This window comes from Shouchella oshimensis (genome assembly GCF_002019765.1).
GTDB classification, from domain to species: Bacteria; Bacillota; Bacilli; order Bacillales; family Bacillaceae_D; genus Shouchella; species Shouchella oshimensis.
In genome coordinates this window covers 1,259,858-1,375,200 of record NZ_KV917380.1, presented here as the reverse complement: position 1 = coordinate 1,375,200, position 115,343 = coordinate 1,259,858, and the positions used below count along the sequence as shown (strand labels likewise).

Annotated in this window: 112 protein-coding genes, 1 pseudogene, 1 riboswitch and 3 other annotated features (1 of these 117 cut by a window edge); of the genes and pseudogenes, 26 read left to right on the top strand and 87 right to left on the bottom strand. The window is 40.0% G+C overall.

Translation table 11 applies throughout. From position 1 onward, the window contains the following. From BK583_RS06815 to BK583_RS06795, 5 genes are all read right to left on the bottom strand, one after another. Window positions 1-1,018, bottom strand: partial view of an ABC transporter permease gene (locus BK583_RS06815; RefSeq protein WP_038481810.1) — the 5' portion only. It extends 176 nt beyond the left edge of the window; only the first 1,018 of its 1,194 coding nucleotides appear in the window; its start codon is at window positions 1,016-1,018; its stop codon lies beyond the left edge, outside the window. Between the two features lie 24 nt (window positions 1,019-1,042). Continuing rightward, on the bottom strand, window positions 1,043-1,714 hold the full coding sequence (locus tag BK583_RS06810; RefSeq protein WP_038481813.1) for an ABC transporter ATP-binding protein: 672 nt from the start codon (window positions 1,712-1,714) through the stop codon (window positions 1,043-1,045). After that, the gene (locus BK583_RS06805) at window positions 1,711-3,054 is read right to left on the bottom strand and encodes an efflux RND transporter periplasmic adaptor subunit (protein ID WP_055736242.1); all 1,344 of its coding nucleotides are present in this window, start codon (window positions 3,052-3,054) and stop codon (window positions 1,711-1,713) included. Before BK583_RS06805 ends, BK583_RS06810 begins: the two co-directional genes overlap by 4 nt. 1 nt (window position 3,055) lies before the next feature. Continuing rightward, a complete protein-coding gene (locus tag BK583_RS06800) occupies window positions 3,056-3,778 on the bottom strand; it encodes a YIP1 family protein (protein WP_038481818.1) in 723 nt (240 codons plus the stop codon). A gap of 192 nt (window positions 3,779-3,970) precedes the next feature. After that, window positions 3,971-4,354 (bottom strand): OsmC family protein, encoded by a 384-nt coding sequence (locus BK583_RS06795; RefSeq protein ID WP_307188677.1) that lies wholly within the window; start codon window positions 4,352-4,354, stop codon window positions 3,971-3,973. A gap of 119 nt (window positions 4,355-4,473) precedes the next feature. On the opposite strand from BK583_RS06795, the gene BK583_RS06790 reads away from it, so the two are divergent. Both BK583_RS06790 and BK583_RS06785 read left to right on the top strand, forming a co-directional pair. Beyond that, a complete protein-coding gene (locus BK583_RS06790) occupies window positions 4,474-5,010 on the top strand; it encodes a GrpB family protein (protein ID WP_055736241.1) in 537 nt (178 codons plus the stop codon). After that, window positions 5,007-5,324 carry a cupin domain-containing protein gene (locus BK583_RS06785; RefSeq protein WP_055736240.1) on the top strand — a complete coding sequence of 106 codons (318 nt, stop codon included), beginning with the start codon at window positions 5,007-5,009 and terminating at the stop codon, window positions 5,322-5,324. Before BK583_RS06790 ends, BK583_RS06785 begins: the two co-directional genes overlap by 4 nt. An 83-nt stretch (window positions 5,325-5,407) precedes the next feature. On the opposite strand, the gene thrS is transcribed toward BK583_RS06785, so the two are convergent. The 16 genes from thrS to BK583_RS06705 form a co-directional block, all read right to left on the bottom strand. Further along, the gene (thrS, locus tag BK583_RS06780; RefSeq protein ID WP_055736239.1) at window positions 5,408-7,336 is read right to left on the bottom strand and encodes a threonine--tRNA ligase; all 1,929 of its coding nucleotides are present in this window, start codon (window positions 7,334-7,336) and stop codon (window positions 5,408-5,410) included. A gap of 49 nt (window positions 7,337-7,385) precedes the next feature. Further along, window positions 7,386-7,590 (bottom strand) — a binding site (T-box leader). A 59-nt stretch (window positions 7,591-7,649) separates the two neighbouring features. After that, on the bottom strand, window positions 7,650-8,510 hold the full coding sequence (gene ytxC / locus BK583_RS06775) for a sporulation protein YtxC (RefSeq protein ID WP_055736238.1): 861 nt from the start codon (window positions 8,508-8,510) through the stop codon (window positions 7,650-7,652). A 154-nt stretch (window positions 8,511-8,664) separates the two neighbouring features. Next, a complete protein-coding gene (gene mqnC / locus BK583_RS06770; RefSeq protein WP_038481833.1) occupies window positions 8,665-9,777 on the bottom strand; it encodes a cyclic dehypoxanthinyl futalosine synthase in 1,113 nt (370 codons plus the stop codon). A gap of 381 nt (window positions 9,778-10,158) precedes the next feature. Next, window positions 10,159-11,085 carry a primosomal protein DnaI gene (gene dnaI, locus BK583_RS06765; RefSeq protein ID WP_055736237.1) on the bottom strand — a complete coding sequence of 309 codons (927 nt, stop codon included), beginning with the start codon at window positions 11,083-11,085 and terminating at the stop codon, window positions 10,159-10,161. Further along, window positions 11,086-12,501 (bottom strand): replication initiation and membrane attachment family protein, encoded by a 1,416-nt coding sequence (locus BK583_RS06760; RefSeq protein WP_055736236.1) that lies wholly within the window; start codon window positions 12,499-12,501, stop codon window positions 11,086-11,088. Between the two features lie 54 nt (window positions 12,502-12,555). Next, complete coding sequence (nrdR, locus tag BK583_RS06755; protein ID WP_038481841.1) at window positions 12,556-13,011, bottom strand: transcriptional regulator NrdR; 456 nt, start codon at window positions 13,009-13,011, stop codon at window positions 12,556-12,558. 75 nt (window positions 13,012-13,086) lie between these two features. Next, window positions 13,087-13,488, bottom strand: a complete 402-nt coding sequence (locus BK583_RS06750) for a hypothetical protein (RefSeq protein ID WP_051667754.1) — start codon at window positions 13,486-13,488, stop codon at window positions 13,087-13,089. Window positions 13,489-13,633: 145 nt separating this feature from the next. Next, on the bottom strand, window positions 13,634-14,026 hold the full coding sequence (gene speD, locus BK583_RS06745; protein WP_035393973.1) for an adenosylmethionine decarboxylase: 393 nt from the start codon (window positions 14,024-14,026) through the stop codon (window positions 13,634-13,636). 206 nt (window positions 14,027-14,232) lie between these two features. Beyond that, window positions 14,233-15,264: a glyceraldehyde-3-phosphate dehydrogenase gene (locus BK583_RS06740; protein ID WP_038481846.1), complete on the bottom strand. Its 1,032-nt coding sequence runs from the start codon at window positions 15,262-15,264 to the stop codon at window positions 14,233-14,235. Window positions 15,265-15,483: 219 nt separating this feature from the next. Continuing rightward, window positions 15,484-16,077, bottom strand: a complete 594-nt coding sequence (coaE, locus tag BK583_RS06735; protein WP_055736235.1) for a dephospho-CoA kinase — start codon at window positions 16,075-16,077, stop codon at window positions 15,484-15,486. A gap of 15 nt (window positions 16,078-16,092) precedes the next feature. Beyond that, the gene (gene ytaF / locus BK583_RS06730) at window positions 16,093-16,716 is read right to left on the bottom strand and encodes a sporulation membrane protein YtaF (protein ID WP_078440077.1); all 624 of its coding nucleotides are present in this window, start codon (window positions 16,714-16,716) and stop codon (window positions 16,093-16,095) included. Window positions 16,717-16,774: 58 nt separating this feature from the next. Further along, complete coding sequence (mutM, locus tag BK583_RS06725) at window positions 16,775-17,599, bottom strand: DNA-formamidopyrimidine glycosylase (protein ID WP_055736234.1); 825 nt, start codon at window positions 17,597-17,599, stop codon at window positions 16,775-16,777. A 15-nt stretch (window positions 17,600-17,614) separates the two neighbouring features. Next, window positions 17,615-20,242, bottom strand: a complete 2,628-nt coding sequence (gene polA / locus BK583_RS06720) for a DNA polymerase I (RefSeq protein ID WP_055736233.1) — start codon at window positions 20,240-20,242, stop codon at window positions 17,615-17,617. Between the two features lie 218 nt (window positions 20,243-20,460). Then, on the bottom strand, window positions 20,461-22,224 hold the full coding sequence (gene pnpS, locus BK583_RS06715) for a two-component system histidine kinase PnpS (protein ID WP_055736232.1): 1,764 nt from the start codon (window positions 22,222-22,224) through the stop codon (window positions 20,461-20,463). After that, a complete protein-coding gene (locus tag BK583_RS06710; RefSeq protein ID WP_038481863.1) occupies window positions 22,217-22,936 on the bottom strand; it encodes a response regulator transcription factor in 720 nt (239 codons plus the stop codon). Before BK583_RS06710 ends, pnpS begins: the two co-directional genes overlap by 8 nt. A 93-nt stretch (window positions 22,937-23,029) precedes the next feature. Beyond that, window positions 23,030-23,473 (bottom strand): Lrp/AsnC family transcriptional regulator, encoded by a 444-nt coding sequence (locus BK583_RS06705; RefSeq protein WP_038481866.1) that lies wholly within the window; start codon window positions 23,471-23,473, stop codon window positions 23,030-23,032. Between the two features lie 149 nt (window positions 23,474-23,622). Between BK583_RS06705 and BK583_RS06700 the strand changes: the two genes are divergently transcribed. Beyond that, entirely contained in the window at window positions 23,623-24,237 is a 615-nt protein-coding gene (locus tag BK583_RS06700; RefSeq protein ID WP_038481869.1) for a YitT family protein, read from the top strand. A 38-nt stretch (window positions 24,238-24,275) separates the two neighbouring features. Here BK583_RS06700 and mdh read toward each other — a convergent pair whose 3' ends face one another. The 11 genes from mdh to BK583_RS06645 form a co-directional block, all read right to left on the bottom strand. Beyond that, window positions 24,276-25,220 (bottom strand): malate dehydrogenase, encoded by a 945-nt coding sequence (gene mdh, locus BK583_RS06695; protein ID WP_038481872.1) that lies wholly within the window; start codon window positions 25,218-25,220, stop codon window positions 24,276-24,278. 42 nt (window positions 25,221-25,262) lie between these two features. Further along, window positions 25,263-26,528, bottom strand: a complete 1,266-nt coding sequence (gene icd, locus BK583_RS06690) for an NADP-dependent isocitrate dehydrogenase (RefSeq protein ID WP_038481875.1) — start codon at window positions 26,526-26,528, stop codon at window positions 25,263-25,265. Window positions 26,529-26,594: 66 nt separating this feature from the next. Further along, on the bottom strand, window positions 26,595-27,710 hold the full coding sequence (gene citZ / locus BK583_RS06685; protein WP_055736231.1) for a citrate synthase: 1,116 nt from the start codon (window positions 27,708-27,710) through the stop codon (window positions 26,595-26,597). Between the two features lie 324 nt (window positions 27,711-28,034). Next, window positions 28,035-28,433, bottom strand: a complete 399-nt coding sequence (locus BK583_RS06680) for an FxsA family protein (RefSeq protein WP_055736230.1) — start codon at window positions 28,431-28,433, stop codon at window positions 28,035-28,037. A gap of 54 nt (window positions 28,434-28,487) precedes the next feature. After that, window positions 28,488-30,242: a pyruvate kinase gene (gene pyk / locus BK583_RS06675; protein WP_055736229.1), complete on the bottom strand. Its 1,755-nt coding sequence runs from the start codon at window positions 30,240-30,242 to the stop codon at window positions 28,488-28,490. A 21-nt stretch (window positions 30,243-30,263) separates the two neighbouring features. Further along, entirely contained in the window at window positions 30,264-31,223 is a 960-nt protein-coding gene (pfkA, locus tag BK583_RS06670) for a 6-phosphofructokinase (RefSeq protein WP_038481885.1), read from the bottom strand. Window positions 31,224-31,365: 142 nt separating this feature from the next. Beyond that, complete coding sequence (locus BK583_RS06665) at window positions 31,366-32,343, bottom strand: acetyl-CoA carboxylase carboxyltransferase subunit alpha (protein WP_055736228.1); 978 nt, start codon at window positions 32,341-32,343, stop codon at window positions 31,366-31,368. Between the two features lie 15 nt (window positions 32,344-32,358). Beyond that, the gene (accD, locus tag BK583_RS06660) at window positions 32,359-33,204 is read right to left on the bottom strand and encodes an acetyl-CoA carboxylase, carboxyltransferase subunit beta (RefSeq protein ID WP_055736227.1); all 846 of its coding nucleotides are present in this window, start codon (window positions 33,202-33,204) and stop codon (window positions 32,359-32,361) included. 23 nt (window positions 33,205-33,227) lie between these two features. Continuing rightward, window positions 33,228-33,887, bottom strand: a complete 660-nt coding sequence (locus BK583_RS06655; protein ID WP_038481894.1) for a FadR/GntR family transcriptional regulator — start codon at window positions 33,885-33,887, stop codon at window positions 33,228-33,230. Between the two features lie 9 nt (window positions 33,888-33,896). Next, window positions 33,897-35,099, bottom strand: coding sequence for an NADP-dependent malic enzyme (gene ystJ, locus BK583_RS06650; protein WP_095151166.1), 1,203 nt, complete (start codon window positions 35,097-35,099; stop codon window positions 33,897-33,899). 136 nt (window positions 35,100-35,235) lie between these two features. Further along, a complete protein-coding gene (locus BK583_RS06645; RefSeq protein WP_160319285.1) occupies window positions 35,236-38,514 on the bottom strand; it encodes a DNA polymerase III subunit alpha in 3,279 nt (1,092 codons plus the stop codon). A gap of 114 nt (window positions 38,515-38,628) precedes the next feature. On the opposite strand from BK583_RS06645, the gene BK583_RS06640 reads away from it, so the two are divergent. Both BK583_RS06640 and ytrI read left to right on the top strand, forming a co-directional pair. Next, window positions 38,629-38,964 (top strand): YtrH family sporulation protein, encoded by a 336-nt coding sequence (locus BK583_RS06640; RefSeq protein WP_038481900.1) that lies wholly within the window; start codon window positions 38,629-38,631, stop codon window positions 38,962-38,964. Continuing rightward, complete coding sequence (ytrI, locus tag BK583_RS06635) at window positions 38,964-39,482, top strand: sporulation membrane protein YtrI (RefSeq protein WP_038481903.1); 519 nt, start codon at window positions 38,964-38,966, stop codon at window positions 39,480-39,482. The genes BK583_RS06640 and ytrI overlap by 1 nt, the downstream gene beginning before the upstream one ends. A gap of 4 nt (window positions 39,483-39,486) precedes the next feature. On the opposite strand, the gene BK583_RS06630 is transcribed toward ytrI, so the two are convergent. Beyond that, a complete protein-coding gene (locus BK583_RS06630) occupies window positions 39,487-40,416 on the bottom strand; it encodes a DHH family phosphoesterase (RefSeq protein WP_038481906.1) in 930 nt (309 codons plus the stop codon). A gap of 87 nt (window positions 40,417-40,503) precedes the next feature. Here BK583_RS06630 and BK583_RS06625 point away from each other — a divergent pair, with 87 nt between their 5' ends. Further along, window positions 40,504-40,788, top strand: a complete 285-nt coding sequence (locus BK583_RS06625) for a YtpI family protein (protein ID WP_038481909.1) — start codon at window positions 40,504-40,506, stop codon at window positions 40,786-40,788. 27 nt (window positions 40,789-40,815) lie between these two features. Here BK583_RS06625 and BK583_RS06620 read toward each other — a convergent pair whose 3' ends face one another. The 3 genes from BK583_RS06620 to BK583_RS06610 all read right to left on the bottom strand — a co-directional run bounded on the left by BK583_RS06620 (window position 40,816) and on the right by BK583_RS06610 (window position 43,221). Continuing rightward, complete coding sequence (locus BK583_RS06620; RefSeq protein WP_038481912.1) at window positions 40,816-42,126, bottom strand: DRTGG domain-containing protein; 1,311 nt, start codon at window positions 42,124-42,126, stop codon at window positions 40,816-40,818. A gap of 69 nt (window positions 42,127-42,195) precedes the next feature. Then, entirely contained in the window at window positions 42,196-42,435 is a 240-nt protein-coding gene (locus tag BK583_RS06615; protein WP_038481915.1) for a hypothetical protein, read from the bottom strand. A gap of 99 nt (window positions 42,436-42,534) precedes the next feature. Further along, window positions 42,535-43,221, bottom strand: a complete 687-nt coding sequence (locus BK583_RS06610) for a metal-dependent hydrolase (protein WP_038481918.1) — start codon at window positions 43,219-43,221, stop codon at window positions 42,535-42,537. Between the two features lie 113 nt (window positions 43,222-43,334). Here BK583_RS06610 and BK583_RS06605 point away from each other — a divergent pair, with 113 nt between their 5' ends. Then, window positions 43,335-44,447, top strand: a complete 1,113-nt coding sequence (locus BK583_RS06605; protein WP_055736225.1) for an aminopeptidase P family protein — start codon at window positions 43,335-43,337, stop codon at window positions 44,445-44,447. Between the two features lie 35 nt (window positions 44,448-44,482). On the opposite strand, the gene BK583_RS06600 is transcribed toward BK583_RS06605, so the two are convergent. The 19 genes from BK583_RS06600 to ezrA form a co-directional block, all read right to left on the bottom strand. Then, window positions 44,483-44,860, bottom strand: a complete 378-nt coding sequence (locus BK583_RS06600; RefSeq protein ID WP_055736224.1) for a hypothetical protein — start codon at window positions 44,858-44,860, stop codon at window positions 44,483-44,485. A gap of 47 nt (window positions 44,861-44,907) precedes the next feature. Continuing rightward, window positions 44,908-45,675: an SDR family oxidoreductase gene (locus BK583_RS06595; RefSeq protein ID WP_055736223.1), complete on the bottom strand. Its 768-nt coding sequence runs from the start codon at window positions 45,673-45,675 to the stop codon at window positions 44,908-44,910. 156 nt (window positions 45,676-45,831) lie between these two features. After that, window positions 45,832-45,978, bottom strand: a complete 147-nt coding sequence (locus BK583_RS20660) for a hypothetical protein (protein WP_158318537.1) — start codon at window positions 45,976-45,978, stop codon at window positions 45,832-45,834. A gap of 92 nt (window positions 45,979-46,070) precedes the next feature. After that, entirely contained in the window at window positions 46,071-47,450 is a 1,380-nt protein-coding gene (argH, locus tag BK583_RS06590) for an argininosuccinate lyase (protein WP_055736222.1), read from the bottom strand. Next, entirely contained in the window at window positions 47,447-48,658 is a 1,212-nt protein-coding gene (locus BK583_RS06585; protein WP_038481934.1) for an argininosuccinate synthase, read from the bottom strand. Before BK583_RS06585 ends, argH begins: the two co-directional genes overlap by 4 nt. Before the next feature lie 235 nt (window positions 48,659-48,893). After that, window positions 48,894-49,655, bottom strand: a complete 762-nt coding sequence (locus BK583_RS06580; RefSeq protein WP_055736221.1) for an EcsC family protein — start codon at window positions 49,653-49,655, stop codon at window positions 48,894-48,896. Window positions 49,656-49,660: 5 nt separating this feature from the next. After that, a complete protein-coding gene (locus BK583_RS06575; protein ID WP_038481940.1) occupies window positions 49,661-50,569 on the bottom strand; it encodes a hypothetical protein in 909 nt (302 codons plus the stop codon). Between the two features lie 179 nt (window positions 50,570-50,748). Continuing rightward, window positions 50,749-51,933, bottom strand: coding sequence for an acetate kinase (locus BK583_RS06570; RefSeq protein WP_038481943.1), 1,185 nt, complete (start codon window positions 51,931-51,933; stop codon window positions 50,749-50,751). 179 nt (window positions 51,934-52,112) lie between these two features. Further along, window positions 52,113-53,099 (bottom strand): class I SAM-dependent methyltransferase, encoded by a 987-nt coding sequence (locus BK583_RS06565; RefSeq protein WP_055736220.1) that lies wholly within the window; start codon window positions 53,097-53,099, stop codon window positions 52,113-52,115. A 291-nt stretch (window positions 53,100-53,390) separates the two neighbouring features. Continuing rightward, window positions 53,391-53,891 carry a thiol peroxidase gene (gene tpx / locus BK583_RS06560; RefSeq protein ID WP_055736219.1) on the bottom strand — a complete coding sequence of 167 codons (501 nt, stop codon included), beginning with the start codon at window positions 53,889-53,891 and terminating at the stop codon, window positions 53,391-53,393. Between the two features lie 118 nt (window positions 53,892-54,009). After that, complete coding sequence (gene ytfJ / locus BK583_RS06555; protein WP_078440075.1) at window positions 54,010-54,456, bottom strand: GerW family sporulation protein; 447 nt, start codon at window positions 54,454-54,456, stop codon at window positions 54,010-54,012. 15 nt (window positions 54,457-54,471) lie between these two features. Continuing rightward, window positions 54,472-55,146, bottom strand: coding sequence for a DUF2953 domain-containing protein (locus BK583_RS06550; protein ID WP_038481955.1), 675 nt, complete (start codon window positions 55,144-55,146; stop codon window positions 54,472-54,474). Window positions 55,147-55,204: 58 nt separating this feature from the next. Continuing rightward, window positions 55,205-55,747: an RDD family protein gene (locus BK583_RS06545; RefSeq protein ID WP_055736217.1), complete on the bottom strand. Its 543-nt coding sequence runs from the start codon at window positions 55,745-55,747 to the stop codon at window positions 55,205-55,207. An 11-nt stretch (window positions 55,748-55,758) separates the two neighbouring features. Beyond that, entirely contained in the window at window positions 55,759-56,721 is a 963-nt protein-coding gene (gene sppA / locus BK583_RS06540; protein WP_051667579.1) for a signal peptide peptidase SppA, read from the bottom strand. After that, entirely contained in the window at window positions 56,718-58,304 is a 1,587-nt protein-coding gene (locus BK583_RS06535) for an amidohydrolase (protein ID WP_055736216.1), read from the bottom strand. The genes sppA and BK583_RS06535 overlap by 4 nt, the downstream gene beginning before the upstream one ends. A 96-nt stretch (window positions 58,305-58,400) precedes the next feature. Beyond that, on the bottom strand, window positions 58,401-58,601 hold the full coding sequence (locus BK583_RS06530; RefSeq protein WP_038481964.1) for an alpha/beta-type small acid-soluble spore protein: 201 nt from the start codon (window positions 58,599-58,601) through the stop codon (window positions 58,401-58,403). Between the two features lie 76 nt (window positions 58,602-58,677). Continuing rightward, window positions 58,678-59,883 (bottom strand): tRNA uracil 4-sulfurtransferase ThiI, encoded by a 1,206-nt coding sequence (thiI, locus tag BK583_RS06525; protein ID WP_055736215.1) that lies wholly within the window; start codon window positions 59,881-59,883, stop codon window positions 58,678-58,680. Further along, entirely contained in the window at window positions 59,883-61,013 is a 1,131-nt protein-coding gene (locus BK583_RS06520; RefSeq protein WP_055736214.1) for a cysteine desulfurase family protein, read from the bottom strand. Before BK583_RS06520 ends, thiI begins: the two co-directional genes overlap by 1 nt. Before the next feature lie 329 nt (window positions 61,014-61,342). Then, the gene (gene ezrA / locus BK583_RS06515) at window positions 61,343-63,040 is read right to left on the bottom strand and encodes a septation ring formation regulator EzrA (RefSeq protein ID WP_055736213.1); all 1,698 of its coding nucleotides are present in this window, start codon (window positions 63,038-63,040) and stop codon (window positions 61,343-61,345) included. 190 nt (window positions 63,041-63,230) lie between these two features. Here ezrA and hisJ point away from each other — a divergent pair, with 190 nt between their 5' ends. Further along, entirely contained in the window at window positions 63,231-64,025 is a 795-nt protein-coding gene (hisJ, locus tag BK583_RS06510) for a histidinol-phosphatase HisJ (RefSeq protein WP_055736212.1), read from the top strand. On the opposite strand, the gene refZ is transcribed toward hisJ, so the two are convergent. Next, entirely contained in the window at window positions 64,015-64,647 is a 633-nt protein-coding gene (gene refZ / locus BK583_RS06505; protein ID WP_038481976.1) for a forespore capture DNA-binding protein RefZ, read from the bottom strand. The genes hisJ and refZ overlap by 11 nt on opposite strands. Window positions 64,648-64,813: 166 nt before the next feature. Between refZ and BK583_RS06500 the strand changes: the two genes are divergently transcribed. After that, entirely contained in the window at window positions 64,814-65,311 is a 498-nt protein-coding gene (locus BK583_RS06500) for a GAF domain-containing protein (RefSeq protein WP_038481979.1), read from the top strand. A gap of 211 nt (window positions 65,312-65,522) precedes the next feature. Then, complete coding sequence (gene rpsD / locus BK583_RS06495; protein ID WP_035393914.1) at window positions 65,523-66,125, top strand: 30S ribosomal protein S4; 603 nt, start codon at window positions 65,523-65,525, stop codon at window positions 66,123-66,125. Between the two features lie 67 nt (window positions 66,126-66,192). Here rpsD and tyrS read toward each other — a convergent pair whose 3' ends face one another. Next, window positions 66,193-67,437, bottom strand: coding sequence for a tyrosine--tRNA ligase (gene tyrS / locus BK583_RS06490; protein WP_055736211.1), 1,245 nt, complete (start codon window positions 67,435-67,437; stop codon window positions 66,193-66,195). A gap of 44 nt (window positions 67,438-67,481) precedes the next feature. Continuing rightward, window positions 67,482-67,691: a binding site (T-box leader), on the bottom strand. 104 nt (window positions 67,692-67,795) lie between these two features. Between tyrS and BK583_RS06485 the strand changes: the two genes are divergently transcribed. Further along, complete coding sequence (locus BK583_RS06485) at window positions 67,796-70,297, top strand: transglycosylase domain-containing protein (RefSeq protein WP_180316894.1); 2,502 nt, start codon at window positions 67,796-67,798, stop codon at window positions 70,295-70,297. A gap of 43 nt (window positions 70,298-70,340) precedes the next feature. Here BK583_RS06485 and acsA read toward each other — a convergent pair whose 3' ends face one another. Beyond that, window positions 70,341-72,050 (bottom strand): acetate--CoA ligase, encoded by a 1,710-nt coding sequence (acsA, locus tag BK583_RS06480; protein WP_038481987.1) that lies wholly within the window; start codon window positions 72,048-72,050, stop codon window positions 70,341-70,343. A gap of 186 nt (window positions 72,051-72,236) precedes the next feature. On the opposite strand from acsA, the gene BK583_RS06475 reads away from it, so the two are divergent. The 3 genes from BK583_RS06475 to BK583_RS06465 are packed head-to-tail and all read left to right on the top strand — an operon-like array spanning window position 72,237 to window position 74,733. Continuing rightward, complete coding sequence (locus BK583_RS06475) at window positions 72,237-72,869, top strand: GNAT family N-acetyltransferase (protein ID WP_055736210.1); 633 nt, start codon at window positions 72,237-72,239, stop codon at window positions 72,867-72,869. 47 nt (window positions 72,870-72,916) lie between these two features. Beyond that, window positions 72,917-73,570: an acetoin utilization AcuB family protein gene (locus tag BK583_RS06470; RefSeq protein WP_055736209.1), complete on the top strand. Its 654-nt coding sequence runs from the start codon at window positions 72,917-72,919 to the stop codon at window positions 73,568-73,570. Beyond that, the gene (locus tag BK583_RS06465; protein WP_055736208.1) at window positions 73,567-74,733 is read left to right on the top strand and encodes an acetoin utilization protein AcuC; all 1,167 of its coding nucleotides are present in this window, start codon (window positions 73,567-73,569) and stop codon (window positions 74,731-74,733) included. The genes BK583_RS06470 and BK583_RS06465 overlap by 4 nt, the downstream gene beginning before the upstream one ends. A gap of 26 nt (window positions 74,734-74,759) precedes the next feature. Here the strand turns inward: BK583_RS06465 and ccpA are convergent, their stop codons facing one another. The 10 genes from ccpA to BK583_RS06415 form a co-directional block, all read right to left on the bottom strand. Further along, complete coding sequence (gene ccpA / locus BK583_RS06460) at window positions 74,760-75,758, bottom strand: catabolite control protein A (RefSeq protein WP_038481999.1); 999 nt, start codon at window positions 75,756-75,758, stop codon at window positions 74,760-74,762. A gap of 327 nt (window positions 75,759-76,085) precedes the next feature. Continuing rightward, complete coding sequence (locus BK583_RS06455; protein ID WP_055736207.1) at window positions 76,086-77,183, bottom strand: bifunctional 3-deoxy-7-phosphoheptulonate synthase/chorismate mutase; 1,098 nt, start codon at window positions 77,181-77,183, stop codon at window positions 76,086-76,088. 154 nt (window positions 77,184-77,337) lie between these two features. After that, window positions 77,338-77,781 carry a YtxH domain-containing protein gene (locus BK583_RS06450; RefSeq protein ID WP_038482005.1) on the bottom strand — a complete coding sequence of 148 codons (444 nt, stop codon included), beginning with the start codon at window positions 77,779-77,781 and terminating at the stop codon, window positions 77,338-77,340. Between the two features lies 1 nt (window position 77,782). Beyond that, entirely contained in the window at window positions 77,783-78,229 is a 447-nt protein-coding gene (locus BK583_RS06445; protein ID WP_035393898.1) for a DUF948 domain-containing protein, read from the bottom strand. Between the two features lie 203 nt (window positions 78,230-78,432). After that, entirely contained in the window at window positions 78,433-79,740 is a 1,308-nt protein-coding gene (gene murC / locus BK583_RS06440) for a UDP-N-acetylmuramate--L-alanine ligase (RefSeq protein ID WP_055736206.1), read from the bottom strand. Window positions 79,741-79,909: 169 nt separating this feature from the next. After that, the gene (locus BK583_RS21265; protein ID WP_078440072.1) at window positions 79,910-82,507 is read right to left on the bottom strand and encodes a DNA translocase FtsK; all 2,598 of its coding nucleotides are present in this window, start codon (window positions 82,505-82,507) and stop codon (window positions 79,910-79,912) included. Between the two features lie 61 nt (window positions 82,508-82,568). Then, on the bottom strand, window positions 82,569-83,171 hold the full coding sequence (gene ytpR / locus BK583_RS06430) for a YtpR family tRNA-binding protein (RefSeq protein WP_038482015.1): 603 nt from the start codon (window positions 83,169-83,171) through the stop codon (window positions 82,569-82,571). 64 nt (window positions 83,172-83,235) lie between these two features. Further along, window positions 83,236-84,036, bottom strand: a complete 801-nt coding sequence (locus tag BK583_RS06425; RefSeq protein WP_038482018.1) for a DUF1444 domain-containing protein — start codon at window positions 84,034-84,036, stop codon at window positions 83,236-83,238. Between the two features lie 75 nt (window positions 84,037-84,111). Beyond that, entirely contained in the window at window positions 84,112-84,438 is a 327-nt protein-coding gene (locus BK583_RS06420; RefSeq protein WP_038482021.1) for a thioredoxin family protein, read from the bottom strand. Window positions 84,439-84,447: 9 nt separating this feature from the next. After that, complete coding sequence (locus BK583_RS06415) at window positions 84,448-85,464, bottom strand: PTS sugar transporter subunit IIC (RefSeq protein WP_055736204.1); 1,017 nt, start codon at window positions 85,462-85,464, stop codon at window positions 84,448-84,450. Window positions 85,465-85,603: 139 nt separating this feature from the next. Here BK583_RS06415 and BK583_RS06410 point away from each other — a divergent pair, with 139 nt between their 5' ends. After that, entirely contained in the window at window positions 85,604-86,050 is a 447-nt protein-coding gene (locus BK583_RS06410) for a YtoQ family protein (RefSeq protein WP_038482026.1), read from the top strand. 41 nt (window positions 86,051-86,091) lie between these two features. On the opposite strand, the gene BK583_RS06405 is transcribed toward BK583_RS06410, so the two are convergent. Then, window positions 86,092-86,586, bottom strand: coding sequence for a DUF84 family protein (locus tag BK583_RS06405; protein WP_236702393.1), 495 nt, complete (start codon window positions 86,584-86,586; stop codon window positions 86,092-86,094). Beyond that, window positions 86,583-87,656 carry a M42 family metallopeptidase gene (locus tag BK583_RS06400; RefSeq protein WP_038482030.1) on the bottom strand — a complete coding sequence of 358 codons (1,074 nt, stop codon included), beginning with the start codon at window positions 87,654-87,656 and terminating at the stop codon, window positions 86,583-86,585. Before BK583_RS06400 ends, BK583_RS06405 begins: the two co-directional genes overlap by 4 nt. A gap of 247 nt (window positions 87,657-87,903) precedes the next feature. On the opposite strand from BK583_RS06400, the gene BK583_RS06395 reads away from it, so the two are divergent. Beyond that, window positions 87,904-88,206 (top strand): hypothetical protein, encoded by a 303-nt coding sequence (locus BK583_RS06395; RefSeq protein WP_055736203.1) that lies wholly within the window; start codon window positions 87,904-87,906, stop codon window positions 88,204-88,206. Window positions 88,207-88,241: 35 nt separating this feature from the next. Here BK583_RS06395 and trmB read toward each other — a convergent pair whose 3' ends face one another. Next, window positions 88,242-88,877 carry a tRNA (guanosine(46)-N7)-methyltransferase TrmB gene (gene trmB / locus BK583_RS06390; RefSeq protein WP_055736202.1) on the bottom strand — a complete coding sequence of 212 codons (636 nt, stop codon included), beginning with the start codon at window positions 88,875-88,877 and terminating at the stop codon, window positions 88,242-88,244. A 74-nt stretch (window positions 88,878-88,951) separates the two neighbouring features. Between trmB and BK583_RS06385 the strand changes: the two genes are divergently transcribed. Continuing rightward, on the top strand, window positions 88,952-89,188 hold the full coding sequence (locus BK583_RS06385; protein WP_055736201.1) for a YtzH-like family protein: 237 nt from the start codon (window positions 88,952-88,954) through the stop codon (window positions 89,186-89,188). A gap of 47 nt (window positions 89,189-89,235) precedes the next feature. Here BK583_RS06385 and BK583_RS06380 read toward each other — a convergent pair whose 3' ends face one another. Beyond that, complete coding sequence (locus tag BK583_RS06380) at window positions 89,236-90,030, bottom strand: phosphotransferase family protein (protein WP_055736200.1); 795 nt, start codon at window positions 90,028-90,030, stop codon at window positions 89,236-89,238. A 365-nt stretch (window positions 90,031-90,395) separates the two neighbouring features. Between BK583_RS06380 and purU the strand changes: the two genes are divergently transcribed. Next, window positions 90,396-91,259 carry a formyltetrahydrofolate deformylase gene (gene purU, locus BK583_RS06375; RefSeq protein WP_095150532.1) on the top strand — a complete coding sequence of 288 codons (864 nt, stop codon included), beginning with the start codon at window positions 90,396-90,398 and terminating at the stop codon, window positions 91,257-91,259. A 45-nt stretch (window positions 91,260-91,304) separates the two neighbouring features. Here the strand turns inward: purU and BK583_RS06370 are convergent, their stop codons facing one another. Beyond that, on the bottom strand, window positions 91,305-92,027 hold the full coding sequence (locus BK583_RS06370; RefSeq protein WP_055736199.1) for an SDR family NAD(P)-dependent oxidoreductase: 723 nt from the start codon (window positions 92,025-92,027) through the stop codon (window positions 91,305-91,307). A gap of 91 nt (window positions 92,028-92,118) precedes the next feature. Next, window positions 92,119-92,421 carry a hypothetical protein gene (locus tag BK583_RS06365; RefSeq protein WP_055736198.1) on the bottom strand — a complete coding sequence of 101 codons (303 nt, stop codon included), beginning with the start codon at window positions 92,419-92,421 and terminating at the stop codon, window positions 92,119-92,121. A gap of 296 nt (window positions 92,422-92,717) precedes the next feature. On the opposite strand from BK583_RS06365, the gene cysK reads away from it, so the two are divergent. Continuing rightward, on the top strand, window positions 92,718-93,653 hold the full coding sequence (gene cysK / locus BK583_RS06360) for a cysteine synthase A (RefSeq protein ID WP_055736197.1): 936 nt from the start codon (window positions 92,718-92,720) through the stop codon (window positions 93,651-93,653). A 334-nt stretch (window positions 93,654-93,987) separates the two neighbouring features. Beyond that, on the top strand, window positions 93,988-94,206 hold the full coding sequence (locus tag BK583_RS06355; RefSeq protein ID WP_038482055.1) for a DeoR family transcriptional regulator: 219 nt from the start codon (window positions 93,988-93,990) through the stop codon (window positions 94,204-94,206). Window positions 94,207-94,221: 15 nt separating this feature from the next. On the opposite strand, the gene BK583_RS06350 is transcribed toward BK583_RS06355, so the two are convergent. The 7 genes from BK583_RS06350 to BK583_RS06320 form a co-directional block, all read right to left on the bottom strand. Beyond that, window positions 94,222-94,947 carry a pseudouridine synthase gene (locus tag BK583_RS06350; protein WP_055736196.1) on the bottom strand — a complete coding sequence of 242 codons (726 nt, stop codon included), beginning with the start codon at window positions 94,945-94,947 and terminating at the stop codon, window positions 94,222-94,224. Between the two features lie 50 nt (window positions 94,948-94,997). Further along, window positions 94,998-96,158, bottom strand: a complete 1,161-nt coding sequence (gene rodA, locus BK583_RS06345) for a rod shape-determining protein RodA (RefSeq protein ID WP_055736195.1) — start codon at window positions 96,156-96,158, stop codon at window positions 94,998-95,000. A 20-nt stretch (window positions 96,159-96,178) separates the two neighbouring features. Next, window positions 96,179-97,321 (bottom strand): putative lipid II flippase FtsW, encoded by a 1,143-nt coding sequence (gene ftsW / locus BK583_RS06340; protein ID WP_055736194.1) that lies wholly within the window; start codon window positions 97,319-97,321, stop codon window positions 96,179-96,181. A gap of 178 nt (window positions 97,322-97,499) precedes the next feature. Further along, on the bottom strand, window positions 97,500-99,113 hold the full coding sequence (locus tag BK583_RS06335; protein ID WP_055736193.1) for a putative polysaccharide biosynthesis protein: 1,614 nt from the start codon (window positions 99,111-99,113) through the stop codon (window positions 97,500-97,502). Between the two features lie 153 nt (window positions 99,114-99,266). Continuing rightward, window positions 99,267-100,136 (bottom strand): SMP-30/gluconolactonase/LRE family protein, encoded by an 870-nt coding sequence (locus tag BK583_RS06330; RefSeq protein WP_055736192.1) that lies wholly within the window; start codon window positions 100,134-100,136, stop codon window positions 99,267-99,269. Further along, window positions 100,133-100,534 (bottom strand): secondary thiamine-phosphate synthase enzyme YjbQ, encoded by a 402-nt coding sequence (locus BK583_RS06325; protein WP_078440071.1) that lies wholly within the window; start codon window positions 100,532-100,534, stop codon window positions 100,133-100,135. The genes BK583_RS06330 and BK583_RS06325 overlap by 4 nt, the downstream gene beginning before the upstream one ends. Before the next feature lie 175 nt (window positions 100,535-100,709). Continuing rightward, window positions 100,710-101,891: a M20 metallopeptidase family protein gene (locus tag BK583_RS06320; RefSeq protein WP_038482072.1), complete on the bottom strand. Its 1,182-nt coding sequence runs from the start codon at window positions 101,889-101,891 to the stop codon at window positions 100,710-100,712. 136 nt (window positions 101,892-102,027) lie between these two features. On the opposite strand from BK583_RS06320, the gene BK583_RS06315 reads away from it, so the two are divergent. Beyond that, window positions 102,028-103,290 carry a BaiN/RdsA family NAD(P)/FAD-dependent oxidoreductase gene (locus BK583_RS06315; RefSeq protein WP_055736191.1) on the top strand — a complete coding sequence of 421 codons (1,263 nt, stop codon included), beginning with the start codon at window positions 102,028-102,030 and terminating at the stop codon, window positions 103,288-103,290. 35 nt (window positions 103,291-103,325) lie between these two features. Here BK583_RS06315 and leuS read toward each other — a convergent pair whose 3' ends face one another. Beyond that, complete coding sequence (gene leuS, locus BK583_RS06310) at window positions 103,326-105,740, bottom strand: leucine--tRNA ligase (RefSeq protein ID WP_055736190.1); 2,415 nt, start codon at window positions 105,738-105,740, stop codon at window positions 103,326-103,328. Between the two features lie 53 nt (window positions 105,741-105,793). After that, window positions 105,794-106,010, bottom strand: a binding site (T-box leader). Window positions 106,011-106,083: 73 nt separating this feature from the next. Next, window positions 106,084-107,283 carry an MDR family MFS transporter gene (locus BK583_RS06305; RefSeq protein WP_038482081.1) on the bottom strand — a complete coding sequence of 400 codons (1,200 nt, stop codon included), beginning with the start codon at window positions 107,281-107,283 and terminating at the stop codon, window positions 106,084-106,086. 153 nt (window positions 107,284-107,436) lie between these two features. Here BK583_RS06305 and mnmL point away from each other — a divergent pair, with 153 nt between their 5' ends. From mnmL to BK583_RS06290, 3 genes are read left to right on the top strand one after another with little or no spacing between them, the layout of a single operon-like run. Continuing rightward, window positions 107,437-108,387, top strand: coding sequence for a tRNA modification radical SAM protein MnmL/YtqA (gene mnmL, locus BK583_RS06300; RefSeq protein ID WP_055736189.1), 951 nt, complete (start codon window positions 107,437-107,439; stop codon window positions 108,385-108,387). After that, on the top strand, window positions 108,384-108,956 hold the full coding sequence (gene mnmM, locus BK583_RS06295; RefSeq protein WP_055736188.1) for a tRNA 5-(aminomethyl)-2-thiouridylate-methyltransferase MnmM: 573 nt from the start codon (window positions 108,384-108,386) through the stop codon (window positions 108,954-108,956). Before mnmL ends, mnmM begins: the two co-directional genes overlap by 4 nt. Before the next feature lie 16 nt (window positions 108,957-108,972). Next, entirely contained in the window at window positions 108,973-109,539 is a 567-nt protein-coding gene (locus BK583_RS06290; protein WP_055736187.1) for a beta-class carbonic anhydrase, read from the top strand. On the opposite strand, the gene brfA is transcribed toward BK583_RS06290, so the two are convergent. Both brfA and BK583_RS06280 read right to left on the bottom strand, forming a co-directional pair. Continuing rightward, window positions 109,504-109,725: a ribosome rescue factor BrfA gene (gene brfA / locus BK583_RS06285; protein WP_038482093.1), complete on the bottom strand. Its 222-nt coding sequence runs from the start codon at window positions 109,723-109,725 to the stop codon at window positions 109,504-109,506. The genes BK583_RS06290 and brfA overlap by 36 nt on opposite strands. Before the next feature lie 52 nt (window positions 109,726-109,777). After that, on the bottom strand, window positions 109,778-110,560 hold the full coding sequence (locus tag BK583_RS06280; RefSeq protein ID WP_055736186.1) for an alpha/beta hydrolase: 783 nt from the start codon (window positions 110,558-110,560) through the stop codon (window positions 109,778-109,780). A gap of 89 nt (window positions 110,561-110,649) precedes the next feature. Here BK583_RS06280 and BK583_RS06275 point away from each other — a divergent pair, with 89 nt between their 5' ends. Next, entirely contained in the window at window positions 110,650-111,162 is a 513-nt protein-coding gene (locus BK583_RS06275) for a gamma carbonic anhydrase (protein WP_055736185.1), read from the top strand. A gap of 69 nt (window positions 111,163-111,231) precedes the next feature. On the opposite strand, the gene metK is transcribed toward BK583_RS06275, so the two are convergent. Beyond that, window positions 111,232-112,431 (bottom strand): methionine adenosyltransferase, encoded by a 1,200-nt coding sequence (gene metK / locus BK583_RS06270; protein ID WP_055736184.1) that lies wholly within the window; start codon window positions 112,429-112,431, stop codon window positions 111,232-111,234. Between the two features lie 229 nt (window positions 112,432-112,660). After that, a riboswitch (SAM riboswitch) is annotated at window positions 112,661-112,766 on the bottom strand. Window positions 112,767-113,118: 352 nt separating this feature from the next. Here metK and pckA point away from each other — a divergent pair. After that, entirely contained in the window at window positions 113,119-114,699 is a 1,581-nt protein-coding gene (pckA, locus tag BK583_RS06265; RefSeq protein ID WP_038482105.1) for a phosphoenolpyruvate carboxykinase (ATP), read from the top strand. Between the two features lie 406 nt (window positions 114,700-115,105). Here pckA and BK583_RS21055 read toward each other — a convergent pair. Continuing rightward, window positions 115,106-115,343 (bottom strand): annotated as a pseudogene (locus BK583_RS21055) (IS110 family RNA-guided transposase); the annotation flags it as partial.

The window sequence follows — 115,343 nt, the reverse complement described above, 5'->3', positions numbered from 1 at the left end:
TTAAGATCCCAATTAGTCCACCTAAAAATGTGAGGACGACCGATTCAACGAGAAATTGTAGCATAATTTGTCCAGTTGTCGCACCCATTGATTTACGAATGCCAATTTCTCTAGTTCGTTCTGTAACGGAGACAAGCATAATATTCATTACGCCAATCCCTCCAACGAGTAAAGAAATACCCGCAATACCCCCAATGATGACCGTCAAAATTTGCGTTATCCCTGCATCCGCTTCTAAAAATTGGCTGGCATCATGGCTTTGATACGCATCAATTGTATCGTGGTTCGTATTTAACGTATACATCACATCGGCAACGGCCCATTCCGCTTGTTCAACAGACTCTGCAGAAATACTCAAACCTGAGTATCCTTCTCTGAAGAAAATTTGTTTCCACGTTTCATATGGCATAATCACTTGTTCATATTCATAACTAAGGATACTCTCTGAAGGAGCTAGTACCCCGATAATCTCCATTGGATAAGCGCCAATTTTCATCGTTTGACCTACAGGAGATTCATATGGGAACAACATCTCTGCTAATGATGTGCTTATGACTACTTTTCTCGTACCTGCTAAAAAATCAATAGGCGTTAACAACTCACCATCCATCGCATTATATTGGTAAAGATCAAAGTAATGCATATTCGTGCCAATAATATCGGCTTCGCTTTCCATTTCTCCAACACTTAACGTCCGGTAGTCAGAGGCTGTAGCAACTACTGACTGCACATCTGGTAATGCTTGAATATCTTCTAGGTCTTGTTCGGTATATTGCTGTCCAAACCATATATTTGGGTTCTGTGCTTGATCTTCCTCTGATGGTTCAAAATAGACGGTGCGAATGTTTTCCACACCAATCATTTGCTCTTTCAGCTTTTGTTCAGCTCCTTGTCCGATAGCAACAACGATAATAACAGCAGCAACACCGATAATGATTCCTAATGTCGTTAAAATAGCGCGCATCTTTTGGGCAACAATTGAACTAAAGGCCATTTTTATATTCTCAATAATGTTCACGTTTTCAGTCCTCTCCCTAACACGTTACGATGCGGCATCGTTAATTTTACCGTCACGTACATATACAACTCGATCCGTCTGAGCTGCTACTTCGTTTTCGTGGGTAATAATAACAACCGTCGTACCTGCTTGATTGAGCTCTCGTAGTAAGCGAATAATGGCTTCACTAGTTTTTGTATCAAGTGCTCCTGTAGGCTCGTCAGCAAGAATTAAGGATGGTGAATTGACTATTGCCCGGGCAATAGCGACACGCTGTTTTTGTCCACCTGAAAGAGAGGTTGGCTTGTAATGGACACGATCTGCTAAGCCAACTTTGGCAAGGGCCGCAAATGCTCTTTCCTTACGTTCTTTTTTCTTCATTCCACTATAGATTAATGGTAGCTCAACATTTCTCCAAGCAGATTGTCGTGGAAGTAAGTGGAACTGTTGAAACACAAAGCCAATTTTTTTATTTCGAATTTGCGCAAGCTGTCGCGGTGTCTGCCGATCAATTTTTTCGCCATCGAGTACATACTGACCTGTTGTTGGCTTATCAAGACAGCCCAAGATGTTCATAAGCGTTGATTTACCGGAACCCGAAGGGCCCATAATCGACATAAAACTCCCTTTCTCAATCTGTAAGTCTATTGGAGAGAGCACTTGCGACCAAGAAGGTCCTAAGCGAAATGATTTCGTCACTTGATTTAACGTAATCACAACTCATCATCTCCTTCTTGCTCCTCTAATTCTTCAGTCTCATCTTCTTGTTCCACGTCATCGAATTCATTTTCGTCAAATTCACCTTCATCGAATTCGCCTTCTTCAAATTCACCTTCAATAAATCCTTCTTCATAAAACCCTTCTTCATTAAATTCGCTTACCGTAATCGACATTCCCTCTGTAACCATTTGCATATAGTCTGCAATTACAAGATCTTCCTCTGTTAGACCATCTAGAATTTTTACTGAGTAATCATTCGCGTAATCAATTTCTATTTCACGACGAACGGCAACCCCATCTTCATAAACAAAAACAAAGCTACCCATCTCATCATATTGAACCAACTCCATGTCCAGCGTCAGACCCATCTCTTCACTTGTCACAATTTCCGCCATCACTTGATAACCAGGACGTAAATTTTCCGTTTCTCCCTCGGTTATTTTAATGGTAACAGGGTATTGCGAACCAGAAGAATCTCCATACCAATCGTCACCCTCTGTTGGAAAATAAGATACATCAATCACTTCACCAGACCAAAATCCTTCTTCAATTGTATCGGAATAAATAGACGCCACATGGCCAAGCTCCACATCTAGCGATTGTCGTTCCGAAACATTCCCTGTAATTGTAAATTGAGTCGTATCGGCGATTTCCATTAAAGGCAACGAGTTCCCTAAATCGTCAGTATTTCCACCTTGATCGTTGACGCTCAGCACTCTTCCATTAATTGTACTCGTTAGCGTCAGCTCTCCTTTTTGCTTTTTCGCGGTTTCCAATTGATTTTGCAGACGTGAGATGGCATAGCTTTCTGCTTTCTTTTGATCTGCTAATTCTGCCAGTTCAGCATCTAATTCCGCAATGGTCACAAGAGGTTCTATTTCCGTCCGATCTCCTGTTTCTTCATCTTCAAGATAAGTGGGTTTAACGTCAGGTCCATTTTTTCTTTTTGTCAATTCTGCCTCTGAAGCAGTTAAATTACGGACCGTCGTTTGTGCTTGTTCAATTTGTAATTCAAGATCTTGGATTTCAAAATCAATTTCTGTTGTGCTATATTGTAAGATTGGCGTGCCTTCTTCTACTTCATCTCCCACCTCAACAAGCACTTGATAGGAACCTTGTTCAGCAGAAGGTTGTACGATTTGTCGATTCACTAGCTCAAGTGACCCAGGCACCATGACAACTGTACTTAAATCTTCATACATAGGAGAAATTAATTCAAATGTTTCCTCATAACCACTTACCGCTAAGTCTTTTCCTTTTGTCATCCCATAAACCGTAAATGTTGCAACAGATGCCAGAACTAAACTAGCAATGATTCCTTTTTTCCAAGCTTTCACGTTACATCATTCCTCCTACTACTTGAAAAATAAACACTACAGCGAACATCCCTACACCAATTGCAATGGCAACAAAACGTTCAAATGCTGCAGTTCGAATTAAACCGATCACAATTAATAGGATAAAGAGCAACGTCGACACTTCTAAACTTGCTAAAAAGGGATAGAGTAAGTGCTCTTGATTAACAAACACTGCTGGTGCTGTGTACATGTAGCCATATGTACCTGCAATCGTGTTCATAATCATGACGTACAAAAAGCCTACACCTACGACAAGTGTAGCGAACACCGTCATCGAATAGAGAGTCCCGTAGGTCGTATCACGATTGTGCATCTTCGCAAACGCAAAGAAAAGAAGCGAAAGAAGAGGTGGCACAGCAGCAAAAACCCCTAAGACAGAAAGCCATACTATCGCGTTCGTCACAAATGAATCTATATTCATACTTGAAAGTGGGTCGGGCTCATAGTAATAGTCATCCATATACATGTCCTCACCATAAAACTCGCCAGTTTGAGATGGAACAAGACCACCTTGTCCTGCTAAAACAGGAATGAGTAAGCCAATAAGCACGATAGCTAAAATTAAAAACATTGGTCCTAGCGCTTTAGGTTCATAGCGAATTCGATCGAATTGCTTTATAGGGCTTATGATAAATGAAAAAATATTTGGTTTTTTATAATAATTAGCTTCCTCCGTATGGTGTAGCTCACTTCGTTGCTCCATTATACGATCCCCTTTTTTCTTTTTATTTCCTTAATTATACAAGCATTTCATAAAAAAAGGGGCGACTTTAGAAAAACTTTAGAATTTTTTTGTTTAAATGAGCCCTTTTTAGGGAATAGTGATTGATTAAACCTAATGAAGAATAGAATTGTTAAAAACGCCGTCTCCTAAAGGAGACGGCGTTTGATTTATCTATATCATTTTTATCGTTTCTGTAATGTTTATACTTTTGTTCACCGACTGGACAATTGGGCAATTTTTCGTAGCTAATTGCAACGCTTTTTCCAATTTCTCAACATTCGCTTGAGCACCCTCAATGACGAAGGTTAGATATACTGCCGTCACTTCATTTACGTTGGCTTCATTTCGAACAACGTCAGCTTCTATATTAATCGATTTGTATGAAATACGTTTCTTATCCAAAATGTTTCTAAACACGCCTCCACTACACACGGCAATAGACGAGACAAGTAGTTGGAATGGTCTAAATCCAGCGGATTCATCTCCACTTATATCGAGTTTTCCATATGGTAAATCGATTGTGTACCCGATATCTTTCATTTTATAGTTAAGCAATCTAAATCACTCCTATTCTCTCCTTCTAGTATACGTTACTTTTAAAAGAAAAAACAGTCTATTCATTGCTGAGAAATAGACGTATCATCGTACCTATACTGTTTATATGGAGTGATGATATGTTTGGTCTGGAACAAAACCGCGTTTCCCTTTCCCTACACAATGATCTTTGGACAGAAGGTTTTCAAAAGGAGAAGCATCGATTAAGGACGATTCTTCAAGCGTTTACTCCGTCGATTGAACACATTGGTTCTACAGCCATTCCTGGTTTAAAAGCAAAGCCTATCCTTGATATTTGTATTGGTATCGACAACCTATCCCTCTTTCATCAATTTCCATTTGAAACACTTCAACACGACCAGTATCACCGTTTAAAAAATGTTCAGCTTGACGACCGCTTTGTTTTAGCTAAGTTCACCGATCAAACGTATACGAACAAATCGGTTGTTCTACACATTGTTGAAAGAGATTCAACTACACGCAGCACACTTCTCTTATTTCGCGATTATTTGACAAACCATCAGGAAAGCGCACGTCTGTACGAACAACTTAAACGCTCGTTAGCAAAACAATTCCCCACAGATCCAAAAGCATATACAGATGGAAAAAAAGCATTTGTTCAGGAGATCTTACAAAAAGCTGGTGATCACAAATGAACATTTTTAAACTTACTGGAAAACACATTACCCATTACCATTCAAATGTGCATTCCTTCCCCCTTGCACTTACAAGAGACGCTGCACATATTCAACTAATGACCCTGCAAAAAGGCAATAAAATCGGCTTGCATCGAGCGACAACACCCCAACGACTATACTGTGTAAGTGGCTTGTTAGAAGTACGGAATGAATCAAGTATTGAATTAGTCAAGCCTTATCACTGTGTTCAATGGGAACAAGGTGAACTTCATGAAACGATTGCACTAGAAGACGCACAACTTATTGTTATAGAAACCAATTCTTTTCATTAGTTGTAAAGGTGAGACCATTCGTTTTCATTTGCTAAATCATAAAAAAGGCTAGCATCGAGAGATCTCCATGCCAGCCTTTCGTTTTACTTACGTGCTTCTGCTTTAATCGTATCGACAAACTGTTGCAACAACTGTGATTCTGATTGATTTTCACCATACTTACGAATGTTAACAGTACCTGCTTCTACTTCTTTATCACCTAAAACAAGCATATAAGGAATTTTTTGCATTTGTGACTCACGAATCTTATAGCCGAGCTTTTCGTCTCGGTCATCAATTTCTACGCGAACACCAACGGCTTGCAACGCATCTTGTACTTGTTTTGTGTAGTTTAAATGTACTTCATTTGAAACTGGAATGAGTTGAACTTGAACAGGTGCTAACCATGTTGGCAAAGCCCCTTTGTATTCCTCTAATAAAAAGGCAACAAACCGTTCCATTGTGGAAACAACCCCACGGTGAACGACAACAGGTCGATGTTGCTTTCCATCTTCTCCTACATACGTTAAATCAAAACGCTCAGGGAGCAAGAAATCAAGTTGTACGGTTGATAACGTTTCTTCTTTACCAAGTGCCGTTTTCACTTGAACATCTAACTTCGGACCATAAAAGGCTGCTTCACCAATTGCTTCATAATAAGTAGCACCAAGAGCATCCATTGCTTCTTTTAACATGGATTGGGCTTTAGTCCACATCTCATCATCATCAAAATACTTCTCTTTATCTTCAGGATCACGATAAGATAAACGGAAGGAATAATTTTCTAAACCAAAATCTTTATACACTTCTTGAACAAGACGAACAACACGAATAAATTCATCTTTAATTTGATCAGGACGACAGAAAATATGTGCATCATTTAGCGTCATCCCTCTTACACGCTGTAATCCTGAAACTGCTCCTGACATTTCATAGCGATGCATCATTCCGAGCTCCGCGATGCGTAATGGAAGCTGTCGGTAACTTCTCATATCTTGTTTATAAACCATCATATGATGTGGACAGTTCATTGGACGGAGCACGAGGGTTTCGTTATCCATTTCCATTGGTGGAAACATATCATCGCTGTAATGCTCCCAATGTCCAGATGTTTTGTATAATTCAGATGAACCCAATATTGGTGTATATACATGTTGGTAACCAAGACGCTCTTCTTTATCGACAATATAGCGTTCAATAATACGGCGAATTGTCGCGCCTTTAGGAAGCCATAGTGGCAATCCTTGTCCTACTTTTTGAGATAACGCGAAAATACCGAGTTCTTTTCCTAATTTACGATGATCACGCTCTTTTGCTTCTTCAAGCATTTGTAAGTGAGCTTTTAAGTCTTCTTTCGTAAAGAAGGCCGTTCCATAAATTCGCTGTAGCATCTTATTTTTAGAGTCCCCACGCCAATAAGCACCTGCTGTTGACAACAGTTTAAATTCTTTTATTTTGTTTGTTGAAGGCACATGAATGCCTCGGCATAAATCAAAAAACTCACCTTGCTTATAAATCGTAACCTTCTCACCTTCTGGAATGGCTTCAATTAATTCAAGCTTATACGGATCATTTATTTCTTTAAAGCGAGCAATCGCCTCTTCTCGACTAACTACTTCGCGAATGATTTCTAAATTCTCACCAACAATCTTTTTCATTTCTTTTTCAATTTTTGGTAAGTCTTCGGCAGTTATAGACTCATCTGCATCGATGTCATAGTAGAAGCCGCCTTCAATAACTGGTCCAACACCGAGTTGCACGTTCGGGAACAAACGCTTTACTGCTTGGGCTAGTAAGTGGGCTGTACTATGGCGCATAATTTCCAGTGCTTCATCTGAAGGGGCCGTAACGATTTCAATGTTACCATCGTGTGGTAATGGCGTTTTCAAGTCAACGAACTCGCCATTCAATTTTCCTGCTAACGCTTTTTTCTTAAGTCCTGGGCTAATAGAAGCTGCAATTGCTTCTGTTGATGTACCACTTGGAAATTCCTTTTTAGCTCCATCTGGAAATACAAACTCCATTGTATTCATCCTTTCTTCTTCGCTTTTTTTAAAATAAAAAAAACACTCGTTCCTCTAAAAAAGGGACGAGTGTGGTTTCGTGGTTCCACCCTATTACAATACTCTACATACAGATAACGGTTGCGGGCCGGCTTCGATTACTTGTTTTCACCGAAACAGTTCAAAGGTGGTAATGATTCAATCAAACTTAGGAGCTTTCAGCCTAGACTCCATTCTCTAATAAGTCATAATTTGAAACATCTTGTCCTTCTCATCACTTTTTGCTTTCCATCTTCATATTATACATAGACACATGTGCAGAATGCAAGTCTATTTTCCTCTTTTACTTACCTGATGTTGTCGCATAGCGTTCAAAAGGATACACTTTTAAGCGCTCTTGGTAAATCGATTGAATCAGTAAAATAGTATGATGGTCCGGCTGTTTTGTAAATAAGTAGATGTATTCTGGGGACATTTCAATGAGGGTAAGAATGAGGTACTCCATTTTCCCTACAACCGTATGATCGGCTGTTTTTTCAGACATATAGAAGTGACATTCATCCTTTGTTAGTTCTCGAAACGCATCATCATAAAACCGGAACGTTTCATCGTGCACGAGATAAATTAGACGTCGTTTTGTTTTTTGCTGTTCAACAGTCTGACGAATGACATCAAGGGTTGTTTGATGTTCTTGTTCTAACCAATATTCGTCTACTGCTAATTCCAAACAATCCAACACAATTTCCGTGTACGCTTTCATTCTAAACGTTAAAAAAGGTTCATAGAATAGGTTTTTTTGTGCCTTCATTTGGTGAAAAAAAGCTTGATAGAGCGCTGTGCATCGACTGCTTGCCAATCTTTTACTCACACCATCTTCTCGATCTTCGTTGAATATTGCCTGCGCAATGGAAACCACTTGCCTTTGTTCCTCTTCTACTAAATGAAAATCTGTATACGCATACTGTTTTAACAGTAGATGTTCCTTCGTTTTTATAAGGTCTTCCGTTAATAGCGCGGCTAAAAAACTATAGTAAGGGTCATCTGATTGATCTGTTTCATCGGTAAGAAGGAATCGTAGTTCATTCCCTTCCCTTTGTTCCATTGTGGCGTTTATGCCGAGTTTATGAAATTGTTTAATGGCTATCGCTATTTTTTTAGCTAGTCTAGTGCAATTGTCTTGATCCTCAAAATAAATCGCAAGCAAACTCAAGTCCCCCTAACATTCCGCATACTCTTCCTTTTGCACACTTTACTTTTAACGTATGTATAAAAGAGAAGAAACATGCCTTCCGAATGAAGAGGCTGTTATAAAAAATAAATGCCCTTAAGCGCCAAGCACTCTAGGGCATTTACTTTATTTAATTTTGCATCACGAAATCTTTATCAACCGTTTCATCGCCTTCAAAACGGTGAAGGATGTCATACTTTGTATTTCGCTGAGCCGGAATCTTACCAGCTTCGCGAATAAGTTTTAAGGTTAAGTTAGAATTGACCTTATGTGTTGTGTTCGCAGCTGATACAACATTTTCCTCCATCATCGTACTGCCAAAGTCATTACAGCCGAAATGCAATGATTTCTTCCCAACTTCAGGGCCCATTGTTACCCAGGAAGACTGGAAATTGGCAATGTTATCAAGGAAAATACGAGAGATCGCCACATTTTTTAAATAGTCTTCAGGGGTTAATTTTTCTAAACGTCTCAAGCCTGTATTTTCAGGCTGCAACAGCCATGAAATAAACGCAGTAAAGCAACCTGTTTCATCTTGAGCATCTCGAACGCGTTGTAAGTGAAGCGCTCGCTCCTCGAACGATTCGCCGAACCCAATAACCATTGTTGCTGATCCGAACATCCCAACTTTTTTAGATGCCTTCATGGCTTCTAACCATTGATCAGCTGTTACTTTTAAGCGGCTAACACGCATTCTTGTTTCTTCTGTTAGAATCTCTGCGCCACCACCTGGCATTGAATCCAGTCCAGCCTCATGAAGTTCACGCAATACGTCTTCAACAGTCATATCCATTACTTCCGCTATCTTCCAAATTTCAGCTGGTGAAAACGAGTGCATCCAAATGTTAGGAAACCTCTTTTTAATTCCTTTTAAGAGATCTGTATAATAATCAAGTTTTAAATTCGGGTTTGTTCCACCTTGCATTAAAATTTCTGTCCCACCAACATCTTCTGTCTCTTTTATTTTTTGAAAAATCACTTCATCATCAAGAACATAGCCGTCTTTATGATTTGGCGGACGATAAAATGCGCAAAACGAACAATATGTATCACAGAAGTTTGTATAATTGACATTACGACCAATTACAAAAGTTGTCACTGGCTCAGGGTGCCATTGCTTCATTATTGCGTCTGCCGCTCGTCCTAATTTATCTAAGTCATCACATTTATAAAGTTCCACAGCATCTTCCATGGAAATACGTTCGCCGTTAACGGCTCTTTCTAGAATCGCATCTACGCTCATCTCTTGTACCCCCAAGCACAAATAAATAGTCTAGTAGTCTTCTTAATCGTATCATAGTTATTCTTAAACTTCCAATTCAATCGGCTCTAACACTTTATATAAAAAGAAGAGGCTGGGACATAACGAAAAGTAGTATTTGAAAAGACGAATAGTCTAAAATATGCTGAGTAGCACCGCTACAGGAGAATCCTTCGCTTTCCGGGGACACGGCCTCAGCCTCCTCCGTGGAAAACCGCCACTCCAGAGTCTTCAGGCACGTGCTGATCCCCCAGGAGTCTTGGATACTCCTTCCGCTCATTTTCATATAAAACAAACGACGAACGTTCCTATTTTCAGGAATGTTCGTCATTTTGGTCTGTCTATCTACTTTTGTCCCAGCCTCTAACTTCGTCGATTTTTCCCTTTCACTTCAACAAGAGTTGTAAAGTGCTTAATTCGTTCCATGATCCGCTTTGCTTTTAATTCCTCAGTTCCACCTTTATCCGAATAAGCGAGCTGAACCTCCAATTCATCATAATCATAGTTTGATGTAAAAACAGTAGGCAATCGCTCTGACATACGGTACTGCATAATAGGACCAAGAATTTCGTCTCTCGTCCACGCTGTTGTTGTTTCTGCTCCAATGTCATCTAACATTAAAACCGGCACTCGACGAACTACCTCTAATTTCTCTTGAAAGGTACCGTCTCCAATGGCTGCCTTCATCTCACGAAAGAAATCGGGTGTATAAATTAAGGCACTTTGAATACGACTTTCTTTTAAATCGTTGGCAATTGCACCTAATAAGTAGGATTTTCCAACACCAAACTTCCCATATAAATACAAACCGTGGCCATTCTCTCCTGGCTGTGCAGTTGAAGCAAATTTAATCGCTTCCGTTATCGCTTTTGTTCGATCGGAATCTTGCTCAATAAGGTCAAAAGTAGCTTCTAACACATCTTTTGGAATATAAAAAGATTGAATCATGCCTTGCTGAAGCTTCTTTTCTTCATCGTCTACTTTAAGTGGGCATTTAGAATACGTTAGCTCCAAACTGCCTCTTTCCACATAAACACTTGGACGATACCCTTGCATCATATTCGGACAATTTTCTAGTCCAGGACAAGTCTCACAATGCTCTCGTTCCTTTTTGAACTCATAAAGCTTGCTTAGGCCACGATCAATCATATCTTCGGTTACTTCATTTGCTTCCCGTAAAAATGATTGAACTGGTTTCGACAGGACGACTCGTTTTTTTTGTTCTGCAATTTGTTTTTGAAGTCGTCCACCTTTATCCATGGCAGCAAACGATTTTTGAATGGAATCCATTTAATGATCTCCCTTCTGCGCACGACGACGGTTTCGTTCCGCCATCAATTGAGCGAGTTCTTGAGTATCCGTATTTCCTTTCGATTCGCTTGTTTTCACAGCTGGTTGTTGAGATGATTGCTGTTGATTCTTCTCTTCATCTTTCTCTTGAACTAGCCATTTCGGCAGCGCATCCTGTCGCTTATTCCGTTTACCAGAAGAACGGTTTGCCTGTCCTTCTTTTTTCTTTTGCTTATCCGTTTTTACGAGCTGAATAGCTTCTGGAACCGTTCCAATCTTTTTTCGCTTCCAATGACCAGCCATTTTCTGCATAAATAGTTTTGATAGCTTCATATCATTCTGAAATAAATTGTAATCTATCAGTACATTAATGACTCCAGGGTTTAATAAATAATCCACCATTAACTCTTCAATAATTTTTATGTCAGGAGGCGATACAACTGCCCCTTCTTGCCTTAATTCCAGTAACGTTAACGGAGCTGTTTCTTCATAAAATTGAATAACCCGCTCTTCCTCTGACTTCGGCTCCTTGTGAACCGTCCGTTTTGATTGTGGTTGTGTTTTTAATCCAAGGGCCGGTGCCACTGCACTACTTTCAAGCTTATACCACGTTTGCACTGTTTTCCGCAGTTTTTTATCCTCTAATTCACCGTTTACGATGGCACGCTCAATTAAATTTGCCATTGTTAGTGGTTCAACTTGATAAACAAAGGCTAATTTTTTCACTAATTCTAGTAACTCATCTGTTAGCACATCTTTAGGCACCACATAACTTGATAATGATTGAATCATGAGTTCACTATCAAAGGTCTGAAACGATAGTCCTTGTTTTTCTTTTCCGAGAACGTTCGAGCGATCATCTATTGTAGAACCTTGGCGATCCATTAAAGCAGACTGCATTTCTGAGTGTTGCAACGATGCAAAGACATCCGAAAACGATACCGTAACTTCTTCATAAGCTTCTTGATCAATTTCTTTTAAACTAAATCGTTCCTTAATAGCGAGGTAGCCTTTTTTTCCTAATTTATTAAACAAAAAAACGCTAAGCACATCATCAGTAAAAAATTGAACTGGTTTCATTGGCGGCTGAATCTCATAGATAAACGATCGCTTATCCTGTGATTTATGTTGATATGTCCGCATTAAATCAATCGCTTCTAGCTTTTTTCGAGCTTCTAGCAAATCTGGCATTGTTAAGCCAACCATTAAACGTAAGTGCTGGTGAGTATGAACATCCCCCTCAAAAACGTCTTTTGGTAGCTGAGCAAGAAGGCTTTTGTAAAGCCCAACAGCGTCCGCTCCAATTAACGGTTGATAAAGCAATGTGAGGACGTGTGTATCAATTTCGGTAATAAAGTCCGCTAGCCTAATTCTATATGAGTCAACTGGCAACACTTCTTTCCAGTGTGTAGACATCATTCTCCTCCTAGCGTAAAAAAGAGCTCAAGCGCAGCTTCGCTTTAGCTCCTTTTATCCTTTGTTCATTAAATCCGTTAGTTCTTTTATAAAAACATTAATATCTTTAAACTGCCTATAAACAGAAGCAAATCGAACATAGGCAACGTCATCGACTTCTGCTAAATACCCCATAACGAGTTCACCTACGTCTTCACTTTGAACTTCTTTCTTCCCATCATCACGCAATTGGCGTTCGATGTTCAGAACAATGTCTTCAAGGGTTTCAATAGGGACAGGACGTTTTTCGCACGCACGAACGAGCCCTCTAAGCATCTTCTCTTTGCTGAACTCTTCCCGCATTCCGTCTTTCTTTATGACCAGTAACGGTGTTTCTTCGACCGTTTCAAAGGTTGTGAAACGCTGCATGCACTGTTCACATTCGCGTCTTCGTTTAATTGAACGACTTTCATCGCTTGGTCTAGAATCTAATACCCGTGTACCATTATGGTGACATTTGGGACAGCGCATCTCATCATCTCCATTTGTGACCTATACACTTCATTTTAGTCTATCATAGTAAAAAAAACACGTTCTGGCAAGCAATTATAATAATTCACTCCCAAGTGCTGAGCCTATGTATGGAAGGGCATCGTCTAGTTCCTTATATAAAGAAACAGTCAATTTACGGCTGCTTCCAAAATCACTTGGCAAAGACGTTTCCGTTGCACAGGAAAAATCGACTGCTGTGCGGAACGGTTTTACCGTTATGACCGATACAACGATGAGTACTTTTTTTCCTTTTGTGGACTGTCCAACAATCTCTCCACGCTCTTCTTCACTGCGCTTAATTGCAAATCCTCGTTTTTTTAATACATCTTCCACTGCTTTCATAGCCTTGTCTTTTGACGTTTTATAGTAACGTGTTTGCAGTTCTTTACTAGGATGCACTTCCCCTGTTTCAGTTCTTGTACTAAACACTCGATTAAATGTATCGCGAACGCCCAAAGCATCCAACTCCCTTTATCACCTTTTTTCTTATCATACCATAAGATTGTAAGCGGTACAGAAGGGTTTTATGCATGTACTTTCTTTAAACTTCAGCCACACAAAAAAAGTACCGCATCATGTTGTATGCGATACTTTTTATTCATTAACGAGCTGTTTCGCTCATTTCCATTTTCTTATCCATTTTTATCGGTCCCATGCCTCGAGGAATTTCAACTACTTCACTCGTTTTCGCGCCTAACTCTTCTGCAATAAAGGATGCAGCTACGTTAGGATCAATAATTGGACCACACGTATAAACGTCAATGCTTGCGTATCCATGCTCTGGAAAGCTATGAATCGTTAAATGTGATTCAGAAATAATCACAACTCCACTTACACCTTGTGGTGCAAATTTATGAAAAGCAACCTCTCTTACTTCGGCTCCTGCTTTTAACGCTGCATTAACAAATACTTTTTCAATAAACTCCATGTTATTCAGTTTCTCTGTGTCACAACCCCAAAGCTCGGAAATGACATGACGACCCATTGTATCCATATCGATATCCCCCTTAATCGTTATTCGCCATGCACCTATCTGCATGTAGGATCGCATCCGTACAGGGGGGAAAGTTAGTCCAAAGAGGTCCTAACCCATGCTGTAAGAAAAAACGAATCCCGTAGTTAAACGAACTCACGGGATTCAGTATACTTGTTTTAAATCGTTATTGCAACTGAAAATTAAAGAATGGGTTTAATTCACTCTTACGATGCTGAATACGCTTCTTTCTTGTTTTTCATTCGTTCAGCAACAAAGTTCATCAGGTCAACAACTCGACAGGAATAACCCCATTCATTGTCGTACCAAGCTAATAGTTTGACTTGACGACGGTTTAATACAGTTGTTGATTGCCCATCAATCACTGCAGATTGCTCTTCGCCATTAAAATCGATTGAGACAAGAGGCTCGCTTGTATAGCCTATGATCCCTTTCATGGCGTGATTCGCAGCGTGAACAAAAGTTTGATTCACTTCATCAACCGTCACATCCGTTTTCAGTTGCACAACAAGATCGACAAGGGATACATTTGGTGTTGGCACACGTAAAGCCATACCAGTTAATTTCCCTTCTAACTCAGGTAGTACTTTCGAGATGGCTTTCGCTGCGCCTGTTGAAGTTGGAATAATTGATTGACCACACGCACGGGCACGACGCAAATCTTTATGTGGATTATCAATGTTCTTTTGGTCATTCGTATAAGAATGAACCGTTGTCATCATTCCACTCTCGATTCCATATGTTTCTTCCAGAACTTTGACTACAGGAGCTAGACAATTTGTTGTGCATGAAGCATTTGATAGAATGTGATGATCGTCTTTGTAATCGCTTTCGTTTACGCCCATTACAATTGTTACATCTTCCCCTTTAGCAGGTGCTGTAATAATCACTTTCTGTGCCCCAGCTTCAAGATGGTAACCAGCTGTTTCTCTTGTTTTAAATTTACCAGTAGCTTCAATAACGATATCTACATTAAGTTCTTTCCAAGGAAGTTGTTTAGGGTCTCTTTCGGACAATAAAATTACTTCCTGTCCATTTACAAATAGTTTACCATCTTTCGCAAATACTTCACCGATAAACGGACCATGAACCGTATCATATTTTATAAGATGCGCCAACGTCTCTGCTGGATAGGAGGCGTTAATCGCTTTAATGGTTACATCACCTTCTATAAATGCTTTACGGAATACCATTCTTCCAATTCTTCCAAAACCATTAATCGCTATGTTTGTTTTCATCGGGATTTCATCCTCTCGGTCTGAAATGTGTTATATTTTTTAGTATCATTCTATGAAATAGTATAACATAAATGAACAAAATAGCGCCATTATTTTTCTTCAACAGGAAATTTTTCGTTTTGAGGATCATTTTTACTTTAAAAAGGATAAAACCAATGTACATGAACGCGAAAAAGCTTTCATCATTTTATTCATGATGTAAGCTTTTTTCTTCCACAATTACGTGGTCGTCACGGTTGTCAAAATAGCATCGATTTGATCGTACGTTTCTTGCTTTGTCCCGGTATTTTTAATGACTTGATCTGCATACTGTACTTTTTGCTCTAAAGGAATTTGTGCACGTATTCGCTGTAATGCCTCATCTTTCGTTGATTGGTCTCGCTGCATCAAACGCGTTAATTGCGTTTCTTCATCCACGTAAACAACCCAAACTTGATCAACTAAATGAAATAAATGACTTTCTACTAAAAGTGGAATATCAAAAATGATAAGCGTGTGCCCGTTTCTTTCAAAAGTGTCAGCTTCCTTAAGCATTTGTTTTCTTACTGCCGGGTGGACAATTTTGTTAAGTTGCTGACGTTTTTCTTCACTTGCGAAAACAATCGATCCCAGCGCTTTTCGATTTAACTGACCATCTTCGTGCACTACAGCTTTACCGAATGTGTTCCGAATTGCTTCAAGCGCTGGTGTACCAGGTTCAACAACCTGTCTCGCAATTTTATCTGCGTCAATAATTGGGTAGCCTTCTTCATAAAGATAGGTTGAAGCTAAAGATTTTCCACTTGCAATTCCACCTGTTAAACCAATTTTCAAGACGGTTTCCCTCCACTACAGCTTCAAAAGCCCAATAAGTATAAGTAATAAGCCTGGGAGAAAAGACAATCGTTTAACCCATTTCACATGAGCGAGGCGATATCCCCCTACCATCCCTAATGATACAAATAGAGCGCTTAGAAAAGCAACCATTAGGGCCAAACCAATTGGGGAAAAGCCCATTAAGGCAGCGGCAATTCCTGCTCCAAACGCATCAAGTGAAAGCGCTAAGCCAAGTAAGAGAGCTTCACGCCCTGTTACGGTTCCAGATGAATCCATATCTGCTTTGGCTGGGTCACGCAAGATATGAATGACGTACCCAAACATTTTTATGGTAAAGTCAATATCTTGTTTTTGAAGCCGTTGAACAGGCTCCTTCCTTGGGCGATACGTTTCAATTAGAGCCCATGCACCAATAATAATTAAAATTAGAGCACCGATGGTTTCAGCTACAGAGACGGAAATGACTTGCGCAATCGTCGCTCCAACGCTCATGGCAATCAAAATGGAGAGCCCAGAACATAATCCAATAAAGGCAAGTGAAAGCCACGGAATTTTAATTTTTCGCATTCCGTATGTTAGTCCGACACCAAAGCTATCAAGACTCAAAGCCATAGCTAAAATGATTAAGGAAAACAAAAGACCCCTCCTTACTAATTCATCATTGAACTAGTATATGGAGAGGACAGATTGTGTGTTAATGCTGACATTGAGGACAATAATGTGTGCCTCGTCCTCCTACAACCGTCTTTGTAATAAGCGTTCCACATTCATGACAAGGTTCGCCTTTTCTACCATAGACCTGCAAGCTTTGTTGAAACATACCCATTTCACCTTGACCGTTTACATAGGATTTAATTGAACTTCCTCCAGCATCTACTGCTTCTTGCAATGTTTCGACGATAGCTGTATGCAAAACCGTCATTTCTTCTTCTCCAATAGATGAGGCTAAACGCTCAGGTTGAATACGCGCCCGGTATAACGCTTCATCCACATAGATATTTCCAAGACCTACAACGGTCTTTTGATCTAGCAGAGCCGTTTTAATCGTGCGCTTTGATTGTTTGTAGACATCTTTTAATTGTTCAACCGTAAATTGCTCAGAGAATGGCTCCACCCCTAGTTGTACAAGTGGCAAGACCAATTCTTCTGTACCTTTCGTAAATAAGTGCATCGTTCCAAACTTTCGTACGTCTGCATAGCGCAGTTCTGTTCCATCTGTTAAATGAAAAATGACGTGCGTATGCTTATCTGGAGACTCTTCAGGCGCATATACCCCATAACGCCCTTCCATCCTTAAATGGGAGACAAGTACAAAATCAGTTAGTTCAAATAAAAGAAACTTTCCTCTACGTCTGATATCAAAAATGGTTTGACCGGCAATCTTTTGCATGAACGCATGCGCATCGTCTGGTTCTTTAATCATTTTTGGCCAATGAATCGTCACACGATGAACCGTTTTGCCTTTTACGAGTTCAAGTAATGTTCTTCTGACCGTTTCCACTTCAGGTAACTCTGGCATTTCATCTTCTCCCCTTTATTTTGCGTCATACCAAGAAGAACCACTTGACACGTCTACTTGTAGGGGCACATCTAATGATAATGCGTTTTCCATTACATTTGTCACAAGTTCCTTCAAAGCTTGTTCGTCTTCTGGCGCTACTTCAAAAATTAATTCATCGTGCACTTGTAAGAGCATCGTGGCTTTCAATGATGAATTCGCCAGCTCGTCGCTCATAATGACCATCGCTTGCTTAATAATGTCTGCAGCCGTCCCTTGGATAGGCGTATTCATTGCCGTTCGCTCAGCAAAGCTACGTTGATTAAAATTGCTACTAGCTAACTCAGGCAAATAACGACGTCTTGCTAATAGAGTCTGCACATAACCTGTTTTTTTCGCTTCTTTTACGACATTTTCCATATATGCCTTTACATCGGGATAGCTTGCTAAGTAACGGTCAATAAATTCTTTTGCTTCTTTTCGAGTGATGTTTAAATTTTGCGAGAGACCGTAATCGCTAATTCCGTACACAATACCGAAGTTTACTGCTTTTGCGCTACGTCTCATTTGATCCGTCACTTCATCTTCTTCAACATGAAACACGTCCATAGCCGTTTTTGTATGAATATCCATATTCTTCAAAAATGCTTCTTTCATTCTTTCGTCGCCTGATATGTGTGCAAGTACTCGTAATTCAATTTGTGAATAGTCAGCAGACACCATCAGCCAATCATCGTGAGATGGGACAAATGCTTTACGAATCTTCCTTCCTTCTTCCAATCGAATAGGAATATTTTGCAAGTTCGGATCTGTTGAAGAAAGCCGTCCAGTTTGTGTAAGCGCCTGATTAAATCGGGTATGCACTTTTCCTGTTTCCTCATTCGCTACTTTTAAAAGCCCTTCAATGTAAGTCGAATATAGCTTCCCTAGCTGACGATAGAGTAAGATATGTTCAATAATCGGGTGTGATCCCGCTAATTTCTCTAGAACGTCTGCACTTGTAGAATAGCCTGTTTTTGTTTTCTTTACGGGTGGAAGCTCTAACGTTTCAAATAATACTTGGCCTAATTGCTTCGGAGAATTAATATTAAACGTCTCTCCAGCTTCTTTATGAATTTCTTTCTCTAAATCTGCTAACCGCGTCGATAAATCGCCACCCATAGTCTGAAGCTGCCCTCGATCGACCTTAATGCCTTCTTTTTCCATTCGCCCTAATATAACAGACAAAGGCATCTCTAATTCTGCAAAAAGCGCGTATTGTTCATTTTCCTTTAGCTCATTTGCCAAAATTTCTTTTAAGACATACATCGCATATGCTTTTCTAGATAAATGCTCAGCAAGCTGTTGCTCAGCAGGAATCCCTTGCTTTGCCCCTTTTCCATAAACAGTCTCATCTTCTAATACACGAACGGATCCTTTTCGCGACGCAATATCGCTCATTTCATGGGAAGAAAGTGATGGATCAAGTAAGTACGATGCCATTTGTAAATCAAACGCAACGCCATTTAATTCAATATCTTGCCATGCGAGAGCAACAACTGCTCGTTTGGCATCAAATAAATATTTTTCTTTCTTTTCATCAGCCATAAACGTTTGAAAAAGAGTTGATTCTACAGCAACCTTTGTCGGTATAAAATAATTACCATTCTTATTTGCCAACCCAACTCCAATTATATCGGCATGATGATAATTGTCGCCAAGCATTTCAATTACTAAGGCAGAAGGGCTTATAAGATGATCTTCTTTTATCTCTGAAACGATTTCAAATGCCACTTCCTCTAATGCCTCTTCTTGTTGATCTTCATCTTCACCAATTCGATTTAACAAAGAATTGAAGGCATATGCTTTAAACAATTCCTTGACAGCTTGATAATCAAATCCGTTATAGGCTAAGTCGTTAAGTGCTGTTTCTAACGGTACTTCCGTCATAATGGTTGCAAGTTGTTTACTTAAAATAGCAAGTTCTTTATTTTCTTCTAAACGCTCTTTAAGTTTCTTCCCTGACACCTCATTAATGGAGGCGAGCACGGTTTCCACATCTGAGAATTGGGTTAACAATTTAATCGCCGTTTTCTCACCAACACCAGGAACACCAGGGATGTTGTCAGATGTATCCCCCATAAGCCCTTTTAAATCAATAATTTGTTTTGGTGTTAATCCATATCGCTCTTCTATTTTTGCTTCATTATAACGATCAACTTCGGTTATACCTTTTCGAGTAAGTACGACTTCAATGCGGTCATCAACAAGCTGAAGTAAATCTTTATCTCCTGTAATGACAACCACTTCATAACCTTTTTTCGCTGCCTCTACAGCCTGTGTTCCAATGATGTCATCTGCTTCGTACTCTTTCGCTTCATATCGTTTAATCGAGAAAGCATCTAAAAGCTTGTGAATCATAGGAATTTGACCGGATAATTCTGAAGGTGTTTTTTGACGTGTTCCTTTATATGCAGCATACGTTTTATGTCGAAATGTCGATTTGCCTGCATCAAATGCAACGAGCAAATGAGTGGGCTTTTCTTCCTCAAGCACTTTCAAAAGCATGGTTGTAAAGCCATAAACAGCGTTCGTATAGTCACCTTTTTCATTGCTTAATAGCGGTAAAGCGAAAAAGGCTCGATAGGCAATACTATTTCCGTCAATTAATACTAATTTTTTCAATCGGGATCTTCCCTTCTAGCATAACTTGTATCGGTATTGTACCATACTCGCAATTGAAAAAGAAAACAGATGGGAACGAGCGTACGCAAAAAAAGACAAGAGACATAGCTCTTGCCATCAAAATCGACCGACAGAGGAATATCGATCAGGATAAGACCGTTCTTCCTAAGTGTAGGCGACAATTGTGTTGAGGATATAAACAAACTGTAAAGATCTTGTTAAGCTTGTTTTTTCGGGAACAAAATTTTGAAGATTGATCCCTTTCCTTCTTCACTTTCTACTTCTAGTTTTCCATGATGTGCTTCAGCCAAATGTTTTACAATCGCGAGACCTAAGCCTGTTCCTCCAGAATTTCGACTTCTCGCCCGATCTACACGATAAAAACGTTCAAAAATCCGAAGCCTTTCTGGCACACTAATACCAATTCCTGTGTCTTTCACTTGAAGCTCCACATCATGTTCTTTTTCGATTAACTTTATGTGTACGGTACCATCCGCAGGTGTGTAGGCAATCGCATTCGTAACAAGGTTTAAAATAATTTGTTTTAAGCGCTGAGCGTCACCCTCAATTGTAGTTTGACCTGTTTCTGTTACATGAATGGTCATTTTCTTTTCTTCTGCTTTGCTTGAGAGCAGTGTGACAACTTCATCAGAGATTCCTTTTAAGGATACTTCTTCTAAATGAAGTAAAAACTGAGCATTCTCGATTTTAGACAGTTCAAGTAAATCCATAATTAGCGTTTGTAACCGATCACTTTCTTTCCAAATAATTTCCGTAAATTGATTTGCCAATTCAGGCTCTTGGAGAGCCCCATCGATTAATGTTTCTGCAAATCCTTTAATAGAGGTTACAGGTGTCTTTAATTCATGAGAGACATTTGCGACGAAATCTTTTCGGATTTGTTCAAGTTTCTTTTGCTCTGTTATATCATGGAGTACAATCGTTACCCCTCGCAAACGACCCGAATCTGTCACAACTGGAGCTCCATAGACGTCATAGACTTTCGTGACAAAATGCTCTGTCCATTCAATCTGCCCACGCTGTTTTGTTTCAGTCATATAAACCGACTGGACGAACTTACTAAGGTTGTCACTTGGGATGACTTCATAATAAGGCTTACCTGTTATTTTCTGGGCTTCAACAAAAAACAGTTGTTCCGTTGTACGATTCACCAGCTCTACATCACCACGAACATTAATAAATAATAACGCACTTCCCATATGGTCGATCAATGCTGCCATTTGCTCTTGCTGCACTTTATGGCGTCTTGAAAGCTGTTCTAGATTGTAGGCGAGTATATTGATTGAACGACCTAAACGTCCCAGTTCTTTATGCTGGTCTTCAAAGGTCCGTGTTTTATAGTCCCCTTCTGCTAGACGAATTGCTGCATCTGTCGCGTGATCAATCGGTTTAATAATTTGCTTAGTAATGCGCGAAACAAGAATAAACAGAATAAAGAATGCAATGAAGAAGCTTGCAGCTATGACGAACCAAACGGTTTGATTAATTTGATTTAGTGATTCCACTGACAAACCTACACGAATATAGCCTAACAGCACTTCATCTTCATAAAGAGGTAAAGCATAATAAAGTAAGTCTTCCCCGATTGTCTCACTATACCTTAGTTCAACGTTATTATCAGCGAGGGCACGCTTAATCTCAGGTCGATCAAGGTGATTTTCCATTGCTTCTGGCTCAGCCCAAGAGTCTCCTAAAACCGATCCTTTGTCATCAATAATGGTTAAACGTCCCTCAAATAATTCTCCAGCTTTAGCAGCAATTCGTTGTGCCTCCTCCTGTTCAGGAAAGCCATTTTCTGTAACGGTCCATGTTGCTAATGCTGTTTCATTCTTCATACGCTCTTCAATAAAATTTAAGTATTGCTCATTTGACCAAGCGCCAATCGTTAGTCCAAGCGCTAGCAAAACAAAGGTCACCACAAGCATAATGCTTACAACGAACCGATTTTTTACATTATTCATTTGAAATTGGTTCTTCCAACTTATAGCCAAGCCCACGAATCGTTTTAATGTACACTGGCTTTTTCGGATTTGGTTCGATCTTTTCTCTCAGGTGGCTGATATGCACATCGACTATCCGTGTATCGCCAACAAATTCATAGTTCCATACAGCATTAAGTAGCTGATCCCTCGTCAACACCCGTCCTTTATTCTCTGACAAGTAGACAAGGAGCTCAAACTCTTTTGGCGTTAAAGTGAGTAATTCCTGCTTTACATATACTTCATAATTGTCTGGGTAAATGGTTAAGTCTTTAATGACGCGTCCCTTCCCTTTTACTGCTACATCTTCTTTAGTAGCCTGTGTCTGGTCGACCCGACGTAAAATGGCACGCACTCTTGCGGATACTTCTCGAGGTGAAAATGGTTTTGTCATATAGTCATCGGCACCTAATTCTAAACCGAGTACTTTATCAAACTCATCATCTTTTGCCGTTAGCATTAAAATTGGTACAAAAATATGTTCTTGCCTTAAATTACGACACACGTCCATTCCATCCATACTTGGTAACATGAGATCAAGTATAATTAAATCAAAAGGAACTTCTTTTGCTCGCTCAAACCCAGCTAGTCCATCTAACCTCGTTTCCACTTCAAAGCCAGCCTGTTCTAAGTTGTACTTAAGTAAGGTGGAAATGGATGGTTCATCATCGACTACTAAAATGCGCTTTGCCATATAGGTAGTTGCACTCCTTTTTCTTGTGTTTGAACGGTCTTATCTTTTCTTCTCTCTATTCTCTCTTAAGTATAGCAAAAATATGAGAATGTGCTATTCCTTTATATCAGGAAGGATGGTTCGGTAAGGGACAGGAGAATTTAATACAGTTGATGTATTAATCGTTCCATACGGTATTAATCGATCAATTAGTGCACGCATGCTATTCACATCGGACACAGCAGCTTTTAAAAAGTAGCTTACTTCACCGGTTACACGGTGACACTCTATAATTTCTGCTTCATCTTTTATAACCTCTTCAAAATCCGATAATGTTACCTTTAACCCGCTCACTTGTATTAAAAGCAAGATATCCTTGCCAATTTCTTTTAACGAAACACGTGCTGTAAAGCCTTCAATAACACCTTTTTCTTGTAAACGTACGAGACGTTCTGACATACTCGGTCGGCTTAATGCTAGTTCCTTTGATAATTCACTAATTGTCATTCTGCCATTGTCTTGAAGCAGCTTTAGGATATCACAATCCATTTTATCCATTAAAAAGATCACCTTTTTTCATTTTGTACAAATAATTTATCATTTCCCTTCATTTATTAAACCACATTTTAGAAGATCCTACTAGTTGTTATACAAAACTCCTTCATTGTTATATAAACTTATAGTAACAATAACATGTAGGTGATTGAATGAATGTTTTTCGAAAGGCCATTGCGATTCTAACAGGTTGTTTTATCGTTTCAATTGGCGTTTTATTACTTCGTCATGCTGGGCTAATCACTGGTGGAACGGCTGGTTTGACCTTGACCATATCGTATGTAGTTAACCTTCCTTTTTCCTTACTCTTTTTCCTAGTAAACATACCGTTTTACGTATTTTCTTTTATAAGAATGGGCTTACGCTTCACAATTGTGACGATACTATCCGTTACTTTTTTATCCTTACTAACCGCTGTTGACACGTTTTTACCTTCTTTTACAGTCCCCATGTTTTTTGGAGCAGTCTTAGGTGGCGTTAGCATTGGTGTAGGATTAACGCTTCTCTTCAATCATCAAGCCTCTTTAGGTGGAGCCAACATTCTTGCATTGTATTTACAAAGAAAAATGGGAATAGATCCAGGTAAAACAAACTTTCTTTTTGATGGGATTGTTGTTCTTCTCAGTTTTCTAGTCGTTGGTATGATCCCTGGGCTTTTTTCCATTCTGTCTATTGTCCTTACCTCTAAAATTATTAGCCTTTACAAACATCGCTTTGTCAAACCAGTTAAACTCCAAAAAGCCTCTGTCTCTGGCGCTGGAGCGTAAAAAACCCCTCATGCGTCAAGGCATGAGGGGTTTTTTACTTATGCTGTTGGTAAAGCATCCATCACATGACGAACAGAATCAGCAGACTTATTTAACTGGTCTTGTTCCTCATCAGTTAAGTCAAGCTCAATTACTTTTTCAATACCGTCTCCACCTAAAATAGTAGGAACGCCTAGATACAAGTCGTGATGTCCATACTCGCCTTCTAGGTAAGCAATTGTTGGAATCACTCTTTTCTTATCTTTAACAATCGCTTCAACCATTTGCGTTAAGGATGCTGCCGGTGCATAGTAGGCACTACCGTTTCCAAGTAGTCCAACAATTTCACCGCCACCTTTTCGTGTCCGTTCAACAATTTCCTCTAAACGCTCAGGTGAGATTAATGTTGAAAGTGGAACGCCCCCAGCTGCTGAATAGCGAATAAGTGGAACCATATCATCACCGTGACCACCGAGAACAAATCCCGTAACATCTTCAACAGATAGATTTAATTCCTCGGCAATAAACGTTCTAAATCGAGCTGTATCCAATACACCAGACTGACCAATGACCCGGTTTTTCGGTAAACCCGATTCTTTGAATACTGTATACGTCATCGCATCTGCTGGATTCGTTAACACGATAATATAGCAATCTGGAGAATGTTTGACAATTTCTTTTGTTACAGACTTCATAATTTTCGCGTTCGTGGAAACTAGGTCATCACGACTCATACCTGGCTTACGCGCAATTCCAGCTGTGATGACGACAACATCGGAGTCTTTCGTATCTTCATAACTCGATGTGCCAATAATTCGGGAATCAACACCTTGTACAGGTGTTGATTCCATCATATCTAACGCTTTTCCTTTTGTCGGTCCTTCCATATCTGGAATATCAACAAGAACAACGTCTCCTAGTTCTTTTTGTGCAACCATAAGAGCTGTTGTTGCACCTGTAAAGCCACTACCGATAATTGAAATTTTTCTACGTTTAATCGCCATGCTAACATCTCCTCGTTCCCATTATGATTCACATTTGTTTGATTAGAGGTTTTTGATTAGTTCATCAGCAAAACCAGAACAAGAAACTTCTGTTGCACCATCCATCAAACGTGCGAAATCATACGTCACGACTTTGCTTTCAATGGTTTTATCCATTGATGACATAATCATATCAGCTGCTTCGATCCAGCCAAGGTGACGAAGAAGTAGTTCACCAGACAATAGAACAGAAGATGGGTTAACTTTATCTAATCCAGCGTACTTAGGAGCAGTACCATGAGTAGCTTCAAAGATTGCATGCCCTGTATCGTAGTTGATATTCGCTCCTGGAGCAATACCAATTCCACCAACTTGAGCTGCCAATGCATCGGAAATATAATCTCCGTTTAAGTTCATTGTAACAACTACATCAAACTCTTTTGGACGTGTAAGGATTTGTTGCAAGAAGATGTCTGCAATTGAATCTTTTACAATAATCTTTCCAGCAGCTTCTGCTTCACTTTGTGCTTGATCAGCAGCTTCTCTTCCTTTTTCCTCAACAATTTTATCGTATGTTGCCCACGTAAACACTTTATCACCGAACTCGCGCTCAGCTAAATCGTAGCCCCAGTTTTTAAATGAACCTTCTGTATATTTCATGATGTTTCCTTTATGAACAAGCGTTACACTCTTTCTACCTTCATCCAAAGCGTATTGAATAGAAGCACGAACAATTCGTTCTGTTCCTTCTTTTGAAACTGGCTTGATACCAATTCCAGACGTTTCAGGGAAACGAATTTTATTAATGCCCATTTCATCTTGTAAGAACGCGATGACTTTTTTCACTTCATCAGAACCTTCTTGGAATTCAATTCCTGCATAAATATCTTCTGTGTTCTCACGGAAAATTGCCATATTTGTGTCTTCTGGACGTTTTACTGGTGAAGGAACACCAGTGAAATAACGAACTGGACGTAAGCATGTATAAAGATCAAGCTCTTGACGAAGCGCAACGTTTAACGAGCGAATTCCTCCACCAATTGGTGTTGTTAAAGGCCCTTTAATCGCAATTAAATATTCACGTACAGCGTCTAATGTTTCTGCTGGAAGCCATTCACCTGTTTGGTTGTACGCTTTTTCACCAGCTAAGATTTCTTTCCAGTGAATTTTGCGCTCTCCACTGTATGCTTTTTCTACTGCTGCGTCTAATACGCGAGATGCTGCTGCCCAAATATCAGGACCTGTGCCGTCTCCTTCAATAAAAGGTACAATTGGTTCGTTTGGTACATTAAGAACTCCGTTAGTTGTTTGAATTTTTTCTGCTGCCATGTGTATTCCCTCCATCCAAATATGTAGAACGGATAACTCCGTTCAATTTTTACATTAAACTAGTTGCTATCGTGATTCAATGGAAACATATGAGCGTTTATCAGGACCAATATATTCTGCACGTGGTCGAATTAAACGATTGTTTGCATATTGCTCTAAAATGTGCGCAAGCCATCCTGACGTACGACTAACTGCAAAGATTGGTGTAAACAAGTCATGCTTTATTCCCAGACTGTGATAAACCGTTGCAGAGTAAAAATCGACGTTTGGCAATAAGCCTTTTTCTTTTGTAATCATCTCTTCAATTTGAATCGACATGTCATACCATTTCGTTTCATTTACAACAGTAGTTAGCTGTTTAGACATATCACGTAAATGCTTAGCACGTGGATCTCCATTTTTATAGACACGATGTCCAAATCCCATGATCTTTTCTTTGTTGTCTAAAGCTTTTCTAAGGTACGGTTCTACTTCTTCTGGCTCATTAATATCTAAAAGCATGTTCATAACAGCTTCATTCGCTCCACCATGTAAAGGTCCCTTTAATGCACCAATAGCAGCTGTTATCCCTGAATAAATGTCTGACAGTGTTGCTACACATACCCTAGCAGTAAATGTTGAAGCATTCAACTCATGATCAGCATGCAAAACAAGCGCTTTATTAAACGCCTCTACAGATAAATCATCCGGGGTTTCACCATTTAGCATGTATAAGAAATTCGCGGCAAATGATAGATCTTTATTCGGTTTAATTGGCTCTTTTCCAGAGCGAATTCGTTCAAAACCTGTCACTATTGTCGGAATTTTCGCTTGAAGTCGAACTGCTTTGTTATAATTTTCTTCTTCGTCCATCTTTTCTGCATCTAAGTCAAACAAGCCAAGCGCTGAAATAGCCGAGCGCAACGCCGCCATTGGATGTACGTCATTAATTGGATAGGCTTTCATTTGAGTGAAAATTTCTTCAGGAACTTCGGCTTCAACAGCCAATTTCTCTGTAAACGATTTCAATTCTTCTTTGGTCGGAAGTTCACCATTCCAAAGTAAATAAATAACCTCTTCAAAGCTTGCATTTTCTGCTAACTCATCAATGCCATAGCCTTGATAGGTTAATTCATCGTCAATAATTGAACTTACGCTTGACTGTGTTGCTACAATACCTTCTAATCCACGAGTAGTAGTCACCTATATCTCTCCTTTTCTCTAATAAATCCTTCACAAGACGTAACGATACCAAGTGAAGCGTTTTCGCAAAAGGATGCGAACTCTCCTATCTCCTTCAAAAGTGAAAGAATACGATTCAAGCCGAATCGAGAGCGGGTTCATAGTCTAATAGACGAGCTATAAACCAAGCTTGTTAAGCAACTTAAATGATGTCGAATGACAAAACACCTATCGTTCTACCATAACTGAAAGAAGGTAAGATATAAAGTGTTTTGCGACAACCTAAGCACTTCATATCATACCATAATTTTAAAAATACGGCTATAACCAGCATTTTTCGACATGCTATCTTCTTTTAATGACAACAAACTTACCGTTTGCAATACCAGAATGAATGGCTTTTTGTAAGCCTGCTTTTATAATGGTTCTTGTCCAGGGTATTAGAAACAATGCTCCAACAACATCTGTAAAAAAACCAGGTACCGTTAAGAGTGCGCCACCAATAAAGATACAAGCACCATCTATCATTGCTTGACTAGGAACTTGTTGCTTTTGCATTTGCAATTGAGCTAATCGTATGACCTGCATCCCTTGACGGCGTGCCACTAAAAAGCCAATAATGCTAGTCAAAAGCATAGCAAGAATGGTGTACCATACGCCAATCCACTGTACTGATAAAACAATGAACAAGAGTTCAACTAATGGAATGCCAATCGCAACAGGTAATAGAAACCGTTTAAACATAAATGACCACCTCATTTATAAGAAAAAGAAGAGCGATCGCTCTTCTTTTCTACATTATAATACACGCGCTTTGCCGCTGTAAATATTTCCGGTTTTTGCATCAACTGTGACTTCTTCACCATCAGTAAAAAGTGCTAATGCATCGTCAACACCTACAACAACTGGTGTGCTTAAATTCAAGCCAACTACTGCTGCGTGAGACGTTAGCCCACCTTCTTCTGTAATAACAGCAACAGCTTTTTCAAAGGAGTCAATCATATCTTTATCCGTCGATTTAGTAACAAGAACGGCACCCTGTGTCATTTTTGCACTTGCTTCTGCTGCATTCTCTGCTAACACGACTTTACCTGAGCCAGAACGCTGACCAATACCTTGGCCTTTTGCTTTCACTTCGCCTAGTACATGTACTTTAAGAAGATTTGTTGTTCCCGTTTCTCCTACTGGCACACCAGCTGTAATCACGACGAGATCGCCTTGAGCAACATGTCCTGATTCCATAGCTGCTTCAACAGTTAAATCAAGCATTTCATCTGTCGTGCTTGCTTGCTTACCAAATAGTGGTGTTACTCCCCATACAAGGGCCATTTTACGGAATGCTCTTTCATTGCTTGTAATCGCCAAAATAGGTGATTTAGGACGGAAACGAGAAGTCATACGTGCCGTGTAACCACTTTCTGTTGCTGTTAAAATAGCAGTTGCATCTAAATTAGAGGCAGTATGCGCTACAGACTGACCGATTGCGCTTGTGATCGTTTGCTTTGATTCTTCACTTTTCTTCCGTAGCAATTGATCGAAATTCAAGGCTTGCTCGGTACGGCTAGCAATATTGTGCATTGTTTGTACAGATTCTACAGGATAATCACCTGCTGCTGTTTCACCTGATAGCATAATTGCATCTGTTCCGTCAAAGATAGCGTTAGCGACGTCACTTGCTTCGGCACGAGTTGGGCGTGGATTTCTTTGCATTGAATCAAGCATTTGTGTTGCCGTAATGACAGGCTTTGCTTGTTCATTACATTTCTTAATTAACTGTTTTTGTACAAGTGGTACTTCTTCGGCAGGAATTTCAACGCCTAAGTCCCCACGAGCGACCATTAATCCATCCGATACTTCAAGAATTTCATCGATATTATCGACGCCTTCTTGGTTTTCAATCTTAGGGATAATGGCAATGTCAGCTGCGCCGTTTTTCTCAAGTAATTCGCGAATTTCTAACACATCAGAAGCACGACGCACAAATGACGCTGCAATGAAATCAACATTTTGCTCAACACCGAACAGGATGTCAGCTGCGTCTTTATCCGTCATACCTGGTAGGTTGACGCTAACATTAGGCACATTTACCCCTTTTTTATTCTTTAAAGTACCGCTGTTTTTTACTGTAGTCACGATTTCGTTCGCACGAACATCTGTAATCTCAAGACCAATTAAACCATCATCAAGTAATAACGTACTACCTACACTACAATCATTAACAAGGCCCGGATACGTAATCGAAATCTTCTCTGTAGAACCTACTACTTCTTCCATCGATACAATAAGTTGTTGTCCTTTTACAAGGTCAATTGCACCGTCTACAACCGTTTGTGTACGAATTTCAGGACCTTTTGTATCTAGTAAGATTGCAACTGTTTTTCCAGTTTTCTCCGATGCTTCGCGGATATTACGAATACGCGCTCCATGTTCCTCGAAGTCTCCATGAGAAAAATTAAGACGTGCTACGTTCATGCCAGCGTCTATTAATGAAACCAGTTGATCCACCGTTTCACTTGCTGGCCCTATTGTACATACGATTTTTGTTTTACGCATTTTGTTCCTCCTACTATTTTCTTAAATCGACAGTTCTTGCGAAAGCTTGTACATATCTGTGTCAATTTTATGTGGTTGATCTAAAATATCATTAATGGAATGATAAACAATTTCATTACGTTGTATGCCTACAGTCATGCCCGCTTTTCCTTCTAATAATAAGTCAACAGCTTTTGCAGCTAAACGGCTAGCAAGCACTCGGTCTGCTCCAGTTGGTGAACCACCGCGCTGAATATGTCCTAGTACCGTTACACGTGTCTCCACATTCATTTCAGCACTGATTTTTTCACCAAAGTCAAAGCCTGACCCAACACCTTCAGCAACAATAATAATACTATGCTTTTTGCCTCGCTCAACACCCCGTTTAATGTTAGCAAGAATCAGATTCATGTCATGTTCTTCCTCGGGAATGACGATTGTCTCAGCACCATCTGCAAGCCCTGCCCAAAGCGCAAGATCTCCTGCGTGTCGACCCATTACTTCAATAACGTACGTACGCTCATGAGATGTAGCAGTGTCACGAATTTTATCAATGGCATCAATAATAGTGTTTAATGCTGTATCGAACCCAATGGTAAAGTCTGTTCCTGGTATATCGTTGTCAATCGTTCCTGGGACACCGACTGTTGGGAATCCATGCTCGCTTAATTTTTGCGCGCCACGATAAGACCCATCTCCACCAATGACGACAAGTCCTTCAATCCCGTGTTTTTTAAGTTGTTCAATCCCCTTTTTTTGTCCTTCAAGGGTTTTGAATTCTTCACATCGTGCTGTATATAACATTGTGCCACCACGGTGGATAATGTCTCCAACTGAGCCGAGCTCCATTTTCTTAATATCGCCTTCAATTAAGCCTTGATAGCCATAAGAAATTCCATACACTTCAATTCCATGATAAATTGCTTTTCGAACAACTGCGCGAATCGCTGCATTCATACCAGGTGAATCGCCACCACTTGTTAATACACCAATACGTTTCAATTATGTTCCTCCTCACGAACAATAAGACAGACGAAGCTTGTCTTAACTAGTCTCTGCAAGTAAAGATACCACTTTGATTTACTGAACACAAGTGTTTCCATACTACAAAAAATGCTTTCATATCAATGAAAGCACTTCCAAATCATTTAGATTCTGCTTTAACTCGTTTGTCAGCTATTTGTCCCATTTTCATATACTTTTCATATCGTTCCTCTAAAAGCGTCTCTACAGACTTTGCTTTTAAGTCACTTAAAGCATCACGTAGCACACGTCTCATACTAACAGCCTGCTCCTCAATGTTACGTTGCGCGCCGCCTTTAGGCTCTTCAATAATTGAATCGATTACACCAAGCTCATATAAATCAGGTGCAGTAATTTTCATTGTCTCTGCCGCTTTCTTCGCTTGCGTAGAGTCTTTCCATAATAATGCTGCTGCACCTTCTGGTGAAATAACCGAATACGTTGAGTTCTCTAACATATAAATTCGATCTGCAACGCCGAGGGCAAGTGCCCCACCGCTTCCACCTTCTCCTATCACAATGCTTATCGTTGGAACATTTAATCCAGCCATCATAAGTAGATTTTTTGCAATGGCCTCACTTTGACCGCGCTCTTCTGCTGACTTACCTGGATAAGCACCTTTTGTGTCAATAAAACAAACGATCGGGCGATTGAATTTTTCTGCCTGTTTCATTAAACGTAACGCTTTTCGATAACCCTCAGGATGAGGCGAACCAAAATAGCGCATAATATTTTCTTTTGTATCTTTTCCTCGTTGGTGACCAATCACGGTAATAGGCTGATCTTCAAACGTTGCAATTCCAGCAACAATCGCTTTATCATCGCCAAAAAGTCGATCACCGTGAAGTTCCAGAAAATCGGAAAACAAAAGAGAAATATAATCAAGACTCGTTGGCCGCTCATGATCTCGAGCAATTTGCACCCGTTCCCATGGTTGTATATTCGTATAGACCGATTCCTCTAGTTCTTGCAGACGAACTTCCATTTTATGAATCTCAGAACTTAAGTCTAAGTCTTTTTCTTTTGCAAATTTACGAAGCTCTTCTATTTTAGTTCGAAGCTCCAGTACAGGTTTTTCAAAATTTCGTTCAGTAGTCATGTTTACTCCCCCTACCTACTGGTGAATTGCCAACACTGTTGTCAGCGTATCTTTCATTTCTAGTCGCGGGATAACTCGATCTAATTGCCCATGCTCTAACAGAAATTCCGCAGTTTGGAAGTCTTCCGGAAGTTCCTCACGAATCGTTTGTTCAATAATGCGTCTACCAGCAAAGCCGACAAGTGCTTTCGGTTCTGCAAAATTGTAATCACCTAACGATGCAAAACTTGCGGAAACACCACCTGTAGTCGGGTGTGTCATGACTGAAATAAACAAGCCACCGGTACGATCTAATTTCTCAAGCGCCGCGCTTGTTTTCGCCATTTGCATTAAACTAATCATCCCCTCTTGCATTCGCGCACCGCCAGAGGCAGCCACAATAATGAGAGGATGCTTCAATTCAATCGCTTTTTCAATTGCGCGTGTAAGCTTTTCACCGACAGCTGCCCCCATACTCGCCATTCGGAATTGAGGGTCCATAACAGCTAAAACAACAGGATGCCCATTTAATTGCCCTACACCTGACACGCATGCTTCGTTTAAGCCTGTTTTCTTACGGTCTGCTTCAAGTTTCTTTTCGTAATCAGGAAATGCTAACGGATTACCACCAATCACATCGGCATCTATTTCCTGAAACGTTCCTTCGTCAATTAACGCTTCAATTCGTTCCCAAGCGCCCATCCGGTGATGATGTCCACATGTTCGACATACACTTAAATTCTTTTTCAGATCCTTTGTGTACATAATGGTCCGACAAGATGGACATTTTGTCATAAGTCCTTCAGGTACTTCTATCTTTGCTCGCTCAGATGGAATTGTTGCATATCGTTTCTTTTTCTTAGAAAACATATCCTTTAACATGGGATCGCTCCTTGCTATATCCTTTAAAAACGGCTGTTTTTCAAGTGATGACTCATCGCATCTAACGCCTTCTCTACTTCTCCATGCTTTATTGCTTCGACAACTAGCTCGTGTTCTTTAATCGACTCAGGCGGTCTTCCCTTACGTTCAAGAGATTCTTTAATCGCTTCTTTATTAAACGCCACCAACGATTTCCAGATATTATAAAGTAAAACATTTCCACAAGCTTTAACAATGGTTTCATGAAACTGGTAATCAGCTTCTACAGGAAAATCCCCATGACTCCATTTCACTTTTGAATGGGAAATAAGCTCGTCTAACTGTTTTACTTCATCTTCTGAAATTCGAAAGACAGCTAATTTTAACGCCTCTATCTCTACAATTCGCCTCGTCTCACTTAAATCCTTCCTTGCTTGGTCGTCTTTTAAGATAAAAGATAAAAGCAAATCCACTAGTCTATAGCTGGAGGGGGCTTTCATGAAAGTCCCTTCGCCTCTTTTAGTCTCAATGATGTCAAGAAGTTCTAAGCCTCGTAAAGCTTCACGAATGGATGAGCGACCAACATGAAGTCGGTCGCTCAGTTCCCTTTCTGATGGTAGCTTGTCGCCACTTTTTAAGTCATCTTTCTGAATCATCTCGCTAAGGGCACGAATAATTTCAATGTAGCGTTTGTCCGTAGCCATAGCGCCTCCTTAGTCGATGATCGTTAATTGTCTCGTTTTCTCCGCAACCTCTTCAGGATCGACCTTCACTCTTGAAACCCCTGTTTCCATTGCTTTTTTCGCTACTGCCGCTGCAACAGCTGGCGCAACACGAGGATCGAATGGTGCAGGAATAACATAATCTGCAGTTAAGTCTTTCTCGTCTACTAAGTTCGCAATGGCATAAACGGCAGCCACTTTCATTTCTTCATTTATATGCGTAGCTCGTACATCTAATGCTCCTCTGAAAATGCCAGGGAAAGCAAGTACGTTATTTACTTGGTTAGGGAAATCAGAACGACCTGTTCCGATAACAGATGCACCTGCTGCTTTTGCATCTTCAGGCATAATCTCAGGAATTGGATTCGCCATAGCAAAAATAATTGGATCAACGTTCATGCTTTCAACCATTTCTTTTGTAACGGCTCCAGCAACAGACACGCCAATAAAGACATCTGCGCCCTTCATAACGTCTGCCAGTTGACCTTCTTGTCTGTTAGGGTTTGTCCGCTTTGCCACTTGTTCTTTAACAGCGTTCATTCCATAAGGACGACCTTCATAAATTGCGCCTTTCGTGTCGCACATAACGATGTCACGAACACCCATGCGAAGCATTAATTTAATAATCGCAATACCAGCAGCACCGGCACCATTCGCCACTACTTTAATTTCTGATAGTTTTTTACCGCTTAGCTTAAGCGCGTTAATTAAACCAGCTAATGTCACAATGGCTGTTCCGTGCTGATCATCATGGAAAATAGGAATATTCGTTTCTTTTTTCAAACGTTCTTCTATAACAAAACAATCTGGTGCAGCTATATCTTCTAAATTCACTCCACCAAATGTCGGCTCAAGCATTTTTACAGTATTCACAATTTCGTCCACGTCATTCGAGCGTAGACATATTGGGAACGCGTCTACTCCAGCAAATGATTTAAATAACACTGCTTTCCCTTCCATAACAGGTAATGATGCTTCTGGACCAATATTCCCTAGCCCAAGTACAGCCGTCCCGTTACTCACAACCGCAACCATATTACCTTTCATCGTATATTCATAAACCGATTCAACATCTTCAAAAATTTCTTTACATGGCTCCGCTACTCCTGGTGAATAAGCTAAGCTTAAATCCCTCGCATCTTTAACGGGCACTTTCGCTTTTGACTCTAGTTTTCCTTGATTGACACGATGCATGTGAAGCGCTTCTTCTCTCGTAGTAGACACAATTTTCTCTCCTTTATATAAAACCTGACTGGTCAGACCACCTATTGTTCGCCTTCTATTATAAACACGTTCGTTCCATCTGCCAATAGGTTGATGGAAACTTCTTTTATTCTTGCTCATCCTCACGTTCTTCTAAGCGGATATTCGTTTCCCCAAATAACCGTTTTAAAAGCTGAATCGTTCGCTTTGACGGCTGTACGGCATATTTATCTGGCAGCTTTATTTTTGTATGATTTTTTTTACGATGTAAGATAACAGGTGCTGTGCCTCTGTCTTGACTTAAAATGTACTTTAAGTCACTTAATTTGGTTGGCACGTCTTGTTCTTTTTCAATATGAACGTGGAGAAATTGCTTGCTTTCAGTGGACGGCAGTTGATTCAGATCAATGGCTTTTTGAACAATAAACTGTTTTTTTCCTTCTCTTTCTTCTACAACTCCACTTAAAAGCACAAGACTTCCTTCAGTCAAGACTGTTTCCACATCTTTCCACACAGTAGGAAAAACAACACATTCACACTCTTCCGTTTCATCGCTACCAATAAAAAAAGCCATTGCTTTCCCTTTTTTTGTTGTGATTTTTTTTAGTGCTTTCACTAAAACACCAACTCGAATAGCTTTTCTAGAAGGTTCTGCTTGAATAAGTGTCGTTCGGTGAAAAGGCGCAAGACGCTCCTTGACATTTTCAATAGGATGACCAGAAAAATAAAACCCCAGCACCTCTCGCTCCCAACCTAGTTCTTCCATCTTTGTTGACGGTTCAATATCAATATAGGCGGGTGTAACAGGATTAATGGTAAACAAACTGCCTGCTGACTGTTTAAAATCATCAATTTGTTTAGCAAATGCAATGGCTTTGTCTACATTTGCTAATAAAACTGCTCGTGAATAGCCCCAATGATCACAAGCACCAGCTTTAATGAATGACGTTATAACTGGTTGAGTAATCGTTGAAGAATACACCTTTGCAACAAAGGTAAAGAAATCTTGAAACGGTGTCGTTCGTGCTTTTTTAATCTGATCGACAATACGACGATTGACCATTGTAATTGGAAGTAGACCAAATCGAATGCTCTTGTTCTCAACAGTAAATAAAGCATGACTCTCTTGAATAGAGGGCGGAAGCACTTCAACCCCTGCTTTTCTAGCTTCATAAATATAGTTATACAGCTTCTGATGATCTTGCCAATTAGCTGAACAGAGGGCTGCAAAAAACGCTTCTTGATAGTGCACGCGCAAATAAGCCAGCCAGTAACTGATCATACTGTAAGCCGTTGCGTGAGACTTTGGAAAACCGTAATTCGAAAATTTTTCAATTAACGCAAATAATGTCTCCGCTTCCTCTTTTGTATAGCCTCTTGCGATTGAACGCTCGACAAAAGCATCTTTATTCATTAACTCTCGCTGTTTTTTACTAATGGCTCGTCGAAAGACATCTGCTTCAGCAAGACTATATCCAGCACTAATTTGAATCAATTGAATAATTTGTTCTTGGTAGACAATTACCCCAAAAGTCGGTTGTAAAATGCGATTGATCTCAACATGATGAGAAAATGTTTTTTTCTGCTCATGTTTGCTCTGAATATAGTCCTTAATAAATGTCATGGGGCCTGGTCGATACAACGAAGTCGTTGCAACAATATCATTGAAACTGGACGGTTTTAACTGCTTTAACACCCGTCTCATTCCGTCAGATTCTAATTGGAAAATACCCGTTGATTCTCCTTGTTGTAATAAGCGAAACGTTTTCTCGTCATGAAACGGAATGTCGCGTAAGTTAAGTTTCTGATTGGTTGCTCCTTCAATTAAACGAAGCATCCGTTCGAGCAACGTTAAATTTTTTAAGCCAAGAAAATCAAATTTCACATAGCCTAGAGCGTCGAGGCTATTCATATCAGCTTGTGTAAGGACCCTTTCATCACTTCCATATTGGAGAGCTACTTTTTCTTTAAGGGGACGATCGCTAATAATAACTCCAGCAGCGTGAGTTGATTCATGTCTAAGCATGCCTTCTAACTGCTTTGCAAAGAAAAGAAGTGTATCAAGCTCAGTTGATTGAAACGATGAAAATACCCCCTGCTGTTCAGCTTCTTCCAGTGTAAGCGCAGAATTCATCGCCTTTGCAACACGATCAACAAAGCCGCTGTTCAGACCAAATGCTTTTCCTGCATCACGAATCGCTGCTTTTCCTGCAAACGTACCGAATGTCAATACTTGCGCCACATGCTCTTTTCCAAACCGTTCTCGAACGTAATGAATAACATCGTCTCGGCGGTAATCAGGAAAATCAATATCAATATCCGGTAGCGAAATACGCTCTGGATTTAAAAACCGTTCAAACAGTAAGCCATGCTTAAGAGGATCAACATCTGTAATACGTAATGCATAAGCAACAATAGAGCTCGCCGAGGAGCCCCTTCCTGGACCTGTCAGGATATTAGATCGATGTGCATAATCCATAAAGTCAGCCACAATTAAAAAGTACGAAGCAAAACCAAGCTGCTTTATCACCGCCAATTCCTTTTTCAACCGCTCCATTGCTTCTTCGGACGGGTTTGACTGATAACGTTGCTGAAACCCTTTCAATGCGTTTTCCTGCAGTCGTTCCTGTGCCTCGTTTTCTTCTAAACCGTCAAAACGCGGGATTGTCGGCTTTTGAAAAAGGGTGAACGTCTCGATCTCGTCAGCAAGCGCATCTGTTTCGTTCAGAAGGGCTTCTGAGAACCGTTCCCTTCGTTCCGTTAACGACAATAGGTACGCCTTTTCCGTTTCTTCTTCTAGCACAACATGGTCCACTGTAGTCCCTGCACCGATTGCAGTGAGCAGACGATAGAAATCGTAGTTTTCTTTCCTTAAAAATCGTATAGGCGGAGCTGCCACACATACAATGTTATGAGCTTCTGCAAACTCGATTAGCGTATAATCGCTTGCACCATGAATCTCTAACCTTCCTTCACTATGTGCAGTAAGTGCTAGCCACCTTTTATACCAGTCCTTTGCTTGAATAAATGACTGGCGCGACAATAAAACCATGCATGCCGTTGTCTGCTGTTGAAAAACTTCATATGAAATTCCGTTTTCCTTGCTCATCCGCATCACAGAGCTTAGTTCAACTAATTGTTGATAACCTTGCTTGTTTTTAGCAAGCAAACGTACGGTAAGTCGAACGTCTTTAACAAGGACTGTACACTCTAGCCCGACCAATGGTTTCATATCAACTTTCTCACATTCTCTTAAGAAATCATACACGCCACTCAATGTATGTTTGTCTGTCAATGCAAGGTTTTTATATCCTAATTGTTTGGCTTGTTGTACATAGGCTTTTATCGTTAACCCAGACTGAAGTAGACTATGCTCACTATAAATATTTGAAAGCAAGGTGCTCAACACCATCACTCTCCTTTATCTTCTTCTACTAACGAATCTTCGTTTTTTATTGTCATAATCGTATTGGTTTGTCCTTATATATAATTAATACGTAAAAACTAGGTGGTGAATGCAATGCTTCTAACGAAAGAAATGCTTGCTCATTTAGTCATGAACTTCTTCATTGCTTTTGGCGTAATGATTGGTGGTGCATTAATTGGTGGAATTGGTGCTTTTCTTATTGGAAAACCAGTCCTTAGTGAAATTTTCAGCTTATCAAACAGCTTAAAAATCTGGGCCATTGTCGCGGCCATTGGTGGTTCTTTTGATGCGATTACGAAAATAGAAAGCGGCTTATTTAGCGGTGTACATGAAGATGTTTATCGAACGCTTGCCATGCTGCTGGTTGCTTTTTGTGGAGCACAATCTGGCTCGATTTTGCTAAGGTGGATTGTAGGTGACCCAGTCTAATGTTCGTTCCAAATTACTCAAAGCACCGAGGATGGCTGCGTTTTTTTGCTGGCATCATGATTGGCGCCTTAATCGGCTGGTCTTTTTTCATTGCCGAATACGGTCAAAAACACGACCGTCTTCATGGAGAAATTGGTAAAAAAGACATCATCATTGAAGAGTTACAAGCAAAGAACGCGCAATTTATTCATGACTTATCACTACAAAATGAAGAAAATGCCCGACAGCTCCTTGTTCAAACGGTGTCGGTCACAATTCTAAATGCTGAACGCTACCACCTAAGCCAACTAAATGTATATGAGCTAAGACAACAAATGTTAAAAGAGCTACAGCATCTTCAAGGGACAAGTATCGAAACCATCGCAAGTTTAACCGAAGTCATGGAGAGCGCAGTTGAAAATAAAGTCTACAAAATTAATGATAACCACTATACTGTAAAAATTACGAGAACGTACGCTCTACCAGATTTCCGAATTGATGTTGAAATCATTCACGAAGAGCAAAGGAGCAGCCCTTAAATACTTAAACACTCACTGCTTGTCGTAACTTCTGAATGATTTCTTCCACTTCCTCCCAAGAATACGCCGTTGCACCAGCAGCTACAGGATGACCACCACCATGGTGTTCTTTCGCAATCCCATTAATGACAACAGCCTTCGATCTTAGTCGTACTCGAATACGATCGTCCTCTTCTACAAAAAAGACCCAAATTTGAATATTCTCTACACCAGAGAAACAATTGACAAGTAAAGAAGATTCGTTGGATGTAACATCAAACGATTGTAGCGTCGCTTTTGGCAGTTTCATTACCCCAACACGCCCATCAAACAACTCAAAATGCTGTAGAATATAGCCTTCTAAACGGACTAGCGGTAATTCTCGCTTGTAAAGTTGATTAAATAATGTTTGAGTATCAATTCCTTGATCTAGCAGTAAAGCTGTTCTTCTTAACGTCTCTCCTGTTGTATTGCGGAATCGAAAACGACCTGTGTCTCCTACAATTCCTGAATAAAGAAGAAATGATGCTTCTTCAGTCAGAGATAAAACAGAAGAATGCTCTTGTAGTGCAACAATTAATTCAGACGTTGAACTTACTGTAGTATCCACAAGCACAATGTCTCCATAAGGCTCTTCATTCGGGTGATGATCAAGTTTAATCAGCATTTTTCCGCTATTAAAACGATCGTCACTAATTCTCTCTGTGTTTGCCGTATCACAAACGATGACTAAGGCACCGTCATACATGTCGTCGTCAATCGTATCCATTCTTCCTAAGAACAGAAGAGATGGTTCTTCTTCTCCAACAGCATAAACATGTTTATTCGGAAAGCTTTGTTTAATGATCGCTTTTAAGCCAAGTTGTGATCCTAATGCATCAGGATCTGGACGTACGTGTCGATGAATAATGACTGTTTCAAACTGTTCAATTTTCTCAATAATATGGGTAAACATTTGATAACCTCTTTCAATCAGAACTAGTCTTTTCTTTTTTTACACTGTACAATAAAAACAGCTTGTCTATATAGGAGGACCTGTGTAATGAATCAAATTCTTATTATTGTAGCCATTGCTGCTTTTCTTTTATATCTATTTAGTCGAATAAAAGCGTTCCGTCTAAAAGACTCTTTAGAAAAGAAAATTTTAGAATCTCGAGCGCAATTGGCCCTAGGCGCAACGTTAATTGCTATTAGTGTTATTTTACTACTGTTGTCAAACTACACTGCCATTCAATTACTTATTGGCGGCGTCTTTTTACTGTTTGGTATTGCCAATGCTACTCACGGGGCACGCGCCCATAAACATTATACCGCTCAACTTGACTAAACTTCCCTAGGCTACTAGGGAAGTTCTTTAAGCTTCGATCAACTGTGCTGTTAATAATGCTTTCCCAACAATCTCTCCTTCTCTGTATACCTCCACATCAAACTTGCCATGCTTCCTCCCGACTTCTAGCAATCGAGGTATTACCTTTACTTCTGTGTCAATTTGAATGGGCTTTAAAAAATATAGCGTTAAATTTTCGACAACGATATCACCACGCTTGTGCATACGCAATGTCCGTCTTGCACCTTCAATCATAATCGTTGTCATTACCCCATAAGAAACCGTCCCAAGTTGATCAGTCATTTGTGGGCTCACAACAATACGATAAACAGGCTCTTGTTTCGTTTCTGTTACTTGCTCCATCCTGCTTGTTACAATTTCTTCTAAGGTCTCTCCTACATGCGGCTGACGTTGTGTTGTTTGCATAGCTTTTAACACATCTTGTCTACTCACAACACCAATCAACCTTTTTTGTCCATCTGTAACAGGGAGTAATTCAATACCTTGCCACACCATAATATGGGCCACAGCAGCGATTGATGTTTTTTCATTCACAGTAATAGGGTTTTGCGTCATCACTTTTTCTATCGGCTGTTGTTTTAATTGATCAAATACGTCTTTAGCAGCTATCATCCCTTGGACTTTAAGGGTATTGTCTACAACCGGATAGCGACTATGACCTGTACGCTCATTTAATGCTTGCCAGTGCTGAACCGATTCACCTATCGTTAAATAGTACGTTTTTTCTAATGGGATTAAAATATCATCTACTACAACAATCTCTTTTTTAATAAGTTGATCGTATATCGCACGGTTAATCATTGCAGCAACTGTAAATGTGTCGTAAGACGTCGAAATAACCGGTAAATCAAGTTCATCTGCAAGCTTAATCACATCTGAACTCGTATCGAACCCTCCTGTAATTAACACTGCTGCTCCTGTTTCAAGGGCAATCTTATGGACTTGATAACGATTTCCAACAATGAGTAAGTTTCCTGCCGTTACATACCGCATCATAGCTTCTGTTTTCATCGCTCCTATGACAAAGCGACTTAGCGTTTTATGTAAACCAGATCTCCCTCCAAGAACTTGTCCATCAACAATATTTACAACTTCTGCAAAGGTTAGCTTCTCGATGTTTTCTTTTTTCTTTTTCTCAATGCGAATCGTTCCTACTCGTTCAATCGTCGATACAAGCCCCTGCGATTCAGCTTCTTTAATTGCCCGATAAGCTGTTCCTTCACTTACAGACATTGCTTTGGCAATTTGACGAACGGATATCTTGCCTCCAATGGGAAGCTGAGTAATATAGTCAATTATTTGCTCGTGTTTAGTCACCTTGGCACCACGCTTTCACCATTTCACTTCTTTTTAGTATACGACTTGACGTAGTGCCCTAGCAACTTCTTAACCGTACTGTCTTAACTTTTTTCGATTCGCTGCTTTAGAAGCAAGTTTTTCCTTCTGTTCCAAACGCTGGGCTTTTAAAACGGCAAGTCCATTTCCTAAGACGACTAGCAAGCAAAAACCGACCCAAGAATAAGCAAAAACTTGGCTTAAACCAGCTTCCTTGAATGGTAAATTTTCAAAAGCATACGCCCCCATAATGCAGGCGAGTAGTATACAAATTACGCCACGTTGTTTCATCGAATCCCTCCTTGTCTACTACTTTATGTACAAACAAGAAGAACATGACTAAAAAAAGCTGAATACAAAGGAGTTTGTCCTTGCATTCAGCTCTATGGCTTAAAGGCGAATCGTTTCACCCGCTTCTAAAAATTTTCCTTTTCCGTGAGGCAGTCGCTCCACAAAAGCCTTAGCATCTTGCTTAATAGGTGGGAAGGTATTGAAATGAATTGGAACTGCTACTTTTGGATTAATCCATTCAACAGCTGTCTCTGCATCTTCAGGGCCCATCGTGAAATTATCCCCCATTGGGACAAAGGCAACGTCAATATCATTTCGTTCACCAATCATTTTTAAGTCACTAAATAACGCGGTGTCACCCATATGATAAATGGTTTTTCCTTCTGCCTTAAACAAAATTCCACCAGGCATTCCTGTATACACAATTCTTTGATTTTCTTCTTCTGTATACGAAGAACCATGAAATGCCTGTGTATACTTTACAATACCAAAATCAAATTCATACGCACCACCAATGGACATCGGATGAACAGACTCTACACCTTGAAAACTCATATAAGTAGCAAGTTCAGCTACCGCAACCACAAGTGCACCAGAGCGTTTAGCTATCTCCACAGTGTCTCCAACATGATCATTATGACCGTGGGTAAGTAAGATGACATCAGGATTTTCGTCTTGTGCTGTTAGATCTGTTTGGCTATTTCCAGTAATAAACGGATCAATTAAGATCGTTTTCCCCCTTGTTTTCATTTTAACAACTGAATGTCCATGAAAACTTACTTCCATTTTCTATCCCTCCAATTCAGACTCATTCCTTTCTTTATTAGCCTGTTTAGAATTAACCTAAACATTCCTACTTTTATGTTTTATAATAGTAGAGAAGAGGAGGCAGGTAAAGAATGAACCTAGAGCGACTGCAACTATTACAGCAACATACGAAACAAGAAGAAGCGGACTTTGCTTTTATTACGAACAAAGACTCTTTATTTTACTTAACTGGATTGCTTGCCAATCCACATGAACGATTAATGGCACTTTTTATCTTACAAGATTCCTATGTGTTTGTTATTCCAAGAATGGAACAAGAGCTTGTTCGTCAAGCAGGATATCAAGGCGATATTCTTCCTTATAGTGACCATGAAGACGTATGGCAACTGATAAAAGAGAAGCTTCAGGAAAATCAGCTAACGAACATAACGTCGGTTTTAATAGAAGAAAGCACACTAACATTCGCCCGTATGAAGGCGTTGGAATCACTGGGCCAATCGATTCGCTTCTCCAATTGTGAACACGTTTTAATGAATCAGCGTTTAGTAAAATCTGATGATGAATTGGAAATTTTACAACAAGCGGCTGCTTTTGCTGATGCTGGTGTTGAGTTCGGCATTAAAGCATTGTACACAGGAGTAACCGAATTAGAAGTTATTGCTGAAATTGAATACGAGTTAAAAAAGCAAGGTATTTCGGAAATGGCATTTCAAACCACCGTTTTGTTTGGTGATCATGCCGCCTCCCCACATGGTAAACCTGGGACACGCGCGTTAAAGGAAGGCGAATTTGTTTTGTTTGATTTAGGAGTTGTAGTAAATGGCTACTGTTCCGACATTACACGCACAGTGGCATATGGTGAAGTCCCTGAACAGCACCAGCTCGTTTACAATACAGTCTTAGAAGCAGAGGAAACAGCAGTTGCAGCGGTTAAACCAGATGTCGTTATTGGACAATTAGACTCGATCGCTCGAACCGTAATTGAAAACGCTGGGTTTGGCGATTATTTTACTCATCGTTTAGGACACGGTCTCGGTATAAATGTACACGAATTTCCTTCTATGAGTCAGAACAACGTCGATGTACTTGTGGAGGGCATGACGTTTACTATTGAACCAGGTATTTATATCCCTGGGGTAGTAGGGGTACGAATTGAAGATGATGTTGTTGTCACAAATAATGGAGTCGAGACACTAACCATCTTTCCTAAAAACCTTATTAATGTCCCACCAAGAGCGCACTAATATAAAAAAACAAGGGGTTATGGACGCCCCTTGTTTTACTTTTCCCAGCTCCATATATAACGCTCACTGTGAGCATCCATCCATCGTATCTCAAAGCTAGACATCTGCGGATAATATGGCTTCAATACTTTTTTATACTGCTCTGCTGTTTTATCTTGATCTAATTGGAGCAAAGAAGTCATTTTTATTACTTGGATCTTTGCATGGTCACCTTTCAACACTTTAGTGCCTTTCTCGTACTCATAATGGTTTGGATTATCAAACTCCCATTGATATTCTACATCCTCTTCCACAACAGTAATTCGTATCGAAAAAGCATCCATCAATTCATTTCCAGATACCGCTACTGCTTTCTCTGACACTTGAGAAAAGCTAAGCATTATAAGTAGCAACATACCGATCACACGCTTCATATCACACCTCTTTTTTTCTTAACGTGTGTGGTTTTTGCTGTATTTATTCATCGGTATCGGTGGATAACATCGACTCCGCCAGTTACTTCAATTACAGTGCCTGTGACCATATCGGCATTATCTTCACATAGAAACATAACGGTTCGAGCAATATCCTCTCCTGTACCTGATCGACCTATTGGTGTATTTTGATCCTTATGATGACGTGCTTCTTCAATCGTTGCTTCCTTCATCTCACCCATTATATTCCCTGGACATACCATATTTGCCGTTATGCCGTACTCAGCCTCTTCAATTGAAATGGTCTTCATTAACGAAACAAGCCCCACTTTAGCAGCTGCATAAGCAGACCGGTAAATCCAACCAGGCGCATTGTTGGCACCTTGAAAGCCATAAAATACGATACGCCCAAACTTTTGTTTTCTCATAATCGGCACAACTTCTTTCATGAGATGAAAAGAAGACGTTAAATTGCCATCAATCATAGCATTCCACTCAGATTCTTCATAATCCACCAGCTTCTTCTTTTCAAATACATAGGGGCCTGCATTGTGAATACATACATCAATCCGGCCTGCGAATGCTTGAGCACGTGTGACAAGCTCTTTACAATCGTCTCCCTTTGTGACATCTGTTCGAACAATTTGCACATACTCTATTCCCCATTTTTCTTGCAGCGCTTTCGCACGTTCGTGGTCATTTAAGTATGTAACCGTTACTTGATAGCCTGACTTCAGAAGCGATTCAGTTACTTTCAAACCTAGCCCTTTTGTTCCAGCCGTTACCATTGCATGTCGCAACTCATTCACCACCATCGTTCGTTCTCTCTTTTTAAGATACACTACCTTTATGGTTGTAGGCAAAAAAAAAGACGACCGGACTCGTAAGGATGGGAGCGTGGTCGTCACAAGGTACTTTTCTAAATGGAAAATTGTCCTTCTGTCGGAATTAGAATAGACATAGACATGACCTTATTTAGCGTCGTCTTTATGATCCTCTTTCGTTTGGCTTACTGCTTTTCCTTGATCTTCTACTGTACCTTGTTGATAAGATGCCATCAATTGATCGTGTACAAGCGTTTCTTCTGATTGTTGTTTTCTTTCTTCGTGTTTGTCCATTTTATGACCTCCTTTTAGTATAGAATGCCTTAAAGAACAAAAACTTATGAGAAAAAACAAAAGGGGTTGGATTTACAATCCAACCCCTTCTACTATCCTTTGTTTACCAATTCTTTTGCTTTTTCTATAGCGATTTCAACTTGAGCGAAGCCAGTACCACCTGCGCTATTTCGACGAGCTACTACTGTCTTTGGTTGTAAGACTTCATAAATATCTTCATCAAATAAGGCACTTGCCTCTGTATAATCTGTCATTGCTAGATCAAGTAAGTATACGTTTTTTTGAATTGCTTTTAACACAAGTTTCCCTACTACTTCATGAGCTTCACGAAACGGCATTCCTTTTGTCGCTAAGTAATCGGCTAATTCAGTTGCATTTGAGAAATCTTGACTTACTGCTGCTTCCATCTGCTCCGTTTTTACCGACATACTCGAAATCATACCCGAAAAGATCCGCAACGACCCTTTCACTGTTACTACCGTATCAAACATGCCTTCTTTATCTTCTTGCATGTCTTTGTTGTAAGCAAGAGGAAGCCCTTTTAGCGTTGTTAATAAAGAAAATAAATTCCCATACACTCGACCTGTTTTTCCGCGAATAAGTTCTGCCATATCAGGGTTCTTCTTTTGTGGCATAATACTTGAACCTGTAGCAAACGCATCATCCAATTCTATAAACTGGCATTCTTGAGAGGACCAAAAAATCATTTCCTCACACAAACGAGACAAATGCATCATGAGTGTAGATGAAGCTGATAGAAATTCGAGAATAAAATCTCGATCACTAACCGCATCTAAGCTATTCTCATAAATACCATCAAACCCCAATAGTTCTGCTGTCAAATGTCGATCAATCGGAAACGTTGTCCCTGCTAAAGCACCCGCACCTAAAGGCGACACATTTACACGTTTTAAACTGTCTTCGAAACGGCTGTAGTCACGCTCAAGCATCCAGAAGTAAGCAAGTAAATGATGTGCAAATGAAACTGGCTGAGCACGCTGTAAATGTGTATATCCAGGAATAAGTGTTTCAACATGCTCTTGCGCCTTGTGAATAAGCGACTCTTGCATGGCACGAATGGCTTCCATAATGGTCTTTGTCTCATGGTACAAGTAAAGGTGCATATCTGTAGCCACTTGATCATTACGGCTACGCCCAGTGTGTAGCTTGCCTCCCACAGGACCAATCTCATCAATTAGTTGCTTTTCAATATTTAAATGAATATCTTCCTGAGCAACTTCATAGGCAAGGGTTCCTTCTTCGGCTTTTTTCTTCAACGTTTGTAAGCCAGCTACAATCGTATTCTTTTCTTCTTCCGTGACGATTTCACAAGCGGCAAGCATCGTCACATGTGCGATGCTGCCTTGAATGTCTTCGAATACTAATTGTTTATCAAATCCAATAGAGGCGCCAAATTCATCGACCCATTCTTCAGCTGATTTGGTGAATCTTCCGCCCCACAGTTTACTCACGATGTTACCTCCTCTTTTTCTTTTGTTACCATACTGTGTACTTTCGTTGGCAAGCCCCATAAGGAAATAAATCCAACTGCTGCATTGTGATCAAACTCATCATCTGGTGTATACGTTGCTAATTTCTCATTGTAAAGAGAATAAGGTGATTTTCTTCCTTCTACAATCGCATGCCCCTTAAAGAGTTTCACTCGTACAATACCCGTTACGTGCTGCTGAGACTCTTTCAAGAAAGCTTGAAGGGCTGGCTGAAGGCTAGAAAACCATAAACCTTCATAAATTAATTCCGTTAATTTCTTTTCAATAACAGGCTTAAAGTGAGCTAATTCCTTCGGCAACGTTAAGTCTTCAAGCTCTTTATGGGCTTTAATTAGGGTCATTGCACCTGGACACTCGTAGACTTCACGGGACTTAATTCCAACGAGACGATTCTCCACATGATCAATACGTCCAACACCATGTTTACCAGCAAGGTTATTTAAAGAAAGAATCAGTTCATCTAATGGCATCGCTTGACCATCGATGGCCACGGGTACCCCTTTCTCAAAATGAATCTCAATTGTATCGGCTGTATCAGGTGTTTTTTCTAATGGCGCTGTTAATTCATAGGCGCCTTCTGGTGGTGTCGCCCAAGGGTCTTCTAAAATGCCGCACTCGTTGCTTCTCCCCCATAAGTTCTGGTCAACAGAATAGGGGTTATCTAAATCAATTGGAATTGGAATATTATTTGCTTTAGCATATTCAATTTCCTCATCACGGGACCATGCCCACTCACGAACAGGTGCAAGTACCTTTAAATCTGGATTAAGTGCTTGAATCGACACTTCAAAACGGACTTGATCATTCCCTTTTCCAGTGCATCCATGGGCCACTGCAGAAGCACCTGTTTGTTCTGCGACTTCAACAAGCTTTTTCGAGATTAACGGGCGAGAAAGAGCAGATACTAGCGGATATTTTTGTTCATAGAGTGCATGAGATTGGAGAGCTGGAAGAACAAATTCCTCAGCAAACTCTTTTTTTGCATCAATAGTATAGGATTGAATAGCCCCAACGGTCAGTGCTTTTTGTTTCACAAATTCTAAGTCTTTCCCTTCACCTACATCAAGACCAACAGCAATCACATCATATCCTTTATCGGTTAACCATTTTACTGCTACTGATGTATCTAAACCACCTGAATATGCAAGTACTACTTTTTCTTTCGCCACAAAAATCTCCTCCAGTTTTTATGAATAAAAATTCTCATTATATTATTTTTATACAATCAAAGGTGAAAAATGAACCGGGGGTATGTGCCCCAGTTGTATAAAACCAAACAATTAACTTATGAATATACATTACTTTACCAGTCATAGATTGTTTTGACAAGAGGTTTTTGGGATTTTTTGTTCTAAGTTTTAATTCCTTTTCTTAAACCATTCGTTTCTGTAAATCTACAGGCTGTTAGTACTCTGAAAAGCGATGAAGCCAACGCTTTTTGTAAAAGCACTGTGCATCCATTGTTAATGATTGCATAGATTTATAAGAGACAGAAGCTTGGTATGCTCCAAGTAAGAGACGCTTAAACGGAACACGTCTATGCCCAATTTGTTTATACAGTGACATGCGTATAATCTGTTTTAACAACTGCTTCACAACAGCTTCTGACACCATGTCTTCTTTGCCAAGATACATAGGCTCGTTTTGGTCACAAGCAATGCCATCCTTTGTTAACGATCGCCACTCCTCGTACTTTACCTGCTTTGGTAAAAAACTGTATATGAAAAGCCGCAGTGATAAAATGGTTTCTGCAGTCCCACCTGTTTGAGTGAATTGATAGAAATGACCGACTTTATCAAGTGCTTTTTTTGATACATACAGACTGAGAGGAAGGTGTGTTAGTAAAGCTGTGTTCGAATGGGTACTCATCCCCCCTTGAACAAGGGCAAGTAGTCGAGTGCGCGCTAATTCTTTATGTAAGAGATGTTGCTTTTCATTCCTAACAGCAATCGAATCATCAGGCTCTAATTGCAAAGTGGACTGGAATGTTGACTGTAAGAAATCGGATTGAATCCATTGGTACAATTGAATGGCTATTGGATCCATGTAGTGAGTCCAACTTTCATCAATTACCTGTCTACCACTGGGGCTCTTTTTCTTCGATTGAAAGAACAACTGCTTTTCATACTCTTCAATTTCTTTTTGCCACTGCTCAACACTAGACATGATTGTTATTCTCCTTCCTCTTCAAAGTGGGTAAACATTTTTCGTTTAAACAAAGGGATATATGGAAACCCTTCTTCATTCACTTGTTCCAAAGCTCGTAATTCTGTATTCATGCGCTTTAAGTAAAAATACAAAATGGCTTCCGCTGTTTTTGGCTTTACGGATGTTTCTTCTGTTTGATCATACTGACCAAGAATGGTGTGTTTTAATTGTACAACCTCTTTATTAAGCACATCTATTTTTTGTTGCTGTGCTGCTTGGTTGATCATTTCAATACTTAATACGACTTGGCCAATCAGCTCACCTACGGTTGTGTATTCAGGGGTGAGTGGATCATTTAATGCTTGGATTTTTCCAATGTCCCCTAATAAACAGGCCGCTAAAACAATGTCTCCGTTAATCGTCTTATACAACGGAAGGAGCTGCAACGCTGCCGTCATAAGTTCAACAATTTGCTCTAATAACCCTGCATAATAAGCATGATGATACGTCTTACCAGCCGGATATGTTGTTAATTTCTCACGAATTCCGCGATTACTGTATATTTCTTTAACGAGCTGTTGTAAAGTAGGCGACTCAATGTCATCCATCATCATCCGTAGCTCATGCCATAGATCTTCCCGAGATAACCCCGGCTTTGAGATTAGTTCAGTTCGATTTATTTGATCATCCTCTGTTGCTAATCGAATTTTCTTTATGGTTAACATTTGCTTTGAGCGAAAGGTTTCAAGGGCACCTTCCACTTTCACAACCGATTTTGGAACAAACTTTTGCTGCTGGTCATCTGTTATATCCCACAGCCGAGCAGAGAGGAGGTTATGCTGTTGTTGCAACGTGAAATTTGCGTAAAGCGATCCATTTGCTGCCTGTTTAATTTCACGTTCTCGAATCATATAAAAATCAGCTTCCATCATCAACACCTCCATCCATTATCTTAGCTGAGAAGTGTGTAAAAGGCAAAAGAAGTTCTTACCCTATTCTTGCTGCCTCCCCAGAGCTATTTTCTATTATTCATAACTGGCATTCTTAAAATAAAAAAAGCTATCCCCATTAGGTTTAGCAACACAACCTAATGGGAAAGCCTTTTTTCTTATTACGTTAATCGAACAGTATCACGAGCAATCATAACTTCTTCATTTGTAGGAACAATCAAGACTTTTACTTTTGAATCCGCAGTTTGTAAGAACGTCTCTTTTCCACGTACATTATTTTTGGACAAATCGACTTCGATTCCCATGAATTCTAAACCTTTTAGAACACGTTCGCGAACAACGGTACTATTTTCACCGATTCCCGCTGTGAAAATAAGAACGTCAATGCCGCCCATACGTGTTGCGTAAGAACCAACATAATCCTGAATCCTTGAAGTAAAGACATCAAGAGCTACCTTTGCACGCTCATTACCCTTTGCTTCTTCACTTTCAATATCTCGTAAATCACTTGAAAAACCTGTAAGACCAAGTAGTCCACTTTCCTTGTTTAACGTAGAAATCACTTCTGCCACCGTTTGATTTGTCTTATCCATAATAAACGGAATAAGAGCCGGATCAATATCACCAGAACGTGTGCCCATTGTTACGCCTGCAAGGGGGGTAAAACCCATTGACGTGTCAATTGATTTACCACCATCAATAGCTGCAATACTTGCTCCATTTCCTAAGTGACAAGAAACCATTTTTAAGTTTTCAAGTGGCTCACCAAGCATTTCAGCAGCTCGCTCAGACACATACTTATGAGAGGTGCCATGGAATCCATATTTACGAATACCGTACTCTGTATAGTATTCATATGGAAGGCTGTACAAGTATGCGTGTTCTGGCATCGTTTGATGGAAAGCCGTATCGAATACTGCAACTGCCGGTACATTTGGAAGCACTTCTTTAAAGGCTTTTATTCCTGTAATATTTGCTGGGTTGTGAAGTGGAGCTAACTCCGACACTTCTATGATCCCTGCCAAAACATCGTCTGATATAAGAACTGAATCATTAAATTTCTCGCCGCCATGAACAACACGGTGACCAATCCCCTCAATATCATCTAGAGAGGAAATGATATTCAAGCTTGTTAGTTTATCAAGTAAAATTTTCACAGCTTCGGAATGATCCGCAATATCTGCTGTGGTTTCGTGCTTTTCTCCATTTTTCTCGATTGCAAAAACAGAGTCTTTCAATCCAATTCGCTCAACAAGACCTTTTGTAATAATTGTCTCTTCCGGCATTGAGAGTAGTTGAAACTTTAGGGATGAGCTCCCTGCATTAATTGCCATAATCGTAGCCATAATTTTTACTGCACTCCTTTAGTCTAAAGCCATCTCTACCATTTAAGCATTCTCCATACGTCATTTCAAGCGGACAAAATCGGTTAAGCGCATACATGGAAATAATTAAAATTTACTGTGAATTCTCATAGTTTTTTTATAAAAAAAAAGGTACCATGCTCACATGATACCTAGCGCTCTTAGCGACCAAGTTGCTCCTTAAACCACTTATTAATACTACTCATCATTTCCTGCATCGCAGTTACGTTCGAAAACGATGGTAGCTCTGCAAGAAGGGCTTGCTGTGGCTTCTTCATTTTTTCCGCTTTCTTTTGAATCATTAAGATGCTTTTTTGCTGTTGCTTATTGGAAAACATTGACGCTGGTAACTGCAGTAAGCCTAAAACCACCGCGTGCTCTTTTAAATAAGCATGAAGTTTGTCGGCTTGGTCACTTTCAAAAATAAAATTTGGTACGAGTAACAAGCCAAAACCTCCTGGTTGAAGAGCACGAATACCTTGTTCAATCATTAAATGATGAATATACGAATGCCCTGATTCCGCTTTTAGATCATAGGTACGTGCGATATCATCTTTTGGATAATAACCTACAGGCAAATCTGCTACGACAAGATGAACATCAGGCATGTTGACAAGCAAACTATCTTGGTGAAACAGCTGTATTTCATGCTGTTGCAAATTAGCACTTGCAAAAGCGTTCTTTAACAACGTCTCATCCACTTCAAAGCCATAGGCCTTATCAATTCGACCTTCTGCATGGTTGCAAATTGAGAAAAGCAAGTTTCCAGATCCAACCGCTAAATCGAGGACATCCCCTTTTGAATCTGTCTTCTGTAGCTTATTCACCAAATAGCTCATGAACAAGCTAACTGCATCAGGGGTCATGGAATGATTAGGCTGAACAACCCCTTTCATTCCTTTCATTACAGCAAGTTGAAATGCTTTTCGAACGTCTTCTTTCGTAAACGTCATAGAACTTACTCGCTCCATTAACGGAAGAAGCTGTTCCTTACGTTCACTAGCAAGGTCTTGAATAATGGCTTGTTCAAATAAATTGTCTCCTGCTTCTGCTAACGCGTCTAAATAGGTTACATCCAGTACGTGCTCTAGTACCTTAGCAGATTCGTCTAAATACTCATATAGCGCTGTTACATTGGTTTGTTCCATACAACGTTCACCCTTTTGTTCTCATTTTCACATTTAGCAAATGAAAAAGCGCTATCGACGGCAAATGTTCTTAGACAACGCTTTAGCTTTTTTCACATAGATCGCTCTTATGTTTCTAAGCTGCCGTTCTCCTACCATGATCACCGTCGAATGCGCTCCGCCACTCTAGTTCTTACGTTTCAATCTAGTCAATTAGATGTACTTCCATGATGGAGATCTTCCATTTTCTATCTCTATTCATGTGTTTATGTTCATCTGACTACTATGAACGTTTTTAAGACACGTTACCGTTTATGACCGATCTTTTATTGCTGTTAATGCTGCATCATAGTCTGGATGCTCACTCACTTCGTTCACATATTGCGCATAAATCACTTCGTCTTCTTCATTTACGACGAATACAGAGCGTGCTAGTAAACGCAACTCATCAATTAACACACCATACGCTTGGCCAAAATCAACCTCTTTATGGTCAGATAATGTTTTCACTTCATCAATTCCTTCTGCAGCACACCATCTTCTTTGAGCAAAAGGTAAATCGACACTAATTGTTAATACAACCGTATTATTTAAAGTTGCTGCTTCTTCATTGAAACGGCGGGTTTGCGCATCACACACACCTGTATCAATAGAAGGAATAACACTTATTAGCTTTACTTTTCCTTTAAAATCAGCTAGAGTCACTTCCGTTAAATCATTTGCTAGCACACGGAAGTCAGGTGCCTTATCACCAACTTGTACTTGTTTACCTACTAATGTAACTGGCTTTTGCTTAAACGTTACTTGCGTCATATGTAATCCACTCCTTTATCTTCTTATCATACCGTCTCTTCCTTGATTAATGCAAAAATGACGCACCTCACTAGTAAGTAAAAAAGCATAAAGACAGAGGTCTTTACACTTTTATTGGTTATACAATTGGATCTTCATAAGGGTCATCATCGTGTGAAACGTGATGGTTGTCATGGTGGACATGTCCGTCGTGCTTCATAAGATGTTGAATTTTTTCAAACGCTTGAGGCGCTAAGTCTAATAAGCGTTCGTATAAGTGAGTTGAACTGTCAAGGTGTACCATATTAACGCCTTTGTGATTCACTACAAGAAAAGCGATAGGCGTAATAGACACGCCACCTCCACTCCCTCCGCCAAAAGGATGCCCTTGTTCAGCATAAGTTTGCGAATGCTCTGTGTAAAACTCACTTCCTCCAGCAGCAAAGCCAAAACCCACTTTAGACACAGGCATAATAACACTGCCATCAGGTGTTTCAACTGGATCACCGACAATAGTGTTGACGTCTGCCATCGCTTTAATGTTTTCCATAGCAGTTTTCATTAAACCTTGAATAGGATGTTCCATTTCATGTATGCTCCTTTATGAATGAAAATAACGTTCACCACTTGAAGCTGGTTTAAAACGCTTTTCAATTTTTTTGTAACTGATTACTAACAACAGCAATGTAGTTATAGCGTGCCACAATGTAAAGGTGACTATGCACGATACAAACATGCGATAGCCCTTTACTTGAAAATGTGGCGTTACTTCTAGTCTTTTTTCACCTTTCCAATTTACTTTCGCTTGGATCCATCCTATACAAAATGATTTTATCGTCCAGATTAGTCCAGCTAGCTGTGCAGTTATCGCAGCATCTCCTGTTCCGAACTCTGTTTTCCATGTCACATGTTTGCATGTAACTTTTGCTAAAAAACGATACACCCTTTGTTTTAGTTTCGGAAAATGAGCCGCAAATCGTTTTGCCGTTTTGACATAGTTTTTAAGACTTTCTATTCCCCACTTTTTGTTTTTTTTCTTATCCTTAAAGAGCGATTCTTCTTTTTCTTCGGCTGTGACCGTTTGGGTTAAAGTATTTACATGAATGACAGGCACCTCCAGTTTATATACTTTCAAGCCTAAAAAAGATACGGACAGGGTTAGCAAGTCATCTTCCTGATGATGAGCATAGCGGATATGTATTTTAATTGGTATGAATAACATAATTAGTAAAATGACAAGTAGAATGATTAATGGTAGTACAATCCATACAAGCATAAAAATACCTCCTTCTCTTTACTATGCTCAACTAAATAAAAAAAAACCAGCTAATCATTTAGCTGGTTTCATCAATATGGACAACATACGTTTCAGCAAATAAGTCATGTATGCCTTGTTTTTTTGGTGTACATGCGACAACAAGGTAAGCAAGCCCATTAAGATTTCCTAACAGAGGGGCATGTTGTAAAAAACGTCCTACCCCTTCTCGGAAAAACAATTGACTCCATGTTAAATTTGCACCATTCGTTGAGATGACGCGAATGCCAAAAATCATCTTTCCTAACGTTTGTTGAAAATAGCGGGTCATTAAAGCAAAGTAAAGAAAGAAAACAATAGCATAAAGAACACTCGGTAGTAAGAAGACCGTGGCAAAAAATCCCCACCGTGAATCTCCGTCTGCAATGAGCGGAACCCATGTACTAACGAGCACACCATTTAAGCCTGCAACAATTAATAAATCAACTATAAATGCCCAAAATCGCATCCAAAATCCAGCATAACGATAGGTTTGGGGATGTGCCTCTTCTACATTGATCTCGGTGGCATCTGCTGTTCTAAGGTGTCGTTTTAATCGTACTGATCCTGTTGTATACTCCATTTGTTCACACCTCATTCATGATTGTACATGTAGTATGGCTTTGGTTGATTAAAATCAATTTTGATCGGGCTATCGTTCCCAAATAATTGCTGCAACGTTAATCCAAATAAGTTTCCGAAATTCAAAAATTCATCGTTTGATACGACTTGATAATTACTTCCTAACTCTTCACGCATAGCGGAAATCGCATCTTCTAACGAGCCTAAGTCATCGACTAGTCCTTCTTCTAACGCCTGTCGTCCCGTATAAATACGGCCGTCACCAAGTTCACGTACACGGTCTTCTTCCATATCGCGACCTTGGGCAATGACATCTACAAATTCATCATAGTACTCATCGACAATCGCTTGAATGATTTCATCTTCCTCTTCAAGTGGCTCTCTCGTTGGAGATAGAATATCTTTATAAGGACCACTTTTGTATACTTGCTCTTCTATTCCAATGTTGTCAAGAAGTTCAGCTACATTATAGGAACTCATAATAACCCCTATGGAGCCTGTTAGTGTTTGTGGGGTTGCAAATATTCGATCGGTTGGTGCAGCTATATAATAGCCTCCTGAAGCAGCCATACCGCCCATAGCAACATACACAGGCTTATCTGTTAATTCTTTCGTTTCGACAATGGCACGGTGAATTTCTGCAGATTCTAATATACCACCACCAGGTGTGTCTACTGACAAAATAATCCCTTGTACATTACGATCTGTCATTGCCGTATCAAGCTCTGTTAAAAAAGCAGCGTGGTCATAACCACCTGTGTCAAATAAACCAGGCTCTCCTGTATCAATAATTGGACCAGTCACATCAAGTAACGCGATCTGTCCACTAGGATCACCATCACTTATAATCGTTTGGTCAGACCCTCCAAGAACTGGTGCTGAATATGTATTAAATGCCACTGAAATGGTCGTAATCAGTGTAAACAATAGCACAAAGGCGCTAATTCCTAATGCAATCCATCTTCTTGCTTTCATTCTGATACTCCTCCTTTTTCATAAACCGTATACCCATTTACAATCGTTTCCAAAACCCTCGCTTGGCTAAATGCCTCTTCTCCACCTCTAAATAGGTCTCGATCAAGTATCGTAAGATCTGCGTCATAACCGATCTTAACTTTTCCTCGTGTAGCTTCTTTTTCAATGGCATAGGCGCTTCCTGTCGTAAATAACGCTACTGCTTCATAGGGGGTTAATGCTTCCTTAACATTATAAGTACCTTGGTCGTTTTTACGAAAAATTGCTGCATGCATCCCTTTCAAAGGCTCGATTGGTTCTATCGGTGCGTCAGACCCCCCTGCACAATGAATGCCAGTCTCTAGCAGCGTTTTCCATGCAAAAGAAAACGACATTCTCTCTTCCCCAAGCCGTTCTTCTACCCAAGGAAAATCAGACACAACAAAATGTGGCTGCACGTCGATGACGATTGGCAATTTTGCCATACGTTGCACTAAATCCTCTCTCGCTACTTGAACATGAATAAGTCGATCACGCTGATTTACTGTTTCATTTTGTTCAATGGCTGTTAACGCTAACTCCAATGCTTGATCGCCAATAACGTGAATCGCTACCGCTAACTGTCGTTTCCTTGCTTGGTAAACCAAATCGTAAAGAGCAGTCTGATTATGAATTAACAATCCAGATGTACTCGGATCATCTTCATAAGGTTCACTTAAAGCGGCTGTTCTGCCACCAAGAGCACCATCTGCAAAAATCTTTAACGCACCAAACTCTACATAGGGGCTTAATGCTTGTTGTTGTGTATAAGGTGATGCGTCATATGCAGAAAGTTCTTCATGATGAATGAGTAAATGAGCACGGAACGGCTTTTTTTCATTCACAACTTCTTGGTAGATGTCTACTGTTTCAGCAAGACCGTTGTAATAATGAAGATCTTCACTATGACCTCCTGTTAGCCCTTTTGCATGGCAATCATTAATAGCCGTCTGAAGCGCATTTTTTACCGACGCTTTTGACAGAGGGGGCATGACAGCTTGGACGTACTGTATAGCGGCATCATGCAAAATGCCATTAGGGTTTCCATGTTCATCGCGTTCAATTTTCCCACCTTTCGGGTCAGGTGTAAATCGATCAATTCCGGCTAAATCAAGAACGTTTTGATTGACAATTGCTGCATGACGACAAATACGCATAACAAATATAGGCTGGTTTATGCTAATCTTGTTTAAATCAGTCACTGTTAATAACGCATGATCTGGATCATTGTGCTCGTTCCAACCTAACGCTTCGATCCATTCCCCATCCTGCACAGATTGTGCTTCCAATTTCGCTAACGCGTCTTTCTTAGTAGACTGTGATAAATCCAATCGCAGTAGCTTTTGTCCGTGAGCAATTAAATGAAGATGACTATCTACGAAACCAGGATAAATAAAAGCGCCATTTAGATTTCTCGCTCTCGAAGCTTGCCTAGACCATTTTTCCAATAAGCGCTTCGAGGAACCACAATCGACAATTTTTCCTTCTTCTATGTAAAGTGCCTCTACTTGCTCCCCTTCTAATTCCATCGTATAAATGACTGCGTTATAAAGAAGTGTTCCCATGCTCCCCCTCCTTTTTGTATTAAGTATAGCATTAGACATCAAATGAGAACATGAAAAAGGAGCAGGGAAACCCTGCTCCTAGCCATGAATATGAAATTATTTTTGATATCCACCCATTTGTTGTTCAGCTTGAGCTACTAGACGTTTAGTGATTTCACCACCTACAGATCCGTTAGCACGAGCAGTTGTATCAGGACCAAGGTTTACTCCGAATTCGCTAGCGATTTCGTATTTCATTTGGTCAAGAGCTTGTTGTACACCAGGTACTACTAAGTTGTTTGAGTTTGAGTTTGCCATGTTGTTTCACCTCCTTCGGTACTTCTAGAATGTGCGAAAGAGGAAATAACATACATAGAAAATCACTGGAAATTTTTTAAAATAACGATTCAACGGAAGAACTGCCTTCAAAAGCGTTGATATGAACTGTCTCAACCCTATTTAAGGCGTCTTCACATTTTTTTTCAATCTCCACATATTGCTCAAATTTTAAGGCGCCTTCTCGTTTTGGCTTCGTCTTGGAGTCTGTTGGTAAGAAAATGGTACAACAATCCTCGTATGGCAAGATGGATGTTTCATATGTCCCAATTCGTTTTGCATAGGCAATCGTTGTTTCCTTATCAATCGCGATTAACGGTCGAATAACAGGCAACGTCGTAACTTCATTAATCGTATTCATACTCTGCAACGTTTGCGAAGCCACTTGTCCAAGACTTTCTCCATTCGAAATCGCTAAAATACCGTTGTTCTTAGCAAATGCATCTGCAATTCGTAACATCATTCTGCGCATAATCGTCATCTCATAATTAGAGGGAACCTCTTTATGAATATGGGTTTGAATCTCTGTAAATGGAACAAGGTGCACCTTAATGCTTGTCCCGTATTTTGTTAGTTCCTTTGTTAAATCAAGAACCTTTTGTTTAGCTCGTTCGTTCGTATATGGTGGGCTATGAAAGTGAAGCATTTCGATCTGGGCGCCACGTCCCATTAACATATGGGCCGCAACAGGCGAATCAATTCCTCCAGACAACATGTGCAACACTTTTCCACTTGCTCCGACTGGAAGCCCCTTCGCTGCTTCTATTGCACCTCCTGTTATATACGTGCCTGCATCACGCACATCAATGGATAGCTCAAGTTCAGGATGATGAACATCTACTTTTATGGATCCATCCAAAGAACGTAAGATGTGTCCTCCGATTAAGTGGTTAAGTTGTTGAGATTGAACCGGAAATCCTTTATTCGCCCGTCTAGCTGAGACTTTAAACGTTTTAACATTCGGATGAAGTTTTTCAATAAAAAAAAGAGCACCTTCTTTTATTGCATCTACGTCATTCTCCACCTGCATGGCTAAACTAAAAGAATAAATACCGAAAACGTTTTTTAATGCTTCTTGAATGGGTGTTTCGTCCGCACCGTGTAAGTGAACAATGATTCTCCCTTGAATTCGTTTTGCCGTTACACCTGGAAACGGCTTTAATACTTTACGTATATTAGCAAGGAGAAGCTTTTCAAAATGACTCCGATTTTTTCCTTTTAATGCCAGTTCACCGTAACGTACTACAATGTGATCGATATTCATTATGTTACCTCCTGAAGTTTTGGAACGAGTCGTTTTAGTGCCTCTATACAAGTGGTGACCTCTTTTTCCGTTGTTAAAAAAGACATACTAATTCGTATTGCCGTTTCTGCACGCTCACGATCATGTCCTGCACCTAGTAAAATCCGGCTTGGCGCACCTGTTTTGGTTGAACATGCTGATTGAGTTGAAACGTATATTTTTTCTTGAGACAGAGATTGTACCAGTACTTCTGCTTTAATCTTTGATATAGAGATATTACAAATGTGTGGCGCACTAGTGTCGATAGCTGAATTGATGAACACCCCTGGTAGTTGCTCCAGTTCGTGTACCAATCGATTTCGCAGTGACAAAAGACGTCCTTGCTCTTTCTCCGCAACCGTTGCTCCCATTTCGAGGGCTTTTGCAAAACATGCAATTCCTGCTACATGTTCTGAACCTGGCCGAAGGGATTGTTCTTGACCACCGCCATGTAGGAGAGACTTGACTAGAGATGGGTTTTTCACATACAACAACCCTGTTCCATTTGTTCCATGAATTTTATGAGAAGATAACGTCATTAAATCTATTTTTGCTAGCGAACCAATCGATACTTTTAACAAGCTTTGCACAGCATCAACATGGAACTGTATTCTCGGATAAGCTGATAGCATCTCCCCTAGTTCCTGAATGGGCTGGATCGTTCCTAATTCTCCTTGCACATGACCGATGCTAACAAGCACTGTGTTTTTCTTGATAGCTCCTTTCACTTGCTCCACCGTTATTCTCCCAAAAGCATCGCCTTGAAGATAGGTCACTTCATGACCGACCTCTTCTAAATGTCGAATTGTTTCGTACACAGAAGCGTGCTCAACGGTGGTCGTAATAATATGTGCAGCCTTTTCTTTTGTCACAATGCCTTTTATGGCGAAGACATTTGCTTCTGTACCGCCACTTGTAAAGATTAGCTGTTCTTTTTGACAAGACAGAAACTGGGCTATTTTCTTTCTTGCGTGGTTCAATATCTGCTCCGCTTGCATTCCTAATGAATGTAGGGATGAGGGGTTTCCAAAATACTGCGAAGAAATCGTTGTATATAATGTTAAGACCTCTGGATAAGGTTTTGTTGTTGCACTATTGTCAAGATAAATCATGTAACGAACTCCTTTAACCTATAAACACTGTACAATCACAGCTAATCTTAGCATAGATACGTTGTTTGTGCAGACAAAAAAAGAGGCTGGGACATAACTACAAGTAGTATTTGAAAAGACGAATAGTCTAAAATATGCTGAGTCGCACCGCTACAGGAGAATCCTTCGCTTTCCCGGGACACGGCCTAGGCCTCCTCCGTGGAAAAGCGCCACTCCAGAGTCTTCGGATTCTCCTTCCGCTAATGTTCATATAAAACAAACGACGAACGTTCCTATTTTCAGGAATGTTCGTCATTTTGGTCTGTCTATCTACTTTTGTCCCAGCCTCTTTAAGCTGAAAGATGTTTTGTCACTTTATTAAGTAAATCTGGCTCGTAGCGTTGAACAGCTTCTTGAACAATGGCGAGGGCTTTTTCGTAATCATATTCTAGAAAAGCTTGCTCCGCTTCATCAAGCTCTTTTCGAACAGCATCATCCTGCCCACGATAACGATTACTATATTGAATGGCAAGCTCTGCCATTTGTGCGGTTTCGACCATTTCTTTAATCGCAGCACTGTTTCCTTCAACAACTCTTACGGCATCTTGAACGAGGGCTTCTACCTCTGTCATTTCGAGAGGAAAGGATTCAAGTCCTTCAATTGCTCTATTGATATTTCCTTCTGCTTCATCTAAAGCTTCTAAATAGGTAACCGGAACCCCTGGTAAATTACTTTTATAAAGCAGTCGCTTTGATTCAAGCACTAGCTCGCGCAATTGACTAACTGTCTCTTGTGCTTGTATTTCGTCTTTTCGCAGTCTTTTTAAACGGTCAATGCTTTCTTCAATTCCACTAGAAAGCTCTTCCATTTGCTTTCGCCATTCTTCAGTCATTTCAAAAATAGAAGAAAACGATTGTTTACGATTTTCGAATACATCCATAATAAGCGTGAGCTGGCTCTGTACATTTCGCAAGTTTTTTTGCAACGTTTGTTGGAGCTGAATTTCCTCCGCTGCAATCATATAGCTTTTTTCCACTTGCGTTGTTTCATCAATAAGCTGTTTCATATTTTGATAGGCTTTTTCCACTTGAGCTTTTAAAGCAGGAACTTGCGCTAACAGTTTGCTTTTATAATTTGCTTCCTTTTCAAGAGTTTCGTACATCTCATCAATTTCTGTTTGAAGTGATTCAAGTGCTGATGCCGCTTCATCCACATTTAATTCTTTTAATGCTATGTACGCCTGATCAATCTCTTCTTTTTGCATGGAGATTTTTGATCCAAAAGAGAATGTTTCAAGATGATAACCGTCTTCTTCCATTTCTTTAATGCCTAACTGTAAGTTTGATAGTTCACCAGGAAGTGTAGAGCGGACTTGCATAAGAAGGTGAGGGATGCGCTCCATCTTCTCATTTAAAATATAGAGAGAATCTTTAATTTGCAAAAGCTGCTTTCTTGCTTGCAGATAACTTCCATTTTGTGTAGACTCTTCAAAAGCAAGTAACGCTTGTTTAGCATGACTCATCTCTTCATCGAGGGCTTTAATGGATTCCCCAAACGAGCCTCGTTTCTTTAACAATTCAGCAGAGAGCGTTTGGTATAGCTCCTTTATTACAGCGATTTCACTGCGATTCTTTTCTTCTGCAGAAACGAGCTTATCAATGTCTTCTACCATTAAATCGAGCTGCTGTTCAACAGAAAGAAGTCGATTTTCAACCCATTTCAGCTGATCTTTCGCCTTCGTAATTCTGTATTTACCAGCTAATTCTTCAACTTCAATAAGTTGCTCTTCAACGCTAGGTAAAATAGACTCGAGAATTTCGTCCCAATCTTTTCGCCAGCTTTCAAATTTCTGTTCAGTTTCTCCAGACATTTTCAGCTTTTTCACTTTTGAAATTTCCTCTGAAATATTCCGATTAAGTATTTGATTTTTTCGATTATCTAATTCATCGACTGATTTATGTATTGTTCGCCTAATTAACATTCCAGCAACTGTACCAATTACAACCACAATTAATAAGACGACAACGATACCAACAATAATATCCACTGGAGACTCCCTTCCGACAAGCTCTTTCATCCTCTGCTAAATTTCTAGTTTATCCGTTTTCTAATACGTATTATAATATCATGAAAGCGACAGTTTGTGTGTAGATTCAACAGATCACTTCAAGACAATTTTCGCATTACCTAAAACCGATTCAATTGTTATTCACAGACTAAGGAGGTTTTTAATAGAAATGGTAGATGGTCACGTCCACACACCTTATTGTCCGCATGGATCGGCAGACACAATGGCCTCTTATTGTGAAGAAGCCATCAAACAAGGGATTACTCAGCTTTCATTTACAGAGCACGCCCCTCTTCCCGAGGGTTTTAAAGACCCTACCCCAGCTCAAGACAGTGCGATGCGTTGGGACGATGTTCCTGCTTATTTTGCCACAATAAAACAGTTAAAAAGCGACTACGCCAAATCGTTACGCATACTCGCTGGTTTGGAAGTTGATTATATTGTCGGTTTTGAAAAAGAAACGACTGCTATGCTAAATGAGCTTGGACCGTGTTTAGAAGACAGTATTTTATCAGTACACTTCTTACAAACAACCAACGGTTATCATTGCTTAGACTACAGCGCCGATGGCTTCTGGTCCCTTGCAGAAAAAATTGGAGGTGTGGACGCTTTATATCGTCTTTATTATCAAACTGTGCAATTGTCCATCGATGCTTCACTAGGCTCTTTTAAGCCAAAACGGATTGGGCATATGACACTTTGTAGAAAATATCAACTACGCTACCCAGCCAGTCAGTCTTTTACAACAGAGTGGATGCGCATATTAAAAGAAGTTCGAGCGCAAAATCTAGAATTGGATTATAACGGTGCAGGCGTCACAAAGCCTGACTGTCAAGAAACGTATCCACCTCTTTTTATGGCGAAGAAGGCTAGAGAGATGGGCATTCCGCTTATTTACGGATCAGATGCCCACACTGTATCCGGTTTAAAAAGCGGATATGATGCTTTGCTTCCTAACTTCTAACTAAATGAAGTCGTTTAACATCCTTTGTTTCTAATAACGATCGCATCCACTGCTCGGCATGTGTCACGTATCGTCTCATAAACAGATGGTCATCTGGCGCAACTAAAAACAGTTCTTTTAAATATTGCGGAGATGAAAAAGGTAGTGTTAACATATTTCGTAAATGAAGAACAGTTAAATCAATTGGTACTCGTTTCATTTGCTTTGCACTAAGATGAACCTGAATAACTTGCTCTAGAAGAAATTGCTCTTTTCTCAAATACGTACTCATCACTTCACGTACGAGTGTAGAGTCCATTGTCATTTCACGATGCGCCATCCGTGCAAGTAAATGGCACGATTGTTGATACGTAAAGACTCGTTTAAATAATTGGGATAATACTTGATGTAAGTCGCCATCTGATGTGCGCATAGCTTCTTCTATAGAATGAATGTAGCCTTCGAAAAATTCAATGAGTAGCGTTTCAAATAAGACGTGTTTCCCACCAAAGTAATAAGAAATTAAAGCAGAATTAACCGAAGCTTCCTTGGCAATATCTCGGACAGATGTACCATGATAACCATTCGTATAAAAGAGCCGCGTTGCAGCAAGCTTAATAGAATCTTTTGTTTGATCACTCATTTGGATCCCCTCCGATAAGAGTCGATTGCGCACGATCTTTTCACTTACTTCTGTATTCGACTTGCTCTTACAAGCTCCTGTTAAAGAATCCAATTCTAGACCAAATATTTTTAGACAAATACCGAGATAAAAAGGCGATTATTGTATCATAAAAGGAGAATCTGTCATGTTTTCAACAAGCTCATATTCAAATGATAAACAAGAAGCATATGAATTGCTTCTAAAACAAGCAAAAGCGCTACTAGAGGATGAACCAAGCACGATAGCAAATTATGCGAATGCAAGTGCTTTGCTTGGTCAATTTTTAACGGATATTAACTGGGTTGGCTTTTACGTATTAAATAAAAACGAACTTGTTTTAGGTCCTTTTCAAGGATTACCTGCTTGTACGCGCATAGCTATTGGAAAAGGGGTTTGTGGTACGGCGGTCTCTGAGAATAAAACGATGAGGGTTGCAGATGTTCACACCTTCCCTGGTCATATTGCCTGTGATGCAGCTTCAAATTCGGAACTAGTTGTTCCAGTGCGGTATGATGGAAAGGTCATTGCTGTGTTGGATATCGATAGTCCACTAAAAAATCGCTTTACGGAGGAAGATCAGCACTATTTAGAGCAATTCGTTGCAACAATAGAGCCCTATTTAAAAGCAAACCTTGACTTTTAAGCAAATGTTAAGTATGATTATTCGGTGTGAAAGACAGCCGAGACAAGCTGTTGTTTGTTTTATTCCATTCCTCGCGGCTGCAAGGTATGAGGTGCACTGTGTAACTTCTAGCTGTCGAAGCGAAGGTGCATGAAAATGGAATAACTTACATTCAGAGATTGTCAGACAGGTTGTTATTTTGCAAATCAAAATAACAAGGAGGAGACTACTTATGTCTCGTTATACAGGTCCATCTTGGAAATTATCTCGTCGTCTTGGTGTTTCACTAAGCGGCACTGGAAAAGAACTTGCGAAGCGTCCTTACGCTCCAGGTCAACACGGTCCAAACCAACGTAAAAAACTTTCTGAATATGCGCTTCAGCTTCAAGAAAAGCAGAAGCTTCGTCATATGTACGGCGTTAATGAGCGTCAATTCGTTCGTATCTTTAATGATGCTGGCAAAATGTCTGGTATCCACGGCGAAAACTTCATGATTCTTCTTGAGTCTCGTTTAGACAATCTTGTTTACCGTTTAGGTCTTGCTCGCACACGTCGTGCAGCTCGTCAACTTGTTAACCACGGTCACGTAATGGTAGATGGCTCTCGTGTAGATATCCCATCTTACCGCGTAAAGCCTGGTCAAGCGATCTCTCTTCGTGAGCGTTCTCGCAACCTTACTGCAGTGAAAGAGTCTTTAGAAGTAAATGACTTCACTCCAGCATATGTATCATTTGACGAAGAAAAGCTTGAAGGAACGTACACGCGTCTTCCTGAGCGTTCTGAACTTCCTGCTGAAATCACAGAAGCACTTATCGTTGAGTGGTATTCTCGTTAATAAGCACGTAAAAAACGTCTGCCTGATAAAGGTAGACGTTTTTTTTTGCTTGCATCGCCGCAAGTCCTTATACTAAACGTAATTTCGCGAATTTCCGCTTTCCAACTTGCACAATCATATCGTTTTCCACTGTTACGATCGTCTTTATATCATCTTGCTTTTCTTCATTAATCTTGACGCCGCCACCTTGAATCATGCGTCGGGCTTCCCCTTTTGAGTTTTGAAGTTTCAACTCAACAAGTAAATCAATGATGGATACGTCCGTATCTCCAGTCCAATCTACAACAGGTAGATCCGTTGGTAACGTTCGTTTTTGAAAGACTGTCTCAAAATATTGTTGCGCTTCTTTTGCTGCTTCTTCACCATGGTACATTTCAACTAACTTACGACCGAGGCGCATTTTCGCATCACGAGGATGAACAGAACCATCTTTTAACCCTGCTTCAATGGCTTCTACTTCTTCCATCGGTACATCTGTTGCAAGCTTAAAGTATTTCGCCATTAACTCATCTGGAATGGACATAGATTTACCAAAAATTTCATTTGGGGCTTCATCAATACCAATATAGTTATTTAATGACTTAGACATTTTACGAACACCGTCTAACCCTTCAATTAGAGGAAGTGTCATCATGACTTGCTTTTCTTTACCGTACGCATCTTGTAACTGTCTGCCCATCAAGAGATTAAACGTCTGATCTGTACCACCCACTTCAATATCTGTATCCATTGCCACAGAATCATATCCTTGCATAAGTGGGTAGAAAAATTCATGAACAGAAATCGCTTGACCAGACTTATAACGTTTATTAAAGTCTTCTCGCTCTAACATACGGGCAACTGTCATTTGGCCAGCTAAATTTAATACATCTTCAAACTTCAATTCTGATAACCAGTGGGAATTATACAGAATTTCGGTTTTATTCATATCTAAAATTTTGCCGTATTGCTCTACATAGGTTTGTGCGTTTTGTTTTACTTGCTCGTCTGTTAACACTTTACGTGTTTCTGATTTTCCAGTTGGATCTCCAATCTTTCCTGTGAAATCACCAATGAGCAATTGAATATGATGACCATATTCCTGAAACTGACGGAGCTTTTGAAGCACAACGGTATGACCAATATGCACGTCAGGCGCAGATGGATCCATTCCTAATTTGATGTTAAGGGGCTTACCTGTGCGCACACTTTTTTCAATTTTTTTGCGAAAGGCTTCTTCTGGCACAATTTCTACAACCCCACGCATTAGCGTTTCAACTTGCTCATTTACTCGATTTATTTGTTCAGCAGTTAACTGATTTTCTTCTGACATCTCTCTTCCTCCTCTATTTTTGAACACAAAAAAAGCTCCTCCCAAAAAGGGACGAACATTCGTCGCGGTACCACCCTTGTTGAAGGCAGAATAAGCCTTCCACTCTAACGATAACGGTTTTCCCGTCTTTGTGCTAAACACAAAGAAAGCTCCCAGCTGTAATTCTGCTTATGACGCGTGCTAGCTTTCACCGTCCGCTAACTCTCTACTGTCTACAACATCATAGGCATACTTCGACTTTTCAACGCTTGTATACTAAGTATAAACTTAGTTTTATCATACCTCGTTTTTAAAGTCAACAGAACGTGTATGCCCGTATTCTCATTTATGGTATACTCACCTTTATAGGGGGGAAACAATGAAATCTTTTCTATTACATGTAAGAAAATCCTTTGAGCAAGTGAATCAAAAGCTTGCCGACATTCATTTTTTTCGTAAGGTAGGCATCACCTACCAAGTACTTTGGAATTTACTACTTGTTGCACTTATTGTCGGGTTTTTACTCGTTCTTTTAGCTGGTGGGACAGCTGCCGGTTATTTTGCATCTCTTGTCCATGATGAGCAGTCTTACTCAGAAGAAGAATTACGTACCCATGTAGGGTCTTTAACAGAAACGAGTGAAATCTATTTAGCTAATGACGTCTATTTAGGAAAAATACGAAGTGATGTTGAGCGAGACATTGTGACACTAGATGACATAGCAGATGAAGTAAAATGGGCAATTGTTGCAACGGAAGATGAACATTTTTACGAGCACGAAGGCATTGTTCCAAAAGCTCTGCTTCGCGCAACGATGCAAGAAATCGCCAATTCATCTGTTCAAACAGGTGGAAGTACACTTACCCAGCAATTAATTAAACAACAAGTCCTTTCTAACGAGGTGTCGTTTGATCGGAAAGCAACTGAAATTATGCTTGCCATGCGCCTAGAACATTTCATGTCAAAAGACGAAATCTTAGAAGCTTACTTAAATGTGGTTCCATTTGGACGAAATGCTTCAGGTCGAAATGTAGAAGGCATACAAGCGGCTTCAATGGGCATTTTTGGCGTAGCTTCGTCTGAGTTAAATTTAGCTCAATCAGCCTATTTGGCTGGGATGCCACAAAGCCCATTCGGCTACACACCGTTTACGGGTGATGCGGACTTGAAAGATGAAGATGGCTTACGTCCAGGATTTAATCGCTTTCGTACAGTTCTTAATCGTATGTATGAGAGTGGGTACATTGACCAAGAGCAGCGTGATGAAGCCCTTGACTACGACCTTGCCGCTGATTTTATCGAGTATGCTCCAGATCCAATGGCCAGACACCCCAGACTAACATCTGAAATTCTCCAGCGTGCAACAGAAGTATTGCTTACAATAGAGAAAGAGTCTTTTGAAGGTTGGGATCAGCTTAGTGCTAGCGCACAAAGTTTAGAGGAAGAGGAAATGCGCGGGATTGTGCAAAATCGAATTGAAAACGGCGGATACAAAATTACTACAACCATTGATGAAGAATTATATAGCGTAATGAATGATGCTGCTAGCCATTCTGATTATTATTTCGGTCCGAATAATGGCAATGGGGACTCAGAAGAAGTCGGTGCCGTTTTAATTGATAACCGTACAGGAGCGATACTTAGTTTCGTTGGTGGAAGGGAAGAAAATTTAGATAATCAGTTAAATTATACGACTCGTTTACGTTCACCTGGTTCAACGATTAAGCCAATCCTACCTTTTGCCGGTGCTTTGGAAGCAGGCGTGACCCAGCCAGGGCTTGTCATTCCAGATACACCGACTAATCGTAGAGTAGATGGAGAACCAATTGACAACTGGGACCTTAGTCATGATGGGAATATTACGCTACGTGAATCTTTAAAGCGTTCCCGCAACGTACCTGCTGTTAAAGCATGGTGGCACGTACCAGAGGAATTAAAACAGCAGTTAATTGAATCATCAGGTGTTACCAGCATGTCAACTGTTGAATCAGCGGCAATTGGCGGTGGAGGCGCAACGGTAGAACAAATTGTCTCTGCATACTCTGCCTTTGCGAACGATGGAAAACGGCCTGAAGCATACATGATTGAGAAAATTGAAACATACAATGGGGAAATTGTGTACGAACACGAAAAGAAAGAATTCAACTACATTAGCCCACAATCAAATTACTTACTCGTCGATATGATGCGGGATGTTGTTAATACTAGTGGCGGAACAGCTAGTCGAGTTCCAGGTTTACTAAATTTTAGCGCCGACTGGGCAGGTAAAACAGGTACATCTAATGAGAATATTGATTCATGGTTTGTTGCGTCAAACCCCTATGTCTCCCTTGGAGTTTGGAACGGGTATACAGGCAGCAAACAATCACCATTGTTAGAGCGCTACAACGGAATGGGTACTGGTGAGCGTACGCAAAATATATGGGCCAACATTGCCAATGCAGCGTATAGTGTGAAACCAAGCCTGATGACGGCTGAAGGAACGAGATTTCAGCGACCAAGTGGGCTAACCGAGCGCCGAGTATGCGGATTAACAGGCGGTTCTTCAAACGCCATTTGTGACGAAGAAGATTTAGTTACAACGGATCTTTATAATAACAATCTATTGTCTCGAATCGATGGCTTGTCACCTTTCCAAAGTGAATTAAAAAGCACGGTTCAAAAGCAACTGGATGAATTACGCAAACAAGAAAGAGACGAACGTCGTGAAGATAATGATGATGAAGACGACGATAGCTCTTCTGATGACGAAGAAGAAGACGAAGAGAACGATCGTTCTGATGAAGAGGAAGACGATGAAAATGAAGACTCTGATGATGAAGACACAGATGAGGTAACAACAGACGAAGACGACGATTCAAACTCTGATGATGAAGAATAAACAAGTAAGCAAAAACCATCCAACTAGTTGGATGGTTTTTTGATTAATCTTCCATTGTCGATAGATCACCAGTTGGTAAATCAAGTTCCCATGCTTTTAAAACACGACGCATAATTTTACCACTGCGCGTCTTAGGTAAAGAAGAACGGAACTCCATTTCCCTCGGTGCCGCATGGGCGGCTAGACCATTTTTCACAAACTGACGAATCTCTTCTTTTAAATCATCAGTTACTTCATAACCATCACGCAATGCGATGAATGCTTTAATGATCTCACCACGGACAGGGTCTGGTTTACCAATTACTCCCGCTTCAGCAACTGCTGGATGTTCCACAAGTTTGCTTTCAACTTCAAATGGACCAACACGTTCACCTGCTGTCATAATGACATCGTCAATTCTTCCTTGGAACCAGAAATAACCATCTTCATCCATATAAGCGGAATCTCCAGAAATGTACCAACCTGCTACTTCAAAATAACTCTTAAACTTTGGTTCGTTATTCCAAATTGAGCGCATCATGGATGGCCAGCCGGCTTTAATGGCTAAATTCCCCATTCGGTTTGGAGGTAGTTCATTTCCTCGATCATCAACAATGGCCGCATAAACACCTGGAATAGGTTTCCCCATTGAACCTGGACGAATTTCCATTGCTGGATAGTTGCAAATCATTTGAGCGCCTGTTTCTGTCATCCACCATGTATCGTGGATACGAAGATCGAAGACATTTTTCCCCCAACGGACAACCTCTGGATTGAGAGGCTCGCCAACACTTAGTACATGGCGTAATGAAGAAAGATCGTATTTCTTCACAAGTTCATCCCCTGCACTCATAAGCATTCTAAATGCAGTAGGTGCACTATACCAAACGGTTACATGATAACGTTGAATCGTCTCATACCAATCATCAGGAGAAAAACGTCCGCCGCGAACGACATTCGTGACTCCAGCAAGCCAAGGACCAAAAATTCCGTAGGATGTACCTGTTACCCAACCTGGGTCCGCTGTACACCAATAAATATCATCATCCTTTAAGTCAAGAACGATCTTAGCTGTATGATAATGTTGAACCATTGCTTCATGAACATGTAAAACACCTTTTGGTTTTCCTGTTGAACCAGATGTGTAATGAAGAATAAGTCCGTCTTCTTTATCCACCCATTCTACTTCTAATTCATCAGAAGCTTCGTCTAACCGTTTATTGAATTGAAGAAACGCGCCGTTATCTTCATAATTTTTATCCTCAACAAGAACCGTTTCAAGCTGCGGTAAATCGTTAAACGGCACACGCTCTAGTAATGTAGGCGTTGTTACAAGTACTTTAGCGCCACTGTCTTCAAGGCGATCCTTAACAGCTCCCTCCATAAACGCTTCAAATAGTGGTCCTACAATCGCACCTAATTTGACTGCACCAAGAAGCGCAAAATAAAGCTCAGGAGATCTTGGCATAAAGATAAATACACGGTCTCCTTTTTCTACACCCGCTTCTTTCAATACATTTGCAGCTTTATTAGAATAGGCTTTTAACTCTTTAAATGTATAGCGTTCATCTCGACGTGCGTCACTATAGTAAAGCGCGATTTGATCCGCTTTCCCGTTTTCAACGTGGCGATCAATGGCTTCATAGGCTATATTCATTTTTCCTGTTTCATTCCAAGAGAATGCTTGTTTTACTTGATCCCAATTAAATTGTTCTTTTGCTTCTTCGTAATTTTTTAAGTTATATTGTCCAGTAACAACAGGAAGCGCTTTCATAATAGCTTCACACCTCTCCTTCTCTAATTGAGTTTATTATATACAAGAAACGTCTCGATTTCAATTGATTCATCTTAATAACTTTCAGAAGTGCTCGTCAATTTCTTGTCCTTTAATGATATGAAAAGACGTTAGACTTGATCTGTAGTATACTAGGTTTGAAGAATGTTTAATTGAGGTGAAGCTATGGACCATCCAAAAAAGTTTGTTAGAGAACCTTTCTCTTTTCAGTCGAAAACGCTTTATTTAGAAGGCCCATTACAACCAAATGAAATTGAAGCATTAGACTATCATGAAGCACTCGTTTCTTTCCGCCCTGCTGAAGCGCAAAAAAAAGCGCTAATCGAAATAGCTGAACTTCCCGAAGGAAGAATCAATGTCATTCGTGACGATCAGAAAATTGTCGGTTACGTCACCTTCGTTTATCCTGACCCACTTGAGCGCTGGTCAGAAGGGAAAATGGAAAACCTAATTGAACTTGGTGCGATTGAAATTGCACCTGAATATCGCGCAAATGGTTTAGGTAAACAGTTGCTCCAGTTATCAATGAAAGACCCTGCAATGGAAAACTATATTATTATAACAACAGAGTACTATTGGCACTGGGATTTAAAAGGAAGCGGTCTCGATGTTTGGGAATATCGCAAAGTAATGGAAAAAATGATGAATGCAGGCGGACTCATTTGGTTTGCTACAGATGATCCAGAAATTAGTTCACACCCTGCTAATTGTTTAATGGCACGTATTGGTGCGAATATTGATCAAGCATCTATGGAACAGTTTGATCAGCTTCGTTTTGTTAACCGCTTTATGTATTAACGAACGAGAGGAGGTTACGCTTTGCTTAGTAAGCAGGGTAAAAACAAATGAAACTACAACTTATTATGCGTACAAACGTTTATACACTTTCTCCAACCGATTCAATACAAGACGCTATTGATTTAATGGAGCAGAAATCCATTCGTCATATTCCCATTGTATACGAGGATGAGAAACTCGTCGGTATCGTATCTGATCGAGATATACGCGATAGTAGACCCTCTATCCTTATGCCATTAAATGAAAAAGACCTTTTTTTGAAACCGATTTCATCTATAATGGCATCTCCTGTTTTAACAGCACATGAAGACGACGATGTACAAGAAACAGCTAAGATATTCTATCAACATCGGATTGGCTGCTTACCAATAACCGCTAATGAACGCTTGGTAGGAATTATTTCAGAGTCAAATATTCTGTCCAGCTTGACAGCACTCCTTGGTGCAGACCGCCCAACGTCTGTAATTGAAGTATGTGTGCAAAATTATCCTGGAATGCTTGCAGATGTGGCAACGATTTTCAAAGATGTTGGTGTGAACATTGTTAGTGCTGTGGCGTACCCAAGTCAAAAAGCAAACTACCATATGCTTTCTTTTCGTGTTCAAACGATTGATCCAAGAAAAGTTATTCAGAAGCTTGCCGACAGTGGCTATGACGTATACGGACCATCCCTCCCATCCATTGGAGGTGAACGTTCATGACGAAAGAGCGTTCTGCTTTTATTTATGGGGCAGATGCGTATCCATACAAGTTTAGTGATACACATCCATTTCATCCTCTTAGGCTTCAACTGACCCACTCTTTACTTGAGTCAATAGGTGCTTTAAAAGGCGTAGACATCATTTCACCAGAGCGGGCAACTGATGAGCAGTTAGCCTATATTCATGATCCTAACTTTATTGAAGCTGTTAAAGAAGGCGGAAAAGGATCACTTGATACAGTTAAAGCTCAAACATTTGGATTAGGAACCGAAGACACGCCTGTATTTCCTCATATGCATGAAGCATCTTCTTATTTAGTCGGAGGGACGATTGCTGCCTGTGACGCAGTATTACGAGATGGATACGAGCATGCATTCCATCTTGGAGGAGGCTTACATCACGGCTTTAGAGGACGAGCATCTGGTTTTTGTGTCTACAATGATTCTTCTATTGCCATTGAATATATGCGGCGTAAATACGGCGCTCGCGTACTATATGTTGATACAGACGCCCATCATGGAGATGGTGTTCAATGGGCTTTTTATGAAGACTCTGATGTCTGTACACTAAGTATTCACGAGACTGGGCGTTATTTATTTCCAGGAACAGGGCATGTGACAGAGAAAGGGTCTGGAGAAGGCTACGGTTATTCCATTAATATTCCGCTAGATGCTTTCACAGAAGATGACTCCTTTCTTTATGCTTACCGCAAAGCACTAAAAGAGGCCGTAACATTTTTTCGTCCGGATATCATCTTAACGCAAAATGGAGCAGATGCGCATTATTATGATCCATTGTCTCACCTCCACCTCTCTATTCAATCATTTCGTGAAATTCCAACCATTGTGCATGAGTTGGCACATGAATATTGTGATGGTCGCTGGGTAGCAATTGGCGGGGGTGGCTATGACAAGTGGCGCGTGGTTCCGAGAGCTTGGTCTTACATTTGGCTAGCAATGACTGATCAGCTTCACCTGGCTAAAGAACGTATACCAGCATCTTGGTTACAGCAGTGGCAAAAAGAAGCAGCGGAAATCCTTCCTTCTACTTGGTCAGACCCATCATTTCCGGTTATCCCACGTAAAACCGAAATTACCGAAAAAAACCGACTTACTGTTGATAAAGCTCTTTATCATATTCGACGTGAACAAGAAAAAAAATGATTGGCTCCAGCCAATCATTTTTTTCTTTATTTTGTTGAATCTCTGCTTTCAATACGATGAGGTAATGTAACAGTTGACTCTGAAACTTCTTCTTTGTTCATCAATTTCGTTAACAGACGCATGGATACAGCCCCTATATCATACAAAGGCTGAACAACCGTTGATAGTGTAGGGCGAACCATTGTCGCTAAACGTGTGTTATCAAATCCAACTACTTCATAATCTTCAGGAACGTGCAACCCTTTATCTTGAATACCATGAATAACTCCGAGTGCCATTTCGTCATTTGAAGCAAAAATGGCTGTAGGCTTTTTCTCAAGTTCTACAAAAGAATCCATTGCTTCAATGCCTGAATCGTATGAGTAATCACCAATAACAATTAAATCCTCATCAAATTCAATCTTATTCTTCTCTAGCGCATTTCGATAGCCAGCAAATTTTTGGTAGCCGTTAATTGGATCTTCCAGTGATCCACTTAACATACCGATGCGCTCATGACCTTTATCAATTAAAAATTGAATAACGTCTTCTGCCGCTTTCGTGTAGTCAATATTAACAGATGGGAATGACTTCTCGCTGTCTAACGTTGCAGCTAACACAACCGGTACTGGTGACCGTTTAAATTGTTCTGCATGTTCATCTGTAATCTCTCCACCCATAAACACAATACCATCCACTTGCTTCTCAAGTAATGTGTTGATAAGATGAATTTCTTTATCTTTATTTTGATCAGAGTTACATAAAATAATATTATATTTGTACATCGTGGCGATATCTTCAATACCACGTGCTAGTTCTGAAAAGAAAATACTTGAAATATCTGGAATGATCACACCAACTGTTGTTGTACGTTTACTTGCTAATCCTCGTGCTACAGCATTAGGTCGATAGCCTAAACGTTCGATTGCCTCGAGAACTTTCTTTCTTGTTGTTGGTTTTACATTTGGATTTCCGTTAACAACCCTTGATACGGTTGCCATAGACACGCCTGCTTCTCTTGCTACATCATAAATGGTTGTATTCATATGTTTTACCTGCTAAACTTCAGCAGTTATCCTCCTTTTTATGATTTCTCAAATGTGTATTATTAAGTTCATTAAACTCTGTTTTTCAAACTTATTTCTTTTAAGAATACGATATACAAAGATTTAGTGCAATAAAAAAGCTCATTATCACAAACATTTTCATAAATGAAAAACAGTTTTCTTTTTTATGGAAAACAGTTGAAGCGCTATCATTACTAATGTGCCCGTTTTTAGTAAACTTTAAACAAACGATTTAAATAAGTGGAACGAAGTAAAAAGAACAAAAAAAGAAAAAAGCGCAAATGCGCTTTTTTCTTTCGACCATGATTAAGATTGAGTCAGAGTCACTGCTTGTTTAATTAAACCTGATGATTCTAACGCAGTCATAAATGTATTAAACTCATCAAAGTTCATTTGTTGAGCAGAATCAGATAACGCAACAGCTGGGTCTGGGTGCACTTCAGCCATTACCGCGTCTGCGCCAATAGCAAGTGCTGCTTTTGCAGTAGGAAGCAATAGGTCTTTTCTTCCTGTTGAATGGGTAACATCAACCATTACAGGCAAATGAGTTTCTTGTTTTAAAATTGGAACGGCAGAGATATCAAGCGTATTTCTTGTTGCTTTTTCATACGTTCGAATACCTCTTTCACATAGCATCAATTGGTCGTTTCCTTTCGACACCACGTATTCTGCTGCATGAATAAATTCTTCTATCGTCGCCGATAGTCCACGTTTTAATAAGACTGGTTTTTTAACAGAACCCGCTGTTTTTAAGAGCTCAAAGTTTTGCATGTTGCGTGCTCCAATTTGAATCACATCTACGTAATCCAATGCTAGTTCAATATCTTTTGGTGTAACAATTTCACTGACAACGGCCATATCAAGCTCATCAGCAACACGCTTTAAAATTTTCAGCCCTTCTAAACCAAGCCCTTGGAAATCATAAGGTGATGTTCTTGGTTTAAAGGCACCGCCTCTTAATAGACGCTGGCCATGTTTTTTCATTTCTTTTGCAACAGCTAATACTTGCTCATAACTTTCTACTGCACATGGGCCAAAAACAAAACGTTGTTTGCCATCACCGATTGTTTCACCCTTTACATTAACGGTTGTATTTTCAGGGTGCCTTTTTCGAGAAACGAGAAGTGCTTTACTATTATCTTCTTCTTGAAGCTCTAAGCTTGCTTTAAAAATTTGCTTAAATAAATGTTGAAGGGTTCCTGTTTCAAATGGACCGCTATTGTGCTCTGCAATATGATCGAGCATTTTTCTTTCACGTACTGGATCAAATCGAGCAATGCCCTGCTGTCTTTTTACTTCACCAATTTCTTTAACAAGACGAGCCCGCTTGTTAATTTGTTCAAGTAAATCTAAATTCACCTTATCTAACTGATCTCTTAGTTCGTCTAGCTGATCGTGACTCATTTCTCTCCACCTCTCCAATGTTCTTTGTTTTATTCTGTTTATTATAACGAAGACATTGCAAAAAGTCACGACTTTTTTCTTTATTACTTAAACGCTTTTATGCACTAAAGTAAATAAACGATAAAAAGAGTGGGCTTTACCCACTCATCGTTCATTATTTTTTTGCCGCTTGCTTTGCTTTCTTTTCAGCATCTTTTACTTCACTTTTAACAGTTTCGGAAATGTTTTTACCAGCTTCTTCAGCATCTTCTTTTAAATCTTTCGCTAAACTCTTAGCCTCTTCTACTTGGTTTTCCGCTTCTTCTTTTGCTGTAGCACTTAAATCTTTCACTTTATCTACTACTTGCTGTGACTGATCTGTTACCGCTTTTGCTAAATTCGATGATTTCTCTTTAGCAATGTCAGCCCACTCATTTCCTTTTTCATACACATCGCTTGTTAGCTGCGCTGTTCTTTCTTTTGCGTTATACGCTTGCTCACTAATATCGCTGCGAAGTTCTTTTCCTGACTTCGGCGCTAGAAAAAGTGCTGTAGTTGCTCCTACAATTCCACCTACTAATGTACCAATTAAAAAGTCTTTTGTATTCATGTCACCCATTTTAAAGTTCCTCCCTAGAATGTTTTTGTTCTAATTGTTGTTTGCGTTGCTTAAACTTTGTATAGAAATCTAAAACAGCCTGACCCCATTGAATGGCTTGAGAAACTGTTTCAGCATTTCGACTAGTTTCTGCGTTCACTTTCGTTGTTACTTGTCTAACCGATTGGTTAACTGACTTTAATGATTCTCCTAAGTCTTTCGATGAGTCGAATAGTACTTGAAGTGAATCAGACTTGCGTTGAACATCATCGGCTAAAGCGTTTGTTTTCTTTAAAAGCTGTTCTGACTCGGTTGTAATACCTTTCATCTGCACTTCAAGTGATTTAATCGTTGCTGAAGTTTGTTCTAATGTCTTCGTTGTCGATTTCAGCGTTATGATTACGTAAATAACAAAAAGTGCAATTGCTATCGCAATAATGAATACACTTATGTATAGCAAAGCTTCCAATTAGCATACCCCCTCCTCTTGTTCTTTACCCAATTTTACTATCTTAAAACAAAAGATTCAAATTAGGGGTTGGAAAAAGTAATTCGACACCTTCAGTTAAATTCCTTCTTACTTGCATGATGAATTGGTTAAAAAACAAAGCAAAAAAGGTAACCAATATTCTCGGTTACCTCTTTATACCCTCAATAGACAGAAACTATGCATTAGCCGCTCTTTTTCTGACTAATCTCATACGCTTTTTGATATTTTTGTATATCCCCGGCTCCCATGAATAAAAGTACTTCATGCTCATGAGCTTGCAAACCGTCAATATCCCCTTCATTCATAAGGTGACTTCCATTAATGAGCTGTTGCAACTGCTCTATCGTAAGGGAACCTTGGTCTTCTCTTGCTGAGCCAAAAATATCACACAAATACACCGTATCCGCTTGGCTAAGAGCATCAGCAAATTCTTGCAAAAAAGCTTTAGTACGTGTAAAGGTGTGCGGTTGAAAAATCGCTGTTACTTTTCGATTTTTATATTTTTTCTTTGTTGCTTCAATCGTTGCAGCAATTTCAGTTGGATGATGAGCATAGTCGTCAATCAATACTTGCGAGCCGAATACTTTCTCACTAAACCTTCTTTTTACACCTGCAAATGTTTTCAAGTGCTTGGTTACATCCTCATACTGAAGACCTTCATAATGACATAGCGCAATAATTGCTAGCGCGTTCTTCACATTATGGTCGCCAAAACCAGGAATTAAGAACGTGCCGTATAGGTCACCACGAATATAAACATCGAATACAGTGCCTTCATCTGTGCTTTTAATCTCTCTTGCCTGAAAATCATTGTCTTCATTTAGCCCATAATACAATATAGGTACATTGGCTTTGAGTTCTTGTAAATGTTCATCATCACCACAAGCAATGATTGCTTTCTTTACTTGACTTGCCATTTCCTGAAAGGCATTAATTACGTCTGCTACACTTGAAAAATAATCTGGGTGATCAAAGTCAATATTCGTCATAATGCAGTAATCAGGAGAGTAATTTAGAAAATGACGACGATATTCACATGCTTCAAAAACGAAATAGTCAGAGTTACTCGTACCTTTCCCAGTTCCGTCACCTATCAAATAAGAGGTAGGTTTTATTGAGCCTAATACGTGAGCAAGTAAACCAGTAGTCGATGTTTTACCATGAGAGCCTGTAATGGCTACACTAGTGAATTGCGAAATAAATGTTCCTAAAAACTGTGGATATACATCTACTTTTAAACCTAACTCACGAGCACGAATAATTTCTTCATGTGTCTCCCCATAGGCTGCTGACATAATGACGTGCTGTTGTTCTTTAATATTCTCTGCTGAAAAAGGGAGTAAAGGAATCCCTTTTTGTTCTAATGGTTTCTGGGTGAAAATCGTTTCTGTAATGTCCGATCCTTGAACGTCTTCTTCCATATCATCTAATATTTGTGCCAAAGCACTCATACCAGAGCCTTTAATTCCGGTAAAATGGTATGTTGTCAATGATAAAGCCTCCAATCTAAGCCCTAGGTTTCTCTAGGTGCAGATCCAATCACTAAATTTCCGCTAATAATGGTTAGTATATGCCGTAACCGTTAAAAGGTCCGATCAATCATACTAATCCATCGCTTTCCAATACATATCATATATAAATTTTGTATATTTCTCAAGTTCAAGCTAAATCTGATTCCTTTAACTGATCCTCTGTTGCAAGTACCGTTCTTGGCTTACTACCCATAGCACCTGATATAACCCCTCTTTGTTCCATCATATCGATAAGCCTTGCTGCTCGGTTATAGCCTACACGAAAACGACGCTGAATACTCGAAGCTGAAGCAGAACCTTGCTCGACAACAAAGTAGCAAGCATCTTCAAACAGTTCATCAGCCTGTTCCGTTTGCTCAAACACCTTTTCAATCGTCTCACTCTCAAATGCATAGTTAGGTGTTCCTTGCTTTTTCACATACTCAATGACGGCTTCAATTTCATCGTCGGAAACGAATGTACCTTGAACTCGTACAGGTTTGGAAGCACCATTTTCATGAAACAGCATATCTCCTCTGCCAAGTAAACGTTCAGCGCCCCCCATATCTAAAATGGTTCTTGAATCGGTTTGAGACGAGACAGAAAACGCAATTCGAGTAGGAATGTTCGCCTTGATGAGTCCTGTTATAACATCAACTGAAGGTCTTTGCGTAGCTAAAAGCAAATGAATTCCACATGCCCTCGCCTTTTGAGCAATACGGCATATTGCATCTTCGACATCTTGAGGTGATACCATCATAAGGTCAGCTAGCTCATCGATTACAACAAGGATATATGGAAGCTTGTCATAACGTTCGTTGTACTTCTCGATGTCCCGAACCCGCATTTGACTAAAGAGCTCGTACCGTCTTTCCATTTCTTGAACAACCCATTTTAATGACGCTGTAGCTTGCTTCGGATCTGTAATGACAGGTGCAAGCAGATGGGGTATATCGTGATATGGAGCCAGTTCAACCATTTTCGGATCAACTAAAAGAAGCTTTAATTCTTCTGGAGAAGCTTTATACAATAGGCTAATCAAAATTGAGTTTATACATACACTTTTTCCCGAACCAGTAGCTCCTGCCACAAGCCCATGAGGCATTTTATTAAGATCTGTCACAACAGGGTTACCAGATATATCAAGACCTAATGCTGCAGTTAAGGGAGAAGTTGGGTTTCGAAATACATCTCTTCGCAAAATTTCCCTTAACATAACCGGGTTTGAAGTTCGATTAGGCACTTCAATGCCGATAGCGTTCTTACCAGGAATTGGTGCTTCAATTCGTATATCTTTAGCAGCAAGTGACAACTTGATGTCATCTGTTAGATTTGTAATTTTATTTACTTTTACGCCTCGTGCAGGTTGAATTTCAAAGCGAGTCACAGCTGGACCTTTAGTACGATTGACCACTTTTGCATCTACATGAAAACTTTGAAGGGTTTCCTCTAGTAAAGTAGCTTGTTCATCGAGCCAAGCACCATCATCATCTGTCGTTCGCTCCGGATATAAAAGCAGTTTGAGCGGTGGCGGTTCATAAGCACTCGTTCTTTTTTGCTCTTGATACTCTTTTTTCTTCCTGCGATCTGAAGGTAACATTAACACATTAAATGGGATTTCTTTTCGATGCTCTTTCGCGTCGCTCCCCTGAGAAGGTGCCTGTTTCACATGTCGCTGCTGCTGGTGTTCTGATACAACCAATTGATTAGTTGCTTGCCTTTGCTCTCCTTCATCTTGTTCCACAGCTTGGTTTGAGATACCTTCTTGTTCCACAGCTTCAACTTGTTTTAGCTCTTCCTTTTCTTGAACAGCGATTTCCGTGTCAGCTTGTTTCGATTCTGTGTCTTCTTGTTCCACAGCTTCAACTTGTTTTGGCTCTTCCTTTTCTTGAACAACGATTTCTGCATCAGCTTGTTTCGATTCTGTGTCTTCTTGTTCCACAGCTTCAACTTGTTTTAGCTCTTCCTTTTCTTGAACAGCGATTTCTGCATCAGCTTGTTTCGATTCTGTGTCTTCTTGTTCCACAGCTTCAGCTCGCTTAGACGCTATCTCTTTTGACACAACCGTTCTGCTCGATTTCAGTATAGGCAAAACAGTTTGATCCGTTGTATGAAAACGTGTTGATTCTTTCTTGTCATCTGAACCGTATGTAGTCTGCTTTTCAGCCTTTAAACCTTCTTTCTCAGCCAACTGCTCTGACGTCTTTCTCACTATCGCAACATCTTCAAAATGTTCCGCATGCTCGGCATCTACTTTCGGCTGAAGAGACTGATGAACATCTTCTTGGTCACTCTCTTGACTAAGATGATGATCCTTTTCATTTATACGCTCCATAAATGTCTGTTGCGACTGTCGCGTAGTACGTAATAACCAATTGTAATCACTATTATCTCGTATCGGATCTTTAGGTAGTCCATGTATAGGAGATGGCGTAGCTGTCGGTTTAAAATTGCCTTGAAAGAAAGTTGAATTCCCTACATTCGTCACACGGTTATTCAAACTCTTTTTTGAGTGCTTTCCACTACTTTGCTCATTTTTATTAACTGCTTCTTTCGTACCTTTATCATTGTGATGGGCATACCCATAATAAAACGTCATCCGCGCTTCTTCTAATTCTTCTTCTTTAGTGTTCTTGCTACGCATTTGTTCATTACGTTCGTCATGGATGAGGGGTTTTTCTAGTTCCGAGTCTCTTTCCTCGTCGTCCCCTTTAAAAAAACGTGCCCACTTATTCCAAATACTCATCTTTTCACCACCTGATGTCAAAGAGCTGGCAGTCGTAAGAAAGCCAGCCCCCCATTTACAATTATAGAAATGCAGAACCTACAACTTTATCCTCAGGTAAAACAAGTATGCCTTTTTCTGAAGGGGCATCTTGTAGGCCTAACTCTTTTGCGGAGCAAATCATACCGTAAGACTCTTCTCCTCGCAATTTTGCCTCTTTAATGACCATCCCACTCGGCATAACTGCACCAACTTTTGCAACAACAACTTTTTGACCTGCTTTTACGTTTGGAGCACCACATACGATTTGCACGGTTTCGTCTCCAATATTTACACGACACACAGATAACTTGTCGGCGTTCGTATGTTGTTCACAGGCATCGATATAGCCTACAACAAATAAAGGCTTCTGCTCTAAATCAAGTTTAATCACTTGACCATTTTCCTTTGCCGCCTTTTTAAGAAGAGTTTGAAGCTCTTCTGTTAAGTCAATCGCACCTTCACCATCAATCGTTCCGTAATTTGAAGCATTTAACACATTTATTCCTACTACTTCCCCAGATTCACGTTTACTAATTTGTACAAAATCACCATGTTGCTCAACGAATCGATCGTCGATGCCTACTTGCTCTTTCACAAGTAATAAAACATCGCCAATTCCTTTTTTGTTATAAAAAGCGTTCATCTTCTTCTCCTCTTGCTACAATTATGTGTAGCGTTTCTAGTATACTGAATCCTGTTCGGATGTACTATCGGTCTTTAGGCTTTTTTTGTGCCAAAATAAACACAGGCTCAAGTTCGCCATTTTCGACAGCGAAAGGCAATGCCGTTACTGGAATGCGACCTGTCCTAAAAAATTGCAAGGCCATTTGTCCTAACACATCGTAGCCAGTATGATTTTGAATGTCTGCAATAATTAAAGAATCTTGGTGTGGAATTGCCATAGCAAGTTCCCCTTGTACCTGTTGTTCCATTTTTTCAATGAATGATTGATCAAGCACTCTACTGGCATCATAACCATCGTTCGCACTCACAAAGTAAAACGTATTTCCAGCTACCTCATCCTTTTTTAATGGGCAATCAAGTGACCGCACGTTAAACAGCGCAATTTCTTTTAATTCTTTTATGCTTATTGGACTATTAGCTAGGAGCTGTTCGTCAAGTAAAGTGTACGTTTCACCTAAGTCAAGTGCATAATAAATTCTTGTCTCTGCCGTGTGCTCATCAAAAATTAATTTTTTACCGTCTTTCGTTTCTTCTGGGAATGACGCCGCACGAATAACTGGGAAAATTTGTTTCTCTTTCCCTTCAAGCGAGATTTTTTCTTTCATTGATTCTAAACCAACTCGTACATGACGAATGGCTTCATCAATCGCATCATATTCTTTTCGCTCCCACCTTGCTAATAATGGTTTAAGCGCTAATGTCACACCTTTATTAATAGACGGATCCTCAACTCGTAACGTGCTTTCTTTATGATCATAACGGATGGTCCAGCCATCTCGTTGCAGTTTGTTTTCAATCTGTTTCCTAAAGGTTTGAAGATTCAATGTTAACCCTCCTTCTCTTTCTAAGTTTAACATGAATGTGGTCAAACGAAAAAGCTAGGAGGTGGTTTCACCTTCCTAGCCGACTTTTGTTTCCGCTTCTGTTAAGAATGTTTGAATTTCTTCTTCTGTTTTACGATCTTTTGAAACAAATCGTGCTACCTCTTTTCCTTCTGAAAAAGCAAGAAAGCTTGGAATACCAAAGATATCATGAGCAATGCATACATCTAACAATTGATCTCGATCAACGTAATAAAAAGTAAATGTCGGATAATCTACTTCTAATCGCGGTAAAAATGGTTCAATTACTCGGCAGTCTGGACACCAGTCAGCAGAAAATAAAAAGACAGCTGTTTCCGTTTCTTTAATTTTATTAAATTCCTCCACACTTGCTACATGTTCCATTTTAGCACCTCATTTTTCTTTTTGCATGATATTCATGTCATTTACGTTTATCCAGCCTTTTGTTCTCATCCACTCGGATAGAAGAAGAGCAACAATAGCTGGTATCACTACATAGCATACTACAACTTGGGCGAAAAGCAACCAGCTAAACCCCATTTCTGTAAAAGTCATAATTGGTCCAACTAGACCACTCGTTCCCATTCCTGCTCCTGCAGCATTGTTTACTAAACCAAATCCAATTGTCCCGATTGGTGCAGCTACAAAGCTTGCCACAGTAGGTGGGATAAGTATCTTTGGATTTTTTATAATATGAGGAATAAGGAGCATCGATGTCCCAATTCCGATAGAAAATAACCCGCTTACACGATTATCACGGTAGCTTGCTACTGCAAATCCGACCATTTGACCTGCACAACCGATTGCGGCAGCCGCAGCAGTCATTCCCGTTAAATCTAGCATAATTGCTATAGCCGCACTGGATATCGGTGCCGTCAGTGCCAACCCCATTAACACAGCAACAATGCCACTCATCACAAAAGGAGATTGAGTTGTTGCCCACGTGATTGCTTCTCCTATAGAAAGCATCACAAATTGTATTGGCGCACCAAGTAGGAATGCTACTGTATAGCCACTAACAATTGTTACAATAGGAGTAACAAGGATGTCTATTTTTGTTTCACCTGCAACCAGCTTTCCTATTTCAGCACCTACAACCGCAGCTAGAAAACTACCAGCAGGTCCTCCAAATAATGCACCAGCAGCGCCACAAACGACTGTCGCAAGCACAACAAAGTTTGGTGCTCCTAATGCTAAAGCCACGGCAGCACCTATAGCCGCACCATACAAGTCCATTGTAAATTGACCGAGCTCAATTACGTGCTCAAGCTGAAGCTGTTCTCCAATCGTTCGAATCATAATGCCAATAATTAATGTCGCAAATAAACCAAACGTCATTTGCCCCATCGCTTTTATAAAATAGGTACGAAGAGAAGGATTTACACCTTTTTTAGTTAAAAACGCTCGCATCGCTCACACTCCAGAAGTTATTCTTACCCTATTTAGAATACGACATGTCTTTTCATGTGACAAGACATTCAAAAAGGTTTTATTTTCTTTTTTTAGGATATCCATTACTATAGAGAAATAAGTAAAAAGGAGCATCTATATGGAACTGACTGTTTATTTAGCTGGAGAAATCCATTCTAATTGGCGTAAAGAAATAAAGGATTTAGCAACCAAGCAAAACTTGCCGTTACAGTTTAAAGGGCCAATGGAAAATCATGACAAAAGTGATAAGATTGGCGAAATGATTTTAGGAAAACAGCCTTCGAACATGTTGACGGACGAAGCTGCTTCTTCCATTAATAACTTAAGAACCCAACTACTGATGAAGAAATCAGACGTAGTTATCGCTTTATTTGGAGAAGAGTATAAGCAATGGAACACGGCTATGGATGCTTCAAGAGCAATAGAAGCCGGTATTCCTGTTATCTTAATTCGTCCCGAAAAATTACACCATGCTTTAAAAGAGTTAGCAAATAAAGCTCAAGTCGTTGTTGAAACGCCTGAGCAAGCTATTGACATCTTAGCTTATGTGTTTGCAGAAGAATAACCTTTATTATAAAAAAGCAATCGCTTAAAGCGATTGCTTTTTTACTGATTGAATTGATACATTCCATAACAACTCTCTACAATATGAGCAAACATTTGTTTGCGTGTTATACGCCCATTTGTTAATAGGCCAACTGCACCATCTTTTTTGCCGATATCATTTCCTATGATATGTGACAGTTCTTTCCCAGCTTCAAGTCCAGTCGTATATTCCCTCGGTAAAGGAAGACTTAAACCAGATGCAGCGTATACTTGTCCATCTTTGGTCACCATGACTCCCCAATTACATAAGTAGTAAAAACCTTCATGTAAATAAACGCCGCCCTCTAGACCAATTCCAACATCAGCGTCAATCTTCTCTCTCGCATATTGTGCTCGATTTAACGCCCCTAACTTTGTTTCATTATTTGAAAATGGCTGGTCTGAAACACCTGATGGTGCAGAGACCGTTTCCATTTTAATCGGTTCCTTAAGCAACGTTTCTTTTACTGCAAAAACTTTTGCTGGGTTTTTTGTACCTATTGCTAACGTAATCATTCGTATGACGTTAAGCTTTCGTATGTTGATTGATCTGTTGAGCGAACAAGTTTGACCAGTAGCTCTTTTGCTGCAGCGTAGTCATCAACATGTAAGATGGATGAAGAAGTGTGAATATAACGTGCGCAAACCCCAATCACAGCCGACGGTACTCCATCACCTGATGTATGGATGCGGCCAGCATCTGTTCCACCTGGAGAAATAAAGTATTGGTAAGGAATGTTATTGGATTCCGCTGTATCTAAAACAAAATCACGCATTCCTTTATGAGTAATCATTGTACGATCGTGAATTCGAACAAGCGCACCTTTTCCTAACTGACCAAATGCGTCTTTTCCACCAGTAGCATCGTTGGCAGGACTAGCATCAAGCACATAGCTTAAATCAGGTTCAATTAAATGTGCTGCTGTTGCTGCGCCTCTAAGCCCAACTTCCTCTTGAACTGTCGCTCCTGAGAATAACGTATTTGGAAGAGATTCCCCTTTTAATTCTTCTAATAATTCAATTGCAAGGCCAACACCATAACGGTTATCCCACGCTTTTGCCATGATTTTCTTCGGGTTTGCCATTGGCGTAAACGGGCACTCTAGCGCAATCGGTTGTCCTGGTTTTATTCCTAAAGCCAAGCAATCTTCTCGATCGTCAGCACCAATATCAATATACATTTCTTCAATTGGCATTGGCTTTGAGCGCTGTGCATCTTGAAGAAGATGAGGTGGTGTTGACCCTATAACACCGACAATTGGTCCTTTGTCTGTGATAATCTGCACTCGTTGGGCAAGAAGAACTTGTGACCACCAACCGCCTAATGTTTGAAATTTAATTAAGCCCTTTTCATTTATCGATGTCACTAAAAATCCAACTTCATCCATATGACCTGCCACCATTACCTTTGGACCAGCTGAATTCCCTCTTAATACACCAAAAATACTGCCTAATTTATCTTGGACAATTTCGTCGGTATGCTTTAATAATTCTTGTTTCACGTATGCCCTTACATCGTGTTCAAAACCTGGAGGACCTACAAGCTCCGTTAGTGTTTTAAACATTTGTTTTGTTTTATCGTTCATTTTGAACCTCCTACAAGCTAGTATCTTTACTATTTTACAAAACTTCATATTGATAAGCTAGCAAATGATTTTATTCCTTATAAAGGCTTATGAAAGAAAAGTTACTTTTCTTACAAAAAATGTGGTATCGTAATGTTGCGTACATAAGAGATGGTTTTTAATTTCTAGTTTAAGGGGATAGCAATACTTGTCTACTATTCCTGTGCAATTGGTTCCCATTTACTTTTTATACAAGGAGAGGTTCTATTTGAAACGTTTTTCGATCGGCATTGGTGTAGGTGTGTTAATTGGTGTGCTTGCTTCAAAAGCTTGTCAAACAACAGAATTAAAGCCTGAACAAGTTCTTAAAAAAGTGAAAGCGGTTGTGAAGCAAGAATATATCATCAATGGATCTTGGATTCATATGCAATCTGAAACCGTCGAACATCTTGGCTTAACCTATCAAGTCTATCGCGGTGGGCTTACAAGCTCAACCGTGGACGGCCCAGTACAATATGAATTTGTTGCAGATGTAGAAAGTGGCGTACTTTTAAAGCTCGATCAAATTTAATAAATAAAAAAACAAGCCTATGTAGGCTTGTTTTTTTAATAGGTTGCTTCTAAACGGTATATGCGATCGCCTTTTGCTGAGAATTTCTCTTCATACTCTGTCATCATATTGCCTTCTATGTTGCTTTTATGCAAATCAAGACTTACATTTTTGAATGCCATACCATAGCTGGACATGCTATGAAGTGAATACTCGAATAAGCCTTGATTATCAGTTTTAAAATGAATTTCTCCATTATTTGTTAACATACGGCGATACTTCTCTAAATAATAAGGATGCGTTAAACGCCTTTTAGCGTGGCGAGTTTTCGGCCAAGGATCTGTAAAGTTTATAAATACTCGTTCCACTTCACTTTCACCAAAAAATTCCTCTATATCACCAACATCTTCACTTAATAGCTTCACATTCATTAGCCCTGCTTGTTCTACATTTTCCATTGCTGTTAGTAGTACACTTTCGTAGCGTTCAACACCAATGAAATTAATGCCAGGGTGAGCCATCCCCATTTTTGTTAGAAACTGACCTTTCCCAGTCCCTACTTCAACGTAGATCGGGTTGTCGTTGTTAAACAGATCGTTCCAATTTCCTTTTTGAGTCGTAGGATCTTGAACTACAATAGCCGGACGCTTGCTTAATTCTTCCCTTGCCCAGGGCTTATGTCTTAAACGCATTGCAACTAACTCCTTTTCGTTAATACATGTATAATTTTCATTTTTTTACTCACGCTATAAAAAGGAGGGATCGTATGCCTTTATCAACGAACGATAAACTTTCATTAATAAAAGATCTATTACGAAGCCACCAATCTGAACATTTTCTGACTCGAAATGAACGTGAGCAGCTTACGCAACTCTTGTCTAATCTTGCAGATGAAACAACACTGGATTCGCGTATTTCTGATACTATTTCGCAAATTTCAAGTGCAAACCATACAGATACGCTAGATGCACAAGCAGTGAATATGTGGATAGAACAATTATAATTGGCTTATTTCCTAGGAAATAAGCCAATTTCTCTCAAACAAATAGCTCATCTTTTAACAGATGAGCTATCGATTAAATAAGACAAATTCTTTTCATAGCTACGTACTTGTTCTTCATTATGTCGACTATGATGCCATAGTAATTCTGATATCGAATGTGCGATCATATACCAATACATTCGTAACCGTAACGAATCTGTTAGCTCTTCTCCATAGGAATGGAGCCAAATCTCCCACTCTTCCTCTGGGATATACGTATAAAGCAATAACCCTAAATCAAGGGCCGGATCGGCAACTGTAGCACCGTCCCAATCAATTAAATATAAGTTGTCATGTTCATCACGCATCCAATTATTATGGTTTATATCGCCATGACAAACAGCATATTTTGTATCATCAAGTTGCCCAAGAAGCCTTTCTAATTCGCTTAACCCTCTATCAACGACTTCATTTTGAAGACAATAAAGCGATACTTGTAGGTGCATATTCTCAATCATAACTGACGGGATCAATGGTTTATTCCCCATACGCGTAAACATATCAAGCAAGTCTGCAGACTCATGAATATTGGCTAACAATTTAGCCGTACGAGCATGCCTCATTTCCTTTGCTTTTAGTTCTCTTCCTTGAATCCAACGCTGTGCGGTAATCACATCACCGCTCTCCAACCTCTTTGTCCACAATAATTTCGGGACAATTCCTTCAGCAGAAAGAACCGCAAGAAAAGGAGATGAATTTCGCTTTATGAATAATTGATAGTCGCCTTGTCTAGCAACATATGCTTCACCAGTTGCGCCTCCAGCGGGTAAGATATCCCAGCCTTCTCCTAAAAACAATTCCACCAGGTTCACCCTCAATTTCCTTTTCTTTTCTTCCGCTTCCTTACTGCCTTCGTTTAGTATACCTTAAATAAGACTGGAAAAAAAACCATTAAAAAAGCAGAGCACAGCAAAGTCTCTGCCATTAATCATGTAAGCTATAAAAATGGTTACAATTGAAGCGGCATCATGCATACTTGCATTTAATAGATAGGTCTTATGGTACCAAAAAGGTATAACGATCGTCAATGTGAGATTTCAAAAAAACAGTCGACTTCGCAGATAAAAATACCCTTTTAGATTGACAGCAGTTGAATAAGTTTGCTTCAATAGGGGAGTTATAAAACGACATACTTGTTAAGAAGGCCTTTAGAACGGAGGAACAAATCGTGCATCATCAGGAAAATCGAGCTATTTTACTTGTTACATGTCAAGATAAGCCAGGTATTGTATCAGCTATTTCGACTTTATTATTCCATCACCATGCAAATATCGTTCAATCGGATCAGTATTCAACAGATCCAGAACACGGGCGATTTTTTATGAGAGTTGAATTTGAATGGGAAGAATCAAAAGCAAACTTTCAATCCATACAAGAGGCGTTAAAACAAATTGCTCAAGAATATGCTTTCACATATAAAATAGAAAAAGCGAATCGAAAAAAACAAATGGCTATTTTCGTTTCTAAAGAAAATCATTGCTTATCAGAAATTTTATGGAAATGGAAAGCAGGTGAGTTGTATGCAGATATACCACTTGTTATTAGCAACCACAAAGACGCTCAAGAAGAAGTGGAATCGTATGGCATCCCGTTTTACCATATCCCTGCCACAAAAGAAAACAGAAAAGAAGCAGAAGAACAAGCTATTCAACTGTTAAAGGATCATCAGATTGAACTTGTGGTTCTCGCTCGTTACATGCAAATTTTATCGTCATCTTTTGTTTCTCAATTTCCAGAGAGAATTATTAATATCCACCACTCTTTCTTACCAGCCTTTATTGGGGCTAACCCTTACGTAAAAGCATTTGAACGTGGTGTTAAGCTTATTGGTGCTACCGCTCATTATGTAACAGACGATTTAGACGAAGGGCCGATTATTGAGCAAGATGTTATGCGCGTTGATCATCGCCACTCAGCTAAAGATTTAAAAATCGTCGGTCGAAACATTGAACGCATTGCACTTGCAAGAGCCGTTCAGTGGCATTTAGATGACCGCTGCATCGTTCATCAAAACAAGACGATTGTTTTCTAATGAATAAAGAGCTTACCGCCTTCCTGGCGATAAGCTCTTTTTCTGCTATTCATCATGTGCATAGATCATTTTTCTAGTCATACCACCATCAATGGTAAGTGTTTCTCCATTTATAAAATTATTATTTGGGTGGGCTAGAAATAAACAGGCTTCCGCAATATCTCTCGGTGTACCTACGCGGTTTGAAGGGTGTTGAGTATGGTCAATATCTCTTAATTGCTTGATATCTCCTGTGTGAATCCAACCTGGCGCAATGGCATTGACCGTTATCTGAGTATCTTGAAGGGACATTGCCATGGCATGGGTTAAGGCAGTTATTCCACCTTTAGATGCTGCATAGGCTTCTGAATTAGCCTCAGACATAAAAGCCCTAGTCGACGATATGTTTATGATGGAGCAGGACTCTTTTCTTTGTTTCATCGTTTTAGCAAAACCTTGGGAAAGCAAAAATGCGCTTGTTAGGTTAGTCTTTAGCACGTGGTTCCAGTCATCGAGAGTAAGGTCAAAAAAAGGTTTAAAGGTAGACACACCTGCATTGTTAATGAGAACAGATGGCGAACCATACTGTTGATGAATACCGTCTATAGCTGATTGAAGTTGCTCATGATCCGTTACATCTACTTGTATTGCATGGACTTGGTCATGTTCCCAATCTTGTTTTTCTTTGTCCATCGTGATGACGATGTAACGATTGTGGGCAAATGCTTTTGCTATTTCCTTCCCAATGCCATTTACACCACCTGAAATAACCATTAATCGCTTATCCATACTTCATCTCCTTTTTGTTCATTGTCCTTACTATTCCCCCCTTTAACCAAATGAAAAACGCTCTCGTTAATAGAGAGCGCTGTTTAACGCGTTAACCTTGTTCTAAAGCAAGTAATTCATGATTGATAAAAGTAAATTCCGCTTTTTCCATCGGAGCATCGATGAAAATCAGTTGTGGTCGATTATTAGGGGCTGGCAAACGATCCAATCCAAATGTTTGCTCCCATCGTTGTATACTCTCAGAAAGGTTTTTTTTCGCTTCTAAAAATGTATCACCAAATCCAACACATTCTTCCAATCCATATAGCTCTATCATAAGCTCAGTTGAACCAAGCCAATTATATACTTTTCTTACACGTAAATCATAGGTAGACATGAAGCTGCTCTGACGCATCAAATACCTCCTTTATTCCTGAACAGCCTTAAGCAATTTAACGGTCTATATACAATAATGTTTTTAACGTATTACGGACATAATTTTTAACACGACCTTTTTATTATAGCCCCTTCGACGGGTTGTTTCAATGCTGTTTACCATTAAATTTTCCAAATATCTATTATGATTTAATGATAATTGTCCTATACAAAGGGAAACTATAAGCAGAGTAAATAATCATTTTTGTTCGCATGTCGCAATCATTCCCTTTATAATGTGAAGCGTAGAGAAAGACATTACAATGAGGTGAAAACATGAAAGTTGTAAATAACGTTGCTGAATTAATTGGCGAAACACCATTAATTCGTTTAAACAAACTAGGAGATCCAAATGGTGCAGCCGTCTATTTAAAATTAGAGATGTTTAACCCAAGTGGCAGTGTAAAAGATCGTGCTGCTTATTCCATGATTGCACAAGCTGAGAAAGATGGATTCTTAAAAAAAGGTTCCACCATCATTGAACCAACATCTGGTAATACTGGAATTGGTCTTGCAATGAATGCTGCCGCTCGTGGCTACAGAGCTATATTGGTGATGCCTGATACAATGAGTCAAGAGCGTATCAATTTATTAAAAGCATACGGAGCAGAAGTTGTCTTAACAGAAGGCGACAAAAAAATGCCAGGCGCCATAGATAAAGCAAAACAATTAGTCAATGAAATTCCTGGAGCCTATATGCCCATGCAATTTGAAAATGAAGCAAATCCTGACGCACATCGAAAAACAACAGCATTTGAAATTAAAAAAAGCTTAGATTCTATTGGTGCTCATCTAGATGGCTTTGTTGCTGCATCAGGGACGGGAGGAACCATTACTGGAACCGGGGAATCCTTAAAGGAATTGTATCCGGAAGCCATTATTCATGTTGTTGAGCCAGCGGGTTCACCTGTCTTATCTGGTGGTAAACCAGGTCCTCACAAACTTGTTGGTACGAGCCCAGGCTTTATCCCTCCAATCTTAAACCAAACGGTTTATGACAAGATCAGACGAATAGACGATGAAAATGCCTATAAGACGACAAGAGATCTTGCACGATTAGAAGGGATCCTTGTTGGTCCTTCGTCTGGAGCAGCCTGTTTTGCGGCATTAGAATTAGCGAAGACAATGAGCACAGACCAGCACGTTGTTGCCATTGCCTGTGACACAGGAGAACGCTATTTATCAACAGACTTATTTCAGTTTGAAGACTAATACACAGGGAATGCATTTTCTTCATTCCCTTACATAATCTTTACAATTGAACCCGTAAAAGTATAATCGTTCGGCTTTAACATTACTTTTTGCTTACTTTCCAAGATTCTATCCAACAATTTACATGATTTCTTCTTTGCGCTTTTTATTGTTTTGGTGTAAACTATAAGTGTCTATATAAAGAGTACGTTTTTATATAGTCGATGCACGAAAATCAAGACCATCACCTCACCTTACCTAGCAATTTTTGACGACACTTTTTACTAAATGGTTTTCAACTTGCATAGGATTGGGTATAGGGATTTGAATTCATGTATAAAGAAGGAGTGGTTTTTTGCAAACTTCAACTGATCGTATGCTGACTCGAATTAAGTCCATCTACCTGTACATCAAACAGAAGGGAACTGTCACGACGAATGAATTAGTTGAAGAGTTCGGCATCACTCAACGAACCGTGCAGCGAGACTTAAATGTACTTGAATATAATAATCTTGTCGTTAGCTCAGCACGAGGTAAGTGGAAAGCAACGAGCAAAAAAACAAAGGTTTCATAATAAAAAAGACCATCCTTAATGGTCTTTTTTTTGGTTTCTCAGCGCTAATTCACGTTCTTCTATGGACATCTCTCGGTATTTACCACGAGAAAGTCCTTCGTCCAACCACAGTTCTCCAATACGCAATCGTTCAAGTTTCATTACTTGTTTCCCTACTGCTTCGAACATACGCTTTACTTGATGATACTTCCCTTCTGACACCTCTACTTGAACGAGGGAATGGTCACCTGCTTTTAAAATCTCTAAATGTGCTGGTTTTGTCTTATAGCCGTCTTTAAGCTCTAGCCCATTATGAAAAGCCTCTACATCTTCTTCAGTTACACAACCTCTTACTTCTGCCTGATACAGTTTACCAACATGTTTTTTTGGAGCCATTAATTGATGTGAATACTGTCCATCGTTTGTAAGCAACAACAGCCCTTCTGTATCAAGATCTAGACGCCCGATGGGGAAAAGCTCATAGTGACCATACTCGTGTGCTACTAAATCTATAACCGTTTGATGGATTCGATCTTCAGTTGCGGATATCACATCTTTTGGTTTGTTTAACATGATATATATAAACTCTCGGTAGTGAACCTCAACACCTTTTACTTGTATGAGATCACGTTCACCATTAACCTGTGTTTTTGGATCTTTTACTTTCACTTCATTAACAGTTACAATGCCTTGCTTTAAAAGCTTCTTCACTTCTGCTCTTGAGCCAAAACCTGCATTCGCCAACAGTTTATCAATTCGCATGCGTACACCCCTTTCTTCATGAAAAATAGCTGAAGGAGGTTCCCCTATCTTCAGCTATACGCTTCTTTACTTTTAAACATATATTCTCTCGTTCGGTAATGGACGTTCAGTACAATCCCTACCGCTAACATATTGGTTAATAAGGCACTACCACCATAACTAATAAACGGCAGTGCTAATCCAGTAATAGGCATTAAACCAATGGTCATCGCAATGTTTTGAAACACTTGGAAGACAAGTAAGCCAATCACACCTGAAACAAGATACGTTCCAAACAAATTATTGCAAGTTAGCGCAATCATGATCATACGGTAAAAAAGCAAGAAATACACGATAAGTAAAACCATAGCTCCTAAAAAGCCAAACTCTTCTCCAATTACCGTAAAAATGAAATCAGTATGAATTTCAGGGATAACATCACTTTGGGTTTGAAGTCCTTCCATAAATCCACTTCCAAACAACTGCCCAGAACCAATTCCTAGAATCGCTTGGTTTAATTGATAGCCAATTCCGCTTGTATCATCGTCTGGCATAAGCCAACCGTAAATCCTCGCTAATTGATGGGGTTCAATTAAATATTCACTAAAAAATTCAAAATGTGCTTGATGTAAATACACCATTACTGCAAGAAAGCCCACCCCTAGGCCAGCAAGAGTAAAAAGAATCCTCCAACGAATGCCTGACATTAAAACCATCGTTGCAATAACCGCAGCTATAACTAGAGCAGTTCCTAAGTCAGGTTGCTTAAGAATGAGTAAAAATGGTGGCAAACCAACTGCTAGCACTTTACCGAGAAGAATTAAATCTGCCTTCACACTAAAATCGTTACGTTCACTCGTTAACCGATAAAGTAAATGAGCCAAAGCAAGAATGAGAAAGATCTTCATAAACTCAGACGGCTGAATGCCAAAGATCCAGCGTTGCGCTCCATTTCGCTCAGTTCCAAAAAATTCGACTGCTAATAGCATAATCATCCCAAACCCGTAAAAAGGGATTGTCAAAAATTTAAAATGATCAAAGTCAACCAACATCACACCTGCGATAATAATGGCCCCAATTCCATACCATATGACTTGTCTCACGACAAAATACGTTGGGTCTTCATTAAAATACTGACCTGCACCACTATAAATAGCGAGTAGGCTAATACACATTAACAAAAAAACAAGGAACAAAAGCGTATAATCCAACCCATGTTGTTTTCGTTCCATCTTAAGCCTCCAAACTCCAATTAAGCACTTAGTGATTCTCCTTCATCCATTTGCTTTCGTTTTTGCCGTTCGTTGTTTTGATGAATATTAGCCAGAATGGCAACACTCATTAATGTCACGAGCAAGGAAGTTCCACCATAAGAAACAAGCGGAAGTGTAACACCTGTAATAGGCAACATCCCTGAAACAGCACCAACGTTAAAAATAATTTGGATGGCTAGGGAAAAGACAATCCCAAATGCTAACAAACTCCCAAAAGGATTTTTACATTTGGTTCCAATTGAGACACCACGAAATAGAATGATGCCATAGCACAGAAATACAATGGCAATGCCAAGAAAGCCTAATTCCTCAGATATAATCGTTAAAATAAAATCCGTATGGCCTTCTGGAAGGTTTCGTAACTTCTGCATGCTCTCACCTAACCCCAGACCTGTAAAACCACCATTTGAAATCGCTAAGTACCCGTGAATAAGCTGAAATCCATCTCCATCTGGATTTGCAAAAGGATCTGCAAATGAAACTAAACGCCTTAAACGATATGGTTCAAATATAGCTAAAGCTGCAAAAACCAGCCCACCTACCATGACTAAACCGATCAGATGGCGCCATTTCGCACCTGAAATGACAACTAACAATATGGCTGTCAGCATAATTGATGTAGCTGTACCGAGGTCTGGCTGTAACATAATCAAACCAAACATGACACCGACAATAATTAACGGTGGCATGACACCATTCACAAAATCATCAATATAGGCTTGTTTTCGTGAATACACATGCGCTAAGTAAATAATCAAACCTAATTTTACAAACTCAGATGGCTGTAATCCGACTGGACCAATTCGAATCCAACGACTAGAACCAACATCTTCTCCCAGTCCTATGAGCTTAACAAGGATTAATAACACAATGGACATAAAAATAATCAACGGTGTGATCTTCTGAAAATGCCGGTACTGAAAATGCATCAGCACAATGAATGCTACCGATGATAAACCTAGCCACATTCCTTGCCTAATGACATAGTAGTAGGGGTTTTCGAAGCGTAAATACCCCTCAACATAACTCGCGCTATATACCATCAGTAATCCAAATAGTGATAAAATAATCGTTGCACCAATTAAAAGCCAATCATTGTCTTTACGAAAGGAATAATTCATTCGTCCTCCTAATTGACTTGTTACGTACGATCAAGTCTCCTTACTCTCTCTTCAAACTGGCTTCATTATACCAAAGCTTGTCCGCAGGAAAAAGAGGCTTAACGATGAAACAAATGTCGAAAATCATCTACATTATGGGAAAGCTGTGAGAAAAAAGAGAGACACCTATACAGCGTCTCTACCTTATCTTAAATCGCTCACCTAATACCTTCCCTGCTAAGTGAGAGCGAATGCTTAAATAAAAGTAAACCACGACACCTGCGCCAACGCTAATAAACAACGGTACTGCTACCCCTATTCGACTAACATCTCCAAGCCAAACCTTCATGCCTCCCCAAATTAATCCTACTGCCATCATCATCATTCCTGTAAAAATCGTAATAAGAATCGTCCTTCTAAAAATAATCGTATAATCAAAGTTCGCATGCCTTCCGATGGCATAAATATTAAGGGCTAAGGCTACACCAAATCCGATGTAGGTTGTCCAAATAGCACCATACGCACCAAACCATAAAATAAAGACATAGGTTAATCCTAATTTTAAAAGCAAGCCAATTACAAGGCTTAACACAGCATTTTTTTGGCGATTCATTCCTTGTAAGATAGAGCCCGTCACTGCATAAATCGCAAATAAAATGGTAACAGGTGCATAATAGCGCAACGTTTCCACACCAAGTACGAAGCTTTCGTTTGCACCAAATAAGAAATAGTAAATCGGCTCAGCTAACACAAACATCCCAAATGATGCTGGAATGGTAATAAATAAAATCACTTGATACGTTTGGGTAATATAGGTTTGTAGGATCGTATGATCACCAGAAACATAAGCTCTTGTTATTATAGGTACGAGCGTAATTGATAACGCTGTGGCAAGTGCCATTGGGATAAGTACAATCTTATGCGCCATACCAGTTAGCACTCCAATAAAGGGCTTCCCTAAGTGTCCTAATCCCGCTGCGGCCATTGCCCCATCAATCGTGTACACATCGATCATTTGAAAAAGTGGGATCGATAAGCCAACAAAGGATAGTGGAAGAGCATAAGAAATAAGCTCTTTATACATTTTCGGCAACGGTTGACGGGTCTCGGCTGGTTGCTTTGTTTCCGAAACTTTTTTTAAAATATACATTCGTTGCATTCGATAGTAATAGATTAATACAGCTAATCCACCAAAAGCGCCTACCAGTGCACCTAATGTAGCAAAACCAATTGCTAGAGGCATATTACCGCTTCCCAGATTCATAATGACAAAGGCGGCAGCTAAAATAAACACAATTCGAATAATCTGTTCGATTACTTGGGAGACAGATGTTGGCACCATCTGTTGAAATCCTTGCATATACCCTCTAATCAAAGACATAACAGGAATGACAAGTAATGCAAAGCTGACCATGCGAATGACGAACACTACATCATCAAATCCATACTGATCCCCAGCATTTGCTGTATAAACTATTGTCGCTAATAAAGGAGCTCCTAAAAATAAAACCCAAAATGAAAGAAAGCCCATAAAGAGCATAAGTGGAATGCCCGATTTAAACAAACGATGGGCGGTATCGTAATCTCCTAATGCGTGATATTTTGATACAAATTTTGATAAAGCGACTGGTACGCCCATTGTCGCAAGTGCAATCATAATCCCATAAGGCATATAGCCAGCTTGATAAAGAGCAACCCCTTGTTCGCCTACTAACGGGAAAAAGGGAATAATATAAAGAAATCCTATAATTTTAGAAATGAGTGTTGCAAGGGTTAGTGCCTTTGTTCCTTGCATTAATTTTGACCCAGCCATGACTTCCCCCGTTCAAGCAAAAAAAAGACTTCTTTCGCATTTTAGCATAGTTTGTCATGGATTGCCTTAACTATCCAATCCGACAAAAAGAATTCACTTTTAAGGCATGAAAAACTCGCTTATTCCATGTGAATAAACGAGTAAATAGTTCCATTATAAACCATTCCTTTGCCCTTTATAAGAAATGGATGCCGTTCCTTTACAGTCTAGTTTTGCACAAAACAAACCTCCACTTTTCTCTTCTCCATCTTTTGAAGCGGTTGTGATAAAGAGGGTTTTGTAGTCTGCACCGCCAAACACACAGGAGGTCGTATTTGAAGCAGGGACAGTAATTCTTTCTGATACGTACCCTGTTTCAGGATCAACTCGAATTACAGCACCTGCTCCCCACAAGGCAATCCATAGCTTCCCTTCATTATCAATGGTCATCCCATCTGGCGCCCCACCGTATTCTTGGTAATCAATCGGTACAGAGCCAACTCTTGTTATCGTTCTCGTATCGTCTGGGTCGTAGCTAAAAATAGCCGTCTCACTCGTCACCGTTTCATTATGATAGAATAAATGCTTTTGCTCATCCCAAGCCATCCCATTAGAAATCGTTAAGTCAGAACGTTTTTCTTCAATCGCTTCATTCTCATCGAAAACAACTAATTTCCCGATTGTAGACTGTCCATCAAATGCCATTGTCCCCGCCCAAAGACGCCCACTTGGGTCACATTTTGCATCGTTAAACCGAACGGCTTCTTCATTCAGCCTCATATGAAGAGTCAGGCGATCTCGATAGTAACTGTAAAGCCCATCCCTCATCGCCAGTAATAAGCCACCCTGCTCTTTTTTTACAACAGCAGTGACATGCTGGGCAAAAGGCAATGTTTCAGTAGTGTCTTGTTTAGTGTCATAGGCATGTAATTTATAGCCTTCAATATCAACCCATAATAATCGCTGCTCTTGTTCATCCCAAAAAGGACCTTCTCCTAAAAGCGCTTTGCCGCTCCATACTCGTTTCGCTTCATTGGTTTTCATGCTTGAACTCCTTTCACAACAAATGATCGATTGCGCCTTGGCCCATCGAACTCGCAGAAATAAATCCCTTGCCACGTTCCTAACACAAGTTTACCGCCTGATACGAGTATGGTTTGAGAAGAACCCACTGTTGACGTTTTTAAGTGCGCCGCTGTATTACCTTCCATATGTAGGTCTTTTTGATGCTCCCATGGGTACACTTCGTCAAGACGTCGTAAAAAATCAGTCACCACATCAGGATCAGCATTTTCATTTACAGTAATCCCTGCAGTTGTATGAAGGGATTGAACAATAACGTATCCTTCTTCTATTTCATTCTCTTGAATTACCTGTGTAACATGAGACGTAATATCAATCATAGCACTGTGTGTTTTCGTCTGAATCGTAAATGTCTTCAATGATTAGCCCCTCCTATTGCTGTTCTTCTACCCTTTTGGAAGTAAGTATAACCGTTACGTGTGTGGAATTTACAAAAAATGCACCTCTTCCCTGAAACGATTCTGGCAACCATAGTCACTTATTCTGACTTTGTATGATCCCAAAAACGTCTGGAAGCGGTGCACCTTGATCTATTTATTTTTCAATTAAATAATGATTTGTTAGTGCTAAGAACAAAGATGCAATATGGTTTAATGCATGCTCATCAAAATCAAAACGGGGGTGATGATGAGGGAATTGGGTGTAAGCCTCCTCTGTACGCGCCCCAACATGAAAGAAAGCACCTGGCTTTTCTGTTAAATAATACGCAAAATCCTCTCCTCCTAAAATAGGTGGAGCCATCATAGCACTATTTTCTCCTAAAACATCTGTTACAAGCTTACGAACGAGTTCGCTTTCCTGTTCACTATTAACAAGTGTCGGATAGCCATTTAGATAATCAATAGCTGTCGTAACGTGAGCACTTTGTTCTTTTCCCTTCACAATTGCTCGAAGCTCGTCTTCAACCTTTTGGCGAACCCCGGCATCAAACGTACGAACCGTTCCTTCAATTGTTGCTGTATCTGCAATGACATTAAAAGCTGTACCCGCTTGGAAAACGCCTACTGTGACAACTGCTGGAGCCATTGGATCAACTCTTCTACTCACAATTGTCTGCAAATCGTTTACAAGCTGACTACCGACAACAATAGAATCGAGAGTCGTATGAGGTTGCGCCCCATGCCCACCTTTTCCTTGTAAATGTATACGAAATTTATCTACTGCTGCCATGACCGCTCCAGGAGTACAGCTTACTTTCCCAAGAGGTAAGTGACTAGATACATGCGCACCAAAGATAACATCCACATCGTCTAAACAGCCATCTGCAATCATTTCTTTCGCTCCACCAGGAGGAAGTTCTTCTGCATGTTGAAAAATAAGGACAATGGTACCCGCTAATTGTTCCACTTGCTCGCTCATAATCGCTGCAAAACCTAGTAATGCAGCCGTATGTCCATCATGTCCACAAGCATGCATCTTTCCAGGTACTTTAGAGGCGTACGGCACATCGTTTTCCTCATCAATAGGAAGTGCATCAAAATCAGCGCGAAACGCAATTGTTTTTCCTGGTTTGGCTCCTTTCAAACGCGCAACAATTCCCCGTCCACCTACACCAGTCTTTATATCTGTAATACCTACTTTTCGTAACTGCTTTTCTATGTACAAGGGTGTTTCTACTTCTTCGAACGATAATTCCGGATTCTCGTGTAGATGTCTACGCCACATGACCATTTGCTCGTGGATGTGTTCTACTTTCTGTTCTGTTTCTAACGCCATATTTATCATCCTCTCTTCGTACTAACAGAAACGTTCGCTATTTTTCTTCTTATTCCTGCAAGATTTTCATGCTTTTGTTTTGATGTAGAATGTGTACAATAGAAAGAGATCGTTAAAATGTTAGGTGGAAAAATAAATGTACGAAGTTGTAATTATTGGTGGAGGACCTTCCGGCTTAATGGCAGCCGTTGCAGCTGCTGAAAATGGGGCGAAGGTGCTTTTACTTGATAAAGGCACGAAACTAGGAAGAAAGCTAGCTATATCAGGTGGAGGACGTTGTAATGTCACGAACCGAATGGAACGCAAGCAATTAATTGAACATATCCCTGGTAATGGACGATTTATGCATAGTCCTTTTTCTGTTTTTGATAACGAAAATATTATCACATTCTTTGAAGACCTAGGCATTCAATTAAAAGAAGAAGATCGTGGCCGTATGTTTCCTGTAAGTGATAAGGCACAAACGGTTGTTGATACATTATTAAATCGAATACGAGCATTAAACGTGGACATTCGCACAAATACAGAAGTAAAAGACATTCATTTTGGAAATGAACAACCGCATGTCGTTCTTTTAAAAGATGAAACGACGATTTCCACAAAAGCCATCATTATTGCTACTGGTGGAAAGTCCGTTCCTCACACAGGGAGCAATGGGAGCGGCTACCCATGGGCGAAAAAAGCAGGACATACAATCACTGAGCTTTACCCTACGGAAGTTCCCATTACGATTGATCAACCGTTCATTACCAATAAAGATTTACAAGGGTTGTCCCTACGAGAAATTGAATTAACGGTGACCGCACCAAACGGTAAGAAAATAAAAACCCATGAAGGGGATATGATTTTTACACATTTTGGTATTTCTGGCCCAGCTGCTTTACGTTGTAGCCAATATGTTGTAAAAGCATTAAAAAAGTTTCATGCACAGTGGATTCCAATGCACATTCAATTATTTCCTGGTTCTACCCATGAAGATCTTTTTCAACAGTTGGTGAAACTAGTCAAAGCCGAGCCAAAAAAAGCGTTAAAAACGGTTTTAAAAGGATTTGCTCCTGAACGTTTATTGACATTTCTCTATAAAGACTTACACATTGACGAGCACGAAGTATGTGCCAATACATCTCACGAAACGTTGCGTAAGCTTGCCCAGACGTTAACAGCGTTTCCGTTAAAGGCAAATGGAACCCTCTCCATTGAAAAAGCATTTGTTACAGGTGGTGGCGTAAGCGTTAAAGAAATCGAGCCGAAAACGATGCAATCACGCAAAACAAAAGGGCTTTATTTTTGCGGTGAAGTTCTTGATATTCATGGTTATACAGGTGGATACAATATTACGTGTGCCTTTTCTACTGGCTACACTGCCGGTGCTGGGGCTGCGCTCCAAATGAAAGATTAAAAAACAGGATGCCGATTTGGCATCCTGTTTTTTTATTATCCGACGACAATGTTTACTAGCTTTCCAGGAACAGCAATAATTTTACGAATCGTTTTGTCTCCGATCGCTTCTTGCACTTTAGCGTCTGCTTTCGCTGCTGCCTCTAGTTCATCTTTTGTTGCAGTCTTCGCGACAATTAATTTTGCTTTCACTTTTCCATTAATCTGGACGACCACTTCAATCTCATTTTCAACTAGAAGTGACTCATCATACGTTGGCCATGCAGCGTAAGCGATAGATTCATCATACCCTAGCTTCTGCCAAATTTCTTCTGCGATATGAGGAGCAATCGGTGACAGTAATTTCACAAATCCTTCTGCCATTTCTTTCGGCAAAACGTCTTGTTTGTTTGCTTCGTTAACGAATACCATAAGCTGTGAAATGCCTGTGTTAAACCGAATTTCCGTAAAGTCCTCCGTTACCTTCTTCACTGTTTGATGATACGTTCGTGTAAGCACATCTGTTGCCTCTGCTTCTTGAACTTTTTCGTTTAACTGGCCTGTTTCTTCGTTTACAATTAGTCGCCACACACGCTCTAGGAAGCGTCTTGATCCATCAAGGCCATTTGTTGACCAAGCAACCGACGCATCAAGTGGTCCCATAAACATTTCATACAAACGAAGGGTATCAGCACCGTGACTGGCAAGAATATCGTCAGGATTAACAACGTTACCTTTTGATTTACTCATCTTCTCATTGTTGTCACCTAGAATCATGCCTTGATTAAACAGTTTCTGGAATGGCTCTTTCGTCGGCACCACACCGATATCATATAGAAATTTATGCCAAAAGCGAGCATAAAGGAGATGAAGGACTGCATGCTCCACACCACCGATATATATGTCAACTGGCAGCCACGACTTTGCTTTCTCTGGATCAACAAGCACGTCTTCATTAGTAGGATCAATATAGCGTAAGTAATACCAGCAGCTACCTGCCCATTGCGGCATCGTATTTGTCTCACGACGACCTTTCATCCCTGTTTTTGGATCAGTTACCTCTAACCACTCTGTTGCATTGGCAAGCGGCGATTCTCCTGTACCGGATGGTTTGATTTCATCAAGTTCTGGCAACATGAGCGGTAGCTCACTTTCATCCACCGTTGACATTGATCCATCTTCCCAATGGATAACAGGAATCGGTTCACCCCAATAACGTTGTCTGCTAAAAAGCCAATCTCGTAAGCGATACGTAATTTTCTTCGTACCTGATCCTTTTTCTTCTAGCCAATCGATCATCTTTGCAATCCCATCGGCTTTATTTAGACCATTTAAGAAATCAGAGTTTACATGTTCTCCATCACCTGTGTACGCTTCTTTCGACACGTCTCCACCAGCAACCACTTCTTTAATCGGTAGATCAAACGTTGCCGCAAATTCATAATCACGCTCATCGTGACCAGGAACCGCCATAACAGCACCGGTACCATAGCTTATTAGAACGTAGTCTGCAATCCATACAGGAATTTCTTCTCCATTAACTGGATTAATCGCAAAAGCACCAGTGAATGCACCTGTCTTTTCTTTGGCTAAATCGGTACGTTCTAAATCACTCTTCAATGAGACTTGTTTCTTGTAGGCCTCTACTGCATCCTTTTGTTCATCCGTTGTAATCTGATCAACAAGTTTATGCTCCGGTGCAAGTACCATGTATGTTGCACCAAAAAGTGTATCAGGTCGCGTAGTAAACACACGCACTTCTTCGCCTTTAATCTTAAACGCTACTTCTGCACCTTCTGATTTTCCAATCCAGTTACGCTGCATATCTTTCAAACTTTCAGGCCAATCAAGTTCTTCTAAATCCTCAAGCAAGCGATCGGCATATTCCGTAATCCGAAGCACCCACTGCTTCATTGGACGTCGCTCGACTGGGTGCCCGCCACGTTCACTTACACCATCAACAATTTCTTCATTTGCTAGAACTGTCCCAAGAGCAGGGCACCAGTTTACGGCAACTTCATCCACATAAGCGAGGCCTTTTTCATACAATTTAATAAAGATCCACTGGGTCCATTTATAGTAGTCTGCGTCTGTCGTGCTAATTTCCCGATCCCAATCATAGGAAAACCCAAGTTCTTGGATTTGTCGCTTAAAGGTTTCAATGTTTTCTTTTGTGAAAATCGCTGGGTGATTCCCTGTATCAAGCGCATATTGCTCTGCTGGCAAACCAAATGCGTCCCATCCCATTGGGTGTAAAACGTTATACCCTTGCATTCTTTTCATACGTGCCAAGATATCTGTTGCCGTGTATCCTTCTGGATGACCAACGTGCAAGCCTGACCCTGAAGGATATGGAAACATATCAAGTGCATAGAAGTTTGGTTTATTTGGGTCTTCTGTTGTTTTAAACGTTTTATGGTCGTGCCAAAACGTTCGCCATTTTTTTTCGATTTGTTGATGTGAAAATGACATTTGTCTTCCTCCTTTTTCAAAGTCGATAAAACACAAAAAGCCCCCATCCCTGTTAAAGGGACGAGAGCTCGTATATCCCGCGGTACCACCCAGTTTATTAAGCCATTAGCTTAATCACCTTACACATAACGGTGTGTACCGTTAAGAACTACTTTATGTTCATTCTTAATCACTAAAAGGCGAGTTCGCTACGCTATCAGACTGACTTGCACCTACCGTCAGTTCTCTTCTTTCCAAGCGTTCGCTACTACTCCTTTATGACTGTGTTATCATTATCGATTATTATCGTCATTGTATGCAAAGTTATGCCCAATGTCAAGCAGGCATATACCTATTTTCCCTATTATGAAGCGGATTGCTCTACTTTCTCTTCTTTTTGTAAAGGTCGATCATATAACCGAACAAGTGGTAACGATAGCAATAAGAGTCCACTAATGATTAAAAATAAAAGCTCAATTGAATAAAAGTCAACGATTAAGCCGCCTAGAAGAGGACCAATCATTCTTCCACCTGTTGAAATACTGTTGACAATGCCTTGATAAGATCCTTCTCTCCCCTTCGGAGCAAGTTGATTGGCGATGGTTGGTACCGCTGGCCAAACAAACATTTCCCCAACCGTTAGGATCAACATCGCCACTAAGAACATGGAAAAGACACTTGCTTGTGTTAACACAATATACGATAAGGCAAAGATAATAATGCCTGCTGTCATTTGCCCTTTAATACTTAAATGGAATCGTCGAATAATAAAAGCAATAAGAGGTTGAGCAAAGACAATAAGTAAGCCATTTATTGTCCACAATACACTGTAAAGCGGGAGTCCAATGCCTAAATCTTGAATGTGAACCGACACGTTGGCTTGCCACTGTGTATACCCTAGCCAAGAAATAAAGAATGCTCCACAGATAATAATGAGTGCATGAAGACGGTATTGTTGTTTAAATGGAATTTTAGGAGAAATAGAGAGACTAGAGTCAGCGGTGCGACCAAGCTGTCCACTCCAATGCCGAAAGAAATAGACAATAAATCCAAGCATAAAGACATGCACTGCCGCATTAGCAATAAACACGTCTGTTAAACGAACAAGTGTAACAATTCCAATTAAAGCTGTCCCTATGGAGACGCCAACATTCTGTGCCACATAGATGGCGTTAAACGGTCTTCTACCTCCGTCAGGCCATAAACTTCCTGCTAATGCATACATAGCAGGCGCCATCATTCCAGAACCAAATCCCATACACGCTAAAAATAAGCCATATAGCGTATACGTTTCAAAAAAGAACGCTAGTAAAACAGAAGCACTTGCGGACGTCGAAGCCCCTATTAAAATCGTTCGATATGCACCTAATTTATCGAAAAGTCTTCCACCGATTAAACTGCCTAACACCCCGGCACCAGCATTAATCATTAAAACAATACCCGATGCCGTTAAGGTTTGTCCGAGCACTTGCGTCATAATAATAGCGTTTAAAGGCCATAAAAAAGATGCACCTGTAATATTAATTGCCGTTGCAATAATTAAAATCCATATGGATTTAGGCATAAACCTGCCTCCTTTACCGTTAAAAAACCCTCATTAGTTTAGAAGAAATCTGCATAATTAGCAATAGCATTTACTCTGTAAGAAGAAGAAGAAGACTTCTAATGAAAGAGATGATACACTAATCTTATTCTTTAAAAGGCAATGGTGGTTAACATGTTCAATAGGTTACACAATAACCAAAACGCAAAACCTTATTCTACGTGGAATGATCATTTGAAAGATCATTTTGGCTCAAAAGTGATGAAGATATCTCTTGATGCTGGTTTTGATTGTCCAAATCGTGATGGACAAGTTGCTTATGGAGGCTGTACGTTTTGTAGTCAGCGAGGGTCCGGCGATTTTGCTGGTGATCGAAAAGATGATTTAGTGACGCAATTTCACTCTCAAAAAGAGAAAATGGAACGAAAATGGAAAACAGACAAATACATTGGCTATTTTCAAGCCTATTCCAATACATACGCCCCTGTGGAAACGCTCCGTTCGTACTTTGAAACGATTCTCGAGCAAGAAGGAGTCGTAGGATTATCCATTGCGACTAGACCGGACTGCTTACCAGATGAAGTCGTTAACTATTTAGCTGAGCTAAATGAACGCACCTACTTATGGGTTGAATTAGGGCTTCAAACCGTACACGAAAGAACGGCAAACCTGATTAATCGCGCTCATGATTATGACTGCTATAAAGAAGGAGTGGCCAAACTTCGAGCACATGGCATTCGTGTTTGTGCTCATATTATTAATGGTTTACCTCTTGAAACAGAGAACATGATGCTAGAAACAGCGAAAGAAGTAGCTAAACTCGATGTACAAGGAATTAAAATTCATCTGCTTCATCTTCTCAAAAAAACACCGATGGTCAAACAATTTGAAAAGGGTTATGTTGAACTATTAGATCAAGAACGCTATACAAAGATTGTTGTGGATCAACTTGAAGTACTCCCGCCAACAATGATGATCCACCGGTTAACAGGTGATGGACCTGCAGATATTCTTATAGGTCCTATGTGGAGCACGAATAAATGGTCTGTTTTAAACGGTATTGAAGCAGAGTTTCAAAAGCGTTCTAGTTGGCAAGGAAAGCATTATGAAGGAGTTTCACCATGAAATTAAAAGGGGTCTTACCGTTTGCACGTACACTTTTACAAGAAGTCGTACAACCTGGAGATACGGTCGTTGACGCGACTGCTGGGAATGGCCATGACACGCTTTTTCTCGCTACACTTGTAGGAGACACAGGCATGGTCATCAGCTGTGACATACAAGCAGATGCGATTCAAGCAACAGCTGAACGATTATCCCAAGCGAACATGGTTGAAAGAGTTGAACTTCATCAAATCGGTCATGAGCAACTTCGTCACGTGTCTGCATTTAAATCTACCGCCATAAAAGCGGCTGTCTTTAATTTAGGCTACTTGCCTAAGGGGGACAAACGTATCACCACTAAAGGAGATACAACCATCGAAGCGATTAAGCAAATCTATTGCCAGCTTACAAACGAAGGCCGCATTGTTCTTGTTATTTATTATGGGCACCCTGAAGGCAAAGTAGAAAAGGATGCAGTATTAGATTTTACACGTTCATTCCCTCAAGAAGAAGCGCATGTCGCAATGTATCAATTCATAAACCAACGCAACAATCCACCTTTTGTGGTTGTTATAGAAAAACGAAAATAAAAAGGAGCATTTAATCATGAGTAAACTAGATACCATTCTTGCATTTAATCAATCCTTTGTAGAAAATAAGCAGTATGAACAATTTTCTGTTGGCAAATTTCCTCAAAAGAAGATTGTCATTCTTACGTGTATGGATACAAGACTTACCGAACTTCTTCATTCTGCAATGGATTTACGTAACGGCGATGCAAAAATCGTAAAAAATGCCGGTGCCGTTATTTCTCATCCATTTGGAAGTATTATGCGGAGTATTCTTGTTGCCATTTATGAGTTAGGTGCAGAAGAAGTTTATGTAATCGGGCATTATGGTTGTGGTATGACAGGCCTTTCTTCAGAAGGCGTACTTCAAAAAGCAAAAGATCGTGGTATAAAAATGGATCATATTGATTCCTTGCGCTATGCAGGTGTGGACATTGACACATTTTTAACAGGATTTGAAGACGTGACAGATAGCGTAAAACATAGTGTGGATTTAATTGTGAACCATCCATTATTACCGAAGGATGTCAGTGTTCACGGACTTGTTATCAGTCCAGAAACTGGTAAATTAGACGTTGTGCAGCGAGACCTTCGTCCAAACTAAAAAAAACTCGTCGCTTTCATCAAAGCGACGAGTTTTTTGTCTTTGTTGCTCCATATATTCTTGTTTTGTTTTTGTTTTTCTCGTCGCTAAATCAGTCATTGCATAAACGCCTCGATTGAGTGCTGGATTACGCTTCCCCTCACGTATGCGTTTTTCTCGCTGCTTTTTTGCTTTTGATTTACTCACAGTGTATCACTCCTCTACCTTCATTATAACAAAGGAGAGAAGAGGAAGAAAGTCATCGAATAAGCATGTTTACAAATCCAATCGTATAGCGAAAAACCTCTTCTTTTTCCGGCTCGTTGTAAAGCTCGTGATAGAGACCATTCCATTCTTTTACCATTTTATGACTAACATCTAGGTGATTAAACCACGTGAAAGCGGCACTACTATCAACAACCTGATCATCACCTGCAACCAATAATAAGATAGGAATATTCGGCACCTTTTCCGGATAACGTCTCGTTTGGAGCATCGCTTTTGATAGTTCATGATACCAACGCGCCGATACTTTTGTAACACGTAAAGGATCTTTGGCATATTCCTCACGAACGATCTCACTGCGAGTCGTAAGCTCTGGTTTTAAACCTGATTGCATACTAAACGTTGGTGCCACATGGTTCAATACTTTCGCAGCTGCCTTTTTTTGTGGAGAGACAGGCATATGTAACTGTAAGCATGGCGCAGACAACACAACGGCCTCAATAAATGAATTATCCCTTTCAATTAACGTGCGAATGGCAATTAATCCACCCATACTGTGACCAAAAAGGACAATCGGCAATTGTTTCGAACGTGCTTGCTTTAACCAACGATCAACTGTTTTTATGTATTGTTTAAATGAATCAATATGCCCTCGTTTTCCTCTTGATTCTCCTTGACCTGGTAAATCACCAATTAAGCAGTCAAAGCCGTGTAAGTTCCATTTTTCAATTAACCAATGATAGCGCCCACTATGCTCACCTGCACCATGGACAATGACAGCTACTCCTCGGGGTTCTGGCACTTCAAAATAACGCACGACATTTCCTCCTTATCTAGCTATTCTGTCTTACGTACGATAAAATTAGTATAGCTGATTTTATCCCTTTTAGGAAAGGACAGGTTTCGATGATTTTACCATATCACACTAAAAAACCGCTTATTGATTCAACGGTTTATGTGGCAAGTAATGCGGTAATTACCGGAGACGTTGAAATTGGTGCGTATTCAAGCATTTGGTTTCATTCCGTTATCCGTGGCGATGTGGCACCCACTCGCATTGGAAAACGTGTAAACATTCAAGATCAATCCATGCTTCATCAGAGCCCCAATCGAACGCTTCTTATTGAAGATGATGTAACCATTGGTCATCAAGTGACACTCCATAGTGCGATTGTTCGTAAACGTGCGCTCATAGGCATGGGGTCTATTGTTCTTGATGGCGCAGAAATTGGTGAAGGTGCGTTTATTGGTGCTGGGAGTTTAGTTCCACCAGGAAAAACCATCCCCCAAAACACCCTTGCATTAGGGAGACCGGCAAAAGTCGTACGAGAGCTAACTGAAGCGGATCGAAAAGATATGGAACGAATTCGCACCGAATATGTAGAAAAAGGTCAATATTATAAACAAGTCGATCATTAACATTCATCCTTACATACAACTTAAAAAACCAGCTCCTCAATGATGGTTGAGGAGCTGGTTTTTTTGGTTTTAGGCTTCTGCTTTTAGTACTTCTGCTTTATCTGTTCTTTCCCACGGAAGTTGCACGTCTTCACGGCCAAAGTGACCATAAGCAGCTGTTTGCTTGTAAATTGGACGGCGCAGATCAAGCATTTTAATAATGCCAGCTGGACGCAAATCAAAATGTTTTCTTACAAGTGATACAAGGGTTTCTTCATCAGCTTTACCAGTGCCAAATGTATTAATGGAAATCGAAACTGGCTGTGCTACACCAATTGCATATGCAAGCTGTACTTCACAAGATTCTGCAAGGCCTGCAGCAACAAGGTTTTTTGCCACATAACGAGCAGCATAAGCGCCTGAACGATCGACTTTTGTTGCGTCTTTACCTGAGAACGCACCACCACCATGACGAGCAAAACCGCCATAAGTATCAACTATAATTTTTCTTCCTGTTAAGCCAGCGTCCCCTTGAGGTCCACCAATAACGAATCGCCCTGTTGGATTAATAAAGAATTTCGTTTTCTCATCCATTAATTCAGCAGGAACAACAGCTTTAATAACGTGCTCTTTAATATCTGCTTGAATTTGTTCCAATGTTATTTCTGGTGCGTGCTGTGTAGAAATAACAATTGTATCTACACGAACCGCTTTATCATTTTCATCATATTCAACCGTTACTTGTGTTTTACCATCTGGTCGTAAATAATCTAAGGTTTCGTTTTTACGTACTTCACTTAAACGAAATGCTAATTTATGGCTGAGTGAAATTGGAAGCGGCATAAGCTCCTTCGTCTCGTTTGACGCAAAACCGAACATTAACCCTTGGTCTCCTGCACCAATAGCTTCAATTTCTTCATCTGTCATTTGCCCTTCTCGTGCTTCTAACGCTTGATCCACACCTTGAGCAATATCTGCAGATTGTTCATCAATTGACGTAATAACCGCACAAGTCTCTGCATCAAAACCATACTTTGCACGCGTATAGCCAATCCCTTTAATCGTTTCGCGCACTACACTTGGAATATCAACGTAAGTGCTCGTTGTAATTTCTCCTGCAACAAGAACCATGCCCGTTGTTACTGATGTCTCACACGCAACACGCGCATTCGGATCTCTCTTTAAGATTTCATCAAGGATCGCATCAGAAATTTGGTCACAAATTTTATCTGGGTGCCCCTCCGTAACTGACTCTGATGTAAATAAGTGCTTTCCTCTTTTTTCAGACATTTAAAGTCCTCCCTTTATTCCGAACTCTCGCTCGGAAGCATCTAGTATTCTAAAAACTAAAAACGAACAAATCAGATCTGATTTTAGTAAGTAGGCTAAAGGCATCTTATGCCCCCGGACACATAATCGCAACTTATCCGTATCGTTTTTATCTTATTGTGCACGTATGTTTACAAAAAGAAAAAGCTCTTTTCTACATGAGAAAAGAGCTGACTTATCTATCGATCGCCTCTTATCTCCCAGAACAAAGATGTTCTGCAGGTTAGCACCTTTTCACGGAAGTGATGGTTGCTGGGTTTCAAAGGGCCTGTCCCTCCACCTTCTCTTGATAAAAGCGTGATGTTATCTGTTTTAAAAAGCAGTATAACTTTACCTATAAACATCCTTCACCATACCATCCTGTTCAACGCACATGGTTATAGAACCAAGTGACGTTTAATGGAATAGTGTAAATCAATTAATAGGCTTCGCTTTGTTCGTTTTCGGACATTAGCATAACATAGTTTACCTGACTTTAAAAGAGGAAAGGCAGTAGAGCAGATTTCTTTTTTTATTGCCAATCCATTACTACACTTGCCGACAATAAATTACGTATCATTTTTTTAAAACATCTCTCACTTTAGTATGGATTAATTAATATAATGTGTTATACTAATACCACGAACACTGACCTAAAAGGAGCCGATTATGAAAATAGTAAATGGATCAAAACAATTAGAACAGTTGCTTTCTAGCCCTAAAACGATTCATCAGCTACCTGTTCCAGCTTTAGTAGAGCGAGCACTAATGAATCATGAAGGTGAACTGACAAACACTGGTGCGCTATCTGTTCAAACGGGTACGTATACGGGTCGCTCTCCAAAAGATAAGTTCATCGTCGATGAGCCGAGTGTTCGTACGACAATCGATTGGGGTTCAGTCAATCAACCCATCTCTCAAAGCACATTTAAAGCGCTTTACGAGAAAGTGTTATACTATTTACAACAAAAGGATGTTCGATACGCTTCTAATGGATTTGTAGGTGCAGATCCAGCTTATCAACTTCCCATCACATACGTTAATGAATTTGCTTGGCATCACCTGTTTGCACGTCAGCTTTTTATTCGTGAAGGTCAACCTGGAAAAAGTAATCAAGAGCCGTTTACCATTGTAAGCGCACCTACTTTTAAGGCAAATCCAACGATTGATGGCACTAATTCAGAAGCATTTGTTATCATTTCCTTTGAAGAGCGCGTTGTTTTAATTGGTGGAACCGAATACGCTGGCGAAATGAAAAAATCGATGTTTTCCGTAATGAATTATTTAATGCCAGATGAAGATGTGCTACCAATGCACTGCTCAGCTAACACAAATGAAAATGGAGAAACAGCCCTTTTCTTTGGCTTATCCGGAACTGGTAAAACAACGTTATCCGCTTCTACTCACCGTTCACTTATTGGCGATGATGAGCACGGGTGGACAGAAGCAGGTATCTTCAATATTGAAGGCGGCTGCTACGCTAAGTGCATACATTTATCACAGGAGCAAGAACCACAAATTTGGAATGCGATTTCGTTTGGTGCTGTACTCGAAAATGTTGCAGTAAGTGAAGGAAAGCCTAATTACGATGACGCACATTTAACAGAAAATACAAGAGCCGCGTATCCAATTGAAGCCATACCGAATGCATTAAAACCTAGTGTTGCCGGTAGTCCGACTACAATCATATTTTTAACTGCCGATGCGTTTGGGGTATTGCCTCCCATCAGTAAACTAACAAAAGAGCAAGCTATGTATCACTTTTTGTCTGGATACACAAGTAAATTAGCTGGAACCGAAAGAGGCATTACTCAACCAGAAGCCACATTCTCTACTTGTTTTGGTGCACCCTTCTTACCAAGGAAGCCTGAAACGTATGCGTCTATGCTTGGAGAAAAAATCGAAGCAAACGATGTTGACGTATTTTTAGTAAACACTGGCTGGACTGGAGGAAGTTATGGTACAGGGAGCAGAATGAAGCTACGCTACACTAGAGCGATGGTTGAAGCGGCACTTCAAGGAGAACTTAACCAAGTTGAAACGGAGACAGACCCTATTTTTGGACTCCGCCTACCATCTCGTTGCCCTGGTGTCCCAGATGAATTGTTAAATCCTCGAAATGCTTGGGTCGACAAAGCTGCATACGACAAAACAGCTAACGCTTTAGCAAGCAAATTCGCAGACAATTTCGTTCGTTTTTCTTCGGCTAAAGCAAGTATCCAACAAGCAGGGCCAACGGTACCAAATTAAATAATAAAGAGGCTGGGACATAACGAAAAGTAGTATTTGAAAAGACGAATAGTCTAAACTATGCTGAGTAGCACCACTACAGGAGAATCCTTCGCTTTCCGGGGACACGGCCTCAGCCTCCTCCGTGGAAAACCACCACTCCAGAGTCTTCAGACACGTGCTGATTCCCCAGGAGTCTTCGGATTCTCCTTCCGCTCATTTTCATATAAAACAAACGACGAACCTTCCTATTTTCAGGAATGTTCGTCATTTTGGTCTGTCTATCTACTTTTGTCCCAGCCTCGTTCCTACGTTTAGTCAATAGGGTTTTTATAATAATTCTGATGATGTTATTTTTAAATCTAGGCATAGGAAATAAACCTTATCCCTGTCTATTTTTAAATAAGGTTCCTATGGTATACTACAGTTATTGGTCCATTGAGACCGCGTGCGAGTAATCGTACTCTGTATGATTCCTAGCCATGGAATACATACACTTTATGAGCTTGTTCATACAAGCGACAACGGCAACCTTGTCCTTCTTGGGGGTAGGTTGCTTTTTTAATTTGTAATAATACTCGACAATATGATTAGGAGCTGCTTTCTGCTGGCGGATCATGTTCCGAATGATGAGATATAAAATCTTTCTCCCTTTGGGATTTCCA

Bases quoted from the DNA above. Each gene is read 5' to 3' on its own strand.
- BK583_RS06705 (WP_038481866.1), bottom strand. From the start codon at position 23,473: ATGGATAAAATGGATTGTGATATCCTAAAGCTGCTTCAAGACAATGGC.
- BK583_RS06605 (WP_055736225.1), top strand. From the start codon at position 43,335: ATGAACCTAGAGCGACTGCAACTATTACAGCAACATACGAAACAAGAA.
- BK583_RS06415 (WP_055736204.1), bottom strand. From the start codon at position 85,464: ATGCGAGCGTTTTTAACTAAAAAAGGTGTAAATCCTTCTCTTCGTACC.
- metK (WP_055736184.1), bottom strand. From the start codon at position 112,431: ATGTCTGAAAAAAGAGGAAAGCACTTATTTACATCAGAGTCAGTTACG.
- mutM (WP_055736234.1), bottom strand. From the start codon at position 17,599: ATGCCAGAGTTACCTGAAGTGGAAACGGTCAGAAGAACATTACTTGAA.
- BK583_RS06365 (WP_055736198.1), bottom strand. From the start codon at position 92,421: ATGCGTCAGAGCAGCTTCATGTCTACCTATGATTTACGTGTAAGAAAA.
- ytrI (WP_038481903.1), top strand. From the start codon at position 38,964: ATGTTCGTTCCAAATTACTCAAAGCACCGAGGATGGCTGCGTTTTTTT.
- BK583_RS06790 (WP_055736241.1), top strand. From the start codon at position 4,474: ATGTTTGGTCTGGAACAAAACCGCGTTTCCCTTTCCCTACACAATGAT.
- BK583_RS06450 (WP_038482005.1), bottom strand. From the start codon at position 77,781: ATGGGTGACATGAATACAAAAGACTTTTTAATTGGTACATTAGTAGGT.
- BK583_RS06630 (WP_038481906.1), bottom strand. From the start codon at position 40,416: ATGTTTACCCATATTATTGAGAAAATTGAACAGTTTGAAACAGTCATT.
- tpx (WP_055736219.1), bottom strand. From the start codon at position 53,891: ATGACGCAAGTAACGTTTAAGCAAAAGCCAGTTACATTAGTAGGTAAA.
- BK583_RS06710 (WP_038481863.1), bottom strand. From the start codon at position 22,936: ATGGCAAAGCGCATTTTAGTAGTCGATGATGAACCATCCATTTCCACC.
- mqnC (WP_038481833.1), bottom strand. From the start codon at position 9,777: ATGAGCGTAGATGCGATTCTAGAAAGAGCCGTTAACGGCGAACGTATT.
- hisJ (WP_055736212.1), top strand. From the start codon at position 63,231: ATGGTAGATGGTCACGTCCACACACCTTATTGTCCGCATGGATCGGCA.
- BK583_RS06330 (WP_055736192.1), bottom strand. From the start codon at position 100,136: ATGAAAACCAATGAAGCGAAACGAGTATGGAGCGGCAAAGCGCTTTTA.
- nrdR (WP_038481841.1), bottom strand. From the start codon at position 13,011: ATGCGCTGTCCCAAATGTCACCATAATGGTACACGGGTATTAGATTCT.
- pckA (WP_038482105.1), top strand. From the start codon at position 113,119: ATGAAAATAGTAAATGGATCAAAACAATTAGAACAGTTGCTTTCTAGC.
- BK583_RS06535 (WP_055736216.1), bottom strand. From the start codon at position 58,304: ATGGGAACACTTCTTTATAACGCAGTCATTTATACGATGGAATTAGAA.
- refZ (WP_038481976.1), bottom strand. From the start codon at position 64,647: ATGAGTGATCAAACAAAAGATTCTATTAAGCTTGCTGCAACGCGGCTC.
- BK583_RS06575 (WP_038481940.1), bottom strand. From the start codon at position 50,569: ATGATGGAAGCTGATTTTTATATGATTCGAGAACGTGAAATTAAACAG.
- BK583_RS06410 (WP_038482026.1), top strand. From the start codon at position 85,604: ATGGAACTGACTGTTTATTTAGCTGGAGAAATCCATTCTAATTGGCGT.
- BK583_RS06405 (WP_236702393.1), bottom strand. From the start codon at position 86,586: ATGATTACGTTAGCAATAGGTACAAAAAACCCAGCAAAAGTTTTTGCA.
- accD (WP_055736227.1), bottom strand. From the start codon at position 33,204: ATGTTAAAGGATATGTTTTCTAAGAAAAAGAAACGATATGCAACAATT.
- BK583_RS06485 (WP_180316894.1), top strand. From the start codon at position 67,796: ATGAAATCTTTTCTATTACATGTAAGAAAATCCTTTGAGCAAGTGAAT.
- BK583_RS06610 (WP_038481918.1), bottom strand. From the start codon at position 43,221: ATGGAAGTAAGTTTTCATGGACATTCAGTTGTTAAAATGAAAACAAGG.
- thiI (WP_055736215.1), bottom strand. From the start codon at position 59,883: ATGAATATCGATCACATTGTAGTACGTTACGGTGAACTGGCATTAAAA.
- BK583_RS06800 (WP_038481818.1), bottom strand. From the start codon at position 3,778: ATGGAGCAACGAAGTGAGCTACACCATACGGAGGAAGCTAATTATTAT.
- BK583_RS06680 (WP_055736230.1), bottom strand. From the start codon at position 28,433: ATGTTTAAACGGTTTCTATTACCTGTTGCGATTGGCATTCCATTAGTT.
- BK583_RS06385 (WP_055736201.1), top strand. From the start codon at position 88,952: ATGCCTTTATCAACGAACGATAAACTTTCATTAATAAAAGATCTATTA.
- BK583_RS06370 (WP_055736199.1), bottom strand. From the start codon at position 92,027: ATGGATAAGCGATTAATGGTTATTTCAGGTGGTGTAAATGGCATTGGG.
- BK583_RS06335 (WP_055736193.1), bottom strand. From the start codon at position 99,113: ATGGCTGGGTCAAAATTAATGCAAGGAACAAAGGCACTAACCCTTGCA.
- BK583_RS06475 (WP_055736210.1), top strand. From the start codon at position 72,237: ATGGACCATCCAAAAAAGTTTGTTAGAGAACCTTTCTCTTTTCAGTCG.
- BK583_RS06570 (WP_038481943.1), bottom strand. From the start codon at position 51,933: ATGGCTACGATTATGGCAATTAATGCAGGGAGCTCATCCCTAAAGTTT.
- BK583_RS06455 (WP_055736207.1), bottom strand. From the start codon at position 77,183: ATGAGTCACGATCAGCTAGACGAACTAAGAGATCAGTTAGATAAGGTG.
- BK583_RS06420 (WP_038482021.1), bottom strand. From the start codon at position 84,438: ATGGAACATGTAGCAAGTGTGGAGGAATTTAATAAAATTAAAGAAACG.
- BK583_RS06700 (WP_038481869.1), top strand. From the start codon at position 23,623: ATGAATGTTTTTCGAAAGGCCATTGCGATTCTAACAGGTTGTTTTATC.
- BK583_RS06615 (WP_038481915.1), bottom strand. From the start codon at position 42,435: ATGAAACAACGTGGCGTAATTTGTATACTACTCGCCTGCATTATGGGG.
- BK583_RS06640 (WP_038481900.1), top strand. From the start codon at position 38,629: ATGCTTCTAACGAAAGAAATGCTTGCTCATTTAGTCATGAACTTCTTC.
- BK583_RS06275 (WP_055736185.1), top strand. From the start codon at position 110,650: ATGATTTTACCATATCACACTAAAAAACCGCTTATTGATTCAACGGTT.
- BK583_RS06600 (WP_055736224.1), bottom strand. From the start codon at position 44,860: ATGAAGCGTGTGATCGGTATGTTGCTACTTATAATGCTTAGCTTTTCT.
- BK583_RS06290 (WP_055736187.1), top strand. From the start codon at position 108,973: ATGAGTAAACTAGATACCATTCTTGCATTTAATCAATCCTTTGTAGAA.
- BK583_RS06595 (WP_055736223.1), bottom strand. From the start codon at position 45,675: ATGGTGGTGAATGAGTTGCGACATGCAATGGTAACGGCTGGAACAAAA.
- BK583_RS06520 (WP_055736214.1), bottom strand. From the start codon at position 61,013: ATGATTTATCTTGACAATAGTGCAACAACAAAACCTTATCCAGAGGTC.
- BK583_RS06470 (WP_055736209.1), top strand. From the start codon at position 72,917: ATGAAACTACAACTTATTATGCGTACAAACGTTTATACACTTTCTCCA.
- BK583_RS06500 (WP_038481979.1), top strand. From the start codon at position 64,814: ATGTTTTCAACAAGCTCATATTCAAATGATAAACAAGAAGCATATGAA.
- BK583_RS06625 (WP_038481909.1), top strand. From the start codon at position 40,504: ATGAATCAAATTCTTATTATTGTAGCCATTGCTGCTTTTCTTTTATAT.
- acsA (WP_038481987.1), bottom strand. From the start codon at position 72,050: ATGAAAGCGCTTCCTGTTGTTACTGGACAATATAACTTAAAAAATTAC.
- BK583_RS06350 (WP_055736196.1), bottom strand. From the start codon at position 94,947: ATGCGAATTGATAAACTGTTGGCGAATGCAGGTTTTGGCTCAAGAGCA.
- BK583_RS06760 (WP_055736236.1), bottom strand. From the start codon at position 12,501: ATGTCTACACACTGGAAAGAAGTGTTGCCAGTTGACTCATATAGAATT.
- ftsW (WP_055736194.1), bottom strand. From the start codon at position 97,321: ATGAATTATTCCTTTCGTAAAGACAATGATTGGCTTTTAATTGGTGCA.
- BK583_RS06530 (WP_038481964.1), bottom strand. From the start codon at position 58,601: ATGGCAAACTCAAACTCAAACAACTTAGTAGTACCTGGTGTACAACAA.
- icd (WP_038481875.1), bottom strand. From the start codon at position 26,528: ATGGCAGCAGAAAAAATTCAAACAACTAACGGAGTTCTTAATGTACCA.
- ytpR (WP_038482015.1), bottom strand. From the start codon at position 83,171: ATGAACGCTTTTTATAACAAAAAAGGAATTGGCGATGTTTTATTACTT.
- BK583_RS06315 (WP_055736191.1), top strand. From the start codon at position 102,028: ATGTACGAAGTTGTAATTATTGGTGGAGGACCTTCCGGCTTAATGGCA.
- sppA (WP_051667579.1), bottom strand. From the start codon at position 56,721: ATGAAAGCAAGAAGATGGATTGCATTAGGAATTAGCGCCTTTGTGCTA.
- BK583_RS21265 (WP_078440072.1), bottom strand. From the start codon at position 82,507: ATGAGTATTTGGAATAAGTGGGCACGTTTTTTTAAAGGGGACGACGAG.
- pnpS (WP_055736232.1), bottom strand. From the start codon at position 22,224: ATGAATAATGTAAAAAATCGGTTCGTTGTAAGCATTATGCTTGTGGTG.
- thrS (WP_055736239.1), bottom strand. From the start codon at position 7,336: ATGAATACAATGGAGTTTGTATTTCCAGATGGAGCTAAAAAGGAATTT.
- BK583_RS06665 (WP_055736228.1), bottom strand. From the start codon at position 32,343: ATGACTACTGAACGAAATTTTGAAAAACCTGTACTGGAGCTTCGAACT.
- trmB (WP_055736202.1), bottom strand. From the start codon at position 88,877: ATGCGTTTAAGACATAAGCCCTGGGCAAGGGAAGAATTAAGCAAGCGT.
- rpsD (WP_035393914.1), top strand. From the start codon at position 65,523: ATGTCTCGTTATACAGGTCCATCTTGGAAATTATCTCGTCGTCTTGGT.
- speD (WP_035393973.1), bottom strand. From the start codon at position 14,026: ATGGATACAATGGGTCGTCATGTCATTTCCGAGCTTTGGGGTTGTGAC.
- BK583_RS06580 (WP_055736221.1), bottom strand. From the start codon at position 49,655: ATGTCTAGTGTTGAGCAGTGGCAAAAAGAAATTGAAGAGTATGAAAAG.
- mnmM (WP_055736188.1), top strand. From the start codon at position 108,384: ATGAAATTAAAAGGGGTCTTACCGTTTGCACGTACACTTTTACAAGAA.
- BK583_RS06550 (WP_038481955.1), bottom strand. From the start codon at position 55,146: ATGCTTGTATGGATTGTACTACCATTAATCATTCTACTTGTCATTTTA.
- mdh (WP_038481872.1), bottom strand. From the start codon at position 25,220: ATGGCGATTAAACGTAGAAAAATTTCAATTATCGGTAGTGGCTTTACA.
- dnaI (WP_055736237.1), bottom strand. From the start codon at position 11,085: ATGGATTCCATTCAAAAATCGTTTGCTGCCATGGATAAAGGTGGACGA.
- rodA (WP_055736195.1), bottom strand. From the start codon at position 96,158: ATGGAACGAAAACAACATGGGTTGGATTATACGCTTTTGTTCCTTGTT.
- BK583_RS06545 (WP_055736217.1), bottom strand. From the start codon at position 55,747: ATGGAGTATACAACAGGATCAGTACGATTAAAACGACACCTTAGAACA.
- BK583_RS20660 (WP_158318537.1), bottom strand. From the start codon at position 45,978: ATGGACAAACACGAAGAAAGAAAACAACAATCAGAAGAAACGCTTGTA.
- leuS (WP_055736190.1), bottom strand. From the start codon at position 105,740: ATGTCATTTTCACATCAACAAATCGAAAAAAAATGGCGAACGTTTTGG.
- BK583_RS06565 (WP_055736220.1), bottom strand. From the start codon at position 53,099: ATGGAACAAACCAATGTAACAGCGCTATATGAGTATTTAGACGAATCT.
- ccpA (WP_038481999.1), bottom strand. From the start codon at position 75,758: ATGAATACAACCATTTATGATGTAGCAAGAGAAGCAGGCGTGTCTATG.
- BK583_RS06305 (WP_038482081.1), bottom strand. From the start codon at position 107,283: ATGCCTAAATCCATATGGATTTTAATTATTGCAACGGCAATTAATATT.
- BK583_RS06465 (WP_055736208.1), top strand. From the start codon at position 73,567: ATGACGAAAGAGCGTTCTGCTTTTATTTATGGGGCAGATGCGTATCCA.
- BK583_RS06785 (WP_055736240.1), top strand. From the start codon at position 5,007: ATGAACATTTTTAAACTTACTGGAAAACACATTACCCATTACCATTCA.
- BK583_RS06400 (WP_038482030.1), bottom strand. From the start codon at position 87,656: ATGAACGATAAAACAAAACAAATGTTTAAAACACTAACGGAGCTTGTA.
- pyk (WP_055736229.1), bottom strand. From the start codon at position 30,242: ATGCGTAAAACAAAAATCGTATGTACAATAGGGCCAGCAAGTGAAACG.
- ystJ (WP_095151166.1), bottom strand. From the start codon at position 35,099: ATGCATCGTGTCAATCAAGGAAAACTAGAGTCAAAAGCGAAAGTGCCC.
- BK583_RS06740 (WP_038481846.1), bottom strand. From the start codon at position 15,264: ATGAAAACAAACATAGCGATTAATGGTTTTGGAAGAATTGGAAGAATG.
- tyrS (WP_055736211.1), bottom strand. From the start codon at position 67,437: ATGTCAGAAGAAAATCAGTTAACTGCTGAACAAATAAATCGAGTAAAT.
- mnmL (WP_055736189.1), top strand. From the start codon at position 107,437: ATGTTCAATAGGTTACACAATAACCAAAACGCAAAACCTTATTCTACG.
- cysK (WP_055736197.1), top strand. From the start codon at position 92,718: ATGAAAGTTGTAAATAACGTTGCTGAATTAATTGGCGAAACACCATTA.
- ytfJ (WP_078440075.1), bottom strand. From the start codon at position 54,456: ATGGAACATCCTATTCAAGGTTTAATGAAAACTGCTATGGAAAACATT.
- BK583_RS06655 (WP_038481894.1), bottom strand. From the start codon at position 33,887: ATGGCTACGGACAAACGCTACATTGAAATTATTCGTGCCCTTAGCGAG.
- BK583_RS06320 (WP_038482072.1), bottom strand. From the start codon at position 101,891: ATGGCGTTAGAAACAGAACAGAAAGTAGAACACATCCACGAGCAAATG.